This is a genomic window from Psychrobacter sp. CX18 (assembly GCF_057396215.1).
The window spans coordinates 1-98730 of record NZ_JBXYJH010000002.1; the positions used below are offsets into that span (position 1 = coordinate 1).

Sequence of the window (98730 nt, forward strand, 5' to 3'; positions counted from 1 at the left end):
TAGACCTTGGCTAGGTTTGTAACAACGTCTGGGGCGATTTTAGTATCAGCCCGAAGGGGCGGGACTTTTTTTTGCCAATATATGGCGAAATTTTCTAACTTAGAATGACTAAGCGTCAAAAATTTCTCTGCATATTGACTAAAAAATAGTCTCCGCCAGTGCCATGGTCGAATGTTCCACACGCCCTAGTCTATGTATTAACTATTGTGTCATATTGGCTATATTACAAGTGTGCAGCAGTCTGATTTAGGCGACGACATATTTTGTTAAATGACATATTGGTATAAACAGATGAGTTATTTGACAAGACAAGTTTTGCAACCCCGAAAAATAGGTTATAAATTAGAATGACGTTTATAAAGCACCCAACAAAAATTGTTAAAACTATTAAGATGTAACGTTATAACAGCAAAATTAGCTAAGCAATAACACGAATTACATAATCAGAACAAGAACTGTAAACGGGTCAAAGTAAGTTACAAACCCTGCGTAGCCGACCTATCATCTGCTTGTTATGATAAAGATAAATTATGATTAAAAAATGCCAAGAATTATTTGATAAACAGTTTTAATTATCAAGTTATATTGAGGTTTAAAAGGAAACAGGGTTTAGGGTCCAATTTTAGCCTAGACTCAAAATAAAAAAATTTAATTTATTGAACTAATTTAAATAAACTTAAAAAGGATATTTTATGAAAGCGACACTAAAAAGCTTACGCGAAACAAAAGCCAATCCAGCAGTGAGTATTTTTGTTAAAACGCATCGTGAACATCCCGAAAATGAACAAGATCATATTGCATTAAAGAATCAACTTAAAGTGGCAGAAGAACGCTTAATCAATGAATATGATAAGCGTACAGCGTCCACTATTTTAGAAAAAATTCATGCCAAAACTGATGAATTAAATCACAATTATAATTTGGATACGTTAGCTATCTTTGCCAGTACAGATGATGTTCAAGTTATTCGTATGCCATTTGATACTCAAGAGCGTGTAATTATCGATACTCATTTCGCGACTCGTGATTTAGTTCGTGATATGGCAAGCTCGGTTCACTACTATGCCGTAGTCCTTGGCCGTGATCAGGCACGCTTGATTGAGGCAGCAAACAATCGTGTTATCAAAGAGTTTGATGACGATGATAATGCTCAGAATAATATGAAAAATATTCCCTTCCCAATTGAGAATAATAGCTTGTATAAAACAGGGGACGGCGGGTCTGATCGTTCAGCCAATAACGAAAATAGCGCGTTAAAGGAATACTTTAACCGCGTCGACAAGAGTGTGCAAGAGCTATGGGGCGAGCATAAAATGCCACTGGTACTAGTGGGTGATGCTCGTAATATTAGCTACTTTAAAGAAGTATGTGATCGCCCTGAGAATATCATTGCCTCTGTTGATAATATTACAGATTTAGAAGAGGGTTCGCCTCAGCATATTATTGATGGGGTACAAGACGCTATTGAAGAATACCGCTCAACCCTCCATAAAGAAGCAGTAGGAGCTATTGATAAAGCTCGCGGTGCTGATTTAGTGCGTACCGATCTACAAGAGGTCTATCAAGCAGCGTTCCAAGGGGCGGGTGAAACACTTTATGTGCGCCAAGGCTATATACAGCCTGCCAAGATTGATGCCAAAGCTCAAACCTTACAAGTAACAGATGAGGCATCTGGTGAAGGTGTCACCGATGATGCCATTGGTGAAATTATTGAGCTGGTTATTCATAATGGTGGTGAGGCAGTCTTCTTACCTGAGGATATTATGGGTAAAGATCAGCCTATTGCACTAGTGACTCGCTATTAGTCATTATATATCAATAAACTGTGGTTATTAACTAGATATCATTTGGTCATAAGGCTTAATGAGGAAATCATTCACCATAAACACCAGTTCTTATACTGGTGTTTTTTTATCAAGATCTATTACCAATAAATCACCTCCATATCTATATTTTTAGATATTATTCAGATTTTTGGACTCTATACAAGAATATCTATACTTATTATAGTAGGTAATCTATATTAATATATTAGGGTCTGTTGAAAAAATAAAGACAGCTTAATGTATAACTTAGGAGGTTTGAAACTATCAACTCTATTTTTAAAATTTTATCTATTATAGGGGCTATGACCTGCGTACTTGGTTTTTCTACGACCAGTATGGCGACAATAAGTAATGTGAAAGTTTACGACTTTAGCGGCACTGAAAATGTTACCGATTATCAAGCTCTACCTATAGAAATTACTGATTACTATCAAGACAATACTAGCATTAACCCGTTAGGGTTGACTATGGACTCTTTGGCAAAGATAACTACTTGGCAGGATAAACAAGGAGATAATTATCTAGTACAGTTTAAACGTTCAAGAGAGTATAGCAATAATGACCCAAATGAGGTGATAAGTCATCTGTATGTAGAAGATGGTAATGGTATTAAACGTCATTGGCAGGTCTATGATTCGCAAGCGTCCTGTGATCTAGATGTCATAACAGACTTTGCGGAGCATTCACCTATCCTATCGGACGTGAATAATAATGGTATTGCTGAAGTGGCAATTACTTACTATTTAGGCTGCCGGGGGGATGTGAGTTATGATGACATGAAAGTTATTATGTATGAGGGTAGCAATAAATTTGCCGCAAGAGGCTATTCAGCGATTTGCGATAGTCAGACAAAACGACCCGTTGATACCTCAGGGCATTATGGCGGTGGTTATACGATAGATAAGTCGCTCCTTAATCGTTCTGATTTAAAGCCAGTTGATAAAATTCTGATGCGCGAACAGCTAAAATCGGTCTGGCAACAGACACAGTGCTCAATATATTTTAATTATAGTGACATCTAGTATCGTTATAATGGACGGGGTATTAACAGCATTTAATGGTCTATAGAACTCTATGAAAAGCATCACTATCACTAGCTACAACATCCATAAAGGTATGTCGCAGTTTAATCGGCAGGTGGTAACCCAGCGGATAGGAGCGTCTTTAAAAGACCTTAATCCAGATATTCTTTGTCTTCAAGAAGTTCAAGGTCAGCATCTCAAGCGAATGGTAAAATACAATGAATATCCAAACCGGTCGCAACATGAGTGGTTTGGAGAGTTCCTAGACTGTGAACACAGCTATGGCAAGAATTCTGAATATGACAATGGGCATCATGGTAACGCTGTATTAAGCCGTCATCCCCTTGATCCTAAGCATAACGTTAATATAACTGTCAATAAGCTTGAAAGACGCGGTGTCCTCCATTGTGAAGTATTACCCGCTGGCTGGGATGAGCCAATAGTGGTGCTATGCGCTCATTTAAACTTATTAGAACATGACCGGCAGAAACAATATAAAGCGATTGCCGCCTATGTGAATGATACTATCGATCAGAGTCGGCCATTAATTTTGGCAGGTGATTTTAATGACTGGAAGAAGAACTCGTGTGAACAACTTGCTGGTGATCTCAATATGACAGAAGTATTCATGCACCTACATCGTAAATTGTTACCTACCTTTCCAGCCCGTATGCCAATCCTTAGCTTGGATCGTATTTACGTTCGTAACTTAAAAGTGAAACGCGCTTGGGTGCATAAGGGTAAGCCTTGGTCCGAATTATCTGACCATTTGCCCATCAGTGCCGAATTAACGCTAGCTTAGAATAAGAGAATAAACAAAAAAATACCGCTATCTCAGATAGCGGTATTTTCTATTCACTTTTCATAAACTTCTAAAATAATTGAGTCTAAAATAATAGAAAAGCGATTATAAACTAAAAATTAAGTTAGGTGATTAACCCATATCTTCACTGCCATCGATCACAAAACTTACAATCATAATCACATGATATGAGCTGATATTACCATCAGATACACCGACTTTCTGTTCTTTAACCCAAGCGCCTTGGACATTATTTACTGTCTTCGAAACTTGAGCGATACCTTTTTGAATGGCATCTTCAAAGCTTTTGGTTGAGGTACTGCTGACTTCAATATTCTTAGCAACTGTCATTATATAATTCCTTTTTTATGGTTAATTTTCTTATTAATAAACCAACGTTTATTCAAATATTATCTATCTAAACGCTGACTGTCATTTAGGGAGACCTGAGCGCTATCTGTTAACCTACTCTCTCACTTATGAACACTTAACTTTTAAGTAAATTTCATAACTGAGCTCAATGTTATGACTAACATCACTATCATCGATTGAATTTGATAACAATAAGTGGCAACTTGTCTACCTAAGTGTCATTCTAACATTATTTTAATGAACATCATAATAGGTATAAGGTTGTGATTAAGTTATAGGTCTATAAGACAAAACTTAACAATACTCATTGGCTTTTTGGTTTGGTTTTATTTCTGCTTCGTCCGCTACGACGACGTGCAGGCTTTTTATCAGCAGCCGACTGCGCTGAATTAGTCTTGGCTTTGCCATCCTTTTTAGATTGATTTAAGGCACTGGCTTTAAGCTTAGCGACCAATTCAAAATCAATTTGCAAAAGATCCATATTCACGCCAGCGACTTTAATACGAACCAAGTCGCCTAAGCCATATAAGTTACCTTTATCTTTACCGATTAGTTGTTGCTGCTTTTCATCATAGACAAAGTAGTCATTACCCACATTTGAGATATGCACTAGCCCATCAATAAATAGATCAGTTAAGGTGATGAATAGTCCGAAGCTGGTAACGGCCGTCACCACACCATCAAACTCTTCACCAACATGATCTTTCATGTAATGGCACTTGAGCCAGCTTTCTACAAAGCGTGACGCCTTTTCGGCACGGCGTTCGGTATCCGAGGTTTGTTGTCCTGCTTCCTCAAGAGTAAAGTCCATTTGAGGTTGTTTTTTACCCGTGACTTCCGCTTTAATCGCTCGATGCAACATTAAATCAGGATAGCGGCGAATAGGAGAGGTGAAGTGAGAGTACTCTTCATACGCCAATCCAAAGTGCCCAATATTGTCTGGCGAGTAGTTTGCTTGCATCATTGAGCGCAGCAACATACTGTGGATACTGACGGCATCAGGACGATCTTTAGTCGCTTCAATAATGCGCTTATAATCTGCTTGCGTCGGACTTTCCTCTGGGAATCCGATACCAAAGTTTTTGGCGTATTCATGTACCACTCGTGATTTCTCATCACTGGGTTTGTCATGGTTACGATACAATACAGGCAGCTCTTTTTCTAAGGCAAAGTTAGCCGCACAGGTATTGGCAAGTAGCATTAACTCCTCAATAAGCTTATGAGAGTCGCCACGAGTACGTGGGACGATGGCATCAATACCGCCTTCTTCATTGAACTTAATATACGTCTCAGGTGTCTCAAACTCCATCGCATTGCGCTCTTCACGCTTTTTAACCAAGGCTTTGAATAGCTGATGCATGGTATCGATAGATTTTTTGACGTCTTTATTACCCGTTAATGACTCAGGTACGTCATTCATATTGCCATCAAAGTAATCATTCACTTGATTATAAGTCAAGCGAGCTTGTGAGTGCATCACTGAGGGGTAGAATTCATAACCTGTAATTTTACCGGCACGAGACAGCTTAATGTCTGCCACCATACATAGGCGATCAACACCAGGGTTTAATGAGCACAGCCCATTTGATAACACTTCTGGCAACATCGGTACCACGTGATGGGGGAAATATACCGATGTCCCACGCTCAAATGCCTCGTGATCTAGGGCAGAGTTTGGGGTCACATAATGGCTGACATCAGCAATAGCAACGACCACGCGATAATTACCACCTGAGCGTTTTTCTGCAAACACAGCATCATCGAAATCACGTGAATCTTCACCATCAATGGTGACCATAGGCAGGTGACGGATATCAGTGCGACCTTTGATGTCTTTTTCAGTCGGTTCTTTATAACTATTGGCTTGTTTTAAAACGCCGGCACTAAATTCACTGGGTATATCGTAGTTCAGTAAGGTGGTTTCGATAATCACTTCACGGTCATTATCATCATCCATCACCTCAACAATCTTACCCGTCGCAAACTCGTGCTGAGTTGGCCAATCAATGATATCTACTTTGACAGGGACACCGGGTTTGGCGTTTAGCGCCTTCACATTTTCATCAGTGACAGTAATCGGCTGATGGTTGTTAGGGCTGGCTAAGTTTACGGTATAGCCTTCATCGTCTTTTTCTAAAGTGCCGATAAAGTGGGTCTGTTGGCGATCCGTTACTTCAACAATGCGACCTTCAGTACGTCCACGATTATCAGTCGTAGTACCGATGGCGTTGACGGTATCCCCATTAAACACCCAACGCATTTGCTTCTCATGTAAGAACAAATCTGGCATGTCATCAAGTACGACAAAACCGAAGCCTTTAGCATGAGCAGAAACGGTGCCAGTAACCACGTCTTGTTGCGTGACTGCACGATATTTACTCGGTCTGCCATCACGATTGATTTGACCATCACGGGTCATGGCTTTTAGGCGGTTGCCTAAGGCATCAAATTGATCATCATTATTAATGCCGAAGGATTCAGCCAGTTGTTTGTGTGTCAGCTCACCTTTATCCGCCAGAGTCTGCAAGATTAGCAGACGGCTTGGAATAGGGTTGTCATAGTTTTGAGCTTCTTGTTGTGCGTTTGGATCGTTCCAGGTCATAGAATACCGTATAAGTTATTTATATTTTAATTTTTTGATGTTAGGTCAGTTTTTAGTACAAAGGGGGAGGCCGTTAGCTGACCTATTTATGTAACGAGTAGAATAAAAAATCATCTATAGACAAAAGTGATGCCTATTAGCAGGTATATTAACATAAAAAATCAGTTAATAAGTATGAGCAACTAGGATAGTAAGCGTTAAAGATCGTAAAAATTTAATAATGGCTATAGAAAATATAAATACTAGGGGCTGATCAATAGCGTATTTATTGAATAAGGTCTTATCCGACACCGAATAAGACCTTTTATAGTGACAATATATTTAAAATATTGGGTCAAATGCGACTATTGCTCTTTGCTTTTAGTCTCTAGGTAACGGCCAATTTCATCTTTAAGCGCAAGTTTACGACGTTTCATACCATCGATCTCTTCTTCACGACTGGTAGATTTCACCACATCATTTTCAAGCTTGTCGATTTCGGTGTCTAATTTATTGTGTTCTTCAAACAACTTTTGGAAATGAGTATCACTGTTCTTAAGTTCAGAAATTAAGTCACGGTATTCATGGAACATATCTTTATCCTTATTAGTTAGTAGTTGTCTAGTACTCGTCTAGTAGCTAGAACTGTTTAGTTAATTACGTGTCAAATGACAGGGTGATGAAGGGCAGCTATTATCTATTATTTAACTGCCTCTCAAACGAGAGTTGTTTTAACTATTAAAGCTTATTAATTTAGACTTTTTTCTCACTAAATTGTACCCAAAATATCACAGCTTGACCATGATTAATATTATATGTTGTAAGTTATGGATAGCATTGAAGTAATTAATATAGCTGCGATTTAAATACGCCATATTATGATTTAATATTTCAAAACTATGTTAACCATACTATTGGTTTTATAAAACATATTATTCGAATTTATAAGCTTGTTGTTAGACTTAAACTCCCCGATAATATAATTAAGAATAAGATGTAGATATCAAAAAATTATATTATAAACAGACTGCTACGCTTATAACTTAGTTTATTTCACTTAAATTTTTTACTTCTATGACATCAAATCCTGAATTAAATACCTTAATACTAAGTTGAAATTTTTTGTGCATTCAATTTGGTAAACAAAAACGAATGAGGAGTTCGATATGTTAGACCAAAGTTTATTAGACGCCGTAAAGAGCTATAGTGAGAAAATGACCCGTCCTATCAGCTTTGTTATTGGTGCCGGTGAGCATGAGAAACGTGCCGAACTGGTTGATTTTTTGACCAAAATAGCGGGTACTAGCGACAAAATTAACTTTGATGTTAATAATACTGATGATAGCTTACCTAGCCCTATTAGCTTTAAAATTACCTCTGAAAACAGCGAAACAGGTATCGTATTTAGCGGTATCCCAGGCGGGCATGAATTTACCTCATTAATTTTAGCGATTCTACAAGCCGGTGGACATACCTTAAAGCTTGATGACAGCATTCAAAAAATGGTTAAGCGCATTGGTCAGCCATTACAGTTCCAAACTTACGTGTCATTGTCTTGTCACAACTGTCCCGATGTGGTGCAGGCATTAAACCAGTTTGCGCTGCTCAATGAGGGTATCAGCAATGAGATGATCGATGGTGGCTTATTCCAAGAGCAAGTCGAAGCCAATAACATTCAAGGCGTACCAGCAGTATTTTTGAATGGCAAACCTTTCTTAAATGGTAAAGTGGATACTGCTCGTATTATCGATAAGCTGCAAGCGGAATACCCAGACTTATTAAATGCGGCGAGTGCCGATGACCAAGAGCAATTAGAGCGTCAAGACGTTACCGTTATTGGGGGTGGTCCAGCAGGCGTGTCCTCAGCGATTTATAGCGCCCGTAAAGGTTTAAAAGTTACTATCATTGCTGACCGTATCGGTGGACAGGTGAAAGATACTCAAGCAATTGAAAACTTAATCTCTGTACCTTTAACCACGGGTAACGAGCTGTCCGCTAACTTTGAAAAACATCTTAAAGAGTATGACATTAATATCAAAGAGCACGTTAGCGTGAAACAGTTGTCTGAAACTGAAGATGAAAACTACAACATTCATCTGAATACCGGTGAGCAGTTTGAGACCCGCAGCATCATCATCGCCACCGGTGCACAATGGCGTAAGCTGAACGTCCCTGGTGAAGAAGAAAATATCGGTAGCGGTGTGGCGTACTGCCCACACTGTGATGGTCCATTCTTTAAAGGTAAAGACATCGCGGTTATCGGTGGTGGTAACTCAGGTATCGAAGCGGCGTTGGACTTAGCGGGTATCGTGAAAAACGTCACGGTATTTGAGTTCGCGGATGGTTTAAAAGCGGACCAAGTATTGATTAACAAAGCCAAAGAGACTAAAAATATTAACATCATTACCTCAGCGGCGACCAAAGAAATTAAAGCATCTGACGGTAAAGTGACCTCCATCGTCTATGAAGATCGCACGTGTGGCGAAACCAAAGAGCAAGAATTGTCGGCGGTATTCGTGCAAATTGGTCTGGTGCCAAACTCTGAGTTTGTTAAAGGGTTTGTCGATGTGAACCGCTTTGGCGAAATCGAAATTGATGAAGCTTGCCGAACAGATCGTAAAGGTATCTTTGCTGCCGGTGACGTGACTACTGTACCGTTTAAGCAAATTAACATTGCAATGGGCGAGGGCAGTAAAGCGGCGTTATCCGCATTTGAATACCTTGTGATGCAATAAGCAGTAAGCCTATGAAATAGCTTAAGCCATGCCTATAGCTTAATGCTACCTACACAACCACCTCTGTTATTTGCAGAGGTGGTTTTTTTAGGTTTGAAGATAGAAAAAATCTCATAAATCAACTTTAAATTCTGTAATAACAATTAAATACAATCCTATTCCTAACTTTGATATAATCACAAACTTTATTTTTGCTATGAAAAATAATTTTATTAAATGAGGTGCCTTCGGTCATACCGTCATAGGCTATAAAGCAGGTTAGACGTCGGCATAGATTTCTATGACGCTTAATAAAGACTTATTAAATGCCTATCCATTGACCTGAATGTGCTGTCTTTTTTATAAGATATGTTCTATTTAATAAGTTTTGTTTTATAACCTGACTATTTAATGATCAGTTAATGATCTGTTAATAAACCGACTATTTTATTATCTGGTTTTTGATTATCTGATTATCTGATTTTCCATAACCTACCCTGTTCGCAACTTATTAAAACTCATTGTAGGCTAGTGCTTTTAGCCCAGCAAATCAAAACCTTTAATTAAAAAAGCTGGGCTAAAGCAACAGCCTACGTTAAGAGTTGAAAGTGGGGTATAACCTCGTTTTTTTATAAACTGTCTCTTTCAAAAATCGTTTAGAGGATTCAGGACTCATTTTAAAAGGAAGGAGCTTAACGATGGATTTAATTCATGCATTTTTCTCCAAAGTAGGTGATTTAACCTGGGGCTGGTCGCTGGTTCCGATGTTGATTATTTTTGGCTTATTGTTCACGATTGTCGGAAGATTTGCCCAGTTTAGATATTTCAAACGCATGTTTTCAGTATTTCGCAATGAAGAAGTTGGCGAGGAGGGAATCAGTGCGCGTCAGGCCTTGCTAGTCTCTATTGGCGGGCGAGTAGGTGGCGGTAACATCGCAGGTGTGGCAGTGGCTATCTCACTGGGTGGACCGGGCGCTGTATTTTGGATGTGGTTAGTGGCGCTGGTTGGTATGATGACCAGTATTGTTGAGTGTAGCTTGGCGCAGTTATATAAGCGCAAAGATCATGAAGGTAACTTTCGGGGCGGTCCTGCATCCTATATTTTGCATGGGTTAGGCAAGGATTATAAGTGGCTTGCGGTTATTTATGCTATCTCATTACTATTATCATTTTCAGTTGGATTTATTGCCTTCCAAGGCAACACGGTGGCAGGTTCTGCCCTTGAAAGCTTCGGTATTGATCGCTGGATATCAGGGTTAGTACTGGTGATTGCGGGCGGTTTTATTGTCTTTGGGGGTATACAGCGTATCGCTAAAGCCGCTGATATTGTGATCCCCATTATGGCTTTGATCTATTTGGTAATGGCATTGCTCATTATTGTGCTGAATATCACAGAGCTTCCCGCTTTAATGGCAACCATTGTCAAAAATGCCTTTGGAATTGAGTCTGTCGTGGGTGGCGGTATCGGTGTGGCCATTGAACAAGGGATGAAGCGTGGTTTATTCTCTAATGAAGCAGGGTTAGGCTCTGCACCTAACGTCGCTGCCACTGCTTATGCCACGCACCCCGTTAGTCAAGGTATCTCACAATCGTTGTCAGTATTCATTGACACTATCGTGGTGTGTAGTGCCACGGCATTTATGATTTTGCTCAGTGGGGTTTATCAACCTGGCGTTGAGATTGATGGTATTGTATTGGCGCAGCAGGCCTTAACCAGCGAACTTGGAAATTGGTCACAATATGTGCTAACAATATCGCTACTGCTTTTTGCCTTAAGCTCTATTATGTACAACTACTATATGGGCGAGAATGCCATTAACTTTTTGGTTAAAAAGAACATTAAATCAGCCACATTTGTTTTGCGTATCGTGGTGGTTGGTATTTTATTTGTGGGCGCTATGATGGAAAAGGCAGAAGATGTGTTCTTCTTTGCCGATCCACTCATGGGTGTGTTGGCATTGGCAAACTTATTAGCCCTGATTATGTTGTTCCCACGTGCTAAACGCTTGCTCGATGACTTTGCGGCTCAATTAAAAACTGGTGTCAAAGTGCCTTTATTTGATGCACAAGAGTATGAGAAGTTAGATCTTGATCTTAGTGCTTGGGGTAAAAAGGCAGTACAAGAAGCCAAAGAGATGAAAGAGAACTCTTGATTGGTTTATAGAACTTACTCAGTATAAAAATATATAGCGACTGGGTATCATTTATTCGCTGGCTGTACAGTAGTTCCAGAGGCGTCATAAATAATATCCAGTCGCTTTAAAAATATTAATCATCTATGGTTATGACAGTCTTATTTTATGTTTGTAAGCCACCTTAGCTTGTTTTTGGTGGTTTTTTTGTCGCTAATCCTTTTGTACGTTTATCGTTTTAACCCTGTTACCCCATCGACCAAGGTTATTTTATTATGAAAAAGTTAATTTTGACTTGTTCAATTCAATGATTTAACGTAAGTCTATTAACATTACCTTAAATATAGAAAATATAATGTCATCTAATACTTTAAATTTTAAACGACTTTTACTTACATTTAGCTTAATGAGCTTTTTCACGGTTTCAGCTTTTGCGGGGCAAAGTGTGAACAGTATCATTGAGAGGTACTACCCCTTTTATTATGAACCCAAGGACTGTCGCGGGGTGATCGCTAAAGATGGGACTTCTAGTTATGAAGACATTGTAAATCGCACTGGATATTGTATTGAAATTGACAAACAAGTTGAGGTTGAAACTGAGGCAGGTAAGCGACTGTACATTGCGATAATCGGTGATGTTGCTTTTTCTCCTGAGGGAGGCGAGGATTTTGGATCACATGCCGATTCAGGGCTAGTAGGTATGCTGATATTAAAGCCCGGTAACTCATATGAAGGCGCAGGCTGGCAAGTAGAGTATGCCAATCCCACCATGAATGCAGGGGCTTTCGGAAACGGGCTACATGATTGGGATTTAATACAAGTTGCACCAGATAAATGGGGATTTATTAATGTACATAGTGATTCACACTATAGTCAGTCTTTTTCAGAGTATGTCTTATTAACACCAGATCCATACTCAAAGAGTATTATCGATAGTCATATAACAGCTAAATCGACATTTGAAAATAATCCGTTTGCGCCATCAGGCTGTAGTAAAGATAAGAAGATTGAGTACTGTACATGGCTGCAAGCCAAGCTGGGTATTGATAAAACGATTGTGAAAAATGGTTTTTACCCATTAATAATGACAGTGAATGGTTATGACTATAGTTATGATGCCACAGTAAAGAGAACCTTTGACGATGTAATTTATACGATAAATTATGAACCAACCAAGGGTTATGTTGAATTGAAGGATTATCCATTTGAGTAATTTTATTAGAAGGTATAGATTCATGTTTTCGGCTAGGTCGCTATCAGTTTAAAAAAACCAACCTCATTGGCGATGTTTAGGTGTTTTTAATCAGCCATAAAATACCAACTGGGTCATTGGTTTTATGGAAGTCATCAGATGCGTAATAGAGTTTTGTTGTCATGGCAGAGTGTCAAACCGATTTAAATTGATTATTTAACGGTCATATTGACATAAACCGATTATGTTTGCACTAAATCGATTATATTTGAGATGTTTTGCTTTATTTTGATTATTTCATTACTTATAAGTGACGCAATAGAGACTATTTTAGCCATTTGTAAGCGACTGGGAGGTCTTTATAGGCCAGCGTATAACGATGATAACCATTTGCCGTCCATTCTGATTTTGCGTCAGTCTTTATATGAAAAAACCATCCCTACCAGCCAACGTTAAAGAGGCTTATTAATCCAACTAACTCTTTAATACCCCTTGCACAGACAATATCTCACCCGCCTCATCTTGATCAATCTTTCGTGTTTCTTGTAAAGCAGCCTCACGCCACTGCCTCAAATGTGGATTATTTAGCATCACGTCCATATACTGATGAGTAGTTGATCTTAGACTAAAGCCTGAATGCTCAACATAGCTTTGTAAGCGAAATATAACGGGCGCATAAAACGCATCAGCAATGGTGAAGTCGCCAAATAGATAGTTATTTTGACTGTTTTTATAAGCTTTGCTAGCTATACAGTGCTCAAAAATATCTTCGATGCGATTAAGGTCAGCCAAACAGGTGTCGCTTGGATTGATTTTAGCTGTTACCCGAATGTTCATGGGCATCTCACTACGAACGCCCATAAAGCTTGAATGCATCTCAGCAACGATACTTTGGCAAAAGGCACGCTGTTTTTGTAAGGCAAAATCATTGTTAAGCAATGCGGACTTTGGTTTGCCTGACCAAATATCTAAGTCAGTAAGATAATCATTAGCAAATAAACCGATGGCTAAGCTGTCATTAATGGCGATGTGTTGGTTAGCGTTAGGATCCTCTATGTCTCGATTGATAACCAAAATAGGCACTTTACCTGTGGCTGAGTATTTACTAAGGATAGGGGTTGAAGAGGCATCAAATAATTGAATAAGCTGTTCGTCAAACTTGATATCAAACTGCTTGAGCAGTAGCCAAGCTCGAAGTGACCAGGAGGAGTAGTTTTTGTTACCGATGATAAGTAGCGGTGTGTTCATGACCATATTCCTTATGTGATGGATGTTCCTTTTTAGCCTTTTACAAATAACTAAGCTATAAAGACAACTGAGTTATAAAGATAGCAGAGTTATACAAACAAGTGAGCTATAAAGGTGAGAGCGGTTTAGCCCAGATTGTAGCGGATATACTTGGTACAGCACGGGGTTGCAGGCGTTTGGCAAGAGGCGTTATCGTCAACGCAGGAACGTCACTTGACTATAGCGCCTGCCCCCGTGCACACCAAGATATGAGCGAAAAGCTGGATGTGCTTCAGATTTATAACGTGTCAATTAGGTACCTTACTTCTTCATATCAAAGCCATCTGCTTGAAAGCCAAATTGTAGATGAGTGCTGTCACAAAATGGATTGTGAGAAAAGAGAGGTAGCTCTGATTAAAACACACTGAATTAAAGCATACCGTCTCTATGGGTAAAGGGTCTTTAAGAAGTCTAAATAACGATTCCATGAGCGTTTATCGGCACGTTCGTCGTAAGACTCTGCTTCAAAGTCAGTAAACGCATGCGGTGCACCACTATAGGTAATCATTTCATGAGGTACGTGAGCTTCCTCAAGCGTTTTACCAAGGGTAGTAAAGTCCTCAAAAGGTACGACTTGATCAGCGGTTCCGTGGAATACTAATATCTCACCTTGGGTGTTGTTATAGTCTTGGTAGGGAGGTGTTGCAAGGTCACCATGAAAGGGAACGAACGCTTTTTGAGGGAAGCCAGAACGGGCAAGCTCTAGCGCAGCACTGCCTCCAAAGCAATAGCCCATCGTCACGCCGTCATGTACATTATTGCCTTGTGCCTGACCGGCCTTTAGGGCGCCAGCAAGTAGATGACGCATTTTATTGCGGTCTTGGTATAACTCGCCAGTAAGGCGTTTTTTATCTTCTAAAGCGGTAGGTCGAATGCCTTGTCCATATAAGTCAGCGGCTAATACGTTATAACCTTCTGTTGCGAGCATGTCGGCACGCTTGCGTTCATAATCGGTGAGGCCATCCCAATCATGCAGTAGCAATATAAAAGGCGCGTTGGGGGTATCCGCTTTGGCGTAATAGCCTTCATACGCCTTATTATCGACATTATAAGTAATGTTTTTAGTGGTAATGGCTGACGCAGTTTGGCTAGCGCCTAACGCTAGTAAACTCACGGATGTGCCGATAAGTAGTGTTTTATAGTGCGTTCTCATTGTGCTGCTGAGTAAATTAAACATCGTAAATCCTTATTTATTTGATTTATAGTGAGACTAACAACTTATATCAAACGAAAGCCTTACAATAACTATAGCAAAAATAGACTCTAATCATCCAACATATCACGCTGTTTAGCCGCTTCATATAGGCCGTTAGAGCGGTTTCCGGTACGGCAGAACATTAAAATAGGCTGCTCGGCTTGATTAAAATAATCAGCAAATTCTTCGACATGTTGCATGTTCAATTCATTACCCCCGAACGAAATCTCTTTATAAGCAAGACCGGCTTCTTTAGCAGCCGCTTCGATATCGCTGCTAGTAGGTTGATCGGGCGCTTCGCCGTCTGGACGGTTATTAATGATAGTCTTAAAGCCTTGGTCGGCGATTTCTTGGACTTGTGCTGGGGTAATTTGACCGGCAAAACTAACTTGATGAGTCATATGGCATCCTTTTTATGTGTTTATGTGTTAAGAGAATTGTTTAGTTGAGTTCATAGGCGACACTGGGATGTGTTCTTCAGACCTTATAGCAGGCCCTATAGCAAATCCTGCATCACTGCACTTTGGTATAACAACTTCGCTCGAATGCCTGAGCCGCAGAACAACATAATGGGCTTAGGTAGACGATGATAGTGTTCAGCAAACTTTATAATTGTAGTAGCACTCAAGCGCTCTTCGTCATAGGGAATGTAAGCATAATTTAAATTGGCTTGCTGAGCGGCGTTGGCTAACGTCTCGCTTGACGGCTGATTAGCCACTTCATTATCAGGACGTATATTGATCAGTGAGCGATAGCCCATCTCTGATAGCTTAGGGCATTGGGTGGGATAAATTTGTTTGTAAATGGTTAACGCGTCGGTCATAGTAGGCTCAACTGGTACGGGGTGTGTTGTCAGTATAGTCGTCTGCAAACTAAAGAGCGACAGCGTTAACCTCACTAAGCCTACTAGAGTAGTACTTGCGCTCGGCTGCCTTGTATCTCATTTAGTTGCCCATGACTATATTTATTATAAGGGTTTAAAGGTTCTGTTTTAATGGAACTCTTGCTGTTGTATCTTAGGGTACTCATCGTTTTGTAAATCATCGTCAGTGAGTAAGGTAATGGCTTGGATAGTGCTTAAAAACACTCGACCCGACAGCTCTTTAACGACGGGTGTCTCTTCTATGACATCCATTACCGGACCTTTGATAAAGCTATAGTGTAACCGCTTACCTTTGGCAATCAGCTCACGATTTAAAGTGGCTAACATCTCTTGCGCTGTCAGATCAATGTGATTAACAGACGACATGATGAGCACCAGCTCTCGCGCATGATCGTATTTATTTAAGGCCGCTTGAATCTGGTTGTGTACCGACTCACTATTACCAAAAAATAAACTTTCATCAACCCGCATGATCAACAAGTTGTCGTAAGTGATGACATTATGACGGTAAATATTGCGAAAATGTTCGGTCCCCATTAAGCGTCCCACTACCGCAATATGCGGCTGGCTTGACTGCCAAATAAGCCCTGCAAACGATACAATGATGCCAATTACCAAGCCAACGTTCAAGCCAAATGCCAATACCCCTATAAAGGTAGCAGCGAAGCTAAGTGCGTCCAACTTATCTGTTTTTAGCGCTTTTTTAAAGGTATCGATATCGATAAGACTAATAATGGAGGCCATAATCATTGCCCCTAAAAGGGCATAGGGCAGGGGCGCAATCAAACTGCTCAATACCAATAAGGTGGCCACCATAATGGCGACTGTGATCAGGGTGGCAAGGGGTGTTTTTGCGCCTGAATCGACATTGATCGCAGTGCGCGAAAAGCCCCCTGCCACAGGAAAGCTTTGACTAAATCCGCCCGCTATGTTGGCTAGCCCTAAGCCTTTTAACTCCTTATTGGCATCGAAGCTTTCCCCGCGCAAACGGGCATAGGTATTGGCAATAGAGCTACTAGAAATAAAAATAATTAATGCCATCAAGCCAGCGGTAGGCAGTAAGGAGAGTACGCGAGGAAAAGACTCAAAGTGAGGAAGTGCTAATAAAGGTAAGCCGCTCGGTATGTCCTCAATGATTCGCACGCCTTGCTGAGACCAGTGACTTATATAACTGATAAAAATGGCTATTATTATGACCAATAGTGGAAAAAGTCGACGTGCCCATTTCGCCTTTGAAGCCGATAACCATGACTCCCATAAGACATGACTGGCATAGCGGTTGACTATAAAAAGGATAAACGCTATACCACCGATCAAAAAAGTAGGTAGGTGAAAGTCTTGCAAATGGTTAAACAGGGACAACATATAGCTGGGCAAGGTATTACCATTAACCGGTATGTTCGTTAGATACTTAATCTGGCTGACAAATATCAATACCGCAGCGCCGCTGACGAATCCAGCTGATACGCCGCGACTGATAAACTGCATGATCCAGCCCTGCTTAAGCTGTCCTGCTAGCCATAATATGATACCCACCATTAACGCTAGCAAACTAGCTAACATGGCATATTGCACACTGCCTTCAATCGCAAGACCATGTAAACTACTGGCGGTCATAATAGCGGTAATCGCAACGGGGCCTATCGCTTGCACATTGCTGGAGCCCACCCACGCATAGATCAAAACGGGCATAATTGAGGCATATAGACCATACACAGGAGGAAGACCTGCCAAAACGGCATAGCCCAAGCTTTGCGGGATAACTAACACCCCTACCACGATACCTGCAATAATATCCGCAGGCAACGTGCTTTTATCATACGCGGTCACCCAACTGGGAATCAGTTTATTTAACCAGTTGGATGTCTCGTTATTGACTGTCTTCTGCTTGTCTAACACTGCAGCCTCTTATGCGTAAGCCGTATAATATAGAGTTGTTGTCCATCAAAGAGCTAATCTTACTGATCCTCTCACTGATCTTAATATAACAGATTGTATGATACAAAATTTTAGGCGCACTAAATATTTAAATAGTGTGTATACGCCCCAATAATAAACAGATAGAAAGAAATCAAAGATAAAATGAATGAATTAAATGGCTAGTATTTAAAAACTTGCTAGTTATTAAAAATATAAAGGGGATGATAATGACTAATACAAACAATGAGTCGCTACATTTGGTATGTCCAAATTGCACAGCGACCAACCGTATACCGGCGTCACGACTAACAGAGCAACCTGTCTGTGGTAAATGTCAGCATTCTTTATTGACGGGAGCGCCTGTGATGTTGAATGATAAGACAGCCGCTAAAACCATTCAGAAAAATGAGGTGTTGACCGTTGTCGACTTTTGGGCGAGTTGGTGTCAGCCGTGTCATATGATGGCGCCTGAGTTCGAGCAAGCGGCAAAGCAGTTGCCACATGTGGTATTTGCTAAATTACAGACCGACCAGTTTGAACGAGCGGCAGCACCCTATAACATCCGCAGTCTACCTACAATGGTGGCCTTTAGAGGCGGGATGGAAGTTGCCCGTCAGTCTGGCGCTTTGCCAAGTCATCAAATTGTGCAGTGGGTGCAGTCTTTGAGGTAAGTTCAAGTTTGTGTCTACTAGTTTGTTTTACTAGGACTTACGCAAAAGTCACGATTTTAGTCACAAATTTAAATTTTGCGTAAGTCCTAACTACTTTATATTTAGCGGGCTAAATATTTAGAGAGTTACATTTTCAAAGAGCTATATATTAAAAAGTTTCGTTTTGCTAACTTATCTTATCGCGCATCTTTGTAATCTCTGTTTATATTTTTTTCACTTATTTCAGGCAATTCACGTTAATAGTGATAGCGTAGTGATGCCAACTCCAGCCCCTGTTCTGTCACTCGATATACCATTCGATGTTCCCCATCTATGCGTCGTGACCAAAATCCTGATAACCCATGTTTTAACTGTTCAGGCTTACCAATACCTGTAAAAGGATCACGTTGGCAAGCGGTAATAAGTTTATTAATTCGATTCAATTGTTTTTTATCATTTTTAAGCCAAAATTGGTAATCTTCCCATGCTTGACTGGCAAAGATTAATGTCATAAAGATAAGTCCTGTTCAGGCGGGATCTCAAAATTGGCTTGCAATTGATGCTTTGTTCCTTGACCTGAGTTGAGTTCTTCAATAGCGTTGAATAAGCGGGTGGCATTTTTAGGAGAACGCAGCAGATACGCTGTTTCCGTCAGAGCATTATAATCATCTAGCGATAATATAACCACAGAAGGCTGTTGTCGACGGGTTACGATGGTCGGCTGATGGTCATTACAAACTTGTGATAGCGTATCGGCTAAGTGCTTACGTACTTCGGTATAGGTGATGGTTTGCATTGGTCATCCTCATTTGGCAAAACATGTACGATTAATTGTACAGGTAACATAGGATTATGGCAATTGAAATAAAGTCGTCTAAAATTTGACACTCAATATTTAAGCAAAACAAACCTGACCTAAGACAACAGATTTACTCGCTCCTGTCACCGCTGGCAGGTTGCCGGTCTCACCCATAATGGTTTGGCGGGCAAGCCATGCAAAGGCCATGGCTTCTATCCAAGTCGGCGCAATGCCAAAATCCTTACTGGTCAATACCGTCCAATTCGGCAGATTTCGTGCTATTTGCTCAAGTAAGTAGGCGTTATAAGCACCGCCACCGCAAACAATTACCTCTCCCTCAGTCATATTGAGGCGTACTGCTTCAGCCTTGATAGCAGTACTTAGAGTCTGAGCGGTAAAAGCCGTTAACGTCGCTTGTACATCTTCTGGAGAGATAGGGGGGCTGCTTTGAGCATTTGTTTGCGTTTCGGTTTGAGCATCAATTTGCGTTTCGGGTTGAGCATTGCCTTTAACGCCTGTCAGGGTCTCAGAAACCAGTGCTATCTGCTCATTCAGCCAGTCTAAATGGAAGTCTTCACGTCCTGTGCTTTTGGGCGTAGGCTGAGTAAAATAAGGGTGCGTCAATAGTTGTGCTAGTAGATCGTCATTGACCTGTCCAGACTTTGCCCACTGTCCGTTTTTATCATATAAAGACACTGTGGACTCAAACGGCTCAGCGCTTGACGTTGTATTATTTGAGGGGACATTAATCGTATCCGCTTGCTTTTGATACCATGCGTCTAACAATATATTGGCAGGGCCCGTATCATAGCCTGTGACATTATGTGTTTGCTTGGCAGGCAGTACGGTGATATTCGCGATACCTCCAAGATTAACGACAATACGGTGCTTTAGAGCAGGGGCAGTGTCAGTATCTATGTCATCAGCCGTGCCGAATTGTGCCAAATGAAAGGCGGGTGCGAGCGGCGCACCTTGTCCACCCACTGCCATATCGCGGCGGCGAAAGTCGGTCACTACGGTAATACCCGTGCGCTCTGCAATTATATTGGGATCGACTAACTGTAGAGTAAACCCTAGGTTTGGGCGGTGGCGGACGGTTTGCCCATGACAGCCAATGGCTAAGATGGCATCTGCTGTGATGCCTGACTTCTTAAGCAACTCATTGACCACGGTACTGGCAAATTCTGCATATTCTCGGCTCGCCCAACCAAACCAGTCAAGCTCGCTTTGAGGTTGTTGTTCTAAAATAACATTGCTGGCAGGATAGGCTAAGTTTGCGGTGCCGTTTGGTAAACACAGCGCCAGTAATACTTCACGCAGATTGTCTGGGAAGTCTTTACTATGCGTGGCTATAATTTTGTTGGAGTGGGGGTTTTGATCTTCATTATCGCCAGTCGAATCAAACTGACAAATGACCGCATCCATGCCATCTAGGCTAGTACCCGACATCATGCCGATATAGTAGCCACTATCAAAGCTGTCAAATAAGGTCTCGGAAAAAGCCTGCTCAAAATCATCAAAGGTAGGGGCGGTATTGTCGCTTATAGATTGGGTCATAAGATAAGTGCCGTACAGTAAGAATAAGTATTCTGATTATAACAGACTGTCAAAGGGTCGGCTTTAAAAGCAAGGTTCATAAGCCAAAAGGATACCAAAACAAAAGGCTGCTAGAGAATTTCTCTGACAGCCTTTTTTAAAATTATATTTTCTACTATGGGTAGACTTTATTGCAGTTTAAGCAGTGGCTGACCGTATTCAACAGCATCACCGGTTTCAACCAGTATTTCATCAACCATACCCGCAATCTGACTCTCAACAGGCAGCAATTTGCTAAGCACATCAACATAAGCAATAGTCTGACCCACCTCAACGCTGTCGCCTAGATTGACCAAAAGCTCTGGACCACCATCTGGGCTAAGCTGGACATGACCGACATACGTTGAGCTCACGATAGAGGCTTTGGCGTCCTCTTTGTTTTGAGCATCTGTGTTTGGCAAGCTGTCTGCTTGAGCGGCTGTATTGCCGTGACAGCTTGCTACAGATTGACCTGACAGATGATTGACCACAGTAATAGATTGTGCACCGTCCGCGACAGTCACTTGATGCACCTGACTGCGCTCGACACGTTGTACTATCTTTTCAATAATTTCTATATCCATGCTAAGACCTCAAAACTGATAAACGCCAACTCACTGATGCGAGGTGCTAAAAGTAACATACTAACCGCTGATATAATTTGCCAACGTCATAAAGCTTAGACCACTCATGATAATCGCAATAATCCAACCAAAGGCGGCAATCCAAATAGGATGTTTATAATCACCGACAATATTTTTTCTGTACGCGGCAATTAAGATAATAATCATTGCAATCGGTAGAATTAAACCATTTAATGTTCCTGCCAATACCAGTAGCTGTGCAGGCTTACCTATGGTAGCAAATACAAAGGTAGAAATAAGTATAAAGGTGATAATAAAGTAACGTTTGTACTGTTCAATAAAGGGATGGAAGCTACTCATAAATGACACTGAGGTATAAGCGGCGCCAATAACAGAGGTGACCGACGCGGCCCAAATAACAATACCAAAGATAATCTTGCCCACATTGCCTAAGATATGCTGAAACGGAGACATCGCAGGATTTGTCGGGTCAAGGGCAATACCTTTAGATACCACGCCTAACACAGCTAAGAATAAAAATACCCGAACAATGGACGCAATCAAAATGCCTGATACAGAGCTGCGTGTCACTGAGGGCAGATTTTCCTCTCCGCTAATACCCGCCTCTAGCAACCGGTGTGCCCCTGAGAAAGTAATATAACCACCGACAGTACCGCCCACTAAAGTCACAATCGCCATGGCATCTATTTTGCTTGGCATAATAGTACGTGCGGCCGCTTCAGCAAAGGGCGGGTTAGATTTAAACATCACATAGATTATGAGTACCAGAAGCGTAAAACCCATAAGTTGGGTGAACCTATCCATGATAGGCCCCGCTTCACGGCTTAAGAAGATAGCCACGGCTATGACACCACTGATTAAAGCACCAGTAATAGGAGAGATGTCAAATACCGCTTGCATACCAAGACCAGCGCCACCGATGTTACCAATATTGAACGCCAGACCCCCTAACACCACTAAGAAGGTTAAAAAGTAACCCACCCCAGGAAAGACAAGGTTAGCGACTTCTTGCGCCCGCTTTTTAGAGACCGCAATAATACGCCAGACATTCAGCTGAACTCCGATATCCATAATAATCGAAATCAAAATGACAAAGCCAAAGCTGGCCATTAAGCTTTCGGTAAAGGTGGCAGTTTGGGTTAAAAACCCTGGACCCACTGCCGAGGTCGCCATTAAGAATGCGGCACCGAGTATGGCAGTATTGTTCTTCTTTAAGGCGTTCATAGGCATCCTTATCAAAGGGTTAGGTTAATATAATAAAAGTGAGTCTTGCTCATTAAAACTGTCATCAAATAAGAGCGGTATACGATATACATTAAAGCGATATATGATAAAGCTTGAGGGATGAGAGTCTACTTCGCTATTATTTTGATGCCTTGTTGCTCAAGTTGTTTTTTTATTTCAGCAGCAAACTTAACAGCATGTGCATTGTCGCCATGTAAGCAAATACTTTGAGCCTCGACGGCAACTTTAGTACCATCAACACTGGTAACCACGCCTTCGGTTATCATCTGTAGGGCGTGCTGTGTTGCTTGAACAGGGTCGGTAATCAGTGCATTGTCTTTGGTACGTGAGACAAGGGAACCATCGCTTTCGTAATTTCTGTCGGCGAAAACTTCTGAGATTGATGCCATACCCTGTTCTTTGGCAACGCTAATTAAATAGCTGCCTGACAGCCCCATAATTGCCAAACTGGGATCAAAGCGTTTCACTTCACTGATCACAATATTAGCCAGATGTTCATCTTTAGCGGCTTGGTTATATAGCGCACCATGCGGTTTGACATAGCTCAGCTCAACGCCCACCAAGTCGCAGACGGCTTTAGCAGCGCCTAATTGATAACTTATCAGCGCCCGATATTCCGCTTCACTTAAGTCTTGCGGCGTACGACCGAAGTTTTCTTTGTCATCCAGACCCGGATGCGCGCCGACTCGTACCTGATATTGTTTTGCAAGCTGTAAGGTCTCTAGCATATGCTGATAGGAGCCGGCATGCAGACCGCAGCTGACATTGGCTGAGCTGATAATACCCATTAGTGCCTCGTCTTGACCACAGCCTTCGGCCACGTCCGCATTTAAATCAACACTGATGCTTTTGGTCTGGTTTGTATTATTAATTGTCATCTGCATATCTCCTAATGCGCTCGATGTAGCGCTGTCGTTGTTGACGAGCCTCTAGAGCGTCTTCCATTGATATCAATTCAAAACGGCAATGCTGTCCAAAGCGGGTTTGCGCCATTAGCCCAATATCGGCTTCAATAACGGTCGCTATTTTGGGATAACCGCCAGTGGTTTGCGCATCGGCCATTAGTACAATCGGCTGGCCTTGTGGCGGTACTTGAATCATGCCCGCCGCCACACCATGAGAGCTCATACTGATATCTTCAATCGATTTTAATGGCATGTTACCGACGCAGCGATAGCCCATACGGTTACTGCTGGTATCCACTTTCCAGTCCTGCTGCATAAAGTTCATTTTTGAGGTGTCATCAAAGCAGTCGTATTCACTGTTTTTGACCACACGAATGATATTGTGTGCAAAGTCGTCATTATCACTAAACAGACGCGGTACACCAATAACCGGTAATGGCGTGTGTGGCGTGGTCTTTAAGCTAATGTCGTCGCCTTGTTGCAAGAATCTACCCTCTTTACCACCAAATTCAGCCTTGGTATTGGTACTGGCTGAACCAAGCACCGGCTCGATATTAAATCCGCCTTGTACGCATAGATAGGCGTACATGCCCTGTAGCGGACGAACCAGTTTTAAGGTTTGACCAGCTTTGGCATTGATACGCCAGTAGCCATAGATTCGGGTATCATCAAGGTAAGCTTCGTAAATAGCACCGGTTAAACAAAAACAGGTATCTTGGCTAAACTCACATTCCATACTACCAAGAGAAAATTCGATAGCAGGCTCATCCAAATCATTTTTCATCAGCGCATTGCCTGCTTGCAGCGCCCACGGGTCCATCACACCATTGGTGCCAACACCTAAGCCACGAAAGCCAAAGCGACCCCTGTCTTGAATGCTTGCCAGTGCGTTTGAGGCTAAAATTTTCATTGTGGTTGCCTGTTTCTGGTTCTTATTCATTTATAGTACTTATTAGTTATGAGCTTATGCATCATGAATATCGATGGCTTTAAACTGAAGCGTATCGCCAGCGCTCAAAGCGGTTGGTGGCGTTTGGTTTAAATCAAACAAGGGCATCTCGGTTTGTCCGAGTAGTTGCCAACCGCCAGGGGATGAGAACGGATAGACACCGGTTTGCTCACCGCCGATACCGACTGAACCTGCTGGAACTTTAGTGCGCGGCGTCTCTCGTCTTGGGAAGTACAGCTTTTCTGATAATCCGCCAAGATAAGGAAATCCCGGTTGGAATCCAATAAAGTACACGGTGTAAGTCGCCTCAGTATGTAGCTTGACCACCTCATCAATCGACAGACCCAAAGACTGAGCCATAGGCGCTAAGTCTGGACCATATTTACCCCCGTAATGCACGGGTATTTCGATATGTTTGCCTTGGATTTGTTTGGCATCAACTTTTGAGCTCAATTCGGTCAGCTGTTGCTTTAAATACTCAAGTTCAGTAAGCGTTAAAGGAGGAGTAAACACACTCAAGGTGTTCATGCCAATAACGACTTCGGCGACTGTTGGCAAGGCTTGTATGCTGTCTGCCAACGCCCAACACATCTGTTGTTTTTCAAGTGTGATAGGCTTACTAAAGTGCAATGTAAAATTTGTTTCACTACAGAGCTGCCACTGCGGCAGTGCTAGCTCTGGTTTTTCAGGACGTTGGGTTTGTTTCATCACGGTTGCCATGGCTCAAGTCCTTAAAATTTATAAGGCTGTCTTTAAAAGCCCTTATTTATCAGTCTGTGTTTATCAGCCTATAAGAGTAATCAGCAAAAACTGACAAAAAATTAGCCTAATCAATTTTGGATATTTTTATTTTTGGATATTTTTATTTTTGGATGTTTTTTATTTTTGGATGTTTTTTATTTTTGGATGTTTTTTTCAATCCACTGTTCTAAATAGTGAATACTCACTTGACCTTCATTAAAGCCGTCATCTCTAAATAGACGCTGATGCAAGGCGATATTGGTATCAATGCCTTCGATTTGAGTTTCACTCAAGGCAGCCTGCATTCTTTTGATGGCATCTTTACGAGTCAGCCCATGCACACAGATTTTTGCGACAAGACTATCGTATGAGGGAGGGACGGTGTAGCCAGTTTCAATGTGACTGTCGACACGCACCCCAAATCCAGCAGGCAGGTGACAGTAGCTGATACGCCCCGGAGTGGGCAAGAAAGTATACGGGTTTTCGGCATTGATACGGCATTCAAATGCATGCCCTGATAGGGTAATGTCTTGCTGTTGATAGGGCAGTGGTTGACCCGCAGCCACTAGTATCTGAGCTTGAACAATATCAATACCGGTCACAAGCTCGGTAATCGTGTGCTCTACTTGAATACGGGTATTCATTTCAATAAAAAAGAATTCCCCATTTTCAAATAAGAACTCAAAAGTACCCGCACCTACATAGCCCATTTTAATACAGGCATTGACGCAGGCTTGACCGATTTCTTGACGCTGTGACTCTGTAATACCTGGAGCAGGCGCCTCTTCGATAACTTTTTGATGACGGCGCTGCATAGAGCAATCACGCTCTCCTAAGTGAATGGCATGACCTTGCGTATCGGCGAGCACTTGTATCTCGATATGACGCGGCTTTTGTAAGTAACGCTCCATATAAACCACCGAATCACCAAAGTTAGCCTCAGCCTCGCTTTTGGTCATTGAAATGGCTTTTAGCAGGTTGCTCTCTTTCTCGACCACGCGCATACCTCGACCACCGCCACCACTGGCAGCTTTAATAATAACTGGATAACCAACCTCTTGAGCAAGAGCTAATACTTCTTGATCGTTATCAGGTAAAGCGCCCTCAGAACCGGGCACACAAGGCACGCCTGCTTTTAGCATCTGTTTTTTTGCCTCAACTTTATCGCCCATCTGACGAATATTTTGCGCAGTGGGTCCGATAAAGACCAATCCTGCCTGCGTCACATTGTCGGCAAAATTTGCATTTTCAGCTAAAAAACCATAACCCGGATGAATGACCTCGCTACCCGTCATGAGCGCCGCTGAAAGTATGGCTTCTTGATTAAGATAGCTTTTATTTGCTGGGGCAGGGCCAATACAGACTGCCTCATCCGCCAAGCGAACCGCCAGTGTATCCTTATCTGCCTCAGAATAAACCATGACGGACGAGATACCCATTTTCCGACAAGCTCGTACAATACGTAGGGCAATCTCTCCACGGTTTGCGATTAGGATTTTATTAAACATAAGGGCTTCCTAGCGGTTGGTATTTATTTATTGACGGTTTAAAGGGTTATTTATGGACGTTTTAAGGGGTTGCAAATTTAGCGGTTACATGACAGTAATTAAATACTAAATAACTAATTGCTAAATGGGGCGAATCTCAAATAGCGGTTGATCAAACTCGACAACATCGCCCTCTTTTATGAGTATCTTAGCGACGACGCCATCGGCATCTGTTTTTACTTCATGCATAATCTTCATCGCTTCAATAATGCATAACGTATCGCCTGCATTGACACTATCGCCTTCGTTCACAAATACCTCAGCACTGGGCTCTGAGCGAAGATAAAAGGTACCCATCATTGGGGCAATAATCGTGTTAAAGTCTGAGCGAGTGGTTTCTGTTACGCTCGTATCTTCGTTGTCTATAGACTGGCGAGTAGAGTGCTGATTAAGGTCAGTGCTTTGAGTCGCACTGTTGGCCGTATTATCAATTTTAGAAGAGGCTTGTGGGGTTTTGCTTGAGTCATAACAGACAACAACAATGCGTTTATCGCCATCTGTCACCTCAAGCGACTCAATATTGGATCGCTCTGCGAGTTTAATGAGCTGTTCTACATCATCAAGGTTAATATCCATGAGGGCCTCTTATATAGCAATTAGGCTAAGTTTTGACGATTAAGCCTATAATATGAAAACAATGGTAAATAATACTATTATAATTTTAAAGCGAATTAAATAAGTTAAATGTTATAAATCAATGTCTTAAAATTATGAGAACCACTAAAACAGATAAATAATAATAGGGTATCATACCGTAAAGCGACTCCCTAACTGTCTATCTCCCAGTTCGCTGTTTATAATTGCTTAGAGATTCAGTCTCTAATAATCAGTCTCTATAATAATCAGCCAGTAACGAAATAGAGTTACGTTCAGTAAGCTAAAATAGCTTTTTGTGGTAATCTTCTTTAAAATCTTAGCATTCACTTTATACAGTCAATAGACCCTATATTTATTAAACCCTGTTGATTATGTCGATTGAAGACATTCATTGATTTATTTATTCATTTATTTATTTATTACGCAAGAGTTGAGGCAGCCATGACCCAAACCACCACTACCTTAAGTATAGACGAGCAACTGGCAATTATTCAGCGCGGTACGCATGAGATTTTGTCTGAAGATGACTTAGTGGCTAAGCTAAAACTTGGCCGTCCGTTAAAAATCAAAGCGGGGTTTGATCCGACGGCCCCTGATTTACACTTGGGGCATACGGTACTGATTAATAAACTCAAGCACTTTCAAGACTTAGGACATGAAATTTATTTCTTAATTGGTGACTATACGGCCAAAATCGGTGATCCAACGGGTAAAAATAGCACCCGCCCGCCATTAACTGATGAACAAATTAAAGAGAATGCCAAAACGTATGCCGAGCAGGTGTTTAAAATTTTAGACAAAGACAAAACTACAGTGGTGTTCAACTCTGAGTGGTTTAATGACATGAGTGCTGGCGATATGATTGCGCTCGCCAGTCAGCAGACGGTATCACGTATGCTTGAGCGTGATGATTTCTCAAAACGCTATGCGGCGCAAACGCCTATCTCTATTCATGAGTTTTTGTACCCGTTAGTGCAGGGCTATGATTCAGTAGCATTAGAGGCGGATGTCGAGCTTGGCGGAACTGACCAAACATTTAACCTATTAATGGGTCGTACGTTGCAGTCTCGCTATGGTCAAGAGTCGCAAGTGTGTATTACGGTGCCTATCCTAGAAGGGTTAGATGGCGTTAATAAAATGTCAAAGTCACTGGGCAACTATGTGGCAATCTATGACACCCCAGGCACCATGTATCAAAAAATCCTATCGATGCCAGATACGCTTATCCGCCGCTATTATGAGTTTTTAAGCTTTAAACCCATGGATGAGGTCGAAGCACTATTGGCAGAGATTGAAAATGGGCGTAACCCGCAAGAGATTAAACGTATCCTGGCAGAAGAGCTTATTGAGCGCTTCCATGACGCAGAGGCGGCTGCCAATGCCCATAAATCAGCGGGTAATGTATTGGCGGACGGTGAGTTGCCAGTAGATTTACCAGAGGTGACACTTGAGTTGCCCGAGGGTCAAGAGGCATTATTTATTACGCAAATTTTAAACCAAGCAGACCTTGCTAAAAATAATGCCGCAGCAAAAGATATGCTAAAGCGCAATGCGGTAAAAGTGGATGGTGAAGAGGTGAACGCGGGCTTTAGCTTAACCTCAGGTCAAACGGTAGTGATTCAAGCGGGTAAAAAAGCGTTTGCTAAAGTGACAGTGGTTTAATTAAACGCTTTATTGGGTTATATTAAAATCACAGCTTATATCGTTTTCGATTAGGAACCATTATGCTAAAGCCTACAACGCTATCTTACAATGGCATAACCCTTGAACCACTCATTCAAAGTCATGCAAATGACTTAGCCAAAGCCTGCCAAGATGGAAAGCTTTGGGAAACGGTGTATACCTCTGTACCAAGTCCAGAAACCATATCTGACTATATTACTAAAGCTCATAATATGGAAGATAGAGTTGCGTTTGCCGTTATCGATGAGCAGACGGGTAAAGCAATCGGCACCACCAGCTTTTATAATATTATGCCAATGGTGAAACGGTTAGAGATTGGATACACATGGTATGCTAAATCCTATTGGCGCAGTCATATTAATACCTCATGTAAGCTGATGCTAATGACACATGCTTTTGAGACGCTAGAATATCTGACGATAGGCTGGCGTACAGATATCATAAATACTCAATCACAACGAGCCATAGAGAGATTAGGCGCTAAACGAGACGGCGTGATTCGTGGTGATCGCATGCGTCAAGATGGCACTATTACGGACTCTGTCGTTTATAGCATGACGATTAACGAGTGGCCACAAGCAAAAACGAAACTTGAAAATAAGCTGAAACATTATGAGCAAACATAAAACAGATACGGCGCCACAGGTTCCCCAAGGTATTTACCGCCATTACAAAGGTAATCTATATCAGGTTCTGCATAGCGCGCATCATTCTGAAACGGAAGAAGTATTAGTCGTCTATCGCTGCCTCTATGGTGACTATGATGTCTGGGTGAGGCCTTTAGATATGTTTATCGAAACAGTAGAGGTGGAGGGGAAACACCTACCCCGTTTTGAATTAATCAAGCGGTTAAAAGATTAACCACCGTTAATCTTTATTTGACGATATGCTCTGAAAATATCTATGCTCACTATTAAACTTTATGATCATACCAACAGGTGCTAGAACGCTGATCCACACTGCATAACCTATGGATAGCCCTTGTACGACCATCAAAAAACTAATTGCCACTATCGCAAGTGCAATAAATAACGTCAAAATACTATGTTGAGAGTTGCGACTGACAATATGGCGTAAGGTCCATAACGTAATCAAAAAGGCAGCAAGCTGTATCATGATTATTGCCATAGCATAAGACATCGTCACACCGTTATTGGTGACATTGGCTTCATTGTTCAGCGCATCTGCAACCAAGTGCATGGCACTACCGATCCCTGCTAAAGAGGCAAATATAAAAAAGTGACCATAGCCAAACGCGACCAAATCATGACGGCGGCGCTCTTCTTGCAAAATAGAATCAAAAGGGACGCTAAAATAGAGCCACCATATTGCAAATAGTAAGGCCACCAAAGCCGAGTCAGTAATAAGAATATCTTTCGCAACAAACGCAGGATCAATGATGAAATTTCCAATCGTCCCGCTGACGCCTACGATTCCCTCACCTAATACAATAATCGTTAATAGTCCATAACGCTCTGCAAGATGACCAGGATGCCAGTTGTCAAACTGATCGGCACGTGCCCAGATGGGCATCAAAAGCTCAGCGACTATAAATACCACTAGGGCAGGGGTTTGTACTGAATTCGGTAAAAATAGCCAACTAACCCACATCGCTTGCAAGGTCAGCAGACCGATAATGCTGCGCAATGCCACTTGCTTGTGACCAGGCACATCATGATAGACTCGAAGCCATTGACTACAGCTCGCAAGACGCATAATGGCATACCCAACCACCCCGATCCACATCAATCCTTGTTCAAAAAAACGGCTGATATTGGCGGCGATCAATAAAGAGCCGAACATTTGGAACATAACCGATATGCGATAAGGCGTGTCATCAGGATCATAGCCTGAACCAAACCAAGTAAAACTGGTCCAAGCATTCCATAGGATAAAAAACGCCACGGTAAAAGTAATAAAGCCTGATAAGTCATGCTCAATTAAGCGTCTATAAAACCCACTGGCTGCGGCCGAAACAGCAATGACGTAGACCAGGTCAAATAAGAGCTCAAGCGTGGTTGAGGCTCTATTGGCCTCATAAGGGTCTCTGGCGACAATTGGATTGCTAGGTAGCAAAAAACTCATTCAATCTGTCCCGATAAAGTATAGTCGCAGACAAACTAAAGAGTGACAGCGTTAACCTGACTAAGCCTACTAGAGTAGTACTTGCGCTCGGTTGCTTTGACTCTCATTTAGTCATCTATTTATATTGCACGATAGAGTTATAAGATAATAGGTTATTGTACAAAAAAAGGCACTACTTATTCATTTAAGTAGTGCCTTTTAAATTTAAGCTAAATAGGGTTTATTGTTTTAAACCCGCTTCGATCTGAATTTTTAAAGTCACATCTTTCATCATCCCGCCATCAGTATACATATCAATGCCCCATTTGGTTCTATCAATCGTGGTTTCAAAGTCGCCACCACATACTTGAGTGTTTAATAGGGGGCTATCGTAACAGTTGAAGCTTGTGGCTTTTAACGTAACAGGATGGGTTTGGTCAAGCAGAGTCAACTCACCTTTAACCGCAGTTACTTTATCACCATCAAACTGCCAATCTGTCGATTTAAAATAAGCGGTTGGATACTTCTCAACATTAAAGAAGTCAGCAGATTTTAGATGCTTATTAAAAGGTTTGATACCTGTCTCTAAGCTACTAATTGGAATCGTAACCCCAACAAATCCTTTTTGGGCTGCAGGGTCATATTCGACGATACCTGATAAGCCGTAGAAGCCGCCAGCGTTAGTAGAAGTGCCAAAGTGATTGACAAAAAAACGTGCATTAGCATGATGAGGATCAATCTCGTAAGTGGCCGCATTACCAGCAACACTCAAAGTACCTAAGCCTGCGAAAAGGGCAACTGCTAGTGTATTTTTTAAAACGTTCAAAGTGATTCTCCTATAATAGAAACCTGAAATATGGATAATAAAACAGACCCTAATAGTGTCAAATAAGCTCTACGGTAACTAATAATTTAGATGACAAACGATTTAAATTATGAAAGCTTCAATGGTAGCTTAATTTAATCGTAACCTATAATAAATTAAGGTAATAAAATAAGGGTGCAGTTTAAGAGTGTCTTATAAATATTGAGGCTTAGTTTAGCAAAATTTGAATAGAATTTGGGCTAAACATAACTTTATAATGGAGAAATTTGGTTGTATTTTAGTTATGAGTAGCTCTTAATTTTACATAATTGCATAAACTTTAAACACAACTATTCAAAAAAATATTCTTATTAAAAACAGAGGCTTGCCTTTAGTTTAATTATCGATGTTAGTTATGAATGTTTAATAAACACCGATCACATTCTCTTTAGCTGGCAGGCTTAATTTTACGACCCATAAGTGAGTTTGCAACCCAAGCAGGGCCTATCAATAAAAACTGTAAATCTTTGAAGAATGACGGCTTTTTGCCTTCGATTTTATGTCCGATGAACTGACCAATCCACGAGACAACGAAGATGACTGCCCATGCTTTAAACCCAAGCGGTAGCATGGCGATTGCTGACATACAAATTAGCATAAACATGCCCATGGCGATAAATAATGGTGTCGATAGCTTCAAGTAAAAGATAGCCACGAGCATAGCGACTACGATGGTAAACCAAGCAGCCACTGACATGCCCATACCTAATATGCTGACAAAAATCGTCGGGACACATAACCAGTGAATAGTCTTGTTAATTGGGTTTTGGTGACTGACAGCATACTCAGAAAGCCATTGGTCTAGCGTGCGTTGTGTAGAGTGCTTGCGTGATGACATACTAATTTCCTTATTAGCAATAGGTTTGGAGTACTATTATTACAGTAAGCATCGGTATTGTAAATATAGAAAATGAGAGACTTAAAAAGGTGTAAGTTTGAGTTATCGAATAACACGTATTGACTTTATTTATTAATGTAATATTTATTAAATTTACTTTTTAAGGTTACCTCATATTGAATATTGGATAGAATACCCCCATTTTAATACTTCAAGAAGGTGGATTTGTCGTGATTAGCCACTCACTGCCACTCTTAGATTTTATAAAGGAAGTTAGCGTATGATGCGTATTGGTCTGTTTTTATTAACCAACTTAGCAGTACTGGTGGTGTTTAGTATTGTCTTTAGTATTTTATCCGCCGTTTTCGGATTGGGATCTGTACACGGCGCGAATGGTCTTAATTTTGCTAGCCTTGCTGTGATGTGTGCCATATACGGCATGGTAGGCTCGATCATTTCACTTTTTTTATCAAAGTGGATGGCAAAGCGTTCAACAGGCACTGTGGTTATTGAACAGCCTAAAACAGCAACTGAGCAGTGGTTGATCGACACCGTCGCAAAACAAGCAAAAGCGGTAAAAATTGACATGCCAGAAGTCGGTATCTTTGATAATGCACAGCCTAATGCCTTTGCGACCGGCTGGAATAAAAACAAAGCCCTTGTGGCGGTCTCATCAGGACTACTACAGAGTATGACGCCTGATGAGGTCGAGGCGGTATTGGCTCATGAAATAGGTCACGTTGCTAATGGTGATATGGTGACCTTAGCACTGATTCAAGGTGTGGTTAACGCCTTTGTGATGTTCTTTGCGCGAGTGATCGGTAGCTTTGTCGATAGAGTGGTGTTTAAAAACGAAGATGGTCCGGGTATTGGCTATTTTGTGACCAGTATCGCTATGGACATCGTGCTCGGTTTCTTAGCATCTGCCATCGTCATGTGGTTCTCACGTAAGCGTGAATTTCGCGCCGATGAAATGGGAGCTAAGCTGGCAGGTCCACAAAAGATGATCAGTGCATTAGATGCACTTCGTCCTACTGAAGTGAGACCAGATCAGATGCCGAAGAATATGCAAGCTTTTGCGATTACCACTGGTCAGACCCAAGGCTTTAGTGTGGCAAGCTTATTTCGTTCGCATCCCACACTTGATGATCGTATTGCTGCCTTAAAGCAATATAGTCCCGGCAAAGTTTAATTCGTTCTAGAGAGCCTCTGTCCTAGAGAGCCTCTAATGAGTAGACAAAAAAAATACCGCGAACGATATCGCGGTATTTTTTATGTAAATGTTTATCTCGTCACTGAATAAATATCGTTTTTTACGTAGGTCCTAATAATGTTGTCGCTGACATGAAATTAGGGGCTTTAAAACAGGTCTATTAAGGCTTAGTAGCATTAATTAAGCGCACTGCGTTGCCACTCATATAATCCAATAAAGGCATTGACTTGATAGACCATCGTTTGAATAGCAAAAATATAATTGCCCGTCATTAGATTAACAATCAGCCACACAAAGTTAACCGCTATCCAAATCCACCAGTTAAATGAATAGCGAAGTATCATAGTCGCTTGGGCGGTAATGGACAACACAAACGCTAAAACGTTAATCCAATAAAAGTCAATCATGCCAAGGAATTGACTACCGTCGTTTTCAACAACCGCATAGCCTTGCTCAGTTAACCAATTATTGACAATAGGAAATAACATTAGTCCAATAGCAATAAATACTATGGTCACAATCCATACTAATTTGGTGGCAGACTTTGGTACCATATCGCCATCGGCATCGGTATTTTTTGACCAATAGACCAAGCCATAAACATGGGTAAGAAAGTTAAACATCGGTGCCAGCATAAGCCCGACTGCGCCTGATGTCGCTTGCACCACGCTTTCACCTGCAGTTGCTACCATGCCTAAGCCATTACCGGATATATTTTTGCGAAAGGATAGTGATACCACGCAGACCAAGCCAACTATGGAGATACCAAGGTAAAACCAGTCAAGTTGAGTATGCTTTGTGGTGAGCCAAAAACCAGTACTTAAGGCAATTACACCCAGCACAAACCAAGTCACAATCCAATTTTTCGCCCACTTACCCGTGAGGTTGTCGAGAAGTTCTATCTGCATGTTTATCCTTAAGAGATATTGATAAGATGTTGATAAATAAATTTGGTTTTATAGTGCGTTAAGTCGCTTGAATGTTGTCGCTTAAATGTTAATGGCACATCATATGAGGGCTGGCGCAGAATTAAAATATACCGCCCCTAAGATAATGACGCTAAATAAGCATTGGTCTACCGTCACTGTCTAGCAAATACGTGCTGATCAATATAATCAATTGCTTCTACATAACGCTCAAAATAATCTGGACTGGTTATACGATGGGTGACTATCTGATGACGATGGTATATGTCAGATAATCGTCTTTCAAAACGATCTCGCGCATTTTCAGAGCCTAATGAGCGCATACCATCGGCGACCCATGGCGTGTTATTGGCTAAAAACAGCGTATGATCGAATCGAATCTCATCAATACAGGCACCGACAAAAGGATGAGTGCGTCCTTCATACTCTTCACAAAACGCTTGGGTAGTCACGAAGTCAGTATCTATAATCGTTACTGGAGATTTGGCTTGATAGACAGCTTCGCGCACTGCATGGGCATGATCTAACGCAATGGGCGCATAATCACTATATTGCAGACCAACTTCTGTACCGCCTAAGTCGGTACCCACATACAAGCGTCCCATCTCCAAGGCAATATCGGCCCCATAATAGTTGGCAAGTTTGTGAACCAATGTCGTTTTACCAGAGCTCTCACCACCAACGATAGCAACCGTACGTGTATAGTCACCTCGCGCTTCAGGATGAATGATATCCCAGTTAGCGATGGGGTTATGATGAATGGTCGTGCTGTCAAATTCAGGGTGTAGTGGGGTGGTCGTGACAGAGATATTAAGCGAAGCAGTTACCGCGTCTTTTGATAACGCATGACCGTCAGTGACAAGGAGCGTACGGTCACCTTCGATATGCAACTTATCTAAAATGTAATCGATTTTAGCGTTATAGGCATCTATGTTAAGGGTAATATTCTCAACACTGTCATGCACTGGAAATGAAAAGTCATCACAAATATGTATTTTGATAAAAGGCAGGTCACGACAGGCCATCTGTAACCATCGCGCTTTGTCATGCAGTGTCACCGGAAATTTAGGATTGGGATTAGGATGTCGAGTAATGACAATATGTAGCACTTCCACTTGCGATGACGCATATAAAATACTTCTTATATGCCCTAAGTGTAAGGGTTCGAAATGACCTATCATTAGACCCGAATTCTGCATAGTGCTATCCTCATTGCGAAGCAGCTTAATAGTAGAAGTATATTAAGTCATCTATATAAATTTTTATTTTAAAGCTTTGTTACATTGTTTAGCAATTAGCTATAAAAAATCAACCGATTAAATAGCCTAATAAATGGGCAAAAAATTAAATAACCTGACAATTAAGGAATTGATTGGTTATATCGTTGTAACCTAGATTGCTAAATCGATTTAATACTTTAATACACGACCCAAACTATAGGACGTTACTCAATAATATCACTAACGTTTAGTAAGAGACATTAAGCACAACGTTACAAACTCAGTGCAAACCTTAAACAGCAATTTGTAAAATAAATACTATAATAATAGCTATGAAGTTATTCAATAAGGCATAAAATTATAAGGTTTAAAAGTTTGGTTATTTTTTATAAATAACTCTTTTTTACAAATAACTCTACAAAGACTTTAACTAGTATAAATGAGGCTACTATAAATAGGATTTTAATCAAACTTTTTCATTGGGTCTTTGTATTTTGATAAATTTCCCAAAACAATACAATGGTTTTGCAATATTTTTAAATGTAACGTTTCAGCTAAGGGGTAGAAAATGGCAACGCTTAAGAAACTTCATCGCTCACGCCAGCATCGTATGATTGCAGGTGTGATGGGTGGTATAGCCGAATACTTTGGTTGGTCACCGAATCTTACCCGTCTGTTATTTGTCATTATTTCGACTGCCAGTGTTGCGGTTCCTGGTATTTTAATTTATCTCATTTTATGGTTGATTATGCCAAATGCGACGGCAGAATCTTATCAATAAGAGCGATCTTAAATGAGCGATGTAATTTATCAGAATATATCACTGACTCGAATCACCTATATATTAATTAACAAGAAAAATAAATTAAAATAATTAGAAAATAACAACTAATAACATCGGAAATTTTTAGGCAAATTTGGGTTAAACAGTAATATAATGAAACACTTAAATTGCCATAATTTGCATAAAAAAAGTTATAATAATGTCATAACTTGAAAAGTTCAAAGTAAAATAAAAATAGTAGTAGCTGGAGTAGACGGTTACTATAAAACGCTTTCCTCCTGCCTAGATGTCTCACATCTAGGTATTTTTTTGTCTAAATTTACCCTAATTCTTGCTTTAACGATGAATGTTTAACAGACTCTAGATAAAATAACGTTTTTTTAGTAAGGTGAGCGTAATAAAGAGTATCCCCTACAAAAAGCAATACATACTTCAAGCAATAAAGACTAAGAACATTACTCACCCTATCAACCTCTATTTTATTCAAACGTGGCGACATTATGACATTTCAAGAACTGATATTAACACTGCAATCTTATTGGGCTAAAAAAGGCTGTGTGGTATTACAGCCCTATGATATGGAAGTAGGCGCAGGGACTTTTCATACCGCAACCTTTTTACGATCTTTAGGGCCAGAGATTTGGAACGCAGCCTATGTGCAGCCCTCACGTCGACCTACGGATGGTCGTTATGGCGATAACCCCAACCGTCTGCAACACTATTATCAGTTTCAAGTGGTTATGAAGCCCAATCCACCCAATATTCAAGAGTTATATTTAGGATCACTGGAAGCCATTGGCATCGATACCTTGACACATGATGTGCGCTTTGTGGAAGATAACTGGGAGTCGCCAACGCTTGGTGCTTGGGGCCTGGGTTGGGAAGTCTGGTTAAACGGAATGGAGGTGACTCAGTTTACCTATTTCCAGCAAGTCGGCGGTCTTGAGTGTTTCCCAGTGACGGGCGAGATCACTTATGGGCTTGAGCGTCTCGCAATGTATATTCAAGGTGTGGACAGCGTTTATGACCTAGTATGGACGGACGGTCAGTTTGGTAAAGTGACCTACGGCGATGTGTTCCATCAAAATGAAGTAGAACAATCGACGTATAATTTTGAGCATGCCGATGTGCCGAAAATGTTCGAGTTGTTTGATTTCTACGAGCAGCAAGCGGACAAGTTAGTAGCAGCAGGCTTGCCATTACCGGCCTACGAGATGGTCCTAAAGGCCTCACATACGTTTAATTTGCTGGATGCCCGCGGTGCTATCTCAGTTACTGAGCGTCAGCGTTTTATTTTAAGGGTACGCACCTTGTCTCGAAAAGTAGCAGAAGGCTACGTACAGGCACGCGCTAAGCTTGGATTTCCGCTAGCAGATGAGGCGCATAGACAAGCGGCTTTAGATAAATATTTGCCAAAAGCTGAGACAGGTGACGACTCAAAAGCGGATAATAAAAGCAGCTAACCCTATAAAAGCAACCGTACTAAAGCAACCGTACTAAAGCAACCGTACTAAAGCAACAGTACTAAAGCTGTCAACTAAGGGTAGCGTCCCGTATTACCGCCTAAATCCTTAAAATTTTTAATACTGATAACTAGAGAATCTCATGAGCACAATTTTATTTGAACTTGGCACAGAAGAGTTGCCACCAAAGAGCCTAAAACCGTTACGTGATTCGCTGAAATCAAGCGTTGAGAGCCAACTAAAAGAAGCTAATATCAGTTATGACCATCTTAAAGCCTTTGCTGCCCCGCGCCGCTTAGCTATTCAAATTGAAGGTATCGCCGATAAGCAGCCTGATCGCACTGAGCAAAAACGTGGCCCTGCGGTTAAAGCGGCATTTGATGCTGATGGCAATCCCACGCGTGCTGCTCAAGGTTTCGCTAAAGGCTTAGGGATAGACGTTAGTGAGCTTGAGACAATTAAGACCGATAAAGGGGATTATATTGGTTATGAGTTAACCGTTCAGGGTCAGGCGACAACTGAGCTGTTACCGACTATTTTTCAGTCGGCATTAGATAACTTGCCGATCGCCAAACGTATGCGATCGGGTGCCAGTCGTGAAGAGTTTGTGCGTCCTGTCAAGTGGTTGGTCTTTATGAAGGATGACCAGATTATCCCCGCAACAATTCAAGGGCTAACCACCGGTGTGAAGACGGATAAAGGTATTGAGACCGGTAATATAACTTTAGGTCATCGATTTCATGCTGGCGATGCACTCATTCCCCATGCCAAAGAGTATGAGCGAGTGCTTGAGAAGGTAAAAGTCATCGCAGATTTTGATCGCCGTCAGCAGCTAATCGTAGATCAAGTACAAACCCTAGCAGATGATGTCGATTCTACGGCGATTGTCCCGCAAGATCTGCTCGATGAAGTGACGGCATTGGTCGACTTACCCGTTGCTTTACGTGCCAGCTTTGAAGAGCGCTTTTTACAAGTACCACAGGAGGCGCTTATTAGTACCATGCAGGCCGACCAAAAGTACTTTTGCCTGACGGATAGCAAGGGTAAATTAAGACCGTATTTTATCTTTATTAGTAATATTGAATCGAAAGACCCAAGCCAAGTTATTAGCGGCAATGAGAAGGTCGTGCGTCCGCGTTTGGCAGATGCTGAATTCTTCTTCTTACAAGACCAAAAATTGCCCTTAATTGACATGGCTGACAGTCTAAAAAATCGTGTTTTCCAAGACAAACTAGGTACGATTTGGGAGAAATCGGAGCGCATTGCTAAGTTAGCCGCTTTTATTGCAGCGACCTTAAAAGATCAAAAGATTGACGGTTTTACAGATATTGACGTTGAGCAAACCACCCGTGCCGCCATGCTGTCTAAAGCAGACTTAACCAGTACTTTAGTGGGCGAGTTTCCTGAGTTACAAGGCATTGCAGGTACGTATTATGCACGATTGAATGGCGAGCCTGAAGCCATTGCTGCCGCTATTGAAGAGCAGTATCTACCTAAGTTTAGTGGTGATGTATTACCGCAAACGCCAATAGGTATCTGTTTGGCGTTAGCAGATCGTATAGACACCTTGGTGGGTATCTTTGGTATTGATCAAGCGCCGACCGGCTCAAAAGATCCATTTAGCTTACGCCGTTCTGCCATTGGGGTACTGCGACTATTAATCGAAAAACAGTTACCCATCAATGTCGTGAGTCTGATTGAACAGGCGATCTTAAATTATCAAGATAAACTGCCTCATGCGGGCAAGACTCTGACCGACGTTATTGACTTTATCAACTCACGCTACCGTGCAATGTATACCGAGCAGGGCGTTAGTGTTGATACGATACAAGCAGTATTAGCGATTAATCCACATATGCCGCTTGATTTTGATCAGCGGTTGCATGCGGTGAATGAATTCCGCAATCTGTCTCAAGCGGCGACATTGGCTGAAATAAACAAACGGGTGGCGAATATCTTAGCCAAATCAGAAGGTGAGATCAGTGATGGGGTTGATCAAAGCTTGCTGACCGAAACGGCAGAAAAAGAGCTATATCAAGTGGTGAATGACGCCGAAAGCACCGTCGCACCGCTACAAGCCGTCGCAAACTATAATGATATTTTGCAAGCATTAATTAAGCTTGAAACGCCGTTAACCAACTTCTTTGATAATGTGATGGTGAATAGCGATGACGCGTCATTAAAAGCCAATCGATTAGCGCTACTAAAACGAGTACGTGAGCTATTCTTAACAGTCGCTGATGTGGGTGAGCTGCAAATTTAATGGATTGACGATAAATATCATTTAGGCTTGATAGAATGTCTCAAAGAGGAGGGGTGTAACGAAAATGTTATGCCCTTTTTTAATGGGTGTGCTTTGAATTAATAGGTTTGATTTTAATATAAAGTGAGAATTTAGATGACTCGAGTCGCGCACTTTCTAATCGCATTTTCTAATGGCACCTTCAAATAAGGGATAGAAGTCATAGAAAAGGCAAGCCGTTCAGCAGTAATATTGTAAGTAAAAATTACAAGTTACCATTACATATTTTTTATTTCTTATCGCATAATATAATCATTATAATTTTAGAGACCATTATACGTGAAATGAATATGAGTAATGGGCTTACATTATTAATGGGATTGTTCGATTTAAATGGTTGTATTTATTAGGTATAGGCTGACATGATTGAGAATTGGACACGGGAGCTGGTGACACAGCGGGTGTTAACGGCGACGTTACTGGTTATTTTATTTATTCTCAGTTTTAAAGTGGTACAGTTTTTTATTGTACCTGCTTTGTGGGCTGCCATTTTGGCCTATGTGACGTTTCCGGTTTATAACTTCTTTCATCAAAAGGTTATGTTAAGTCCTAATGTCAGTGCGGCCATCATGACCATCTGCATCTCTTTGATCTTGGGCGTTCCCATTGTCATTGGACTATTTATATTACAACAAGAAGCATTAAGCCTTTATAGTAATCTGTTATACCGTATTAAAGTAGGTTATGTTGATTTGCCAGATGAGATTAAGAACCTTCCTGTTATTGGTCAGCAAATAAAAGATTTATTATGGGAAATTAATAAAGATCCTGAAGCCTCTCTCAATGCCTTTAGAGCTTGGCTACAATCACACTTATATTATGGAAAGGTAGCGCTCGACGTTGCTTTTAGTAGTCTTGCAAAACTAGGTATGGCTTTAATGACGTTGTTCTTCTTTTACCGTGACGGTATCAGTTTAGTGAAGCAAATTCGTCAGGCATTACGTAATATTATTGGCAATCGTATCGATGGTTATATCGATTCTGTCGGCTCAACCACTCAAGCCGTCGTCTATGGCATTGGTCTGACAGCGTTGGCACAGGCCATACTGGCGGGGATAGGCTACTACTTTGCTGGGGCACCAAGCCCAATTTTGTTAACATTAATGACCTTTGTTATTGCACTAATCCCGTTTGGGACACCGTTTGCTTGGATGGGGGTTGCCATTTGGTTAGTGACCCAAGGTCAGACGCCAGAAGCCATTGGTTTGACATTATGGGGCGTCTTGGTGATCAGTTGGGTGGATAACCTTATACGTCCTATCGTCATATCGGGTGCGACTAAAATTCCATTTATTATTATCTTTATCGGTGTATTAGGTGGATTGACCGCCTTTGGATTTGTGGGTCTATTTATCGGCCCAGTGGTATTAGCCATTGCGCTTGCAGTGTGGCGTGAATGGATCAACCAACATCGCAACATCATATTTGCGCCTTGCTATACTCAATTAGATGAACATCAATGGAAGCCTGCCGATAGGCCGATGTCTTTTGAGATAACACCAGATGTGGTTACCTTTAGTAAATATCCTTTCGCTGAATTAGCATTAGATACTATAGCTAAGAAAGACGCTAGTAATCATCAAGATGCCAAAAAACCTAAATTAGATCCTCATAATACTGACTCTGATAATACTGATCCTTATAATACTGATCATCATAAGCCCAGTCATTAATGGCGTCGTTCGAAGCATGTAAAATCATAAGAAAACAGATGATAAAGCCTAAGAGTTTGTCTTCATAAGCTACAGTTAGCCAAATGTATCCTACGATTATAACTTCGAATACCGTCTGACAATTAATCCTAAGCAGAACTCAAACGTGAACTCGGATAAGGAATCCCCTTTGTTATGCTGACACTTCTCGCTGATAGTAACATTGCCCACCTGCATGACTATTTTAATTCAGAGGTTTTAAACCATCCGGTAAAAGTGATTGCAATGGCAGGGCGAGATATCAATGCGGAGGCATTAGCAACGTATCAACCTGATGCCTTACTGATTCGTTCAGTGACTCAGATAGATGCCCAGTTGCTGGATAAAAATGAGAGTGTTAAGTTTGTTGGTTCGGCGACTATTGGTACGGATCATGTCAATGAAGGTTATCTCAGCCTGCGAGGTATCCGCTTTGCCAATGCCGCAGGTTGTAGTAAGCACTCTGTGGCTCAATATGTCATAACCGCTATTGCACAGTTACGCCCCGATTATTTGTTAAATCCCGCGGACAACTCAGTGACATTGGGCATTATAGGGCTAGGCAATATTGGCAGTACGCTTGCTCGTTATGCACTAGATTTAGGCTGGCAGGTTTTAGGCTATGATCCCTTTTTATCTCAATCTACCATTAATAATGCCAGTTTTGATCAAGTTATCACTCAAAGTAATGCCATAAGCTTGCACGTTCCTTTGACCCTATTAGGGCAAAATGAGCGACCCACCTATCATCTTATTAACAGTGACGTTTTGGCTAAAATGCCCGCTGATACCCTGTTGATTAACACCGCGCGCGGGCCAGTGGTCAATGAGTCGGCTTTGCTTAATGAGTTTGCACAAGCTGATAAACGACGTGAGGTAGTATTGGATGTGTTTGAGCATGAGCCAAATGTCCCAACCGATCTACTCAATCAGCTCGCTATCGCCACACCCCATATTGCAGGCTATACGCTAGAAGGTAAATTGCGTGGGACGCAGATGATATTTGATAGCTTTGTGCACTCTTATGGGCCAAAAGGTGCGGATATACTTGACATTGAACCCGTTGATTTAATGGATGAACTGTTGCCAGATAACCCTTATCACTGGTCAGAGTTAAAGGCTAATCCGAATAAGTTGACTGAGTTTTACGATATCAAAGCAGATGATGCCTTACTTCGTCAAAGTATGGATAAGGAGGCGGGCGCTGTATCAGGTGAAACGTTTGATGCCCTGCGGAAAATCTATGCGCTGCGCCGTGAATGGCTGTTTGGATAAGGTATTTCCATGTCGCAATTACTTGATTTTCATCCTACGATGAGCCTTGAGATGGCTTATAAACGTGCCGAGATGCTGGCTAACATCCGCGAGTTCTTCGCACAAAAAAACGTTTTAGAGGTACAAACGCCTCTGCTTTCTCAAGCGGGCAATACAGATGTGTTTGTGCCGTCAATTTCTGTCAATATTACCCTCCAAGACACCCCAAGAACTTACTACCTACATACCTCACCAGAATTTGCCATGAAACGAATGCTGGCAACTTGGCAAGTGGAGATTTATCAGATTTGCCCTGTATTTAGAGATAATGAGGTGGGTCACCGTCATAACAGTGAGTTTACGATGCTGGAGTGGTATCGTCCTGGATTTAGTCTAAATGAGTTAGCGTTAGAGTTGGCTGAATTACTTACTGTGGTTTTTGAGCGTGTGCAGGTGTTAACCCATTACAGCTATAGCCAAGCATTTATGGATTATGTGGGTGTGAATCCTTTAAGTGCCAATTGCCATGTTTTATCGGCTATTGCAGAGCAAAATGGTCTGTCTGATATCGATTTGGGAGAGGATCATCAAGGTTGGCTGGACTTATTATTTAGCCACCTAGTAGAGCCTAACTTGGGTCATGATAGTCCGACTTTGATAACCGATTATCCACCAGCAACTGCGGCTTTGGCTAAAATCGAAACGGATAGTGACGGTAATAAGGTTGCCAAACGCTTCGAGTTATATATCAATGGCATTGAGATTGCCAATGCGTATGATGAATTGGCGGACAGTCAGGCATTAAGGGCACGATTTGAGCAGGATAATATTGAACGGACTCAGCGAGGGTTGCCTGTTATGCCAATCGATGAACGCCTATTGTCAGCATGTGACGAGCTCCCAGCATGTAGTGGCATTGCGCTAGGCATTGATAGGCTTCTTATGGTGATGACGGGTGCAAAAAGTATTGATGAGGTGATAGGGTTTGGTGTGGATAGGGCTTAGTATGCCAGCCATTCAACAGTTTCAAGTAATGCGATAACGTCAAGTAATTCGACAGTTTCACCTAATTCGACAATTTCGATTCGATTAGGTCAAGCAATTTACCCTGTTAAGCCATTAAGTAGCGTTTAAGCCATGAAGTAGCATATATAATGGCCTTCCTTGATAAGTTGATAGTTAGAGGTACTATTCATTTTCAGAGGGACTATGAGTATCTTTGGATTGAAAGTCTTTCATGATTTTACTTAAGGTCTTACTGTTGTCATAAAAAGCGCGACACCCTGGACATAATAATAGATGGGAGTGCAGTTGTACTTTCTCAGGCAGGCGTAATGGGCGCTCCTGTCCATCACTGGCAATTTGGGTAATACGTTTACAGTTTTTCATAGTTTATATGGCCTTAATTTCGATGAATTCTCTACAGCTCTCTAATATTATTTTTAGTTTTTCGAGTTTGAAGCAAGTTTAATAGTAGAATAAAGGGTTTTACAACAGAAATGGTATTCAAGTTAACCCTTATACAAGAGATCTGTTATCCAATAGAGCTGTTATTCGTCAGCATAGTTAAACCATTTTATGGACAAACACGTCTGAAGACCAAGTCGTGCTCGATGCATTAATACGTAATAATTACTGCTACTTATCTTTAACGACTCGCAGATTTCTCTCGTCTCAAGCTCAATATATTCACGCATTAAAAATGCACGGGCCTGTTCACTAGGCAGATTGGTTAAGCAGGCTTCAAGTACTTGCCAAAACCCCTCAGAATGGACATGAGCTTCAGGGTCACACCAACTGTCATCAAATTGACTTGGTTTGCACTCTGGATACCAAGACCCTGCCTCATCAAATAGGGCATCCAATAAGCTATCCCCATTGCCATCGCTACTCTCTGGCAGGCTCGATATCGTGGAGTATTTACTGTTTTTGCGAATATTATCAATAATTTTATTTTTTAGAATGGCAAATACCCAGCTTTTAAAAGCCGCATTGCCTTTAAATTGACCGCTATATTGCAGCGCTGAGAGTAACGCATCTTGAACCACATCTTCTGCCAAGTGATAATCGTCTAATTGCAGGCGAGCAAACGCAAGCATTTGATGGCGAACTGCTTCGACAAACTGAGGGGTAATACTTGAATGCTCTGGGACAGGAAGCTGACTCGCGTCGTTCATTTTAACAGCTCTTATGTGTACCGTTATTGGACAAGTTATCGGGTACGGTTGTTAAGGTGTAGGGTATAGATTTAAAGGGCTAGGCATAATCAAAATCATAAGTAAAAGTATAAGTACGCTAATCTCAACTTAAAGTATAAGCTGTAGATTTTGCAAGGTTTAGCTCCCTTCCTTTTCCAAAGGAAGGGTTGGGGATGGATTTTCGGGAAAAATCCCCCTAAATCTCCCTTTGAAAAAGGGGGACTTGCCACCCTTTTCAGTATTTTTCAATAAATTAACTAAAAGTACTGTTGATAATTCAGTTATTAATATTGCTAGCTATTAAGTTTAGAATTTTAGGCATAAGTATAAGCTAACTATGCCATGTAACGATACTGGCGCTTAGAGGCAGAAGGGTTTAGCCAATAATCTAAACTGACATAACGACCCGCGCCATAAAATAAGGTGACCAGTAGCATAACAGTATAGGTTGCTGCAAACTCAATGCCGTTGTTTAGTATCACAAAATTACCGGTTTCGGTTAGCCATTCATAATTACCATGAGTTTGCAAAATTTCTCGCGCTTTATCCAAGCGTAACGCCGCTTCATTGGTATTCTCTAAACTGGCCTCACTGCCCCAAAAGCCAAACATATTCATCAAACTTGATAGACTGGTACTAGGATCAGTCGGGGTAATGGCATACCAGCCATTGACCCAGTGGACACTAAACATTGCTACCAGCATGGTAATAATCAAGGAGAATGACACAAAACGGGTGCCTAGTCCTAATAATAACGCAATACCTCCCACTAATTCTGCCAAAATAACCAGTACTGCCATTAGCGTCGGCATTGGCAGCCCTAATCCCCAGTCACTATTGCCAAACCATTGTACGATGTCATCAAAACCTGTGACTTTATTCCAGCCGGCACTGATAAAGATAGGCGCAAGGTATAAGCGTATCGCTAAAGGCGCAATAAAATCTAATGATTCTAACCGAGAAATAACAGCGTTAAAGGGTCTAAGGGTGTTGCTGGCAAAGCTCATAAAATACTCTCAATGCAATGTTGGAAAAACTTTCAAAATATTTGGACGGTAATAGTTTATTTAGGATGTGAATAAAACCTGCTGATCCACTAGCTGATGAATTAAAGGTATGCCAAAGGACACCAAAGTCTGCTCGTCTTCATACCCTAAGTGGTTGGCAAACGCTTGCATTAATTTGGTCAGACCACTGTCTGTTGCCTCAATTGGGCTATAGTTATTGACATTGCTACTGCCATAGCTACTGACAAAGTCAATGAGGGCATAAGTGAGCGCATTGACCGTCATAAACTGAACCTTATCCTGATAATCTCTATAGACCAAATAAAAACTGTCTTCAGGCTTCTCGGGCTGAAACTCTGCGCTAATTAGATGTACTGGCCACTGATAGTGTAAGTTTTGCACGCTTGGATTAATGCTTAAATAGCTTAAGCCCAAATTGCTTGCATCCAAAGCCGATTCATTGAGTGGTTGCTCAGTGTCAAATGTCGGTGCAATATTCGGTAAAGGGTCAAGAATATAGGTATCGACCATAAGCTCGACCCATTCATAATGTACTAATTCGGCAAAATACGGCGGAAGCTCTAACCGTTGTAATACATTAGGTTCAGATAAATACTCAACGAATTGCTGATTAATCTCTGTGAAATAAGGACTATGGCAAGGATGCTTAAGGAAAAACTGCTTGCAAATATATAGCCATTTATCATCACTAATCAAACTTTGACAAACAGGAAAGCATTTATCTAAGAAGCCCTTAATATTATTAAATACAAGAGTTTGATATAAATTGCCAATACGACTGGGAATGGATGCTCCGTTTGCGAGAGTCACATTTGTGAGAGTCTCGTTTGTAAGATATGGCGAGGCACTGTCTGAGTTGGGATTATCGATCCCAGTCTTTTGTTCTCGTAAATATTGACCAAAATTTTGCTGAAACTCTGCCAGAGGTGAGATGCCTGTCGATGAGGTGGCTTTCAATGAAGTAGCTTTCACTTTAGAAGATACCGAATTATCAACGCCAGCAGAAATAACTTTAGATAAGATCATGCTGACCGTCCTTAGTCTGCAGGCCTTGATTAGCCTGATGACTATCATTAATCTGCTGAACAGACAAGGACGGATAGGGTAATGTCGCTTTTTTGGCAGAACTCGTTTGTGACTTATGTGGCTTAATTGACTGAGTCTGTAACTGGCGAATATAAGTCACTTCATCAATCAACTCATCCATACTAGGAAAATTGAAATCGCGCTCTAAACAAGTCGGTAAAGTGCTGGCAGGACGTCCTGTTTTTTGCTCGATAAGGGCATAAGCGTCAGATAATAACACCCAAACCGGATCAATCACGCTCGCACCATGAGTATCTACAATTAGCCCATCTTCTTCAGTATGATGCCCCGCCACATGGAGATAACAGGTACGCTCAAGTGGCAGTTGCCGTAAGTACTCGTGCGCATCAAAGCCAAAGTTTTGACTGTTGACATAAATATTATTCACATCCAAATGCAGTAGGCAGTCTGCCTCATTGGCAACGGCACTGATAAATTCAGCATCGCTCATATCACAGCTGACGCCATTCGTTGGGGGACTAAAATAATAAGAGGCGTTTTCAAACCCAATTTGCTGACCCAAAATATCTTGTGCCTGCTTTATTCTATCAGCCACCCAGTAAACCGCCTCTTCAGTACAAGGGATAGGGAGCAAGTCATATAAATGACCCGATGTATCGCTACACCAAGACAGATGCTCGGTGTATAGCACGATATCATGGGTCTGCATAAAGGCTTTGATGTTTTTTAAAAGTGCGATATCTAAAGTGGCTGTGCTACCGATTGATAGCGACAAACCATGACAAACAAAGGGATGTTGTTCGGTAAATGCTCTTAACTGCTTGTGGTATTGCCCGCCCATTTGACCGTTAGAATTTAACCAGTTCTCTGGCGATATCTCAAAGAAATCGATAGCAGACAGATCTGCTTTACCCATCTCTGCTAAAAGCTCACGACGAAACCCAAGCCCTGCACCGCCCAACTGTTTTATGGGTTGCGCAGTGCTATCTTTAGAGGGAGTAATTGAGCTTGAGAGTGGTAACGTCATAATGGTCCTTTATAGTTTTGATTGTATGGGTAAGGCTAGAAGGTCAACCCAGTAGCAGTTTGTTCAATTAATCAATGCTATTTATTGCCACCACATTTGGCTTCACCGCACTTGGCATCCATTTTTTTGTCTGCACCGCACGAGCTTTCCACTTTTTTATCGGCACCACAATTGCCTTCAGCACTTTTTTCTGCGCCACATTTGGCTTCGGCTGTTTTATTAGCGCCACATGACCCTTGATGGGCTTTTTCGCCATTTTTGTAGCCTGAGTCCATTGCATTAGCAGAAAAAGGATTGGTTGACGTACAGCCACCTAAGGTAACTAATGAGCCTAGGGCTAAACTTGCAACGATTGATTTGGTATTCATAATAATATTCCGGTTTAAATAAGATTGATTGGTTTAAACGTTGTGCTGTTTACGAAGCGAAAGTGACAACTGCGCTCAGTTTTCAAATGTCCGTTTTTATGTAACTGTCTGCTTTAAGCCATGGGAAAGCTATTCACTTGCACCACATTTGCCTTCGCCACATTTGGCATCCGTTTTTTTAGTAGGTTTTTTGACTGTGCCGCATTTGCCTTCGCCACACTTAGCGTCTGCTGTTTTACTATCACTTTGGTGCGCGTTTAGCATAGGTTTGGCATTAAAGGGATTTGCTGCATTAGCGCCACTCATAGTCATAAGTGAACCTAATGCTAAACTGGTAATAAATGCTGATTTTTTCATGATGTACTCCATTGATAGGGATAAATAATTGATAGGTGATAACAGTCTACAAACTAAGAGCCCTCTCAATGATGTCGTACTCAAATCAATGGCAAGTTATTTGTCTGTTATTAATTAGACGTGGCACGGGCGACTTTTCTTACACTTATTTTTAATTTTTTTAGATAATTATTTTCAAATTAATATAAGTTATTGATTTATAGTGATTTTTATTTTTAAATAAAAACGATTAATCGAATGATTTGAGTGGGTGGACGTAGTGTTTGTGGGAATAATTAGTGGGAATAGTGAGGGTGAAAGGTGTGTTACTAAATCAACTTAAAACGTCTAAAGCAACTTAAAATAGAAAAGTCATTTAAAATAGGAAAATGACTTAAAATAGGAAAACGACTCAAAACAGGAAAGCTAAGATGATTGAACCCGCAAAAATAGCAGATGCAAAAGAAATTGCAATTGTAATTAGGGACAGTATTCTATCCTGCGTTGATGATCATCAAAATGATCCTGTCACAATTGAGCAATGGCTAGCGAATAAAACGCAAAGTAATGTTGAACAATGGATAAGCAACAATGATGCCTTGGTTTATAAGCTTGGTAAGCAGATAGCTGGTTTTATTTTAGTGTCAAAAAAAGGTGAAGTGTTGCTTAACTATGTAAGCCCTGATTACCAAGGGCGAGGGATAGGCAAACAATTATTGAACAGAGCGAAAGAAGACTTTCTTCAACGAGGTATAACAACGCTTACTACTGAGTCGACTTTGACAGCCAAGCCGTTCTATTTAGCCAATGGGTTTAAGCTTATTGAGGATGTGTTGGAGAATGGACGAGTGGTTGCACACCGGATGGTGTTGAGTTTGTAGGGAAAGGGTAAACTTTATAATGCTTAACGCACCAGTTTACTCAACCCATCGGCAAACATTTTTTTGTCTTTATCAGAATAGGGCTTTTGACCGCCCATTTGCGTCAAGTCCAGTACGCCTGTTGAGCGCATGGTGTCCATAAAATCGCGAGCGTTTAGCTTTTGTTTGATATTATTTTTATCATAGATAACTCCATGTGGCGTCAATACCTGCCCGCCATTATCTAGCACATCATTCGCCAAAGGAATGTCACTGGTAATCACTAAGTCGCCTGTCTCAATATTATCAGCAATATAATCGTCAGCCACATCAAACCCAGAACCCACGACTTTCATGGTAATTAGAGGAGATTTGCGTACTTTTATGACCTGATTGGCAACAAAAATCGCAGGCGTATTGGTGCGAATGACCGTTTTGGTAATGATATCTTTTACCACCAAAGGGCAGGCATCAGCATCAATCCAAATTTTCATTAGATATCCTTAGAGGGTGATGACTCAGTGACTGACTCTGAGGTAGATTCTGTAAGAGGCTGTGACTCAGGTAAGACATGGTCGTCCATGCCTACTTTATTAGGCAATACGGATATTAACATCTTTAAAGCAGGATTTAAGTACACCACATCGTTTGGCATCAAGGTTATATGAGCAATTTTACGGTCTGGTCGTTCTGCTTTATGGTAAGTATGGTAATGAGCGCCATCGATAGCCAGTACGTCTGATACGTCAGGATATTCACCCAATACATTAACCATAATTGAAGGGTGCACGTTGTCGGTATCACCCAGCGGCAAGCCAACCACGGCACGGATATGATTTTCAAACTGGCTGGTGACAGCGCCTTCAATACTCCAATGCCCTGAGTTGTGCACACGGGGGGCTATTTCATTGGCTAAGATAACGTCTTTACCTGCCTTATTTTTAGTGACAAATAACTCTAAGGCCATCGTACCGACGTAATCCAAATGGGTCATCAAGGTTTCAATAGCGGATTTCGCTTCTGGTAATAAGTGACTGGTACCAATCGCAGGTGCTTGCGAGGTGGCTAATATGCCATTGAAGTGATTGTTCTCTATTAAATCGTAGGTACGCATCGTGCCATCTTGTGCACGGGTCGCAATGATGGACACTTCACGGCTAAAGTTAATAAACCCTTCTGCTATTAGTGGGGCGGGGGTAGGGGTTAAATCACCTTCACCGCTGACCGCATCTCCTAAAGCCTTCCAAGCGTCGACAATATCTTGTTGAGTCTTCACCACAAATTGACCTTTGCCGTCATAGCCACCGCGGCTGGTTTTAAGCACTAAAGGTAGGCCGAGCTCTTGACAGGCGGCTTGTAATTCTGATTTTGAGCTGACACTGGCAAAAGGTACGGTTTTAATATCGAGTTCATTAAATAAGTTTTTTTCTTTGAGTCGATCTTGAGCAACTTCAAGTGCTTTTGCTGGCGGATACATGCCTTGTTTTGTTCCTTCATCGGACAGCTGCTGTAACCATTCAACAGTTTTGGCAGGCGTATTTTCAAACTCAAGGGTAAAGACATCCGCAGCAGCAACGAAGTCACCAATCTGCTCATTGGTAAAAACCTGACCATATAAAGAGGCAGGGCAGTTAGGGGCATCTTCTAAAAATACACAGCGATAGCCGAGCGGTATAGCGGCTTCAGCAAGCATCATACCGAGTTGACCACCTCCTAGAATACCAATGGTGCGGATAGTTTGAGTAGCTGGATAGGCGTTGGCTGTGGTCATGATTGGCTCTAAATAGGTTGTTAGTGAAGGTTGACTGTTTAAATATAATATAGTCGGCGAACTTCTAAACGGTTACAGTGTTAATCTCGTTAAGCCTATTGCAGTAGTACTTGCACTCGGTTGACTTGTAACCATTTTAGATTTCTTTGACTATAGCGTATCGAACTGAGATTAAGGCAATGAAATAAATGCAAAAAGGTGCGTATAGCACCCCATTGTTGTAAATATCTAGTCTAATATGATAAAACTCTTAACTTAAGTAGGTAAGTCTAATCGTTTATTTGTCCAATATCTTGTTATGAAGTATTGAGTGGTCATCAAACCCTACAAGATTATAGCAAAATTAAGCGTTAATAATACCAGGTGTCGGGCTGGCTAATACCGTATCCGTTTGTTTATTACGGAACTCAACCAACTGTTTTGCTAAGTCGTTATCTTGTAACGCTAATATCTGTATAGCTAATAAAGCAGCATTATACGCACCTGCCGTACCAATCGCTAAGGTACCGACTGCTATACCCTTAGGCATCTGTACAATTGACAATAGGCTGTCCCAACCACTTAAAGTGGAGGATTTAACGGGCACACCTAACACGGGCAATTCAGTTTGGCTGGCGCACATACCGGGTAGGTGGGCTGCACCGCCAGCACCCGCAATAATGACTTGTAGACCTTTCTCTTTGGCAGACTTAGCGTAATCAAATAGTTTGTCAGGCGTACGGTGTGCAGAAACCACGTCACATTCGAACGCCACTCCGAAGTCAGCCAATAACTGTGCCGCCAAGCTCATGGTTGCCCAATCCGACTGCGAACCCATGATAATGCCAACTATTGGGGTACCTTCTGGAGATTGAATAGGCCCTAAAGCTGTGTCTGACTGTCTGTTAATGTTGGCAGTAGTCATTGCGTGCGTTTCCTAACAAAAAACATCCATAATACAAAATTTCTGATCTAATAAAAAGTAGTTTTTTAAAAAGTAGCTAAAAACAGTCTTTCTAACTGCAAACTCTAAAGGCTACTTTAGGGCATACTTTTAATGGCTATTGTTCAAGTGGACATTGTTCAAGTGGCCATTATCAAAGTGGCTAGTCTTCAATATATTGTACAAAGTTATCGGCTGATAATGGCATAGGGTTTTCGGTATCAAACTGATAAGCCGTCAGATAACCCTTACCAGCAGCTGAATAATCAGTACATACCACTTGCGGGCTTAATGGTTGAGGTGTCCCTGTTAACCAGTAATGCCCAATAAATATTGGTTTATCCGTTTTTAATTCAAAGTCAATACGATCAATAACTGCGTCTTGAGGCACTTGCGCTAAGTCAGAGGTGGAGGCACGCGCAATATCAACGATACGCTGTGACTGTAAGTCTTTTAGCCACCACCTTACCCGCATACGTTTGCGTACCGTGCCCTCTTTATCCGCAATACGTATGCCTTCAGGTAACGGCACTTCGACCCCTTTTAAAACGCGCTCTAAAGCATCATAAGCCTCTGAGTCCTTTTGTCCAGTTTGCTGCAGAGCTTCAGGGGTAAGACGATTGTCATCGGTTAGTAGCGGTTTTAAAACGGTCATCTTGTCTTCATCCCAGCAGGCATGTACAAAACAAGCGTGCTCAGTTTCGATCCATAACGGGAGCTCATAAAAACGGGAAAGCCAATAAGCATGAGCTTCCGAACCAAACGGGATTTCATCTAGAAATGCTTGATGTTGACGGGTATGGGCTGTGTTATGGCTACGCAAATAAGTTTTATTGTCAATGTTTGGGTGAACTGACTGAGTATTGCCTAACTCATCAACAGTGGCAAAGGCAAGTGCGTTATACTCATGATTGCCCATTATAGCGTCTGCAACATTGGCATCTAACATCGCAAACACAATTTGCAAGGTTTCTAGCTCTTCAGGACCTCGATCGATTAGGTCACCTATGAATATCGCCCGATGTCCTTCAGGGGGATGATAATAGTCTATAGCTAATGAGGGGTGATGGGTTAGGGTATACCCTAAAAGATCGAGTAGACCTTTCAGCTTATGGGCATGCCCATGGATATCACCGATAATGTCATAGATCATAAAAATGTCTCATTGTGATTACTTAAATTGACTGCATAATAAAGTTATGTTGAACTGTCACCATTTAAGCTTTTTATCTAAGCCTATCGCCTAAACCTATTATCTAAAAATAATGACGATTTAGATTGGATAATGATTGAACTCTCAAGTAATCATTGGTCAAGCTATGCTTTGAAGATGACTGTTTTAGATACCTTAGTATAACGCACTACACACACTCTACGGTTGGATTTTCCTGTTATGCATATCTTCTTATTGATTGCTAAGTGGTTGGTGATTATTATCATTATCCTGGTTATTTTAACGGTTTTATTTTTAAAGTTCGCGCCAACGTTTGGGGGTAAGCCGGATTCCGATAGCCAGTCTCGTATTCAATCGTCACCAAATTTTAATGGTGAGACGTTTGTTAATCTCACCCAAACGCAGGCCAGTACGGTTGATTTTTCGGGTGTCCTTAAAGGCGAGTCTGCTCAAAATGGCAGTGTGATTGGGACGCTTTTATTTCCGCCACAAGGTAAAAATCCCAGTCAACCGATCAATACAATACCCTTAAATTTAATCGCTAATTCTTCCGATTTAAAAGACCATTCTAAAAGTGCTTTAAACGTTGAAAAAGATAGTGCTGCGAACACCACTTTAAAAAACGGTGAGCTTGTGTGGCTAGGTCATTCTACGGTACTGTTTAAAACCGCGGGCAAAACCCTGATTACTGATCCTGTTTTTCATCGAGCATCACCTATTCCTATTGGCGCCAAGCCTTTTGATATGACGCATATCCCTAGCGTTGACGACTTACCTTATATCGATGCGGTACTTATTTCGCATGATCATTATGACCACCTAGATCATAAAGCCATCAAGCAAATGAAGGATAAGGTCGGCCAGTTCTATGTGCCTTTGGGCGTAAAGGCACATCTGCTTCGTTGGGGTGTGGCGGAGTCAAGGGTTAGTGAATATGATTGGTATGACAGTACGCAGATAGCTGGGAGCGAAGGTCAAGATATTACGATTACGTTTGCCCCCAGTCGCCATTTTAGCGGTCGAGGCATTACGGGACACCGTGAGACGTTATGGGGCAGTTGGGCGGTACAGTCGCCTGAGCTGTCGGTATATTTTAGTGGTGATGGTGGCTATTCTGAAGAGTTTGCGAAGATTGGGGAGCGCTTTGGGGGCTTTGATATTGCTTTTATTGAAGATGGCGCTTATAACGAGCGCTGGCGAGAGGTGCATATGCTGCCAGAGGAGTCTGCTCAAGCGGGTATTGATGTGCAAGCCAAAGTGATACTGCCTATACATTGGGGTAAGTTTGATTTGTCGACCCATCATTGGCGAGAACCTGTGAGACGCATTACTTCGGCTATTCATGCTTACAATAGCGCTCAGCCTGAGGCGGAAAGAGTTAAGCTTGCCACGCCACTGATTGGGCAAGTTTTTGATTTAGACAACTTACCTACCTCGGCATGGTGGGAGCAACAAGAGTAGACAGTGAACAGCTAACAGTGAATAGTGAAAATAGTTATCATCTGCTAATAATATTAATGCGTGACACATGACTACAAAATAGCACTAGGACTGTTAAAGAGTTCACTAGGTTGATAATGTTACCCTATACCGATAAAGATTAGAGTTTGTTTAACATTTAAAGTCTGTTCAAATTTGAGGAAAAATATGGATTGGTCAAAGTGGTTATTTATAGATTGGGAGGTTGCTCTGGCGGTGGTGCTGTCAGCATTTGTGGTCTACCTCGCTATTATTCTTTACTCTAAATTGATGGGGCTACGTAGCTTTGCTAAGTTGTCGAGCTATGACTTTGCGATGACCGTTGCTATGGGTAGTATTTTGGCGTCTACTGTTTTGTCGAAGTCGCCTGCATTGTTAAAAGGTCTGCTGGCGATTGCGATTTTGTTCGTATTACAAGGGTGTATTTCAGTAATACGCCGCAAATCAACCGCCTTTAGAAAGCTGGTGGACAATCAACCTATCGTGTTGATGGCGCATGGTGAGTTTAATTGGGACAATATTAAAGAAGCCAAAATGTCGAAAAATGATTTGCAAGAAGTGCTGCGAAAAAATGGCATCAAATCTAAGTCTGAAGTATTTGCTATGGTGATGGAGACGACGGGCGATATGAGTGTAATAAAGACCAGCGACACGCCAGCGGATATTGAAATATTTGACGATATTCGTGACTATGAATTAATTGTTCATCATAAAAATTTTAAGTAAGTGTGCTGAGGGTTATAGGGCAATCTTAAATCCATACGTTTATACTATCCAAATATACTATCCAAAAGTGGCTTTGTTTTTGTAGAAACTGCTTTTGAAAACCGAGTGATTAAAACCGTGTGTCTAAAAAATGGCTGTCTAAAAATGCTTTTGGAAATAATAAATTGTGGAAAATAAGTCTCTAAAACAACGTCTGGCTGCCCCTTTTATCGAGCCCTATGCCCGTTACCAAAATGCAGATTTGCTGCATGCCATTCGCATTGGTTTAGCCGTCGTAACGGCGTTATTTATCAACCAAGTGACGGAATTACCGCATGGTGAGTGGACGACCATTACCGTCTTTATCATTTTGGGGTTACTTCAATATCAAGGGGCGATATATACCAAGGCGATTGAGCGGATTGCTGGCACCGCTCTCGGTATCGTTATCGGACTGGTGTTATTATTTTTAAACCATAATTTGCTAAGTGAACAATGGCTATATTATTTAGTGATAGGGGTGGTGAGTGCCATCATTGGCTATTATGCCATTCGCCAACTGGGCTATATCGGCATGCTGACAGGCATCACTATGTGCATGATTATCTCAAGTACCAGTAATGTCGGTGAAGATGGGCTATACCGTGCGTTGAACGTCATTATTGGCACACTGATATCGGTGGTAGCGACCATTATTTTGCCGCTTAAATCCACCTTGATGTGGCGTTTTTTGTTAGCTAATAATCTTGAAGCCTGCGCGCAAGTATATGATGGAGTAGGGCTGCATGTTCAAGAACCTAACGATAAGCAGCAGCTTCACCCACCTTCAATAGAAGCTTTAGCGCCGACTATCAAGGCGGCTTCTATAGAAAAAGAAGACTTAGCCGATCATCACTTAACCTCCAGCCGAGAATCGAGAGTAGATCTTGGTGCCACAACCATTACGTCAATAGGCGAGCTAAGTGATACCACTATAGGTAGTCTCGTAAATGACGATATGGTGCAACGTCTTAAAAAGATGAACCAACGCCTATTAAAAGTACGTGCCCATATCGCTGCCACTGCTAATGAGACAGGTATCGACAAACAAACCCTTGATCAAATCCAGCGTACGCATCGAAATATTATTGGCTCTATCGACTTATTATTAAGCGCTGCTCCAACACTTAACCAGCACCCTATTGATGGGGATAATCGTATCTTACTGGCGCATTATCACTCCGAGTTAACACAAGCTATGCGCCATATGGCGGCTGTCTTAAGAAGCCCCAGTGATGAAATGTTTCGACCTATCACCCGTATTCAAGTATCCGATTATCCAAGTATTCACCAATTAGATTTTGAATGGCAAGGCTACTTTTGGCTGACTCAAACCTTACAGGCACAGCTACATAGTCTTAGCGATTTATTACAGAAAAATAAAGCACGCTGGTATGCAGGTTCTGGTCTTCGTTATCAACGTCAGGAACAGCGCCGCATCAATGCTCAAGGAAGAGAAAGCGACCTAGATATATAATCAAAGTGCTCCTTGAATAAGGTGCTGTCCAATTAAAGTGCTTTTTAAATGATAAGGTAGAACGTCTATGACCAATGCTTACTTTGACAGCAAACAGCAACGGATCAACGAGTTTGTGGCGCGCGCTAATTTAATACTTGGTGACGACCCCTTATGTTATACCGGTAACTTTATTAGCGGTAAAATCCTGAATCCAGATATATTGTTTGTGAGCATCAATCCTGGACACAGTAATCGAGAAGACTGGGGCGATATTGATGCGCGCCGAGCTCAAGCTGTGGTAAAGGATTTTGAAGCGATACCTTGTAAGTACATTGCCGATGTTGCAAGAGGCAGTCGCTATGCCAAGCGTATTGTCGATGTGGTATGTGCAGGCGATATTAAGCGATTAGAGCGCTGTGCTGAGACCAGCTTCGTGTCCTATTTTGCTGCGCCCAAAGAAGCGGTGTTGCAAGCCCAATTATCCGAATTGCCTGAAGATATGCAACTTGAGCATCATGCCCTGACTCGATTGGATATTGAACACATCAATCCTAAGCATATTATTTGTATGGGTTGGCGCTCCTTTGATCGTTTCTTAGAGCAATATGGTGACGGTAGTGAGATAATCATCAGAAAGCTGCCTTTAATGGGTAAAATGGAAGACTATTATGCTTATACTGAAGTGGCAGGGGTACAGGTGCATGGTCTACGCCATTTATGTACCAAGCTGACGTTAGAGATGCGAGCCAATTTAGAAGCGATATTTACTGATATTTGGCGTGAACTAGACCTAGATTAACTATAAGTGTTTGCGAGAAAATATGAGGCTTCAGGAAGGAGTATTTACAAGTATTAAAGTAAATATCATTAATGAATAGGTTGTATTCACCAACATGCCCTATACAAATCAACGCCGTTAAAACCTTGATAATGATCGGATAAACCTCATATAAATTCTACAGTTATAATTCGATATATTTAGATTTATTAAATAATTTGGATTGAGTAAATAATAGTGAGTGTTATATACCTTAAGGTTTAGTCAAAACGGGTGTAACCTCAAATAGTGCTTCGTTAAGGAGGTGACTTGTGGACAGCGCAACTGAAAATACGAACATAAATAAGAATGAAGAGAACAAGGTCACTGCAACCCCTCGACATCCTGAAAGTCGATTGGACCCTGATTGGTTATTTCTTTATGAGAAACTACCGCCAAATCAATGGTACTCCTCCGATTATGCTTACAAAACGTCGGGTTGGCTTAATGTTCATACCAACATTCGTAAGCGCCAGCGTATTTTAAAGCAGCTAACAGAAGAGCATTTAATGGGCGCGCTTAATTGGGATAATTATCGCTCGCAAGTATTGCAGCGTATTAGTATGCATGTCTTGAAGCTACATCAGCATCACAGTGTCGAAGACCATGGTTTCTTTCCTGACTTTGTGAGCTCTTATCCTCAACTTAAAAGAGGCTTTGAGATATTGGAGCGTGACCATGTCAAGCTCGATGCGTTACTGGATGATTTGCTGGCGCTAAATGACGAGCTTGTGAAAGCGGACAATGAGGATAAAGGGCTTGCCGAGCGCTTACATAAAAACTTAGTAAGCGGCACTGACTTTCTGTCTCAACATTTAACCGATGAAGAGGATTTAGTGATTCCTATTCTAGGACTGCGTCAGTAAAATTTTTGGTCCTTTGCTAGATTACTGCTTTGATAGATTACTGCTTTGCTAGTTTGCCGCATAGTTCGCATAGCTTGTTGTTGAAAACGTACTCCTAATCGCTTAATAGCGATAAGGGGTTTTTGATTTATAGGGCTTTTGATTTATTTTGAACTACTTTTATTGTAGAGTTGATAGCTTAAGATATCAAATTCAGTCAAAGAGACTAAATAATATGAAAAATATGACTAAGCAAAATCTGTTTGGAGCCGTATTTGGTTTTATAGGCTATCTTATATTTTTGACGATCTTAAACTCGGGTAACAATACCCCGTTTTCAGAGTGGCCCACGGAAGCCTTCCTCAATCTACAGTTTAGCATCGGTTGGTTAAGTCCATTGCCAGACTGGGCTGTCTTCATTGTAAGTAGCTTAATTATATTGGGCATTATTCTTGGGTTTAATAAATTAGGTCAATGGCTTTATCGCAAAGTTGCTGGTTAAGCGGTATTAATTTAGCCAGTAGTTTTAATAAAATTTACTAGCCCAGCTTCTACTACGTCGTTTTGATATTAATATTAGCGTACCTCTTATCTAGCTAGGATTTTGATCCTAGCTATTTTTTTGCTGATTATTTTTATTTGATTGTTATCAGTAAGTAAATTGAACAAATTTAGTCACATACCAGAGTTATTATAGTAACTATCGATCAACTCTCAAAAAATTATAGTCAGCGAACTACTAAACGGTTACGGCGTTAACCTCGTTAAGCCTACTCCAGTAGTACTTGCACTCGGTTGCCTTGTAACCATTTTAGAGTTCTTTGACTATAAATCCATACTGAGAATGAAATATTTAACTATAAAAAGCTGTATTTATCATTAGTTAAACTTCATTTACAAGGACGACTAAGCCTTATTTTTACGACTTTTTTACAATGTAATAGGCATGATAAAGGTTAATTTATGAATGACAAAAAATCCATAACTCCCAAAGAGTTTATCAATGATGTTTTAGTCGGGATGAGTACAGGTATTGTGGTTGCCTTGATACCTTGGGCAATATTGGGCAATCTCAGTCAAGCCTTGATACCGCACTTTGCTTATGCACAAAATGTCTTAACAATGGTCACACTGGCCATGTCGCTATTACCGATGGTTATCGGGGTGTGTATTGGCATGTCATTTAAGTTTACCCCGATTCAAACCAGTTCGATCGGGATTGCGACGGTTATCGGATCTGGTGTCGCCACAGTGTCGGACAGCGGTGGATTTGTCGTGTCAGGCACCGGCGATGTGATCAATGCCGGTATTACTGCCGCCATTGCCTCATTGGTTGTTATCCTCTGTGGCAATCGTTTAAAAGCCTATACCATCTTACTGATTCCTATTATCGTCATCCTAGTGGCTGGTGGTTTAGGGTTAGTAACCCTACCTTTTATAAAAGGAATCACCACATTAATTGGACATTTTGTCCAAACCTTAACCACACTACAGCCCGTATTAATGGGCGTTACCATTGCTATTTTATTTTCTCTACTCATGATGTCGCCCGTATCTACGGTGGGTATCGCCGTTGCCATTGGTTTAGCTGGGGTGGGCTCAGGTGCGGCCAATTTAGGGATTACCGCAGCGGGTTTTGGGCTTGCAATCATGGGCTGGCAAGTGAACTCACTTGGTACCTCTTTTGCACACTTTTTAGGCTCACCCAAAATTCAGATGGCAAACTTTGTAAACAAGCCTATTATCGCCCTGCCAGTCATTTTAAATGCCGCTGTATTAGGCGCTATGGCGGGTATTTTTGGCATATCAGGCACGACTATTAGTGCAGGCTTTGGCTTTGCAGGGTTTATCGGTCCGATATCGGCATTCAATACGATGGAAGGCGGCGCTAGTTTGCATAATATCATTATCATTACGCTTGCATTTATCGTTGTCCCTATCGTGTTGGGTGTTGTCTTTAAAATATTATTTACAAAAGTCATTCCTATTCTGAATGACAAAAACTACGAGATTAAATTTGAATAAATAGCATAGGACTTACGCACGAGTAGATATTATGGCAACTGGTTATTATTTATGAATCCTCTGAAGGTAGAGCCAGACGCTCCATAAATAATAACCAGTTGCCTTTAAAGCCATAAAATCGTATTTTTACGTAAGTCCTATAACAATAACCAGTCAAAAAACAGTCAAGTTTTAAGAGTCAAATTCTGAACTCCAAATAATAAAAACAAACATCCAAATCAAAACATATAACCACACAACAAGGAAAAATGATGAAAGTTATCGCTTATAGCGTGCGTCCAGATGAAGAGGCCAGCCTCAAAAAACATAGCGAATCATTGGATATTGAGCTCACTATTGTCAAAGACATGCTAACTCCAGACAACGCCGATCAAGTCAAAGGTCATGATGCTGTTACCTTTTTAGGCAATGACAAAGTAAATAAAGAGACGCTAGAGATTATTCACAAGTACGGTGTGAAATATATCTCATCACGCGCTGCAGGCTTCAACAATATTGATATAGACACTGCAAAAGAGCTTGGGATAAAAGTCGCTAATGTCGCCCGCTATTCCCCTTATGCGGTTGCCGAGTTCACTTTAACGCTTGCCTTTACCATGCTACGTAATCTACCGCGAGCCTTAAAACGTATTCAAGCGCAAAACTACAGCTTAGCGGGTCTAATCGGACAAGAAATGCGCTTTCAAACGGTGGGCGTGATTGGCACAGGTCGTATTGGACTCACTACAGCCAGTATATTCTCAGGCGTTTGCAAGCGTGTCATTGCCCATGATGTTTATGAAAACCCTGAGGCCAAAGATATCGTCGAATACGTCGAATTAGACGCGCTATTAAAAGAGGCGGATATCATCGCCTTGCATTGCCCTTATACCAAAGAGACGCATCACCTCATCGATGCAGAAAAATTAGCACTGATGAAAAAAGACGCCATATTAGTCAATACAGCAAGGGGCGAATTGGTAGATACGTCAGCACTGATAGATGTACTGAAGACTGGAGCTATCAAGGGCTACGCTGGCGATGTATACGAAAAAGAAGTCGGCATTGTGCACAGAGACCACACTAATAGTATTATTCCAGATCCCATGTTCCTTGGTATGATTAATATGCCAAACGTCTTATTCACCCCGCATTATGCGTTTTATACTGATATTGCGGTCGATAACATGGTCGAATACGCCCTACAAAACCTATATAACTTCTACCATGGCAAGGCGTGTGATAACGAAATTGTGTAGAGTTGGAGGGAAGTGCGTTCTCTTTAGTAGCTGATCTCGCTTTTCGTTACTATCTGCTTGTCTAGACGAGGCAGCTGCTAAGATAGGGGTTGTCTCTTACTTCGTGAGCCAACCCCTATCAAGCATCGACAACTCGTCTTGCCAAGCAGTATATCCACTTCAATCGAGGCTAAACAGCCTTGTTAGGGTAGAGTGCATTTACTTTATCTAAATCATGGGATTCGCTTCGTCTACTTATACCTAGCTTAAATCGCACCTAAGATTAATATTTAGCGTTACACTTGTCTAAACCGTGGGTTACGCTGCGCTACACCGCACGCTACGCCAGTTTTCTTAGTTATTATTTTATTTTGATTAGGACTAGCTTTCGAAAATAGAAACTCTTATATTTTCGAAAGACCCCCTCAATTGAAAATAGCAATCGACTTATTTTCGAAAGTACCCCTCTAATGAAAATAGCGATGGACTTATTTTCGAAAGTATCCCTTTATTGAATACTTTTTATCAATTTTTAAAAGATACGATATCTTGTTATTTGAGTCCACAAACTAACGATAGTTAGCGACACCATACCTGACATTATTCCACTCACAATAATGTTCCCATATTCAAACCATTGCAATCCTATAGCCACTCTAACGCTCATAATTAGTGATGCTAAGATAATAATAGACACCCAAAAGCTTATCTTAGGTTTAAGGTAGGTTTTTGAGGTGGGCTTTATTCTAAAGAAATAAATACTGATAATGAGTGCGCCAATGACGGTACTAAAGTGCTGCAAAAACTTAGAGATAGGGATGCCTGTATTTAACAAAGGTCGTTGCAGCTCAAAGTAACTGCTAAAAAAAGCGTGCGGGTGGGTGAATGAATCCCAAAGAATATGCGAGTAGGCACCAATAAGAATAGAGACACAGACAATCAACCAATGTGATTTGAAGTAAGAGGGCCAAGTAGCATCTTTTAATTCGGTCAATCTTGATTGAATAAATTTAGGAGAGTTGTCTATTAAAGGGTATTTGATAATACAATGAAAAATAAAACACAAAGCAACGCCCAATGGTAGGTTAAACCATAGTGCGCCTAGTAACGTATGGCTATATTCACTGTGAATACGCATGCGCAAGAAATATTCAAAATCTGGCGTTAAACTGCCAATAATAAGTCCCGTCAATGAAACTCTACGCCCTAAAATATCTTTTAAAGGTAGAACAATGGCAGGATGAGAGAAGGTAAAGGGCATGATAAACCGCTCAAATTAAGAGGAGTTGATGGTTGATTTAAACGTTTGTAACCAACCAAAATTAAAGCTTAAAGAAACTCAACCTTAGCACCTTCCTCGATAGTACCGTATAACCCCAAAGCATCCCAGTTCGTCAAGCGCACACATCCCGAGGAGTGTTGACGGCTAATTCTTTCAGGGTCAGGAGAGCCATGAATCCCATAGCTGGGTTTATTAATGGCGATCCAGACGCGGCCAACGGGGTTATTCGGCCCAGGTGGCAATACACTTTTTTCATTTTTAAAGTCCCGGTTATACGTGGGATTTTTGATACGACTGATGACCTTGTATTCGCCATTTGGAGAGGGTTTGTAGCTACTGCCCATCGAAGTGGGGTAGCTGGCGACCAATTCATCATTGATATCATAGGCATACAGTAGATTTTTTTGCTTATTAGCAACGACTCGATAGACAGGCGTGGTATTGGGCTGATAGGGGTTATAGACCAAGATAGTATTGCCCGCTTTCAGCTCAGTATTTGGGTTAAGTCGCAGAATTAACCCTTGACTCATATGAAACTTCTCTCCCATGGCCTCAAGGACACTCCGGAACTGCTGGCCTTTGGGGTTATGATCCAATGTAACATCGTCAACTGTCAATTGATAATTGACCAATACTGGCTGTGATGCCAGAGTACTATCACGGGTCAGGAAGTCCCAAGTTTCGGGGGTCATCGTACCGGTCGGCTCAAGGTCGTGACTTTCTTGAAAGACTTCTATCGCTTTGATGACGTTTTTACCATACCGCCCATCCACAGCACCGATGCTATTATGGTTATAGTTAAGTAATGCCTGAATTTTTATCACCAGCGCCTCATCAAGTGGCGCCTCTGGCGTCCAGACGGCTGAATTTACAGCCACTGCCATGTCAGATAGGTTATCGACGTTATAAGGAATCTCTGGAAGAGCAGAGGCCAGACGTTGGTCGTGCTCTGACATGCCAATAAACTGTTGACTGACATTCGGTTGCCATACTTTTGGTTCGACGAGTGTGTCATCCATGATCTGCTGGGCGCCATCAGTGACAGTTATGCCATCCTCGTCTTGTACTTGGTCTGGATTGCTTGGCGTCGCTGCTGTTGAAACGCTATCTGCTTGCTGAGTATACGGATTGTTCGTTAAGCTGTTGTCTTTGCTTGCTTCCTCTGTGGAGGGCGTACAGGCGGCAAGTATAAGTGTACTTAATAGACTTCCACCCACCACCATCGTTTTTATACTTAAGCACGTATTTAAGAGCATAACACGAGAAATAAACCACATACATACAGTCTCTTAAAAAGTTGTTTGAATTTAAAAGTTTAAGCCATGTTGGTTTAAATACAGTCAAAAGTTGAGAATGAGGTAATCTGATTAAATTGTGATAGCCCATCAGCGACGTTTATTCCGATACCTCAATCTCTGTCACATTTTGAAAACCTCTGGGCAACTGACTGCCCCGATTGCCACGCTTACCAGTGTAGTTGGCTAAGTCGATTGGCTTTAAGGTCACATGACGCTTACCAGCGGTGACGGTTAGGCTGTCGTCATGATGCAGCGGTATCACGGCGATCACTTCTTCGTCTTTCTTGAGATTAATCAGCTTATTGCCTTTACCCCGTTGTTGTTCTGGCAACTCATCGATTGGGAAAATCAGAAGATAGCCCGCTGAGGTCACGACGGCAATTTGATCTTGCACTAAGGGTTCAGGCTGGTTGTCATCACTGTCAGCGGCTTGCGTGTCCTCGCTTGATTTAACATCGATATACGGTACTTTGAGTAACTTGGCATCGGCATCGAAGTTGATGATGTTTTTGCCTGCTTTTTGGTTGGTGTCTAAGTTGCCCAGTGTATTAATAAAGCCATAGCCCTCTGAGCTGGCTAGGATAATACGTTGATCTTCGTCACCGGCAAGTAGCTGCTCAAAGCTTGCGCCAGCGGCAGGTTTTAGTACGCTGGTGAGTGGGTCGCCTTGACCGCGCGCAGATGCTAACGTATGCGCCTCAATGCTATAGCTGCGTCCTGTGCTGTCCATGATATAGATTTTCTCATTAGACTTACCCTGAACATGCGCTTGATAGCTGTCACCTGAACGATAGCTCATACCAGCGGCATCGACATCATGACCTTTGGCAGCACGAATCCAGCCAGCTTTGGACAAAATCGCAGTAATCGGCTCACTAGGAACTAGGTCAGACTCTTTTAACGCCGTGGCCTCGCCACGCTCTACCACTGGCGACATACGATCATTGCCATGCTCTTTCATGTCCGCTTCAAGTTCTTCAATCATCAAGGCGGTCAAGCTATCGCGGTTATCGAGTAGCTCTTGGATTTTCTGACGTTCGGCTTCAAGCGCCTCTTTTTCGCTGCGGAGCTCAATCTCTTCTAGTCGCGCTAATTGACGCAAGCGAATGTCTAAAATAGCATTGGCCTGAATCTCAGTCAGGTCATAGCGAGTCATCAGCTCCATCTTGGGATCATCTTCTTCGCGGATAATACGAATGACCTCATCAATATGCAGATAAGCAATCAGTAGACCGGCCAAGATATGCAAGCGCTTGTCTATTTTATCCAAACGGTATTGTAAGCGACGGGTGACCACATCACGGCGACTGACCAACCATTCGCTTAAGATACCTTTTAGATTTTTGACTTGTGGTCGGCCATCAAGACCGATCATATTCATATTGACCCGATAATTGCTCTCAAGCTCGGTGCTCGCAAACAGATGACTCATGACTCTATCGACATCGACACGAGTTGAGCGTAGCTCTAACACGATTCGGCAGAAGTTTTCATGATCGGACTCATCATGGATATCGACTACCCAAGGTAGCTTTTTATCCATCATCAGCTTAGCAATTTGTTCTTGGATCTTATTACCCGACACTTGATAGGGCAGGGCATCGATGATAACTAGATTTTTCTGTTGTTTATCGACGTGATACACCGCGCGCATCTTATAACTGCCACGGCCGGTCTCATATATTTGCTGCAAGTCTTTTTTGGAGGTAATGATTTCGGCTTTGGTAGGCAAGTCAGGGGCTGGAATAGACTGAGTTAGCTGCTTGACTGACAGCTCAGGATTTTTAAGCAGACGAATCGCCGCGCGCACCACTTCATTGAGGTTATGCGGGGGAATGTCGGTCGCCATACCTACGGCGATACCTGTGGTGCCATTCAGCATAATATTAGGAAGACGGGCAGGAAGTGTGACTGGCTCTTGCATAGAGCCGTCAAAGTTATCTTGCCAGTCTACAGTGCCTTGACCCAACTCAGCCAGTAAGGTGTTGGCATATGCCGACATTTTTGCTTCCGTGTAGCGCATAGCCGCAAACGATTTGGGATCATCAGGGCTACCCCAGTTACCTTGACCTGTAATCAGTGGATAGCGATAGCTAAACGGCTGCGCCATTAATACCATGGCCTCATAACAGGCGGTGTCACCATGGGGGTGGTATTTACCCAGCACATCACCGACGGTACGGGCAGATTTTTTGGGTTTGGTCGTCGACTTAAGACCAAGCTCACTCATGGCATAAATGATACGGCGCTGTACCGGCTTTAAGCCATCGGCAATATGCGGCAGTGCCCGATCCATAATCACGTACATGGCGTAGTTGAGATACGCTTGCTCAGTAAATTCTGCGACTGATCGGGTGTCCATTGCCTCGTTTGGGATAACGATGGCGGTAGGGGGAGGGTTTGATATATCAGACATAATAAATGATGTTGCCTTGTCGATTATAAAGTGGGTGTTTTGTTAACGCTGTTTCTTGATAAAATTTGAAATTTTACAGTATTAGATGTTAGGTCATGTCAGTGCTATTTAAAAAAAGGTCATTCATTGACCTTAATGTTAAGTATCATATGTGCTTAGTTTATAAGTCATTGAGGGTTAAATCAGTACAACGTTAGAAATATAATTTAGGGTAGCTTATCCTAACGGATATTAACGCAATAAAAAAGGCATGATATTCCTAATCTTGACTTAATACGTCAACTGATGTCGTACAAAATTGATAAAGTCCTTATGATCTGTGCAACAAGATGCTAGGTCTATCTGTAGGTTATCCTGTAGTATGGTAAGTCTATCTGACCATTATAGGCTTCTATCTACTTTATTTATGCACTTTACAGTTGTCATAAACCCGTTAAATAGTGTATTTTAGATAAAAATACGAACCCCTCTGTGTTTTAAAATTGTATAACCGTTATCTGGCAGTTATTAAACTGTTTTTTTACTGCTTTTTTCACAGCTTCACTCTAACGGCTACAATTTGATAGGCAGTATTTCACGGGTAATGTACATTTATTTAAATAAGAATTAGCAGGTTAGTTTATTCCATTAGACCCAATTTTAGGAGTTCCAAAGATTATGGAAAATCAAGACAGTCAGTTTCGCCGTAATGATAGACCTTGGCTTAAAACCTATGAAAAGCTAGGTATGCAATACGATATTGAAATGCCACCTGCCGACACCTCACTGATCGATATTCTAGAAGAAAACTTCGAAAACCACACGGGTAGAATCTCATTTGTGTGTATGAATCAAGAGTTATCTTATGATGACTTAGATCGCTATAGCAAACAGATGGCCGCTTATTTGCAGTCACTTGGCCTAAAAAAAGGCGACAAAGTTGCGGTCATGATGCCAAATATTTTACAAACCCCAGTGGCAATTTTAGCCATCCTACGTGCCGGCTTGATTTTGGTCAATGTCAACCCTCTATATACCACACATGAGCTTGAGCATCAGCTAGTAGATTCTGAGACCAAAGCGCTGATTATCTTAGAGAACTTCGCTAAAACGTACGCTGATATTGGAAAAAAAGTCGTCGATCATGTGGTTATTGCCTCGATGGGTGACTTAATGAGTCCTCTCAAGGGTTTTATTGTTAATAACGTGGTGCGTCACGTGAAAAAGATGGTACCGTCTTATAGTATTCCGGGTAGCTTAACCTTCAAACAAGCCCTAAAAATTGGCGCTAGTAAATCCTATACCCGACCGACCGATATAGGGTTAGAAGACGTTGCGGTATTGCAGTATACCGGTGGTACCACAGGGGTTGCCAAAGGCGCCATGCTTACCCATAGCAACTTAGTGGCCAACTTAATCCAAGCGGACACCTATATTGGTGGAGCGTTTGATAAATATGAAGAATTAAATGAGCAGCCGGTTATTATGACGGCTCTGCCTTTATACCATATTTTCTCATTTACCGTCTGCGGCATGTATGGTCTGCGAAAAGGGGCGATTAACTCGCTGGTGCCAAATCCGCGCGATGGTAAGAGCTTAATTAAAGCGTATAAAGACTATCCGCCTGCGTTCTTCCCTGCGGTTAATACGTTATTTAACGGTTTGATTAATAGCGAGCACTTTAGAGTACTGGACCATAGCAAGCTTGAGATGTCTATGGGCGGTGGTATGGCAGTGCTTAAAGATACGGCTGATAAATGGAAAAAAGGCACAGGCAATGTCATTGTTCAAGGCTATGGTCTGTCAGAGACCTCGCCTGTCGCATCTGCTAACCCTATGGGACTTGATGAGTTCCCAGGAAATATCGGCGTACCATTCCCTGCTACGGATATGGCCATCATAGACGAAGAGGGTAATGAAGTAGCCATTGGGGAGCGTGGCGAGATTTGTGTCCGTGGCCCTCAGGTGATGAAAGGCTACTGGAAACGAGAAGATGCCACTGCTGAAGTCATGACTCCAGATGGGTATTTCCGTACCGGTGATATCGGGGTGATGGATGAAGACGGCTACTTTAAAATTGTGGATCGTAAAAAAGACATGATCATCGTTTCAGGCTTCAATGTTTATCCTAACGAAGTTGAAGATGTCATGTCAGGTCATCCAAAGATCTTAGAATGTGGCGTTATCGGTGTACATAGCGATAAAAGTGGTGAAGTTCCTAAGATATTTATCGTACGTAGTGATCCAAGCTTAACGGAAGAGGAGGTCATGGCCTATGCCAAAGAGCACTTAACTGGTTATAAGCGTCCTCGCCATGTTGAGTTTGTCGATGAGTTACCGAAATCAAATGTGGGCAAAATCTTACGTAAAGACTTGCGTGCTATGGAAGCTGCTGAAGGTTAATTGTTTTAGAGTATCATGTAAAAGCTAACCATTCATTGACATGATATAACCCTAATATAAATCTCATACTTTATGTTTGCGTGGTTAACGAGTACAATTAAAACGTTCTAAAGGATACGATTAACAGTGAAAGGGATACGCGCATCATGCCGTGTCCCTTTTTTGGTAAAAAATTTATGTATGAAATTTATGACGTTCTTTATCTCATACAGTGTGTGGGATGATATAAGCAAACAACAGATTAAAAGAACGTTAAATTGTATTTTAGGGTCAAACAAATCCTAAAGTGACATATAAATAACGTTAACTAAGACAATAATTTGCTAGAATTCTTTACTTTTATAGACTCTTTACCTTTATATATAGTCACTTATAGAATATATAGTCACTTATAGATAGTCAATCACTCAACTCTTTACTTTATTGTTTCACTATTAACACGACAGGTAATTACATGACAACAGCTGCAACCCCTTCCAACCAAAATAACAAAAGCGAACTTCACGGCACTTACCCTCACTATCCAGATATTCCTAATGATCGCCCTTGGTTGGAGTCATATGATCGTTATGGACTGGCGGCTCATATCGAGAAACCAGCTGACGATACATCACTTCTTGAGGTGTTTGAGCGAAACTTTGCGCGTTATGGTAGTCGTGATGCTTACCTTTGTATGGGGGCATCGATTACGTATCGACAGCTTGATACCTACAGCCGTCAGATAGCTGCCTACTTACAGTCACTAGGTTTAACAGTGGGTGACAAAGTGGCAGTCATGATGCCAAACGTGTTGCAATATCCTATTGTGGCGCTTGGGGTGTTACGTGCTGGCATGATCTTAGTCAATGTTAATCCGCTGTATACTAGCCGTGAGCTTGAGCATCAAATTCATGACAGTGGCGCTAAGGCTATCTTCGTTGTTGAGAACTTCGCGAAAACTTACGAAGATGTCAATGATAAAGGTGATGTAGAGCATGTTATCGTCTGTAATATGGGCGATATGTTAGGCTTCGTCAAAGGGTTTGCAGTCAACATGGTGGTTCGCCATGTTAAGAAAATGGTACCCAGCTACTCACTACCAGACAGTGTTCAATTTAAAAAGGCTTTAGAATCAGTATCTGCACATGAGTATAAGCGTCCTGAGTTGGATCAAAGTCACGTGGCGCTACTACAATATACTGGCGGTACAACTGGTGTGGCAAAAGGCGCGATGCTAACGCATGGTAACTTGATCGCTAATATGTTGCAGATTAACGCTGTGATCAGTGCTGCGTTTGGAGAGTCTTCAGAGAGTGAAGTGATTCTCACTGCGTTGCCGTTGTACCATGTCTTTTCATTTATGGTATGCGGTATGTATGCGATGTACAAAGGCTGTACGGGGTTGTTAATTCCTAACCCTCGTGACCTTGATGGCTTGATTAAAGAGATGGATAAATATAAGCCTGCGTATATTCCTTCAGTGAATACCTTATTTAATGGCTTAGTACATCATGAGAAATTTAAAAATTTAGACTTCTCTAATCTCAAAGCGTCTATTGGTGGTGGGATGTCTGTATTGCCTAGTGTCGCAAAAGCTTGGCATGAAGCCACAGGCCTGCCTATTGTTGAAGGATATGGCTTATCAGAGACATCACCTGTCGTCAGCTTTAATCCGATGAATATTTCAGAGTTTACTGCGAAAATTGGGGTTCCTGCTCCAGATACCGATGTGATCTTAATTGATGATGATGGAAATGTGATGCCGATCGGGGAGCGCGGTGAGATCTGTGTTAAAGGTCCACAAGTCATGGTGGGCTATCAAAACCGCCCTGAAGAAACTAAAAACACCTTTACCGAAGACGGTTATTTCAAAACGGGTGATATCGGTATCATGGATGAAAAAGGCTTCATTAAAATTGTCGACCGTAAAAAAGACATGATCTTAGTGTCTGGATTTAACGTTTATCCTAATGAAATCGAAGAGGCAATAGCGGAACATCCTGCTGTATTAGAAGTAGGTGCAATCGGTGTGTCGAGTGAAGAGCGTGGCGAAGAGCCGAAGATATTTGTGGTGAAAAAACCTGGCAAACAAGTGACCGAACAAGAGCTACTAGATTATGGTAAAAAGCAATTAACTGGCTACAAACGTCCACGTCATGTCGAATTTGTAGATGAGTTGCCAAAATCTAATGTTGGTAAGATTTTGCGTAAAGAGTTACGTAAAATGGAAGGCTTAGATTAAGCACACTCTATTGGTAAACGAAATAGCCTAAACACGCTTAAATAAAACCGTCAAAGTAGCTTGGGATACTTTAAGGTAAAAAGAGCATTCAATATCAACAAAGGGGCTAATTTCAGCCCCTTTTGTTTAAATGCCTTATGGTTAAGAGTCTTCTCTTTGAATAGCTGTTTAAAGAGCTTTTCTAAGCCCTTCTCTTTAAGTGTCATTCATTAAGCGGTTTATTTTAAAAGTCTTAAGTTTAAGCAATTGGTTTGCCTTGCTATTGAAACTTCTACAAGATACGATATCTACAGGCCTTAATTTAAATCAACGTCGACAGGCTTTAGTCACTGAACATTCAATAAATTACTAATAATCACTCAATCAACAATCAATAAAGGATAATACTAAGTAATGCGTATAGATAACCGAGAGCTTGATCAACTGCGTGCCGTCACTTTTGAACGTCACTATACCAAACATGCTGAAGGATCCGTGCTGGTTTGCTTTGGGGAAACCAAAGTATTGTGTACCGCCAGTGTCGAAAATGGGGTACCACGTTGGTTAAAAGGTAAAGGTCAAGGCTGGGTAACGGCTGAATATGGTATGTTGCCACGCGCAACCAATACCCGCAACCAACGTGAAGCGGCTCGAGGCAAACAATCTGGACGCACTCAAGAGATTCAACGATTAATTGGGCGTAGTTTACGCGCTATGGTGGACCTAAATAAACTGGGTGAAAACACGATTTATCTTGATTGTGACGTGATTCAAGCGGATGGCGGAACCAGAACAGCAAGTATTACAGGTGCTGCCATTGCTTTAATCGATGCTTTAGAGACCTTACAAGCTAAGAAAAAAATTAAATCAGATCCTCTAGTTGGTCTCGTCGCTGCTGTCTCAGTGGGTGTCAAAAATGGTGAAATATTACTCGATTTGAACTATGATGAAGACTCAAGCTGTGATACTGATCTTAATGTGGTAATGACCCAAAAGGGCGAGTATATTGAGATTCAGGGTACCGCTGAAGAAAAACCCTTTACGCGTGAAGAAGCAGATAAAATGTTAGCCATGGCAGAAAAAGGCATTGCTGAATTGGTGAAACTACAACAAACGGCGTTAGGGTGGTAGTCGTAGCGTGATTAGCATCTTTATATCATACGTCATTACTGTTGATGTCTAAATAGGTCTACTATGCTACAAGTTACTGAAAATGGAGCAAATATCAGCCTATCTGGTAAGGCCCAAGGCTTTGGAGATGGGGTATTTTGGTTTGCTGTGGCGCTTCTGTTTGGTGCGATAGGTGTGGCGATGGCGATGAGTCTATTGCCAGAACGGTTAGCCATCGGGGCGCTGGCCGTATTGGTGGTGTTTAGTTTTGTTTTTAATAAAATGCGCAATCAGCAAAAAAAGGACGTAAAGCACCACATCAGTAGTGGCCTATTAAAAGTTCACCCTGGCATGTTTGAGCATAACTACCTAGGTAAAACGCAGCGTATTGTTGTCATGAGTAACGATGTCATTCGCCTCAATGCCAAAGAGCTGATTATCTCTGATGCTGAAGGTAACAATAAGTGCATCGTATCCGGTTTTGAAACGGAAAAAGAAGCACAAGTGATGCAAGCCATATTGCAAGGTCAGCAGCTAAGCAAACGTAATGCTAATATTAAGATGCAGTCGTCTTAAACGGTATTTTTTAAAATCGACTATCTTAGCGGATAACGTTTTGGGCAATTTATTTTTAGGTAGCTAGTTTTTATACTCAAACATTTATTATATTATTATAGTAGGCATATTATGTAGCGTGTGGTGTAGTGAATCGAAACCCACGGTTAAGTTTTTATTCACTTTAAAGTTTGTATTTGAATTAAGTTATGATTATAGTTACTTATTTAACAGTACTTATTTAGTGCTAATCTTTAGACGCTAAGTCGTTTTTGAATTATAGAATAAAGTAGTTTTTGAACGATAGAATACCCGCTAAAAATGTTCTCTTTAATAATAAAATAATGACAATAACGATGATACCTAGGAGCATCAAATGGATGTGTCCACTTTAGACTCAATGTATAACGCTAACGGTCAATCTCTTACGTTAAAATATCGAAAAAAACTCTCGCTATTGAGCTCTGTTTTGCTGTGTTTAATGATGAGTTCTGCGGGACGTGCAGATGAATTGAGCGACTTGATTACCTTAAAGAGTCAAGTATTTGAACATTCAGCCAACGTATCGAACCCTCCCGTACATCAGACTTCTCCCGATTCGGACAATGCCGTCTCGAACACTCCCTTTTCAGTGACCTTCTCACACAATTCAAACTTTTATCAAAGCTATGCGACTGCCCCTAATATCGACCCTGACCATATAGATACGTTATATCAAGCTGAGCAAAGCGCTGCCCCTGCTAGCAAAAAAGTATTGCAAACTGTACGGCAAATGGCTCTAGATAATAAAGAAATTATTAAAGGATCATGTTGGGATTATCTAAATGCCGCTTTTAACAGAGCAGGGGTAACGCGTCATACCGTCTTCAAGGGAGAGTATCCCACAGGGCCATTTGTCGATACGAATGAGATTCAGCCTGGGGATTGGCTATATTATGTCAACCACAGCTACAATGACATTGAGCATAGTGGATTATTTGTAGGCTGGCTTGATCGGAGCCGCAATCAAGCGTTAATCTTAAGCTATGCTGGTGAGCATCGTCATGAGCCAGCACGCTATAAGGTCTATGACGTGTCTCATACTTATAATATAATGCGGCCTAGTTTTTAAAGCCTGACTTTAAAAAAAGGTAAGTAAAGTTTGGTTTACGGATTTAAGAGCTGTCGCTAAGAGCGGCATATATAATGCGAATTTATGTTTTTTTATACCTGCAAAAGTATAGACTAGGGCGTGTGGAACATTCGACCATGGCACTGGCGGAGACTATTTTTTAGTCAATATGCAGTGAAAATTTTGACGCTTAGTCATTCTAAGTTAGAACCCTAAATTTTCAAAAGCTGCCATATATTGGCAAAAAAGAGTCCCGCCCTCACTCGAGCATAGCTCTCGCCTTGCGAACGGGCAAAGCAGTGCTTTGCTTAATCCGTTCTCAGGGCTGATACTAAAATCGCCTCAGACGTTGTTACAAACCTAGCCAAGGTCTAGACATTAGCGTCAGTTTGCGCCTAGTCTGGAACGATTTTAGCTATCAGCAGTGCTAATTTGCGAATGTTCCACACGCCCTAAGCTTTTCAATAATCTCTTAAAATGGCTTAACGATAACCAGTATAACGACCGCAATTAAAATAAATACTGGCACTTCATTAAACCAGCGCCAAAAAACATGCGTCTTGTGCTGAGGATTTTCAGCGAGCTTGTTGCGATAAGCGCCGCACATACCATGATAGGCAGACAAGAGAACCACTAAAAACAGCTTAGCATGCAGCCAACCTTGAGTTTTATAAGCATCCCATCCTAATACCAACATCCAAATACCAAACACCCATGTCGCAATCATAGCGGGGGTCATAATGCCCCGATACAACTTTCGCTCCATAACCACAAAGCGTTGTTGGCTAATGGTGTCTTTACTCATAGCATGATAAACAAACAGTCTGGGTAAATAGAATATAGCCGCAAACCAGCACACCATCGATATGACGTGCGCCGCCTTTATCCAATTAAAATATTCCGCCATATAACTGCCTTTTAAGTCGTTACTTTTTATAGTGCTATAAATAAATTCATTTTAAATCAAACAAAACTTTGATGACCAGTTGAGGCATCAATGACGGTCAATCCAGGCTTCGGCTCAGTTGCTTTAAGTCCTAACATCTGCATTAATCGGTCGTCATTAGATTGGCTGGCATTACCCGTCGTTAGCAGCTTATCCCCATAGAAAAATGAGTTAGCCCCTGCCATAAATGCTAATGCCTGTTCTGAGTCTGAGAGACTTTCGCGGCCTGCTGAGAGTCGTACATAGCTTTCTGGGCAGCAGATACGAGTTACCGCTATAGTGCGTATCCATTCTAAGACAGGCAGTTGACCCTCTTTTAACACCTTGTCACCAAGCGGTGTACCCTGAATGGGTACCAGTAAGTTAACGGGTATGGACTCAGGCGGTATTGGCATACTGGTCAACTCATAAACCCAGTCAATACGATCTTCGCGACTCTCGCCCATGCCAACGATACTGCCGCTACAGACATTTATACCCGACTGACGTACATTCTCAATAGTTTGCAGGCGATCATCATAGCTGCGCGTGCTAACCACTTGATCGTAATAGCGGCGCGAGGTGTCCAAGTTATGATTGTAGTAATCAAGTCCTGCATCCGCTAACTGCTGTGATTGTTCAGCCGTCAACATACCTAAGGTCATACAGGTCTCAAGGCCAAGTGCTTTGACTTCCTTAATAAGGCTAGCAATATAGGGCATGTCTTTGGCACTTGGATGTTTCCAAGCCGCACCCATACAAAATCGAGAGGAACCAGAGGCTTTCGCTTGTTTGGCCGCCGCAAGGACTTTGTCGATCTCAAGTCTCTTTTCTGCTTGCAGTTTGGTCTTATCTCTATAGTGACCAGACTGTGAGCAATATCCGCAGTCTTCCGGACAATTACCAGTTTTTATCGATAGTAAGGTACTTATCTGTACCTCATTGGCGGTAAAGTGCTGACGATGTACTGTTTGCGCTTGCAACAGCAAGTCCATCAACGGCGACTCAAATAATTCGGCAATATACTCACGCGTCACAGGGCTATTTAGACGCTCTTTTTTCAACTTTACATCGTGTGCATTATTACCTAATGACTGTGCTTTCGTGTTTGCTGGCGTGTTCGAATGTTGACTTGCAACAGGCTCTGTCGATTGAATCAAAGTGCTCATACAACAATCCTTTGTATTGTTTTTTAAAATTGTATCACTTAATGAGGGTCATTAATGGACATAAAAACGCCTAAGTAGCTTTCATTACTTAGGCGTCACTTAGTTCATTAACACACTTTAGCCATTTATCAGATGAAAAATCGGATATAACAGAATAGGGTCAATCATACTCATAAAACCAATCATAACCCAGTAACTTATACCATTAACTTATAGAAAACGTATGCTATTTAGAAAACTTATGCTTAGCTATATCTAGAACTTGAGACGCTATTCCTTGTGCTTTATTGGCAAAAGGACGTGCTTTTTTAATAAAAGGTTTAAGCTCTTCTGGAATAGGGGGAACAATGTGTTTCGCCAATTGATTAAACCACATAAGCAAGCTGTAGTCGCCTTCCATAACCAGCTCTTTATCTTGAATGGCAGTCATAAAAGCAGCAACATTGCCGCCCGTTAATAGCTTAACGCCAGTCATTGAGTCTTTAAAATCGATACGCAAAGTAGGCTCATTGGCAGTACCAGAATATTGATTAAACGTACCCTCATCAAACACATAATAACGAGCTACGCCATCCGCTTTACTACCAAGCTCGATGCTGACCTTACGGTCTTTTAAAAGTGCGGCAATATTTGGATCATCACTTTTTGCCAACATGGATAATCGAACACCGACGGCAGCAAGTAGCGCATCTAATGGATTGGCTTTGATATTTAAGATAGGAAGAGTAAACATGGGGAAGTCCAAAATTAAAAAGTGAATGAAACGAAAACCAGTTTATAGCGTTATAACGTTTTAAAACATACTGCGCAAGTTGATTGACAGGTTAGGCTCTTATACTGATGAACCAATTATACTATCTACCAATTATACTATGTTTTCATATTAGGGTTTGTTGAACATTCGGTATTAAAAGATCGTTATTAGAGACAGCGACTCTAGGGCAAATATTTATAGACTTTTTGATTTAGTATATCTGTGCTTAACTATATCAGGTGTCAATAAATAAAATACCAGTAGAGACATAGCCAACAAGTCAGCGCCATTTTGCATGGGCCGACTTGTTATCCATCAGGTACTTTTAGCAAGTAATTGCATTGGTATATTAATTGGTTTAATAGTTATCCAATGGTTAGTAGTGCAATGCTCTATTGGTAGCATAAAATTTAGCGTGCTTTCCATAGCTTATTAATAGGGTCTAATTGCTATATAGCTTAATTAAACTTTTGACTGATAAACTTTAGATTAATAAAAGGTTAGCTTAATAGCCAGATGATAATTAGTTACGGAAGCGAGGTTCATAGTTATTATAAATAGGTGTGTGCTCTATATATTTTTCACGAGTATTGCTTCGTTTGCTCAGTTTTGGTACGAAAGATGAACGACGAGGCGGTCTAGATACCACACCAGTGCGCTGTGCAGGTAAGCTTGCCACAAACTTCTTATAACGATAGGTGAGAAAGGCACCAATGGCAAACCAACTGAGGAGTAATGCCACGCCATAACTATAGCTGCTACTAATAGCTGTCGTATTCACTAAAATAGATTGGATACCTTCCACAACAACCCAGTAGCCCATTCCTCCAAGCATATAGCCTAGAAGATAACGACGGCCAGATAAAAGGGTGGCTGCTATGCCGACAGCGAGTAGCATATAGCCTAAAACAGACCAAGATAAAAAGCCAGAAAGCCAAGATTGACTGATAGCCAGAATGGTTAGAATTGCCATGTTTATTGCCTCATGTACGGTCAATAGGTATAACACAAAATAGGAGAGATCGAGCATCGTTTTTTGCGATTGATTAAGTATTATTATGCCGATGTTTTATTAAAATACAAAGAATATCTTGATAACTTACGACAACGATTGTCGTTTAAATTGGCTAAAAATTTGACATGGGCTTCAAGGCTAGAGAATTCATAACACCCGCAAAAAAAGTTTTTTTAAAAAAAATTGTAAAGATTTTGTGTATTGAAATTTACGGTCAATTATTTCATTATTTTAATGTCTTTTTTTTAAACGCCTAACAAACATAAACCCGAAAATCGCACTCTATAGACCTGTGCTAGGGGCTTAAAGTACGATTTTGGAAAGGCTTCATGTTACGGGTTTAGTGATATATTGACCTTGCCATTAGCGAGATAAGTCATTGAAAGACAAGAATTATAACAAATCTTGCGCGGCATAACCTAATACATATAGTACCCCTTCAAGACCTGTGGCATTGATAGCAGCATCAGCACGAGACCGAACGATAGGCTTAGCATGATACGCCACACCAATATCAGAGATAGCCATCATGGCTAAGTCATTTGCCCCATCTCCAACACAGATGACTTGAGACAATGATATGCCCATACGCTGCGCAATGAGCTCAACGATCGCCGCTTTACGATCGCCATTGACAATAGGTAGGACGACATTTCCCGAAACAACCTCGTGTTCAATATCTAGCACATTGGCATGGACCTCATCAATCCCAAGCTCTTTGGCAATCCGATCAGCAAAAAAGGTAAACCCACCAGACACTAGCACCGTATGATAGTCCAGAGATTTTAACGTCGCTATCAGAGTACGTGCGCCAGGAGACAAGCTTAACTGATTTTGGATAGTATCAAGCGCTGAAGATGATATGTTTTTTAATAGCGCAACCCGTTCACTAAATGAGGTGTCAAAGTCAATCTCGCCACGCATAGCAGATTCAGTTATGGCGCTCACCTGGTCACCTATATTGGCTTGTTTTGCAAGCTCTACGATAACCTCTTGCTCAATCAACGTTGAGTCCATATCAAAGACGGCAACCTTATGTGGACGCAACATTTTAGCTAATGATACGATATGACAGTCAATGGCGGCATCACCCCCTAAATCATCTGTGATAGGTAGGGCTTCAATAAACTGACCTAAATGCGTGGTGATACTATCGTCTAATAAACGTGCCGCCGCTGCTTTTTTGCCGGGTTGCATCGTTGCCGTGTCAGTCGGCATTAATATATAACGATAAGTTAGGACAGAAGTAAGTCGATCGCGGCCGGTATGATCTTGTAATGTATCAGTGCTGCGAACGACTTTTATAATTTGCCATAGGGGGTTATTGCTTGCCCATTCGCCTATATGAGCTTCAAAGGCTGCTTTTTTAGTAAGCTCAGTGCCTGCTTCTTGTCTTAAAGCCTGTTGTTGGACCACCACCGACAGCGCAAATACCGGTAAAGCTTCTAGTTGCTCAATAAGATCTAAGGAGATTTTACCGTAATTTTGCTGGTTTTGATCAAAGTTAACATCGGAGAAGCGAAGTGCATCAGGTAATAAATCGTTGGCTTTTTGTAAGGCACTAATCCATGCCTTCAAATGTGCTGTCATACCTGAACCGAAGCTGGCAAAGTTTGCAGTGGCGTTTACAGGCGTATTTTCAATATTCTCATGCGATAAAGACGCATTATTTTGAGTATTAGTTGTAGTATTTTTTGTCATCGTGAGCTATGCCCCTTGTAAGCGTAAGCAAGATTAGGAATAATAGAGCGTACTTAACGTATAGTACCCCCTACCTTTTAACAAAAGTTTAGCATAACATGACCTATTTAGCGCCACGGCAAGGCTTGTTTGCCATAATAATTCTCATCAGTTTTTTTATTCACACTACTTTGTTGCTGATTAGTACCGATCAGCAGCTTGATGAGCTCAAAATGCAAACAGGCGAACGAATGTTGGTACAACTCATTGACGAAGTCAAGCTGCCTTTACTGAGTAAAGATAAAGTCAGCTTGAGCGTCCTGACGGGACGATATACCAGTGAGAATAATGTCGCCAGCTTAGCTATCAAAGATATTGACAATGAAGTGCTACTGCAGACGGGGCAGGCGCAACTACTCGACGGTAATAAAATTAGCCGTGACGTTGTCATGGGTGACACGGTGATTGGTAAAGTCGAGATGACGCTGCGTGATACCAGTAATGGTGAGATTATTGCGTCCCAGTGGATATTTATTTTAGGGTCCTTTATTACCCATTTATTAATCTGGCTCATTTATGGTTATATTGCCCGTCCGACACGCGCCCAGTTGGCAGCTTTAAGTCGTGATGTTCAAGATTATTTGATCACTCAGCGACAACACGGCTTAGGGACAGCTCGGACTCGAATTACAGAGGATGATGAGCAACCAGAGGTAGCAGGGGATGGGGTTAAAGAATTAAGTATCCATCAAGCTTTGAGTAAATATATTAAGTCGCAGCAAAATGAAGAAGGGGGTCATGACGATGCGGATCATAGCAGTCGCGCAGAGCATGGCGATCAAAGCTTAGCTTATAATCATAATAATAAGTCACCGTCTTTACTAGGTCATTTATCAGATATAGACGCTGGTCTTGAGGATGGGGGTGAGGCAGAGGCGGCTCAATCAACTACAGCCACTAACACAACTGATGCCAAACAAGCGGCATCTAGCAAACAAAAAGCATTAGCCTCAGACAGACCGCTTGATGTGGCGGTCTTACAAATTCGTTTCTATGACCCCAACCATTTGTTAAATACCTTGGCACATGAAAAGTCAGAACCCTATTTTGTACTGTGTACACAACTGCTACAACGTACGCTAGATGAGCTATTAAAACAGCCGATTTTGTTTGGTATAAAAGTCAAAAACCAACCAAGATTTGACGAAAATGGCGCCATTGTAGAGTTTTACGGTACCACTAGTCATAGCAAGGCAGGGTTGGCAGCGGTGATGCTGGCTAAGGCCTACGTTATGCTTAATGAGGTGGCGTTTATCAAGCATCGTGAGCTACAAAGATTTGCGTTAGAAGTTGTGGTCGGGGTCAGTGATGAGGCAACCAGTGAAAAGATGGAGCAGCTGCTATATAACAATGCTTATGCTAACGATATTTTAACCTTATTACCGGTTGAGGGGATAAAGCAGTTACGTGGTCATATTCAGTTGGATAATCTAAAAAATCCAACCACGGTGTATGAACGTGACTGTGCTTCACTGCAAGGAGTGGGTGATTCGATGATGCAACGCTTAATCGAGGTTCGTGATGCGGTATTGTTGTCCGCTTTAAATTAAGCAATAGCAAATTTCGATTGGCTAAACTAAAGTCGCACATTAAAAGTCTAAGATTTATTTTAGATTGATATTGTATTAAATTGTGCATCACCTACTTAAGTAATTGAAGTTATAGGCTGTTTAAATAAGTAGCTAGGTAATGTATAGGTAGCTTATAGGTTATTTAGAGAAATCTAGACAGTTCTTATCTCTAAAGCTATGCCGATTGAATAAAGACGTGTTAGGTTTAAAAATAGCAAATTAAAAGCAGTAAATTAAAAGCGATGTATTAAAAACCAGTGCCTTAAAAACAGTGCCTTACAAACAATAATTTACAAAAAGGGGCTATAAAAGTCTCTAAGAGTTCCCATAAATCAAATTGATTGCAAAAATCAATAAGTCAAAACAGACTATTATGCTATAAGGAAAAGAATATGAGTGACAATGATCTTGATGACTTCGATGATGACAACTTTGAAGATGACGATGACGCTAAAAAGGTAGATGAGGCCGAAGTTGAAGCCGCACGGTTGACCAGTCTAGAGAAGCGTCGTCTGATAGATAATATGCTAGAAGAAAAGCGTTTGGCCCGTGAGCTCAAAGATGGCTTTGACGATGACTTCGATGATGATTTAGATGACTTTGACGATGACCTCGACGATAATTCTGACGAAGACGATGGCTTCGAGGACGATTTAGAAGAAGACTGAAGAGACGAGTAGTATTGGCGGTTAGCCGGAGCTGACCGCTATTGCGAATGTCTTAAAAATAATGTCTTAAAATAATAATAGCCCTTTTTAGTCTTCTACTATAAATCTTCTACTATAAAAACCACAAGAAAAATCTAAAAGCTCATTATAATAACCCCGACTATAACGATAAAAAGAGACCGCTATGACCCTATATGAACTGCAAGATTATCTTGATTCAGATGATAATGAATACGGACTTGATAGTATCGCCACTCACGGTTTTCTGACCGCAACAGTCGTAGGCAAGCCGTTGCCAAATTGGCTGTCTCATCTTTTTGAAGGACAAGAGTCTAAAGTTGCCGACGACATTAAAAAGGCTATTAAAGACTGGCGCAACGAGTTGTTAGAGAGCTTGCAAAGTGAAGAGGGTATTATCCTGCCTTTAGAGATTGATGAAGATTCAAGCGAGATAGACTTCTCCTCTGAGTCAGAATTAGCGGCATGGTCAATTGGCTTTGTTGATGCTATGTATGGTGATGATAGTGTCGATTGGTTTGACGATGAAGACACCGCTGAGGATGTCGCCATGTTGACTTTGCCAATGATTTTATTTAGCGGCATTGACACTATCAACGAAGATAGTGAGGAAAACGAAGACGGGGATTTGGCAGAAATTCGCCGTGATGATGACGCCTTAGCACAGATGGCAAATAGTATTGAAGGCAACTTAACTGAGCTGTATTTATTATTTAATACTCAAGACTAGAGCAACCTAAGCGACTAAATACAAGCGGCTAAATACAAACGACCAAATACAAGCAACTCAATATAAGCGACTGACCATGCAATTATCAAACCTTGAGCACTTACCTGGCTACGTTATTACCGAACGTTTAGATGTAGTATACGGCAGTACAGTGCGCTCAAAGCATGTGGGTAAAGATATATTTGCAGGCCTAAAGAACCTCGTGGGGGGTGAGCTGACCGCCTATACCGAGCTGCTTGAAGAGTCACGCCAAGAAGCTATTGAGCGTATGACGGTCAAGGCCCAAGCGCTTGGCGCAGATGCCATTGTGGGTCTGCGTTTTTCGACATCTAGTATTGCTCAAGGCGCATCCGAGCTGTTTGTCTATGGTACAGCGGTAAAAGCGGTGCCTGAGTCTCAGTCTAATGCTTCAAACAATGCCATGTCTCAGCCCCTATCATCCTCTAGCGTACCTCCTTTACCCGAATCTGACGCTCTTAACAAGTTTGACTAATCGTGTTGCCAATTATCTGCAAAAAAGTTAAACCCAGTAACGCTATAATGAATAGGACATCATATTAATGGACGTATTTCTTGATTTTTTAATCAACAATGGCGTCTTTATTGGCCTATTTTTAATAGGTTGGCTTTTTGGTCGCTTTAATGAGCGCGATCATTTGCAAAAGCTGGCTGCTGCCGAAAAGGAGCTGGGCCATATTGTCGTTTCTAGTGAACGCTTCTATCAACCCAAAATAGCCGAAGATACTCAAGGCGCATTGGTCATGGGAAGTGTGGTGATTGCGCAAGATTATTTTAAAATGATCATTGCCAAAATTCTAAATTTCTTTGGTAAAAATTTGACAACCTATGAGACCTTGTTAGATCGTGCCCGACGCGAGGCGTTAGTACGCATGAAGCTTGAAGCTCAATTTATGGGCTATAATCAGGTGTTTGGGATACGTTTAGAAGTGACCAGCATCAATGCAACAGGCAGTATGATCGAAGCTATTGCTTACGGCACAGCAGTTTATACTGTTGATAATCCGAAGATTCCGCCGCCGTTGCCGATGGTCGGTTAGAGATTTTGTTCTATCATTGAGAAAGTTTACCAAAGCTCAATCATCTTACGTGGTTGAGCTTTTTTATATTCAAGCTTTAACTATAAAGTCGGGATATAGTACGTTACTCGATGTTGATTTAATATGACTCTAACAAAATCCGCTAATCTGCGTTAAAATCACTCTACTATTAACTTTATTCAACCTATAAACCCAAAAAACCATTAAAAATAAGACAATTCAATTATGAGTAATCAAAACCTAACTACCTCCATCCAATCTGCCTTAAAACAATTAGAAAACGCCTATAACCCTAGCGAAGTAGAGCAAGGCATGTATCAGCGCTGGGAAGACAATGGCTATTTTAAGCCCAGTTTTGATAGCAAGGAGTCGTTCTCTATTGCGCTGCCACCGCCCAATGTGACGGGTAGCCTACACATGGGTCATGGCTTTAACAACGCCATTATGGATTCGTTGACTCGTTATCACCGTATGCTAGGCGACAACACGCTATGGCAGCCGGGTACCGACCATGCGGGTATCGCCACTCAAATGGTGGTTGAGCGTCGCCTTAATGCCGAGGGTATTAAGCGTACTGACCTGACTCGTGAAGACTTTATCGACAAAGTATGGGAATGGAAAGAAGAGTCGGGCGATAACATTACCCGTCAAATACGTCGTTTAGGTAGCTCGGTCGATTGGTCACGTGAGCGCTTCACTATGGATGAGGGCTTGTCCAATGCGGTAAAAGAAGTGTTTGTGCGTTTACATGAAGATGGCTTAATTTATCGGGGTAAGCGTTTGGTGAATTGGGATCCTAAATTCCAAACCGCATTATCAGACTTGGAAGTTGAAAACCATGACGAAAAAGGTTCGTTGTGGCACTTCCGCTATTATTTCACTGATAAATCGGTTAAGACCCAAGACGGCAAAGACTATGTCGTTGTTGCAACCACTCGTCCTGAGACTTTACTCGGTGATACAGCCGTTGCGGTCAATCCAAAAGATGAACGTTATGCACACTTAGTCGGTAAAACCATTACCTTACCGATAACAGGTCGAGAAGTGCCGATCGTTGCTGATGACTATGTCGATATCGAGTTTGGGACGGGCGTGGTCAAAATCACCCCAGCGCACGACTTTAACGACTATGAATTGGGTCGTCGTCATGACACGCCATTGATAAACATCTTTGATAAATACGCGCATATTTTGCCAGCGATGGAAATTTATCCAGATCTGCAAACCCGTGACCCAGAACTTGAGGCAACCCCTGACGCCTACATCGGTTTGGAGCGGTTTGAAGCCCGTAAGCAATTGGTTGCTCAAGCTAAAACTGAGGGCTGGCTAGAGGACATTGAAGACTACCAACTTAAAGCACCTCGTGGTGACCGCAGTGGCGTGATTGTTGAACCGTGGTTGACGGATCAATGGTATGTGGCGATGGAGCAACTTGCCAAACCTGCGATTGATGCGGTGGAAGATGGCAGTATCGAGTTTGTGCCTGCTCAATACAAAAATATGTATATGGCATGGATGACTGATATTCAAGACTGGTGTATCAGCCGTCAATTGTGGTGGGGACATCGCATTCCAGCATGGTATGACAATGACGACAATATTTATGTGGCACGTGACGAAGCCGAAGTACGTAGTAAATACAATCTTGATGACAGTGTTGAACTGCGTCAAGATGAAGACGTGTTAGATACATGGTTTAGCTCAGGATTATGGACATTTAGCACCTTGGGTTGGGGCGACCGCAGTGATGACAAACGAGTGCTTGAGACTTTCCACCCGACCAGCGTGTTGGTCACTGGCTTTGACATCATTTTCTTCTGGGTGGCGCGCATGATAATGCTGACCATGCACTTTATGAAGAATGAGGACGGTAGCCCGCAAGTTCCGTTCAAAAAGGTCTATGTGCATGGGCTAGTGCGTGATGGTAATGGTCAAAAAATGTCGAAATCGAAGGGCAACGTGCTTGACCCGATTGACCTCATTGACGGTATCGACTTAGAAAGCTTGGTCGTCAAACGCACCAGCAACATGATGAACCCCAAAGACGCTGCAAAAATTGAAAAACAAACCCGCAAAGAGTTCCCAGAAGGTATTCCTGCCTTTGGTACTGATGCGTTGCGCTTTACCTTTACCTCACTCGCCAGCACAGGTCGTGATATCAACTTTGACCTAAAACGGGTTGAGGGCTATCGTAACTTTGCCAACAAAATTTGGAACGCCAGTCGTTTTGTATTGATGAACTGTGTTGATAAAATGGAAGAAGGTGAGGCGGCGTCGGCATTACCTATCGACCAAAGCGCCAATCCCGACGTATGGGAATTGCCTGAAAAATGGATTATGAGTCGCCTCAACTCGACCATCAGCAATATCCATCAACATTTTGCCCAATATCGCCTTGATATGGTCAGCCAAGATATTTACGAATTTATCTGGAATGAATATTGCGATTGGTATGTGGAGCTTGCCAAGGCGAGTCTTAATGATGACTCGGTGAGCGACGAGCGTAAAGCGCAAATTCGCTACGTGCTACTCAACGTATTAGAGACGGCGCTACGATTTACTCATCCGATTATGCCGTATCTGACCGAAGAAATTTGGCAGACTATTGCCCCCTTGCTTGAACGTAAAAACACTGACAGCATCGTGATTGCCGACTATCCACAAGCGGATACCAGTCAAATCAATACCCAAGTCGAGGCAGACATGGCATGGCTACAAGCGCTTATTGCTGGCGTGCGTAACATCCGCGGTGAGATGAAGCTGGGTAATGCGGTGCGCTTGCCTGTGTTACTTGAGAATATCACTCAGGATGAAACCGAACGTCTAAACCGCATCGAAAACCAGTTTAAAGCACTCGCCAAAGTTGAAAGTCTGACTATTGTTAAAGAGGGTGAAGAGGTTCCTCTATCGTCCTCAAGCATGGTCGGTAAACTGCGTATTTTAGTCCCAATGAAAGGGTTGATTGACCCGACAGCAGAGCTGGCACGTTTGGGTAAAGCGCAAGAGAAGCTACAAAAGCAAGCCGACGGTATCGCTCGTAAACTGGCTAATGAAGGCTTTGTGAGTAAAGCACCGCCTGCCGTTGTCGATGCGGAAAAGGCGAAGCTTGAGGAACTGGAAGGTCAGCTTAAAGTGATGAGTGAGCAGATGGCGCAGTTGAAGGCGTTGTAACCCAATCTAAATTTGAGATAAGAGAGCGTTAAATGGGAAGATTGGAATACGACTATATTGTATTTGAATGGGATGACCAAAAAAGTCAGACTAACTTAACTAAACATGGTTTGCTACTTGAAGATGCGATTAATGCCTATCTAGACCCGAATGCGCTTATTCAAACTCATCAGGTGATAGACCGTGAACAGCGTTGGCGTACCCTCGGACGTATACATAATGCTGTTATACTTTTTATTGGGCATTTGTTATATGATGATGAATTAGACCGTGAAGTTGTTAGGTTGATTACAGTCAGAGAGGCGACTACTCAAGAGGAGAGGACTTACTATGACAATCGTTAGAAAAGTTATCAATAAAGATAATATTCCAGATCTAACCGCTGAACAAAAAGAGCGGCTAGAAGCCTTAAAAGACCGTCCTATTGACTTGTCTGATGCACCTGAGCAATTGGACTGGAGTAATGCAGTGCGAGGGCGATTTGCTAAAAAACGCTTACCCGTTGATGATGACGTGTATGAGTGGCTACAAAAAGAGGGTAAGCCTGCCGAAGTGCGTTTAAATGAATTACTGCATCAGTTGATGGCGGGTGAGGAATAGCAAGTCCCGAAAATCATTAAAGTACCACTTCAATCGGGGCTAAAATGCTTTATTACTAGTGGTACATTAGGTAGTTTAGTATTCCTATTGTGTATCGAATTTTATCAGAGCAATAATCGCCAAATCATAAAATTATTAAAGAAAATATCGACAAAACATAAGTTAAGTGCTAATTTAGGTTTAATTTATGGAAGATATCACCATAAAACTAGTTAAAATTATGATCTTATAACTTCTTAAAATATTTTAATAAGTAGAAAAGCTATGTTAGTTGAATTTTCGGTTGAAAATTTCAGGTCAATTAAAGAAGAGCAGACATTATCTATGGTTAAAGCCAAAGGCGATAAAATGCCTGATAATTATTATGACCCTCAAGCTCAAACTGTGCCAGAACTGTTGAGAACAGCAGTTATTTATGGAGCAAATGCTTCAGGTAAATCAAATTTACTACGAGCATTGTTTCAAATGAGAAGTATTCTTAAAAGCTCGTTTAATAAAGAGTTAGATGAACCTATATCTATTACCCCATTTCTATTTGATCCAGTAACAAAATTAGAACCCACTACGTTTAGTACTTCTTTCGTAGTTAATATACCTAGCGATGATAAAGTAGGTGTAAAGCCGTCTTTAGTTGAGTATGGTTTTTCAGCTGATAAAGATAAGGTATACGAAGAATGGTTAAGTGTATATCCGAAAGGTCGTGAACAAGGATGGTTTCATCGTTTATATGATAAAGAAAAAAAGGATTATAGCTGGAGCGACTCATCGCTTTTTAAAGGTCAAAAAAACGCTTGGATGCAAAATACAAGGTCTGATCAATTATTTCTATCTACAGCGGTACATCTAAATAGTAAACAGTTAAAACCTATTTACGATGCATTAACAGATAATATTATAATTATAGGCGGTGATAGAATAGGCGACCAATTTACTAAAGATTTTTTTCAAAATAATGAAAATAACAAGCTTATGTTATTGGCTTTTATGCAAAGTGCTGATATAGATGTTGATGATATTTTAATAGAAAAACCAAAAGTTAAATCTATAAAGTTTCCTGAAGATATGCCTTTAGAGGTTCAAAAAGAGCTTTTAAAGAGAATACAAGAAGATGGAGAAGTTTTTTTTGTACATACCGATAGTCAGGGTAATAAAGTAAAAATTATGCTTCAGGAAGAGTCAGATGGGACACAGAAAATGTTCGAATTTGCCTCCCTTATTTTTTCTTCGTTGAAGCATGGCGGAGTTCTCATTATAGATGAGTTTAATAAAAGCTTGCATCCTGATCTAGTAAGGTTTTTAGTAAAGCTGTTTAACTCAGACCAAAATGTAGGTAATGGGCAATTAATCTTCACTACTCACGAGACCTCTATATTACGTCGTGACCTTCTACGTCGTGACCAGATTTGGTTCTGTGAAAAAGATAAGGAAAAATCTACTAAGCTTTACTCATTAAGTAAGTTCACTTCACGTGATGACGGTAGGGAAGACGTTGAGGAGTATTACTTACATGGACGTTATGGCGCTAAGCCTATTATAAATGATTTTATCTTTTATGACTCTCATCTGGATGGTTCTGAAAAAGTGAGTGAAGCATGAGTAAAAAGAAGAAACGTACAGGTTTTATTCGGCAACAAGATACAATTGAAAGGCATAAGAAAGTTTTAATAGTTTGTGAAGATAGTAAGTCTAGTCCATATTACTTTAAAGATTTAGTTAGGGTAGAAAGACTATCTGCAATTGATGTTGAGATAACGGGTGATTGTGGATCTGACCCTATGTCAGTTGTTAATAAAGCGATTGAACTTTATGATAATAGTGTTAATGATAATATCCCAGCCTCTACGTTTGACGAAGTTTACTGTGTTATAGATAGAGATGGGCATCAAAATTTTGATCAAGCAGTAAATAAGATTAGTGATAATCGCAAAAATAGTAAGCCTTTCAATATAGTTCGTTCTTATCCTTGTTTCGAATTTTGGTACTTATGCCATTTCAAGTTTACAAGGACAAGCATTGGTAAAACAGGTACTAAAAGCTCCGCAGAAAAGTGTATAAAATTATTGAATAAGGAATGGCGGTCTTTTTTCAATAAAAGATATGAAAAAAAGCAATCAGGGCTTTATAGGCTGCTCTATGATAGGTTGCCTACTGCACAAAGTAATGCCAAAGGTACTCTAAAAGATGCTAAAGATACGGGTGAGATGAACCCATCAACTGAGGTTCACAAGCTCGTCCATGACTTAATCCATATTAGAGAAAAATAGTAAGTCTTTTATTTTACTTTCGTTTCTTGATACCCTAGAAAAATTCTAGTCATTAGAAGAGAAAACCGCCACACTCTGCCAACGACAAGCCAAATCGGTAACAGCTACCCTATATTTAAATCTGTATAACTAAATCAATTTGTCTTACGTTTTTCGTTTTGTAACGGATAAACCATTTGCGCCACAAAACCTTCAGGTACTTTTGTATTTGATGTCGTACCATATTTTTTGGGTAAGTGAGCGGGCAGATGAGCGGTTTTGAATATCACATCATAAATGGGTAGAAAGGCGGCAAAGTTTTTATCCCATGCTTCTTTTTCTGACGAATGATGCCAATGATGGAACTCTGGCGTTGCCAATACCCAGCGAAAATAGGGGAAGCGGAAACGGACGTTGGCATGAATAAAAATCGCATGAAAAGAGATGAATACCAAATAAGCATAGGTTGCCGCTGGAGAGAAGCCCATAAACAATAAGGGAATATAACCCACAAAACGGTTCACAATCAGCTCAAACACATGCACCCGACTCGCTGCCAGCCAGTCCATTTGATGCGAAGAGTGGTGCACCGCATGAATGCGCCATAAAAACGGGACTTCGTGCATCGTGCGATGAATCCAGTAACTAAAGAAATCCACCACAATTAAAATTTCTATAAATTGCAGCACTAAAGGCTGACCACTGACGAGCCGATGCCAAGTGGGATTAAGCCACTGGTTAAATAACATCTGTGCAGGAATGATCGTAAAAAAACTGAGTAGCTGAATACCCAAATGACTAAACATAAAGTATTTAATGTCGGTTACCCAGCCAGATCGTAGCAGCTTTTGCTCTTTATACTTAGCATAAAACCGCTCCATCGGAATAAACACCAACGCGGAAATTAACAGGGTCAAAATAAAATAGTCTAAGCCTGCATAGACACTACGGTCGTAGTAATTGGGTTCAATCTGTCCTGAGGCGAGCAGGGCGGCAAGAGCATTGAGTAACATACCCGCCATGCCCCACCGTTTAGACGGATTACGCAGTAGGCTAATGACACCTGAGACAAAGCCAATAACGATACTGGCAAATAACACGCCTCGTAAAATATTTGTATCGTATAAGGGTCTAAAATCTGGCGTGGTGAGCAGATTAGGGAATAAAAAACACAGCGCAGTAAGCGAGGTAAGAATACCTAAAGACAGGGCAATAAAGGCGGACACTTGTCCCAATCCTTTTTTTATTTCTCGGTCTTCTAAATGTTTTCGCAGTAATTTGCTCATAGGTTTAATCTGTTAATACAATTTGAGTTCAATTTAGCATTGTTTAGCAAAAATTATCAAATTAATTGCTCAACATTATTTTATAAATGATGCATGATTGAGGCTGTATAGATATGATTGAATCATAATTTACCCTTAGTATCTAATATTAAGTTTATTAGTCTACTCATGACGGAGCATTTGAAAGCGTTGTAGTGCTTAGGGTTCTTTGATTTAGTTTATTAATTTGAAGGCCACCTAGTTAGGTGGCTTTTTAGTATTAATCAATATAAAGTAATATGAGGAGACCATGTAGGTAGAGTTGAGAAATGAAGACAGAAGATATTATTGAAGCTGTAAAAGATGGGACATTTGCTAATAGGTTTATTGTCCCATCAGATTTTAATGCTTACGAGGTTATAAGCATTGCTGATATGAGCATACTAAATAATTTGGCAGAAAATAGAGATAAATTTTTAGTTTTATCTAAGACGGAATCATGGGTAAAAAATAGTGTAAGACAACTCATGTTAGGAGAGATGGATAAGTTTAATGCCTACCTGAAAGGAATTAGTGAGGGTGCATGCTGGTGTACTAAATATCGCTATTTCAAACTAAACCCAGAACGAGAAGAAAAAATGGGGTTCGTCAATATTCTAGAAACTATTGAATACAATGCTTATTGTGAGTTCTCATATAAATGCCAATGCAGCCAGTGTGGTACTATTTATCAATGTCATTCTCATGAATCAGGGTTCGGAATAGCTCATGTATGGATAAAAGAGTGATAATGATGGGGAAATTAATTCATAATGACATGCCATCAGGTTTTGAGAGTTGTTTTTAGCTTTCAAAAAAAGTATATAGCTTCTGTTTCCAATCTGCTTGACTAAAACGTCTAAGTTCGACCGCCTTATCTACACTAAATAGATCTTTCATCCACTCTTTAAGCCAGTAGCTAACTCTAGTGTTCTCGTGATTTATAGCATCATTATAGATGCTATAAATCTTACTTACTAAATCAGCAGTAGGTAATAAGGTGTTTAGATAATGCAGATATATATTTACATACTCAAGATTAGCATCATGAAGTCCTTCAAAAAAATAAGGGTAAATGCTAAATTCTCTTGGTGTTAGGAAAAAATGATCATCATTAATATCTGCAACCCAGTTACTAACGTTCTTATAGTTTTGTACATCGCAAAATATGGGGTGAATTAAAACTGGGTCTAGATAATCGTCAACAATACGATAGTACTCGTATTCAATACCGATAATTTCATAGTAATTACCTACTATTAAAGAGGGCGCTGGATAGTAGGTATCAATTGGGTCACCTTGGACGTTTTCTCTGGCTATTATTTGCATATACAGTATTTATCAATATAAGTCACGGTTATGAATATTATTAAACTAGGTTTTCGATATCTTAATTATATCAAGTTACGTTTTAAATCATGCTGGGTTTAGCTATAGACTACGCATAACTAATTTGCCATAGCTTTCAGTGATTTTAACTGTTCTAATAAAATCTTACGATTATAGCCTCTAAACTCTTCCCCACCACTCTCACGAATTTCAAACCCTTCAATGGCATCACTTGACGGCATTGTACCCGCATATTTCCCTTTATTATCTAATACAAGCACAATGGGAGCGTAATATAGCTGACTGATATCATATCCTGTCGTAGCAATAGCCTCATTACCATTAGCATAACTACCATCGATGTGAGTGACGACAAAATTATTCGCCACATACTTATTTAAGGCTTTGGCATCGCTAATATCTTTGGGTGTTACTTTTTCACGCATCGCCCACGTTTGAATATCGCCATCAGCGTAGCGCCATTCATAATCAAAAGTTTGAAACTGACCTTTAAAATAATTATCTATAACATGACACCAAATACACCATTCACCTCCATAAACAATGAGCACATTTTTAGACTCTTTTTGAGCTTGTGCAATGGCAGAGTTGAGAATATCTACTTGGTCACCACATTCATCATACAATTTTGCGTTACCGTCTAGACAGTCATCAGGTAAGGTAGTTGGAAAATGAGTGATAGGAAGGGAGGCGTTAGAGTCATAATTATTGCTGTCGCTTAAGACTTGATGCTGTGTAGTGTCGTTAATTTGAGAACAGCCAACTGCCAGTGCGCTTGCTAAAGTTACGATTGCTAATATTTTAGAGTTTTTAGAAGTAAGCATGATTTTGGTTAGCCTGAATTCGTATTGAGTTACGTGTTAATAATACTGGGTTAAAGTTACAGCCTATATTAAGCGCTGGTTTAGGGCTGCTTTTATCAGAATATTCCCAATAATATCCAAAGCTAGTACGTATATCCACCAGTTATAACCTTGAGAGCGGTTTAGCCCCGATTGTAACGGATATACTGTACGGTTGAGTGAGTTGCAGGGACTTGGTTTAACAAGTCTCGCGAAGCAAGAGACTTGATAAACTCTCGTCAGTGCCTCACTCAAACGTGCAGATAGTAGTGGAAAGCGGGGAATAGCTCCATATTAAAACTATAATTAAGTATGAGAGTTATTGGGTTTAGCCATACAATGAACATACAACTCACCCTTAGCCTCTAAAACTGATATATTAAATATGCAGAATTTTAGTTGCCTAGGGCTAAAAAACCGTTATAGCAATACGCTGTAACGGTTTTTTAATTTATAAAGAGCGTATTTAAAGAGACAATAAAGCCTATTCAGCTTTTGTAGAGAGGATCTATCATGACAACTATTAGAATGACGCTTATATTACTTATCTCAAGTCCAATTGTCCTAACAGCCTGTACAGTCACCGGACTTGCTGGTGGTATGACAGGACATTAAATGGCGCAGACATACCTTGTCTTTCGTATCTCAAACCTGCCAGCTAATGCCACCGCTTAAGAGGATTGCTTTAAACGGATAGTTTCCAATGTAATAAATCACTAAACACTGACACATTTATCAACTTGTATCACTCTTAGGCCTCCTATCATAATAAATTATATTATAAAAACAGGATCGAACAATAGATTCGACTTATAAACTCTTAAACAATCTATAAGGCCAGTTATGCAAATTTTAGATATAGAGACCGTCAAACAGCAATTGACTATGCCAATGGCTATTGAAGCCATTGAAAATCAATTAAAACGACAACATAAACACCCAAACTGGGTAAAAAGTCCTGAGCGTTTGGTGATACCGACTTATAATGAAACAGACAGCCATCAAACAGGCTCTCATTTGTCTATGCCCTCTGTAGTATTTGATGGAGAAGATGAATATGCCGTGGTTAAAATGGTTAGCATCTGCCCTGATAATCCAAAGCGTGATTTACCGACTACGGTCGCCACCATTACGGTATCTAAGACGGCAACAGGGGAGACTCTTGCCTTTATGGATGGGGTGTACGTCACTCAAGTTCGAACGGCTGCTTTATCCGGCGTTGCCACCAAATATATGGCGGACCCAAATAGCAATACCGTTGCAGTTGTCGGTACTGGTGGCATGGCGTATGAGCAACTCAATGCGGTATTGACCGTTTGTCCGAACATCACTCAGGTTACCTTATGGAATCGCACTCATGAAAATGCAAAAACCTTTCAAGCGACGTTTGAGAAAGAGTATGCACAGTGGATCGATAAAGGTATTAAATTAACAGTGTGTGAGCGTTTAGAAGATGCGATAAAAGATGCTGATGTGATTAATTTAGCAACGCGGGCGACGGAAGGGTTATTTGAGGTCGATCAGGTCAAATCGACAGTGCATATTAATGCAGTGGGCGCTTATCAGCCTCATATGAAAGAGGTTAGTGACTCAGTGATTGAGGCCTCAACGCATATTATCATCGATGATCTGGAAGGGGGAAAGCACGAAGCAGGAGACCTTATTCAAGCTGACGATAATAAAAGCTGTGACTGGGTCTGGCAGGACTTAACAGGTGAATTGATTGATTTAGTTAGTGGCGAGCTGGTCATTGATGCAAGTAGTACGAACAAAGGGGTGTCTGTATTTAAATCTGTTGGGACTGCTAGTTTTGATGCTGCGGTAGCATTAAAGATAGCTCAAGTGGCATCCGATGATAAGTTAGGGCAATCAGCTAAACTATAATACTATAATCTGCACACTTTAAATTTAAATAGCACTTCTTGCCTTAATGTAGCTAATAATCAAAAATAACATGTTTAAATAGTTATGACTCTATCCTCCAAACACCGATATACAGGTAATATTAATCAGTCCAAGTATGCTCATATGCGGTGGCTATATCTGGTGCTGGGATTTATATTTTTTGGGTTAGGTGTCGTAGGTGCGGTACTGCCCGTAATGCCGACCGCACCCTTTATACTATTAGCAGCAGCCTGCTGGGCACGAGGCTCAAAACGCTTTTATTTATGGCTCATCAACCATAAGTATATGGGCAAGTATGTGAGAGACTGGGAGGAGCGCCGAGCCGTGCCTAGACGTGCTAAGTGGTTGGCTTGTATTATGATGACCCTATCTGGCACCATGTTATTTTTCACGGTGCCTGCCGCATTTATTTGGGTAGCTTGGAGTGTTGCCATAGTCTGCTTTTGCGTGGGGGTATATCTTTGGCGCTTGCCAGATGCCTAGCGGATACTATATACAGTTATAGTATGCAGACTGCAGATCCTGTGGTGTAGCAGAATGTGATGTAGCCAAGCAAAACCCACGGCTTAAGCCTTGACTATCAAAATAAAAACATAGCTTGTTAGTTATAGCGAGTATACAAGACACAAGTGAGCCGATTTCGCATACTTCAGTAGTAGACTAGACTTAACGACGTTAGCCTCGTCTTTTGACTTTATTGGTTGCCGACGACTATACTGCGCCAAACTATAGCCCCTATTAAGACCACTTTTAGGCGACTTTATTTAACGTTTGACTCAGCTATTTTACAGGCTTATTTTACTGGCTTTTCTAATTTAACCACCAACACATCGCATGAAACATTTGGCAAGATGCAGTCAGCAGTAGCCCCATTGATCCATGCTGAAATGCCGTGACGCTCGTGACGGCCGATAACCACTAAATCAACCTCATTCTTATGGCAGTAATTAATAATACCTTCACTATTTGAGATGGCGGTAGTCACTTCTTGGTTGTTACAATCTAAGCCATTACGCTGTAGAAACTTGGCTAAATCCGTTGTTGCATTTTCACGGCGCTCATCATCGATCTCATCATAAAGACTTGCAGCAGGGATCATTTCATAACCAAAGCCAACCACCGCGTCTTTAATGATGTGCAGTACGGATAACTGAGCATCGTTTTGACGTGAGTGAATGTATTTTGCTTTTTGGGCAACGACATCAGCATCAGAGCGTAAGTCAGTGACTAACAAAATATGTTTATAGCTCATAGCAATACCTATTATATAAGTCCATTGTCAAAGGGATGGGGGTGGATTTAATAACGTCTAATAAATGTGAATGATGAACGGTCGTTAACTATTACTTTAACCGTTAATTCTTTTTCTCTTTCTTTATCTACTATCATATTCCTATTTAAGGATGGTTTCAGCCTCAATTTGCAACTTTTCAGGTTAGTTTAAGATCTTTAAGCGATAAGATGAGTATGTTTTACTGACTGTTATTCAACTTGTATCTATACTGAATCTTAGAATTAAATAAATGCACCGCTTTGATTAGGATATGTTTCATTCTTCACTATGAGTAGGGTTGTAGATAGTAGGGCAGTTAAGGCTATTTATGGCTTTTCCTTAATAATTATAAGACAGACTTAAACTTATTTAAAATAAAGCTTGCATAAGGGGTGGGTAGGACATATACTTTGCTCCTGCTTAAGAGAAGTCCTGCAGCAAATCATTACCACGTAGTTTAAGTTATAGCCATTACCAGATAGTTATAATCCTTCGTTTTAAGATTTACCGTTCAGTAGCTCAAAGCTTTACCCGACCAAATTGGTCATTATGTTTAAAATTAGGATTATAATATGTCAGATACTATCAAAGGTACCGTAAAGTGGTTTAACGAAGCTAAAGGTTTTGGCTTTATCGCTCCAGAAACTGGTCCAGACGTTTTTGCTCATTACAGCGAAATCGCAAGCTCAGGTTTCAAAACCTTAGCGGAAGGTCAAGAAGTTGAGTTCACAGTAACTCAAGGTGCTAAAGGCCCACAAGCCCACGGTATCACTGCAGTATAATGTATTAGTCAGCGACCACTCATTCAATGAGTATTAACTGACAATAGATTCATACAATAAAAAACGAGCCTTTGGCTCGTTTTTTTTGGTTGCTACTTT

The 98730-nt window shown here is 41.2% G+C and carries 91 protein-coding genes; 45 read left to right on the forward strand and 46 right to left on the reverse strand.

What is annotated here, in order from left to right; genetic code table 11:
- The first annotated feature begins 692 nt into the window (after positions 1 to 692).
- The 3 genes from AC2SLT_RS01725 to AC2SLT_RS01735 all read left to right on the forward strand — a co-directional run bounded on the left by AC2SLT_RS01725 (position 693) and on the right by AC2SLT_RS01735 (position 3650).
- Complete coding sequence (locus AC2SLT_RS01725) at positions 693 to 1805, forward strand: AOC03_06830 family ribosome hibernation factor (protein WP_486545673.1); 1113 nt, start codon at positions 693 to 695, stop codon at positions 1803 to 1805.
- A gap of 323 nt (positions 1806 to 2128) precedes the next feature.
- Positions 2129 to 2848 carry a M949_RS01915 family surface polysaccharide biosynthesis protein gene (locus tag AC2SLT_RS01730; protein WP_486545675.1) on the forward strand — a complete coding sequence of 240 codons (720 nt, stop codon included), beginning with the start codon at positions 2129 to 2131 and terminating at the stop codon, positions 2846 to 2848.
- A 52-nt stretch (positions 2849 to 2900) separates the two neighbouring features.
- Positions 2901 to 3650, forward strand: a complete 750-nt coding sequence (locus AC2SLT_RS01735; protein WP_486545677.1) for an endonuclease/exonuclease/phosphatase family protein — start codon at positions 2901 to 2903, stop codon at positions 3648 to 3650.
- Positions 3651 to 3782: 132 nt separating this feature from the next.
- Here the strand turns inward: AC2SLT_RS01735 and AC2SLT_RS01740 are convergent, their stop codons facing one another.
- The 3 genes from AC2SLT_RS01740 to AC2SLT_RS01750 all read right to left on the reverse strand — a co-directional run bounded on the left by AC2SLT_RS01740 (position 3783) and on the right by AC2SLT_RS01750 (position 7196).
- The gene (locus AC2SLT_RS01740; protein ID WP_486535116.1) at positions 3783 to 4001 is read right to left on the reverse strand and encodes a dodecin family protein; all 219 of its coding nucleotides are present in this window, start codon (positions 3999 to 4001) and stop codon (positions 3783 to 3785) included.
- A gap of 325 nt (positions 4002 to 4326) precedes the next feature.
- Positions 4327 to 6624, reverse strand: a complete 2298-nt coding sequence (gene rnr / locus AC2SLT_RS01745) for a ribonuclease R (RefSeq protein WP_486545679.1) — start codon at positions 6622 to 6624, stop codon at positions 4327 to 4329.
- 344 nt (positions 6625 to 6968) lie between these two features.
- Complete coding sequence (locus AC2SLT_RS01750) at positions 6969 to 7196, reverse strand: HP1242/YdcH family protein (protein WP_486545681.1); 228 nt, start codon at positions 7194 to 7196, stop codon at positions 6969 to 6971.
- A 573-nt stretch (positions 7197 to 7769) separates the two neighbouring features.
- Between AC2SLT_RS01750 and ahpF the strand changes: the two genes are divergently transcribed.
- The 3 genes from ahpF to AC2SLT_RS01765 all read left to right on the forward strand — a co-directional run bounded on the left by ahpF (position 7770) and on the right by AC2SLT_RS01765 (position 12662).
- Positions 7770 to 9338: an alkyl hydroperoxide reductase subunit F gene (gene ahpF, locus AC2SLT_RS01755; protein ID WP_486545683.1), complete on the forward strand. Its 1569-nt coding sequence runs from the start codon at positions 7770 to 7772 to the stop codon at positions 9336 to 9338.
- Between the two features lie 677 nt (positions 9339 to 10015).
- A complete protein-coding gene (locus AC2SLT_RS01760) occupies positions 10016 to 11470 on the forward strand; it encodes an alanine/glycine:cation symporter family protein (protein WP_486545685.1) in 1455 nt (484 codons plus the stop codon).
- Positions 11471 to 11894: 424 nt separating this feature from the next.
- On the forward strand, positions 11895 to 12662 hold the full coding sequence (locus AC2SLT_RS01765) for a hypothetical protein (protein ID WP_486545687.1): 768 nt from the start codon (positions 11895 to 11897) through the stop codon (positions 12660 to 12662).
- A 453-nt stretch (positions 12663 to 13115) separates the two neighbouring features.
- Here the strand turns inward: AC2SLT_RS01765 and AC2SLT_RS01770 are convergent, their stop codons facing one another.
- From AC2SLT_RS01770 to AC2SLT_RS01790, 5 genes are all read right to left on the reverse strand, one after another.
- Positions 13116 to 13889: a glutathione S-transferase family protein gene (locus AC2SLT_RS01770; RefSeq protein WP_486545689.1), complete on the reverse strand. Its 774-nt coding sequence runs from the start codon at positions 13887 to 13889 to the stop codon at positions 13116 to 13118.
- 424 nt (positions 13890 to 14313) lie between these two features.
- The gene (locus AC2SLT_RS01775; protein WP_486545691.1) at positions 14314 to 15105 is read right to left on the reverse strand and encodes a dienelactone hydrolase family protein; all 792 of its coding nucleotides are present in this window, start codon (positions 15103 to 15105) and stop codon (positions 14314 to 14316) included.
- Positions 15106 to 15191: 86 nt separating this feature from the next.
- Positions 15192 to 15524 carry a protein tyrosine phosphatase family protein gene (locus AC2SLT_RS01780; protein ID WP_486545693.1) on the reverse strand — a complete coding sequence of 111 codons (333 nt, stop codon included), beginning with the start codon at positions 15522 to 15524 and terminating at the stop codon, positions 15192 to 15194.
- Positions 15525 to 15619: 95 nt separating this feature from the next.
- Positions 15620 to 15946 carry a protein tyrosine phosphatase family protein gene (locus tag AC2SLT_RS01785; protein ID WP_486545696.1) on the reverse strand — a complete coding sequence of 109 codons (327 nt, stop codon included), beginning with the start codon at positions 15944 to 15946 and terminating at the stop codon, positions 15620 to 15622.
- 168 nt (positions 15947 to 16114) lie between these two features.
- Positions 16115 to 17905 (reverse strand): SulP family inorganic anion transporter, encoded by a 1791-nt coding sequence (locus AC2SLT_RS01790; protein WP_486545698.1) that lies wholly within the window; start codon positions 17903 to 17905, stop codon positions 16115 to 16117.
- 248 nt (positions 17906 to 18153) lie between these two features.
- Between AC2SLT_RS01790 and trxA the strand changes: the two genes are divergently transcribed.
- Positions 18154 to 18597: a thioredoxin gene (trxA, locus tag AC2SLT_RS01795; RefSeq protein ID WP_486545700.1), complete on the forward strand. Its 444-nt coding sequence runs from the start codon at positions 18154 to 18156 to the stop codon at positions 18595 to 18597.
- Positions 18598 to 18833: 236 nt separating this feature from the next.
- Here trxA and AC2SLT_RS01800 read toward each other — a convergent pair whose 3' ends face one another.
- The 10 genes from AC2SLT_RS01800 to accB all read right to left on the reverse strand — a co-directional run bounded on the left by AC2SLT_RS01800 (position 18834) and on the right by accB (position 27518).
- Complete coding sequence (locus tag AC2SLT_RS01800; protein WP_486545702.1) at positions 18834 to 19088, reverse strand: Txe/YoeB family addiction module toxin; 255 nt, start codon at positions 19086 to 19088, stop codon at positions 18834 to 18836.
- The gene (locus AC2SLT_RS01805; protein ID WP_486545704.1) at positions 19085 to 19372 is read right to left on the reverse strand and encodes a type II toxin-antitoxin system Phd/YefM family antitoxin; all 288 of its coding nucleotides are present in this window, start codon (positions 19370 to 19372) and stop codon (positions 19085 to 19087) included. Before AC2SLT_RS01805 ends, AC2SLT_RS01800 begins: the two co-directional genes overlap by 4 nt.
- A gap of 99 nt (positions 19373 to 19471) precedes the next feature.
- Entirely contained in the window at positions 19472 to 20932 is a 1461-nt protein-coding gene (locus AC2SLT_RS01810) for an anhydro-N-acetylmuramic acid kinase (protein ID WP_486545706.1), read from the reverse strand.
- A gap of 167 nt (positions 20933 to 21099) precedes the next feature.
- A complete protein-coding gene (locus AC2SLT_RS01815; RefSeq protein WP_486545708.1) occupies positions 21100 to 21534 on the reverse strand; it encodes an acetyl-CoA carboxylase biotin carboxyl carrier protein in 435 nt (144 codons plus the stop codon).
- Positions 21535 to 21594: 60 nt separating this feature from the next.
- The gene (locus AC2SLT_RS01820) at positions 21595 to 22779 is read right to left on the reverse strand and encodes an NRAMP family divalent metal transporter (RefSeq protein WP_486545710.1); all 1185 of its coding nucleotides are present in this window, start codon (positions 22777 to 22779) and stop codon (positions 21595 to 21597) included.
- A gap of 128 nt (positions 22780 to 22907) precedes the next feature.
- Positions 22908 to 23678, reverse strand: a complete 771-nt coding sequence (pxpA, locus tag AC2SLT_RS01825) for a 5-oxoprolinase subunit PxpA (RefSeq protein ID WP_486545712.1) — start codon at positions 23676 to 23678, stop codon at positions 22908 to 22910.
- Entirely contained in the window at positions 23668 to 24645 is a 978-nt protein-coding gene (locus AC2SLT_RS01830; RefSeq protein ID WP_486545714.1) for a 5-oxoprolinase subunit C family protein, read from the reverse strand. Before AC2SLT_RS01830 ends, pxpA begins: the two co-directional genes overlap by 11 nt.
- A gap of 24 nt (positions 24646 to 24669) precedes the next feature.
- The gene (gene pxpB, locus AC2SLT_RS01835; protein WP_486545716.1) at positions 24670 to 25374 is read right to left on the reverse strand and encodes a 5-oxoprolinase subunit PxpB; all 705 of its coding nucleotides are present in this window, start codon (positions 25372 to 25374) and stop codon (positions 24670 to 24672) included.
- A gap of 176 nt (positions 25375 to 25550) precedes the next feature.
- Positions 25551 to 26903, reverse strand: a complete 1353-nt coding sequence (gene accC / locus AC2SLT_RS01840; RefSeq protein ID WP_486545717.1) for an acetyl-CoA carboxylase biotin carboxylase subunit — start codon at positions 26901 to 26903, stop codon at positions 25551 to 25553.
- Between the two features lie 120 nt (positions 26904 to 27023).
- Positions 27024 to 27518 carry an acetyl-CoA carboxylase biotin carboxyl carrier protein gene (gene accB / locus AC2SLT_RS01845; protein ID WP_486545719.1) on the reverse strand — a complete coding sequence of 165 codons (495 nt, stop codon included), beginning with the start codon at positions 27516 to 27518 and terminating at the stop codon, positions 27024 to 27026.
- Positions 27519 to 27980: 462 nt separating this feature from the next.
- On the opposite strand from accB, the gene tyrS reads away from it, so the two are divergent.
- The 3 genes from tyrS (at position 27981) to AC2SLT_RS01860 (ending at position 30083) form a co-directional block, all read left to right on the forward strand.
- Positions 27981 to 29201: a tyrosine--tRNA ligase gene (gene tyrS / locus AC2SLT_RS01850; protein ID WP_486545721.1), complete on the forward strand. Its 1221-nt coding sequence runs from the start codon at positions 27981 to 27983 to the stop codon at positions 29199 to 29201.
- 62 nt (positions 29202 to 29263) lie between these two features.
- Positions 29264 to 29848, forward strand: coding sequence for a GNAT family N-acetyltransferase (locus tag AC2SLT_RS01855; RefSeq protein ID WP_486545722.1), 585 nt, complete (start codon positions 29264 to 29266; stop codon positions 29846 to 29848).
- The gene (locus tag AC2SLT_RS01860) at positions 29835 to 30083 is read left to right on the forward strand and encodes a DUF1653 domain-containing protein (protein WP_486545723.1); all 249 of its coding nucleotides are present in this window, start codon (positions 29835 to 29837) and stop codon (positions 30081 to 30083) included. Before AC2SLT_RS01855 ends, AC2SLT_RS01860 begins: the two co-directional genes overlap by 14 nt.
- Before the next feature lie 6 nt (positions 30084 to 30089).
- Here AC2SLT_RS01860 and AC2SLT_RS01865 read toward each other — a convergent pair whose 3' ends face one another.
- The 3 genes from AC2SLT_RS01865 to AC2SLT_RS01875 form a co-directional block, all read right to left on the reverse strand.
- Entirely contained in the window at positions 30090 to 31307 is a 1218-nt protein-coding gene (locus AC2SLT_RS01865) for a low temperature requirement protein A (RefSeq protein WP_486545725.1), read from the reverse strand.
- Positions 31308 to 31527: 220 nt separating this feature from the next.
- Positions 31528 to 32112 (reverse strand): YceI family protein, encoded by a 585-nt coding sequence (locus tag AC2SLT_RS01870; protein ID WP_486545727.1) that lies wholly within the window; start codon positions 32110 to 32112, stop codon positions 31528 to 31530.
- Between the two features lie 427 nt (positions 32113 to 32539).
- A complete protein-coding gene (locus AC2SLT_RS01875) occupies positions 32540 to 32989 on the reverse strand; it encodes an Mpo1 family 2-hydroxy fatty acid dioxygenase (protein WP_486545729.1) in 450 nt (149 codons plus the stop codon).
- Positions 32990 to 33269: 280 nt separating this feature from the next.
- On the opposite strand from AC2SLT_RS01875, the gene htpX reads away from it, so the two are divergent.
- The gene (gene htpX, locus AC2SLT_RS01880) at positions 33270 to 34181 is read left to right on the forward strand and encodes a protease HtpX (protein WP_486545731.1); all 912 of its coding nucleotides are present in this window, start codon (positions 33270 to 33272) and stop codon (positions 34179 to 34181) included.
- A 197-nt stretch (positions 34182 to 34378) separates the two neighbouring features.
- Here the strand turns inward: htpX and pnuC are convergent, their stop codons facing one another.
- Entirely contained in the window at positions 34379 to 35110 is a 732-nt protein-coding gene (pnuC, locus tag AC2SLT_RS01885) for a nicotinamide riboside transporter PnuC (RefSeq protein WP_486545732.1), read from the reverse strand.
- Positions 35111 to 35283: 173 nt separating this feature from the next.
- Positions 35284 to 36327, reverse strand: coding sequence for a multifunctional transcriptional regulator/nicotinamide-nucleotide adenylyltransferase/ribosylnicotinamide kinase NadR (gene nadR / locus AC2SLT_RS01890; RefSeq protein ID WP_486545733.1), 1044 nt, complete (start codon positions 36325 to 36327; stop codon positions 35284 to 35286).
- A 589-nt stretch (positions 36328 to 36916) separates the two neighbouring features.
- Here nadR and AC2SLT_RS01895 point away from each other — a divergent pair.
- From AC2SLT_RS01895 to epmA, 6 genes are all read left to right on the forward strand, one after another.
- A complete protein-coding gene (locus AC2SLT_RS01895) occupies positions 36917 to 37129 on the forward strand; it encodes a PspC domain-containing protein (protein WP_486545734.1) in 213 nt (70 codons plus the stop codon).
- 503 nt (positions 37130 to 37632) lie between these two features.
- On the forward strand, positions 37633 to 38595 hold the full coding sequence (gene glyQ, locus AC2SLT_RS01900) for a glycine--tRNA ligase subunit alpha (protein ID WP_486545736.1): 963 nt from the start codon (positions 37633 to 37635) through the stop codon (positions 38593 to 38595).
- A gap of 142 nt (positions 38596 to 38737) precedes the next feature.
- Complete coding sequence (gene glyS, locus AC2SLT_RS01905) at positions 38738 to 40858, forward strand: glycine--tRNA ligase subunit beta (RefSeq protein WP_486545738.1); 2121 nt, start codon at positions 38738 to 38740, stop codon at positions 40856 to 40858.
- Between the two features lie 401 nt (positions 40859 to 41259).
- The gene (locus AC2SLT_RS01910) at positions 41260 to 42570 is read left to right on the forward strand and encodes an AI-2E family transporter (RefSeq protein WP_486545739.1); all 1311 of its coding nucleotides are present in this window, start codon (positions 41260 to 41262) and stop codon (positions 42568 to 42570) included.
- A gap of 174 nt (positions 42571 to 42744) precedes the next feature.
- A complete protein-coding gene (locus tag AC2SLT_RS01915; protein WP_486545740.1) occupies positions 42745 to 43863 on the forward strand; it encodes a 4-phosphoerythronate dehydrogenase in 1119 nt (372 codons plus the stop codon).
- A 9-nt stretch (positions 43864 to 43872) separates the two neighbouring features.
- Positions 43873 to 44847: an EF-P lysine aminoacylase EpmA gene (gene epmA / locus AC2SLT_RS01920; RefSeq protein WP_486545742.1), complete on the forward strand. Its 975-nt coding sequence runs from the start codon at positions 43873 to 43875 to the stop codon at positions 44845 to 44847.
- A 183-nt stretch (positions 44848 to 45030) separates the two neighbouring features.
- Here the strand turns inward: epmA and AC2SLT_RS01925 are convergent, their stop codons facing one another.
- From AC2SLT_RS01925 to AC2SLT_RS01955, 7 genes are all read right to left on the reverse strand, one after another.
- Positions 45031 to 45231 carry an anti-sigma factor family protein gene (locus AC2SLT_RS01925; protein WP_486545743.1) on the reverse strand — a complete coding sequence of 67 codons (201 nt, stop codon included), beginning with the start codon at positions 45229 to 45231 and terminating at the stop codon, positions 45031 to 45033.
- Between the two features lie 161 nt (positions 45232 to 45392).
- Positions 45393 to 46019 carry a sigma-70 family RNA polymerase sigma factor gene (locus AC2SLT_RS01930; RefSeq protein WP_486545745.1) on the reverse strand — a complete coding sequence of 209 codons (627 nt, stop codon included), beginning with the start codon at positions 46017 to 46019 and terminating at the stop codon, positions 45393 to 45395.
- 356 nt (positions 46020 to 46375) lie between these two features.
- Positions 46376 to 47047 (reverse strand): HvfX family Cu-binding RiPP maturation protein, encoded by a 672-nt coding sequence (locus tag AC2SLT_RS01935; protein WP_486545746.1) that lies wholly within the window; start codon positions 47045 to 47047, stop codon positions 46376 to 46378.
- 60 nt (positions 47048 to 47107) lie between these two features.
- Entirely contained in the window at positions 47108 to 48094 is a 987-nt protein-coding gene (locus tag AC2SLT_RS01940) for an HvfC family RiPP maturation protein (protein WP_486545748.1), read from the reverse strand.
- Complete coding sequence (locus AC2SLT_RS01945) at positions 48081 to 49142, reverse strand: HvfB family MNIO-type RiPP peptide maturase (protein ID WP_486545749.1); 1062 nt, start codon at positions 49140 to 49142, stop codon at positions 48081 to 48083. Before AC2SLT_RS01945 ends, AC2SLT_RS01940 begins: the two co-directional genes overlap by 14 nt.
- Positions 49143 to 49219: 77 nt before the next feature.
- On the reverse strand, positions 49220 to 49510 hold the full coding sequence (locus AC2SLT_RS01950; protein ID WP_486545751.1) for an HvfA family oxazolone/thioamide-modified RiPP metallophore: 291 nt from the start codon (positions 49508 to 49510) through the stop codon (positions 49220 to 49222).
- A 129-nt stretch (positions 49511 to 49639) separates the two neighbouring features.
- Positions 49640 to 49867: an HvfA family oxazolone/thioamide-modified RiPP metallophore gene (locus AC2SLT_RS01955; RefSeq protein WP_486545752.1), complete on the reverse strand. Its 228-nt coding sequence runs from the start codon at positions 49865 to 49867 to the stop codon at positions 49640 to 49642.
- Positions 49868 to 50277: 410 nt separating this feature from the next.
- Between AC2SLT_RS01955 and AC2SLT_RS01960 the strand changes: the two genes are divergently transcribed.
- Entirely contained in the window at positions 50278 to 50727 is a 450-nt protein-coding gene (locus AC2SLT_RS01960) for a GNAT family N-acetyltransferase (protein WP_486545754.1), read from the forward strand.
- 23 nt (positions 50728 to 50750) lie between these two features.
- Here the strand turns inward: AC2SLT_RS01960 and AC2SLT_RS01965 are convergent, their stop codons facing one another.
- From AC2SLT_RS01965 to AC2SLT_RS01980, 4 genes are all read right to left on the reverse strand, one after another.
- On the reverse strand, positions 50751 to 51200 hold the full coding sequence (locus AC2SLT_RS01965) for a YaiI/YqxD family protein (protein WP_486545756.1): 450 nt from the start codon (positions 51198 to 51200) through the stop codon (positions 50751 to 50753).
- A complete protein-coding gene (locus tag AC2SLT_RS01970) occupies positions 51200 to 52477 on the reverse strand; it encodes a 5-(carboxyamino)imidazole ribonucleotide synthase (RefSeq protein ID WP_486545758.1) in 1278 nt (425 codons plus the stop codon). Before AC2SLT_RS01970 ends, AC2SLT_RS01965 begins: the two co-directional genes overlap by 1 nt.
- 343 nt (positions 52478 to 52820) lie before the next feature.
- Positions 52821 to 53381: a 5-(carboxyamino)imidazole ribonucleotide mutase gene (gene purE, locus AC2SLT_RS01975; protein ID WP_486545759.1), complete on the reverse strand. Its 561-nt coding sequence runs from the start codon at positions 53379 to 53381 to the stop codon at positions 52821 to 52823.
- 181 nt (positions 53382 to 53562) lie between these two features.
- On the reverse strand, positions 53563 to 54552 hold the full coding sequence (locus AC2SLT_RS01980; protein WP_486545761.1) for a metallophosphoesterase: 990 nt from the start codon (positions 54550 to 54552) through the stop codon (positions 53563 to 53565).
- Positions 54553 to 54792: 240 nt separating this feature from the next.
- Here AC2SLT_RS01980 and AC2SLT_RS01985 point away from each other — a divergent pair, with 240 nt between their 5' ends.
- From AC2SLT_RS01985 to AC2SLT_RS02020, 8 genes are all read left to right on the forward strand, one after another.
- On the forward strand, positions 54793 to 56034 hold the full coding sequence (locus AC2SLT_RS01985; RefSeq protein ID WP_486545762.1) for an MBL fold metallo-hydrolase: 1242 nt from the start codon (positions 54793 to 54795) through the stop codon (positions 56032 to 56034).
- A gap of 186 nt (positions 56035 to 56220) precedes the next feature.
- A complete protein-coding gene (locus tag AC2SLT_RS01990; protein WP_486545764.1) occupies positions 56221 to 56778 on the forward strand; it encodes a DUF421 domain-containing protein in 558 nt (185 codons plus the stop codon).
- Positions 56779 to 56944: 166 nt separating this feature from the next.
- Positions 56945 to 58273 carry an FUSC family protein gene (locus AC2SLT_RS01995; RefSeq protein WP_486545765.1) on the forward strand — a complete coding sequence of 443 codons (1329 nt, stop codon included), beginning with the start codon at positions 56945 to 56947 and terminating at the stop codon, positions 58271 to 58273.
- A gap of 67 nt (positions 58274 to 58340) precedes the next feature.
- Positions 58341 to 59054 (forward strand): hypothetical protein, encoded by a 714-nt coding sequence (locus tag AC2SLT_RS02000; protein WP_486545767.1) that lies wholly within the window; start codon positions 58341 to 58343, stop codon positions 59052 to 59054.
- 290 nt (positions 59055 to 59344) lie between these two features.
- Positions 59345 to 59938, forward strand: a complete 594-nt coding sequence (locus tag AC2SLT_RS02005) for a hemerythrin domain-containing protein (RefSeq protein ID WP_486545769.1) — start codon at positions 59345 to 59347, stop codon at positions 59936 to 59938.
- Positions 59939 to 60152: 214 nt separating this feature from the next.
- On the forward strand, positions 60153 to 60419 hold the full coding sequence (locus AC2SLT_RS02010; RefSeq protein ID WP_486545770.1) for a hypothetical protein: 267 nt from the start codon (positions 60153 to 60155) through the stop codon (positions 60417 to 60419).
- A 461-nt stretch (positions 60420 to 60880) separates the two neighbouring features.
- Complete coding sequence (locus tag AC2SLT_RS02015; RefSeq protein ID WP_486545771.1) at positions 60881 to 61942, forward strand: PTS sugar transporter subunit IIC; 1062 nt, start codon at positions 60881 to 60883, stop codon at positions 61940 to 61942.
- Between the two features lie 248 nt (positions 61943 to 62190).
- Positions 62191 to 63180 (forward strand): NAD(P)-dependent oxidoreductase, encoded by a 990-nt coding sequence (locus tag AC2SLT_RS02020; RefSeq protein WP_486545773.1) that lies wholly within the window; start codon positions 62191 to 62193, stop codon positions 63178 to 63180.
- Positions 63181 to 63691: 511 nt separating this feature from the next.
- Here the strand turns inward: AC2SLT_RS02020 and AC2SLT_RS02025 are convergent.
- From AC2SLT_RS02025 to parC, 3 genes are all read right to left on the reverse strand, one after another.
- Complete coding sequence (locus AC2SLT_RS02025) at positions 63692 to 64420, reverse strand: DUF4184 family protein (RefSeq protein WP_486545774.1); 729 nt, start codon at positions 64418 to 64420, stop codon at positions 63692 to 63694.
- Between the two features lie 68 nt (positions 64421 to 64488).
- On the reverse strand, positions 64489 to 65718 hold the full coding sequence (locus AC2SLT_RS02030; RefSeq protein WP_486545776.1) for a L,D-transpeptidase family protein: 1230 nt from the start codon (positions 65716 to 65718) through the stop codon (positions 64489 to 64491).
- 118 nt (positions 65719 to 65836) lie between these two features.
- Positions 65837 to 68155 (reverse strand): DNA topoisomerase IV subunit A, encoded by a 2319-nt coding sequence (gene parC / locus AC2SLT_RS02035; RefSeq protein WP_486545778.1) that lies wholly within the window; start codon positions 68153 to 68155, stop codon positions 65837 to 65839.
- A 657-nt stretch (positions 68156 to 68812) separates the two neighbouring features.
- Between parC and AC2SLT_RS02040 the strand changes: the two genes are divergently transcribed.
- The 5 genes from AC2SLT_RS02040 to AC2SLT_RS02060 all read left to right on the forward strand — a co-directional run bounded on the left by AC2SLT_RS02040 (position 68813) and on the right by AC2SLT_RS02060 (position 75513).
- Positions 68813 to 70537: an AMP-binding protein gene (locus AC2SLT_RS02040; protein WP_486545780.1), complete on the forward strand. Its 1725-nt coding sequence runs from the start codon at positions 68813 to 68815 to the stop codon at positions 70535 to 70537.
- Positions 70538 to 70991: 454 nt separating this feature from the next.
- Positions 70992 to 72758 carry an AMP-binding protein gene (locus AC2SLT_RS02045; RefSeq protein WP_486545781.1) on the forward strand — a complete coding sequence of 589 codons (1767 nt, stop codon included), beginning with the start codon at positions 70992 to 70994 and terminating at the stop codon, positions 72756 to 72758.
- 393 nt (positions 72759 to 73151) lie between these two features.
- Entirely contained in the window at positions 73152 to 73868 is a 717-nt protein-coding gene (rph, locus tag AC2SLT_RS02050) for a ribonuclease PH (RefSeq protein WP_486545782.1), read from the forward strand.
- A gap of 63 nt (positions 73869 to 73931) precedes the next feature.
- Positions 73932 to 74423 carry a hypothetical protein gene (locus tag AC2SLT_RS02055; protein WP_486545783.1) on the forward strand — a complete coding sequence of 164 codons (492 nt, stop codon included), beginning with the start codon at positions 73932 to 73934 and terminating at the stop codon, positions 74421 to 74423.
- 355 nt (positions 74424 to 74778) lie between these two features.
- Positions 74779 to 75513, forward strand: a complete 735-nt coding sequence (locus AC2SLT_RS02060) for a hypothetical protein (protein WP_486545784.1) — start codon at positions 74779 to 74781, stop codon at positions 75511 to 75513.
- 472 nt (positions 75514 to 75985) lie between these two features.
- On the opposite strand, the gene hemJ is transcribed toward AC2SLT_RS02060, so the two are convergent.
- The 5 genes from hemJ to serB all read right to left on the reverse strand — a co-directional run bounded on the left by hemJ (position 75986) and on the right by serB (position 81077).
- Positions 75986 to 76420, reverse strand: a complete 435-nt coding sequence (gene hemJ / locus AC2SLT_RS02065) for a protoporphyrinogen oxidase HemJ (RefSeq protein ID WP_486545786.1) — start codon at positions 76418 to 76420, stop codon at positions 75986 to 75988.
- A 56-nt stretch (positions 76421 to 76476) separates the two neighbouring features.
- A complete protein-coding gene (gene bioB / locus AC2SLT_RS02070) occupies positions 76477 to 77607 on the reverse strand; it encodes a biotin synthase BioB (RefSeq protein WP_486545787.1) in 1131 nt (376 codons plus the stop codon).
- A 226-nt stretch (positions 77608 to 77833) separates the two neighbouring features.
- The gene (locus tag AC2SLT_RS02075; RefSeq protein WP_486545789.1) at positions 77834 to 78340 is read right to left on the reverse strand and encodes a hypothetical protein; all 507 of its coding nucleotides are present in this window, start codon (positions 78338 to 78340) and stop codon (positions 77834 to 77836) included.
- A gap of 544 nt (positions 78341 to 78884) precedes the next feature.
- Positions 78885 to 79334: an AciT family ciprofloxacin tolerance protein gene (gene aciT / locus AC2SLT_RS02080; protein ID WP_486545790.1), complete on the reverse strand. Its 450-nt coding sequence runs from the start codon at positions 79332 to 79334 to the stop codon at positions 78885 to 78887.
- A 435-nt stretch (positions 79335 to 79769) separates the two neighbouring features.
- Positions 79770 to 81077: a phosphoserine phosphatase SerB gene (gene serB / locus AC2SLT_RS02085; RefSeq protein WP_486545791.1), complete on the reverse strand. Its 1308-nt coding sequence runs from the start codon at positions 81075 to 81077 to the stop codon at positions 79770 to 79772.
- A gap of 98 nt (positions 81078 to 81175) precedes the next feature.
- Between serB and AC2SLT_RS02090 the strand changes: the two genes are divergently transcribed.
- From AC2SLT_RS02090 to AC2SLT_RS02135, 10 genes are all read left to right on the forward strand, one after another.
- On the forward strand, positions 81176 to 82666 hold the full coding sequence (locus tag AC2SLT_RS02090) for a hypothetical protein (RefSeq protein WP_486545792.1): 1491 nt from the start codon (positions 81176 to 81178) through the stop codon (positions 82664 to 82666).
- Positions 82667 to 83079: 413 nt separating this feature from the next.
- Entirely contained in the window at positions 83080 to 83355 is a 276-nt protein-coding gene (locus AC2SLT_RS02095; RefSeq protein WP_486545794.1) for a PA3496 family putative envelope integrity protein, read from the forward strand.
- Between the two features lie 184 nt (positions 83356 to 83539).
- The gene (locus AC2SLT_RS02100) at positions 83540 to 84103 is read left to right on the forward strand and encodes a YecA/YgfB family protein (RefSeq protein WP_486545795.1); all 564 of its coding nucleotides are present in this window, start codon (positions 83540 to 83542) and stop codon (positions 84101 to 84103) included.
- A gap of 76 nt (positions 84104 to 84179) precedes the next feature.
- On the forward strand, positions 84180 to 84596 hold the full coding sequence (locus AC2SLT_RS02105; RefSeq protein ID WP_486545797.1) for a YbjQ family protein: 417 nt from the start codon (positions 84180 to 84182) through the stop codon (positions 84594 to 84596).
- 67 nt (positions 84597 to 84663) lie between these two features.
- Entirely contained in the window at positions 84664 to 85161 is a 498-nt protein-coding gene (locus AC2SLT_RS02110) for a YbjQ family protein (protein ID WP_486545798.1), read from the forward strand.
- Positions 85162 to 85386: 225 nt separating this feature from the next.
- Positions 85387 to 88332: a valine--tRNA ligase gene (locus tag AC2SLT_RS02115; protein ID WP_486545800.1), complete on the forward strand. Its 2946-nt coding sequence runs from the start codon at positions 85387 to 85389 to the stop codon at positions 88330 to 88332.
- 32 nt (positions 88333 to 88364) lie between these two features.
- Positions 88365 to 88676 (forward strand): BrnT family toxin, encoded by a 312-nt coding sequence (locus AC2SLT_RS02120; RefSeq protein WP_486545802.1) that lies wholly within the window; start codon positions 88365 to 88367, stop codon positions 88674 to 88676.
- Positions 88663 to 88932, forward strand: coding sequence for a BrnA antitoxin family protein (locus AC2SLT_RS02125; RefSeq protein ID WP_486545803.1), 270 nt, complete (start codon positions 88663 to 88665; stop codon positions 88930 to 88932). Before AC2SLT_RS02120 ends, AC2SLT_RS02125 begins: the two co-directional genes overlap by 14 nt.
- Before the next feature lie 264 nt (positions 88933 to 89196).
- The gene (locus AC2SLT_RS02130) at positions 89197 to 90528 is read left to right on the forward strand and encodes an AAA family ATPase (protein WP_486545805.1); all 1332 of its coding nucleotides are present in this window, start codon (positions 89197 to 89199) and stop codon (positions 90526 to 90528) included.
- Positions 90525 to 91196 carry an RloB family protein gene (locus AC2SLT_RS02135; protein ID WP_486545807.1) on the forward strand — a complete coding sequence of 224 codons (672 nt, stop codon included), beginning with the start codon at positions 90525 to 90527 and terminating at the stop codon, positions 91194 to 91196. Before AC2SLT_RS02130 ends, AC2SLT_RS02135 begins: the two co-directional genes overlap by 4 nt.
- 134 nt (positions 91197 to 91330) lie before the next feature.
- Here AC2SLT_RS02135 and AC2SLT_RS02140 read toward each other — a convergent pair whose 3' ends face one another.
- Positions 91331 to 92461, reverse strand: coding sequence for a sterol desaturase family protein (locus AC2SLT_RS02140; protein ID WP_486545808.1), 1131 nt, complete (start codon positions 92459 to 92461; stop codon positions 91331 to 91333).
- Between the two features lie 308 nt (positions 92462 to 92769).
- On the opposite strand from AC2SLT_RS02140, the gene AC2SLT_RS02145 reads away from it, so the two are divergent.
- Entirely contained in the window at positions 92770 to 93228 is a 459-nt protein-coding gene (locus AC2SLT_RS02145; RefSeq protein WP_486545810.1) for a hypothetical protein, read from the forward strand.
- 55 nt (positions 93229 to 93283) lie between these two features.
- On the opposite strand, the gene AC2SLT_RS02150 is transcribed toward AC2SLT_RS02145, so the two are convergent.
- Together AC2SLT_RS02150 and AC2SLT_RS02155 are read right to left on the reverse strand one after the other, a co-directional pair.
- Entirely contained in the window at positions 93284 to 93808 is a 525-nt protein-coding gene (locus AC2SLT_RS02150; protein WP_486545811.1) for a hypothetical protein, read from the reverse strand.
- A 119-nt stretch (positions 93809 to 93927) separates the two neighbouring features.
- A complete protein-coding gene (locus AC2SLT_RS02155) occupies positions 93928 to 94653 on the reverse strand; it encodes a hypothetical protein (protein ID WP_486545813.1) in 726 nt (241 codons plus the stop codon).
- 861 nt (positions 94654 to 95514) lie between these two features.
- Between AC2SLT_RS02155 and AC2SLT_RS02160 the strand changes: the two genes are divergently transcribed.
- Positions 95515 to 96555 (forward strand): ornithine cyclodeaminase family protein, encoded by a 1041-nt coding sequence (locus tag AC2SLT_RS02160; protein ID WP_486545814.1) that lies wholly within the window; start codon positions 95515 to 95517, stop codon positions 96553 to 96555.
- 144 nt (positions 96556 to 96699) lie between these two features.
- Positions 96700 to 97059 (forward strand): YbaN family protein, encoded by a 360-nt coding sequence (locus tag AC2SLT_RS02165; protein ID WP_486545816.1) that lies wholly within the window; start codon positions 96700 to 96702, stop codon positions 97057 to 97059.
- A 310-nt stretch (positions 97060 to 97369) separates the two neighbouring features.
- Here AC2SLT_RS02165 and AC2SLT_RS02170 read toward each other — a convergent pair whose 3' ends face one another.
- Positions 97370 to 97828, reverse strand: a complete 459-nt coding sequence (locus AC2SLT_RS02170) for a universal stress protein (RefSeq protein WP_486545818.1) — start codon at positions 97826 to 97828, stop codon at positions 97370 to 97372.
- Between the two features lie 593 nt (positions 97829 to 98421).
- Here AC2SLT_RS02170 and AC2SLT_RS02175 point away from each other — a divergent pair.
- Entirely contained in the window at positions 98422 to 98631 is a 210-nt protein-coding gene (locus AC2SLT_RS02175) for a cold-shock protein (RefSeq protein ID WP_296403327.1), read from the forward strand.
- Positions 98632 to 98730 lie beyond the last annotated feature (99 nt).

Excerpts from the sequence above, each read along its gene's own strand:
- AC2SLT_RS02130 (WP_486545805.1), top strand. The coding sequence starts at position 89,197 with ATGTTAGTTGAATTTTCGGTTGAAAATTTCAGGTCAATTAAAGAAGAG.
- aciT (WP_486545790.1), bottom strand. The coding sequence starts at position 79,334 with ATGGCAATTCTAACCATTCTGGCTATCAGTCAATCTTGGCTTTCTGGC.
- AC2SLT_RS01895 (WP_486545734.1), top strand. The coding sequence starts at position 36,917 with ATGGCAACGCTTAAGAAACTTCATCGCTCACGCCAGCATCGTATGATT.
- accC (WP_486545717.1), bottom strand. The coding sequence starts at position 26,903 with ATGTTTAATAAAATCCTAATCGCAAACCGTGGAGAGATTGCCCTACGT.
- AC2SLT_RS01730 (WP_486545675.1), top strand. The coding sequence starts at position 2,129 with ATGACCTGCGTACTTGGTTTTTCTACGACCAGTATGGCGACAATAAGT.
- AC2SLT_RS01800 (WP_486545702.1), bottom strand. The coding sequence starts at position 19,088 with ATGACATTAATCTTTGCCAGTCAAGCATGGGAAGATTACCAATTTTGG.
- epmA (WP_486545742.1), top strand. The coding sequence starts at position 43,873 with ATGTCGCAATTACTTGATTTTCATCCTACGATGAGCCTTGAGATGGCT.
- AC2SLT_RS02110 (WP_486545798.1), top strand. The coding sequence starts at position 84,664 with ATGGACGTATTTCTTGATTTTTTAATCAACAATGGCGTCTTTATTGGC.
- AC2SLT_RS02140 (WP_486545808.1), bottom strand. The coding sequence starts at position 92,461 with ATGAGCAAATTACTGCGAAAACATTTAGAAGACCGAGAAATAAAAAAA.
- AC2SLT_RS02115 (WP_486545800.1), top strand. The coding sequence starts at position 85,387 with ATGAGTAATCAAAACCTAACTACCTCCATCCAATCTGCCTTAAAACAA.
- AC2SLT_RS02155 (WP_486545813.1), bottom strand. The coding sequence starts at position 94,653 with ATGCTTACTTCTAAAAACTCTAAAATATTAGCAATCGTAACTTTAGCA.
- AC2SLT_RS02145 (WP_486545810.1), top strand. The coding sequence starts at position 92,770 with ATGAAGACAGAAGATATTATTGAAGCTGTAAAAGATGGGACATTTGCT.
- AC2SLT_RS02010 (WP_486545770.1), top strand. The coding sequence starts at position 60,153 with ATGAAAAATATGACTAAGCAAAATCTGTTTGGAGCCGTATTTGGTTTT.
- AC2SLT_RS01925 (WP_486545743.1), bottom strand. The coding sequence starts at position 45,231 with ATGAAAAACTGTAAACGTATTACCCAAATTGCCAGTGATGGACAGGAG.
- AC2SLT_RS02075 (WP_486545789.1), bottom strand. The coding sequence starts at position 78,340 with ATGTTTACTCTTCCTATCTTAAATATCAAAGCCAATCCATTAGATGCG.
- AC2SLT_RS02020 (WP_486545773.1), top strand. The coding sequence starts at position 62,191 with ATGATGAAAGTTATCGCTTATAGCGTGCGTCCAGATGAAGAGGCCAGC.
- AC2SLT_RS02040 (WP_486545780.1), top strand. The coding sequence starts at position 68,813 with ATGGAAAATCAAGACAGTCAGTTTCGCCGTAATGATAGACCTTGGCTT.
- ahpF (WP_486545683.1), top strand. The coding sequence starts at position 7,770 with ATGTTAGACCAAAGTTTATTAGACGCCGTAAAGAGCTATAGTGAGAAA.
- AC2SLT_RS01940 (WP_486545748.1), bottom strand. The coding sequence starts at position 48,094 with ATGATCTTATCTAAAGTTATTTCTGCTGGCGTTGATAATTCGGTATCT.
- AC2SLT_RS01760 (WP_486545685.1), top strand. The coding sequence starts at position 10,016 with ATGGATTTAATTCATGCATTTTTCTCCAAAGTAGGTGATTTAACCTGG.
- AC2SLT_RS01960 (WP_486545754.1), top strand. The coding sequence starts at position 50,278 with ATGATTGAACCCGCAAAAATAGCAGATGCAAAAGAAATTGCAATTGTA.
- AC2SLT_RS01955 (WP_486545752.1), bottom strand. The coding sequence starts at position 49,867 with ATGAAAAAATCAGCATTTATTACCAGTTTAGCATTAGGTTCACTTATG.
- AC2SLT_RS02170 (WP_486545818.1), bottom strand. The coding sequence starts at position 97,828 with ATGAGCTATAAACATATTTTGTTAGTCACTGACTTACGCTCTGATGCT.
- hemJ (WP_486545786.1), bottom strand. The coding sequence starts at position 76,420 with ATGGCGGAATATTTTAATTGGATAAAGGCGGCGCACGTCATATCGATG.
- pxpA (WP_486545712.1), bottom strand. The coding sequence starts at position 23,678 with ATGACAATTAATAATACAAACCAGACCAAAAGCATCAGTGTTGATTTA.
- AC2SLT_RS01750 (WP_486545681.1), bottom strand. The coding sequence starts at position 7,196 with ATGTTCCATGAATACCGTGACTTAATTTCTGAACTTAAGAACAGTGAT.
- AC2SLT_RS01910 (WP_486545739.1), top strand. The coding sequence starts at position 41,260 with ATGATTGAGAATTGGACACGGGAGCTGGTGACACAGCGGGTGTTAACG.
- AC2SLT_RS02000 (WP_486545767.1), top strand. The coding sequence starts at position 58,341 with ATGACCAATGCTTACTTTGACAGCAAACAGCAACGGATCAACGAGTTT.
- AC2SLT_RS01990 (WP_486545764.1), top strand. The coding sequence starts at position 56,221 with ATGGATTGGTCAAAGTGGTTATTTATAGATTGGGAGGTTGCTCTGGCG.
- AC2SLT_RS02120 (WP_486545802.1), top strand. The coding sequence starts at position 88,365 with ATGGGAAGATTGGAATACGACTATATTGTATTTGAATGGGATGACCAA.
- bioB (WP_486545787.1), bottom strand. The coding sequence starts at position 77,607 with ATGAGCACTTTGATTCAATCGACAGAGCCTGTTGCAAGTCAACATTCG.
- purE (WP_486545759.1), bottom strand. The coding sequence starts at position 53,381 with ATGACTACTGCCAACATTAACAGACAGTCAGACACAGCTTTAGGGCCT.
- AC2SLT_RS02095 (WP_486545794.1), top strand. The coding sequence starts at position 83,080 with ATGAGTGACAATGATCTTGATGACTTCGATGATGACAACTTTGAAGAT.
- AC2SLT_RS01780 (WP_486545693.1), bottom strand. The coding sequence starts at position 15,524 with ATGACTCATCAAGTTAGTTTTGCCGGTCAAATTACCCCAGCACAAGTC.
- AC2SLT_RS02015 (WP_486545771.1), top strand. The coding sequence starts at position 60,881 with ATGAATGACAAAAAATCCATAACTCCCAAAGAGTTTATCAATGATGTT.
- AC2SLT_RS01875 (WP_486545729.1), bottom strand. The coding sequence starts at position 32,989 with ATGTCATCACGCAAGCACTCTACACAACGCACGCTAGACCAATGGCTT.
- AC2SLT_RS02030 (WP_486545776.1), bottom strand. The coding sequence starts at position 65,718 with ATGTGGTTTATTTCTCGTGTTATGCTCTTAAATACGTGCTTAAGTATA.
- AC2SLT_RS01855 (WP_486545722.1), top strand. The coding sequence starts at position 29,264 with ATGCTAAAGCCTACAACGCTATCTTACAATGGCATAACCCTTGAACCA.
- AC2SLT_RS01785 (WP_486545696.1), bottom strand. The coding sequence starts at position 15,946 with ATGACCGACGCGTTAACCATTTACAAACAAATTTATCCCACCCAATGC.
- AC2SLT_RS01965 (WP_486545756.1), bottom strand. The coding sequence starts at position 51,200 with ATGAAAATTTGGATTGATGCTGATGCCTGCCCTTTGGTGGTAAAAGAT.
- AC2SLT_RS01820 (WP_486545710.1), bottom strand. The coding sequence starts at position 22,779 with ATGAACGCCTTAAAGAAGAACAATACTGCCATACTCGGTGCCGCATTC.
- AC2SLT_RS01930 (WP_486545745.1), bottom strand. The coding sequence starts at position 46,019 with ATGAACGACGCGAGTCAGCTTCCTGTCCCAGAGCATTCAAGTATTACC.
- AC2SLT_RS01935 (WP_486545746.1), bottom strand. The coding sequence starts at position 47,047 with ATGAGCTTTGCCAGCAACACCCTTAGACCCTTTAACGCTGTTATTTCT.
- AC2SLT_RS02175 (WP_296403327.1), top strand. The coding sequence starts at position 98,422 with ATGTCAGATACTATCAAAGGTACCGTAAAGTGGTTTAACGAAGCTAAA.
- htpX (WP_486545731.1), top strand. The coding sequence starts at position 33,270 with ATGATGCGTATTGGTCTGTTTTTATTAACCAACTTAGCAGTACTGGTG.
- AC2SLT_RS01945 (WP_486545749.1), bottom strand. The coding sequence starts at position 49,142 with ATGACGTTACCACTCTCAAGCTCAATTACTCCCTCTAAAGATAGCACT.
- AC2SLT_RS01805 (WP_486545704.1), bottom strand. The coding sequence starts at position 19,372 with ATGCAAACCATCACCTATACCGAAGTACGTAAGCACTTAGCCGATACG.
- AC2SLT_RS01740 (WP_486535116.1), bottom strand. The coding sequence starts at position 4,001 with ATGACAGTTGCTAAGAATATTGAAGTCAGCAGTACCTCAACCAAAAGC.
- AC2SLT_RS01860 (WP_486545723.1), top strand. The coding sequence starts at position 29,835 with ATGAGCAAACATAAAACAGATACGGCGCCACAGGTTCCCCAAGGTATT.
- pxpB (WP_486545716.1), bottom strand. The coding sequence starts at position 25,374 with ATGGCAACCGTGATGAAACAAACCCAACGTCCTGAAAAACCAGAGCTA.
- AC2SLT_RS01770 (WP_486545689.1), bottom strand. The coding sequence starts at position 13,889 with ATGAACACACCGCTACTTATCATCGGTAACAAAAACTACTCCTCCTGG.
- AC2SLT_RS01865 (WP_486545725.1), bottom strand. The coding sequence starts at position 31,307 with ATGAGTTTTTTGCTACCTAGCAATCCAATTGTCGCCAGAGACCCTTAT.
- AC2SLT_RS01950 (WP_486545751.1), bottom strand. The coding sequence starts at position 49,510 with ATGAATACCAAATCAATCGTTGCAAGTTTAGCCCTAGGCTCATTAGTT.
- AC2SLT_RS01830 (WP_486545714.1), bottom strand. The coding sequence starts at position 24,645 with ATGAATAAGAACCAGAAACAGGCAACCACAATGAAAATTTTAGCCTCA.
- AC2SLT_RS02165 (WP_486545816.1), top strand. The coding sequence starts at position 96,700 with ATGCGGTGGCTATATCTGGTGCTGGGATTTATATTTTTTGGGTTAGGT.
- AC2SLT_RS02135 (WP_486545807.1), top strand. The coding sequence starts at position 90,525 with ATGAGTAAAAAGAAGAAACGTACAGGTTTTATTCGGCAACAAGATACA.
- accB (WP_486545719.1), bottom strand. The coding sequence starts at position 27,518 with ATGGATATTAACCTTGATGATGTAGAACAGCTCATTAAACTCGCAGAG.
- AC2SLT_RS01915 (WP_486545740.1), top strand. The coding sequence starts at position 42,745 with ATGCTGACACTTCTCGCTGATAGTAACATTGCCCACCTGCATGACTAT.
- trxA (WP_486545700.1), top strand. The coding sequence starts at position 18,154 with ATGACTAATACAAACAATGAGTCGCTACATTTGGTATGTCCAAATTGC.
- pnuC (WP_486545732.1), bottom strand. The coding sequence starts at position 35,110 with ATGCAGATAGAACTTCTCGACAACCTCACGGGTAAGTGGGCGAAAAAT.
- rnr (WP_486545679.1), bottom strand. The coding sequence starts at position 6,624 with ATGACCTGGAACGATCCAAACGCACAACAAGAAGCTCAAAACTATGAC.
- AC2SLT_RS02105 (WP_486545797.1), top strand. The coding sequence starts at position 84,180 with ATGCAATTATCAAACCTTGAGCACTTACCTGGCTACGTTATTACCGAA.
- AC2SLT_RS01970 (WP_486545758.1), bottom strand. The coding sequence starts at position 52,477 with ATGACCACAGCCAACGCCTATCCAGCTACTCAAACTATCCGCACCATT.
- AC2SLT_RS01815 (WP_486545708.1), bottom strand. The coding sequence starts at position 21,534 with ATGGATATAGAAATTATTGAAAAGATAGTACAACGTGTCGAGCGCAGT.
- glyQ (WP_486545736.1), top strand. The coding sequence starts at position 37,633 with ATGACATTTCAAGAACTGATATTAACACTGCAATCTTATTGGGCTAAA.
- AC2SLT_RS02055 (WP_486545783.1), top strand. The coding sequence starts at position 73,932 with ATGCTACAAGTTACTGAAAATGGAGCAAATATCAGCCTATCTGGTAAG.
- glyS (WP_486545738.1), top strand. The coding sequence starts at position 38,738 with ATGAGCACAATTTTATTTGAACTTGGCACAGAAGAGTTGCCACCAAAG.
- AC2SLT_RS01810 (WP_486545706.1), bottom strand. The coding sequence starts at position 20,932 with ATGACCCAATCTATAAGCGACAATACCGCCCCTACCTTTGATGATTTT.
- AC2SLT_RS01725 (WP_486545673.1), top strand. The coding sequence starts at position 693 with ATGAAAGCGACACTAAAAAGCTTACGCGAAACAAAAGCCAATCCAGCA.
- serB (WP_486545791.1), bottom strand. The coding sequence starts at position 81,077 with ATGACAAAAAATACTACAACTAATACTCAAAATAATGCGTCTTTATCG.
- AC2SLT_RS02125 (WP_486545803.1), top strand. The coding sequence starts at position 88,663 with ATGACAATCGTTAGAAAAGTTATCAATAAAGATAATATTCCAGATCTA.
- AC2SLT_RS02060 (WP_486545784.1), top strand. The coding sequence starts at position 74,779 with ATGGATGTGTCCACTTTAGACTCAATGTATAACGCTAACGGTCAATCT.
- AC2SLT_RS02100 (WP_486545795.1), top strand. The coding sequence starts at position 83,540 with ATGACCCTATATGAACTGCAAGATTATCTTGATTCAGATGATAATGAA.
- AC2SLT_RS01985 (WP_486545762.1), top strand. The coding sequence starts at position 54,793 with ATGCATATCTTCTTATTGATTGCTAAGTGGTTGGTGATTATTATCATT.
- AC2SLT_RS01775 (WP_486545691.1), bottom strand. The coding sequence starts at position 15,105 with ATGTTTAATTTACTCAGCAGCACAATGAGAACGCACTATAAAACACTA.
- AC2SLT_RS02150 (WP_486545811.1), bottom strand. The coding sequence starts at position 93,808 with ATGCAAATAATAGCCAGAGAAAACGTCCAAGGTGACCCAATTGATACC.
- AC2SLT_RS01735 (WP_486545677.1), top strand. The coding sequence starts at position 2,901 with ATGAAAAGCATCACTATCACTAGCTACAACATCCATAAAGGTATGTCG.
- AC2SLT_RS02025 (WP_486545774.1), bottom strand. The coding sequence starts at position 64,420 with ATGCCCTTTACCTTCTCTCATCCTGCCATTGTTCTACCTTTAAAAGAT.
- tyrS (WP_486545721.1), top strand. The coding sequence starts at position 27,981 with ATGACCCAAACCACCACTACCTTAAGTATAGACGAGCAACTGGCAATT.
- nadR (WP_486545733.1), bottom strand. The coding sequence starts at position 36,327 with ATGCAGAATTCGGGTCTAATGATAGGTCATTTCGAACCCTTACACTTA.
- parC (WP_486545778.1), bottom strand. The coding sequence starts at position 68,155 with ATGTCTGATATATCAAACCCTCCCCCTACCGCCATCGTTATCCCAAAC.
- AC2SLT_RS02160 (WP_486545814.1), top strand. The coding sequence starts at position 95,515 with ATGCAAATTTTAGATATAGAGACCGTCAAACAGCAATTGACTATGCCA.
- rph (WP_486545782.1), top strand. The coding sequence starts at position 73,152 with ATGCGTATAGATAACCGAGAGCTTGATCAACTGCGTGCCGTCACTTTT.
- AC2SLT_RS02090 (WP_486545792.1), top strand. The coding sequence starts at position 81,176 with ATGACCTATTTAGCGCCACGGCAAGGCTTGTTTGCCATAATAATTCTC.
- AC2SLT_RS02045 (WP_486545781.1), top strand. The coding sequence starts at position 70,992 with ATGACAACAGCTGCAACCCCTTCCAACCAAAATAACAAAAGCGAACTT.
- AC2SLT_RS01980 (WP_486545761.1), bottom strand. The coding sequence starts at position 54,552 with ATGATCTATGACATTATCGGTGATATCCATGGGCATGCCCATAAGCTG.